Origin of the sequence: Streptomyces sp. NPDC058464 (genome assembly GCF_042721035.1) — a bacterium.
Classification (GTDB): domain Bacteria; phylum Actinomycetota; class Actinomycetes; order Streptomycetales; family Streptomycetaceae; genus Streptomyces.
Map to the genome: position 1 here is coordinate 1 of NZ_JBHXMA010000049.1, position 83,653 is coordinate 83,653.

General features: G+C 71.8%; 67 protein-coding genes, 1 tRNA gene and 1 pseudogene. 42 read left to right on the forward strand and 27 right to left on the reverse strand.

What is annotated here, in order from left to right:
• Nucleotides 1–96: 96 nt before the first annotated feature.
• Entirely contained in the window at nt 97–2,367 is a 2,271-nt protein-coding gene (locus ACFWPQ_RS42955; RefSeq protein WP_384047924.1) for a transglycosylase domain-containing protein, read from the reverse strand.
• 596 nt (nt 2,368–2,963) lie between these two features.
• On the opposite strand from ACFWPQ_RS42955, the gene wblA reads away from it, so the two are divergent.
• On the forward strand, nt 2,964–3,302 hold the full coding sequence (wblA, locus tag ACFWPQ_RS42960) for a transcriptional regulator WblA (RefSeq protein WP_132856581.1): 339 nt from the start codon (nt 2,964–2,966) through the stop codon (nt 3,300–3,302).
• Between the two features lie 86 nt (nt 3,303–3,388).
• On the opposite strand, the gene ACFWPQ_RS42965 is transcribed toward wblA, so the two are convergent.
• Nucleotides 3,389–4,900, reverse strand: a complete 1,512-nt coding sequence (locus ACFWPQ_RS42965) for an ArsA family ATPase (RefSeq protein WP_384047927.1) — start codon at nt 4,898–4,900, stop codon at nt 3,389–3,391.
• Complete coding sequence (locus tag ACFWPQ_RS42970; protein WP_361286224.1) at nt 4,897–5,874, reverse strand: ArsA-related P-loop ATPase; 978 nt, start codon at nt 5,872–5,874, stop codon at nt 4,897–4,899. The genes ACFWPQ_RS42965 and ACFWPQ_RS42970 overlap by 4 nt, the downstream gene beginning before the upstream one ends.
• Nucleotides 5,875–5,981: 107 nt before the next feature.
• Here ACFWPQ_RS42970 and ACFWPQ_RS42975 point away from each other — a divergent pair, with 107 nt between their 5' ends.
• The 4 genes from ACFWPQ_RS42975 (at nt 5,982) to ACFWPQ_RS42990 (ending at nt 8,642) form a co-directional block, all read left to right on the forward strand.
• A complete protein-coding gene (locus tag ACFWPQ_RS42975) occupies nt 5,982–6,140 on the forward strand; it encodes a DUF4177 domain-containing protein (RefSeq protein WP_019992579.1) in 159 nt (52 codons plus the stop codon).
• Complete coding sequence (locus ACFWPQ_RS42980) at nt 6,140–6,604, forward strand: RidA family protein (protein WP_384047930.1); 465 nt, start codon at nt 6,140–6,142, stop codon at nt 6,602–6,604. The genes ACFWPQ_RS42975 and ACFWPQ_RS42980 overlap by 1 nt, the downstream gene beginning before the upstream one ends.
• 293 nt (nt 6,605–6,897) lie before the next feature.
• A complete protein-coding gene (locus ACFWPQ_RS42985; RefSeq protein WP_384047933.1) occupies nt 6,898–7,785 on the forward strand; it encodes an NUDIX hydrolase in 888 nt (295 codons plus the stop codon).
• A 2-nt stretch (nt 7,786–7,787) separates the two neighbouring features.
• A complete protein-coding gene (locus ACFWPQ_RS42990) occupies nt 7,788–8,642 on the forward strand; it encodes an MBL fold metallo-hydrolase (RefSeq protein WP_384047936.1) in 855 nt (284 codons plus the stop codon).
• A gap of 56 nt (nt 8,643–8,698) precedes the next feature.
• On the opposite strand, the gene ACFWPQ_RS42995 is transcribed toward ACFWPQ_RS42990, so the two are convergent.
• Both ACFWPQ_RS42995 and ACFWPQ_RS43000 read right to left on the reverse strand, forming a co-directional pair.
• Nucleotides 8,699–9,529, reverse strand: coding sequence for a nucleotidyltransferase domain-containing protein (locus ACFWPQ_RS42995; protein ID WP_384047938.1), 831 nt, complete (start codon nt 9,527–9,529; stop codon nt 8,699–8,701).
• A gap of 94 nt (nt 9,530–9,623) precedes the next feature.
• Nucleotides 9,624–10,298: a Crp/Fnr family transcriptional regulator gene (locus tag ACFWPQ_RS43000; protein ID WP_030422469.1), complete on the reverse strand. Its 675-nt coding sequence runs from the start codon at nt 10,296–10,298 to the stop codon at nt 9,624–9,626.
• A gap of 342 nt (nt 10,299–10,640) precedes the next feature.
• Here ACFWPQ_RS43000 and nth point away from each other — a divergent pair, with 342 nt between their 5' ends.
• From nth to ACFWPQ_RS43015, 3 genes are all read left to right on the forward strand, one after another.
• Entirely contained in the window at nt 10,641–11,576 is a 936-nt protein-coding gene (nth, locus tag ACFWPQ_RS43005; protein WP_384047942.1) for an endonuclease III, read from the forward strand.
• A gap of 97 nt (nt 11,577–11,673) precedes the next feature.
• Complete coding sequence (locus ACFWPQ_RS43010) at nt 11,674–12,381, forward strand: NUDIX hydrolase (protein WP_384047944.1); 708 nt, start codon at nt 11,674–11,676, stop codon at nt 12,379–12,381.
• A 13-nt stretch (nt 12,382–12,394) separates the two neighbouring features.
• The gene (locus ACFWPQ_RS43015) at nt 12,395–13,594 is read left to right on the forward strand and encodes a MarP family serine protease (RefSeq protein WP_384047947.1); all 1,200 of its coding nucleotides are present in this window, start codon (nt 12,395–12,397) and stop codon (nt 13,592–13,594) included.
• A gap of 58 nt (nt 13,595–13,652) precedes the next feature.
• Here ACFWPQ_RS43015 and ACFWPQ_RS43020 read toward each other — a convergent pair whose 3' ends face one another.
• From ACFWPQ_RS43020 to ACFWPQ_RS43045, 6 genes and pseudogenes are all read right to left on the reverse strand, one after another.
• Nucleotides 13,653–13,832, reverse strand: a complete 180-nt coding sequence (locus ACFWPQ_RS43020) for a hypothetical protein (RefSeq protein ID WP_361286199.1) — start codon at nt 13,830–13,832, stop codon at nt 13,653–13,655.
• A 261-nt stretch (nt 13,833–14,093) separates the two neighbouring features.
• Complete coding sequence (locus ACFWPQ_RS43025) at nt 14,094–15,014, reverse strand: alpha/beta fold hydrolase (protein ID WP_384047950.1); 921 nt, start codon at nt 15,012–15,014, stop codon at nt 14,094–14,096.
• Nucleotides 15,011–15,496, reverse strand: a complete 486-nt coding sequence (locus ACFWPQ_RS43030; RefSeq protein ID WP_384047953.1) for a phage holin family protein — start codon at nt 15,494–15,496, stop codon at nt 15,011–15,013. Before ACFWPQ_RS43030 ends, ACFWPQ_RS43025 begins: the two co-directional genes overlap by 4 nt.
• A 123-nt stretch (nt 15,497–15,619) precedes the next feature.
• A pseudogene (nhaA, locus tag ACFWPQ_RS43035) lies at nt 15,620–17,071 on the reverse strand (Na+/H+ antiporter NhaA).
• Between the two features lie 202 nt (nt 17,072–17,273).
• The gene (gene acs / locus ACFWPQ_RS43040; protein WP_384047956.1) at nt 17,274–19,232 is read right to left on the reverse strand and encodes an acetate--CoA ligase; all 1,959 of its coding nucleotides are present in this window, start codon (nt 19,230–19,232) and stop codon (nt 17,274–17,276) included.
• A gap of 249 nt (nt 19,233–19,481) precedes the next feature.
• On the reverse strand, nt 19,482–21,902 hold the full coding sequence (locus tag ACFWPQ_RS43045; protein WP_384047959.1) for a SulP family inorganic anion transporter: 2,421 nt from the start codon (nt 21,900–21,902) through the stop codon (nt 19,482–19,484).
• Nucleotides 21,903–22,183: 281 nt separating this feature from the next.
• Here ACFWPQ_RS43045 and ACFWPQ_RS43050 point away from each other — a divergent pair, with 281 nt between their 5' ends.
• Nucleotides 22,184–23,446: a hypothetical protein gene (locus ACFWPQ_RS43050; RefSeq protein ID WP_384047962.1), complete on the forward strand. Its 1,263-nt coding sequence runs from the start codon at nt 22,184–22,186 to the stop codon at nt 23,444–23,446.
• Between the two features lie 24 nt (nt 23,447–23,470).
• Here the strand turns inward: ACFWPQ_RS43050 and ACFWPQ_RS43055 are convergent, their stop codons facing one another.
• Nucleotides 23,471–24,451 carry an ATP-binding protein gene (locus tag ACFWPQ_RS43055; protein WP_384047965.1) on the reverse strand — a complete coding sequence of 327 codons (981 nt, stop codon included), beginning with the start codon at nt 24,449–24,451 and terminating at the stop codon, nt 23,471–23,473.
• Nucleotides 24,452–24,551: 100 nt separating this feature from the next.
• Here ACFWPQ_RS43055 and ACFWPQ_RS43060 point away from each other — a divergent pair, with 100 nt between their 5' ends.
• Nucleotides 24,552–25,376 carry an oxidoreductase gene (locus ACFWPQ_RS43060; protein WP_384047968.1) on the forward strand — a complete coding sequence of 275 codons (825 nt, stop codon included), beginning with the start codon at nt 24,552–24,554 and terminating at the stop codon, nt 25,374–25,376.
• 365 nt (nt 25,377–25,741) lie between these two features.
• On the opposite strand, the gene ACFWPQ_RS43065 is transcribed toward ACFWPQ_RS43060, so the two are convergent.
• Nucleotides 25,742–26,566 (reverse strand): HAD family hydrolase, encoded by an 825-nt coding sequence (locus ACFWPQ_RS43065; RefSeq protein ID WP_384047971.1) that lies wholly within the window; start codon nt 26,564–26,566, stop codon nt 25,742–25,744.
• A 582-nt stretch (nt 26,567–27,148) separates the two neighbouring features.
• Here ACFWPQ_RS43065 and ssd point away from each other — a divergent pair.
• From ssd to ACFWPQ_RS43100, 7 genes are all read left to right on the forward strand, one after another.
• A complete protein-coding gene (ssd, locus tag ACFWPQ_RS43070) occupies nt 27,149–28,249 on the forward strand; it encodes a septum site-determining protein Ssd (protein ID WP_384047974.1) in 1,101 nt (366 codons plus the stop codon).
• On the forward strand, nt 28,246–29,418 hold the full coding sequence (locus ACFWPQ_RS43075) for a TadA family conjugal transfer-associated ATPase (RefSeq protein ID WP_384047977.1): 1,173 nt from the start codon (nt 28,246–28,248) through the stop codon (nt 29,416–29,418). Before ssd ends, ACFWPQ_RS43075 begins: the two co-directional genes overlap by 4 nt.
• A 101-nt stretch (nt 29,419–29,519) precedes the next feature.
• Nucleotides 29,520–30,380 (forward strand): type II secretion system F family protein, encoded by an 861-nt coding sequence (locus tag ACFWPQ_RS43080; RefSeq protein ID WP_384047980.1) that lies wholly within the window; start codon nt 29,520–29,522, stop codon nt 30,378–30,380.
• Entirely contained in the window at nt 30,377–31,162 is a 786-nt protein-coding gene (locus ACFWPQ_RS43085) for a type II secretion system F family protein (RefSeq protein WP_384047983.1), read from the forward strand. The genes ACFWPQ_RS43080 and ACFWPQ_RS43085 overlap by 4 nt, the downstream gene beginning before the upstream one ends.
• A gap of 66 nt (nt 31,163–31,228) precedes the next feature.
• Nucleotides 31,229–31,417: a DUF4244 domain-containing protein gene (locus ACFWPQ_RS43090; RefSeq protein WP_365708159.1), complete on the forward strand. Its 189-nt coding sequence runs from the start codon at nt 31,229–31,231 to the stop codon at nt 31,415–31,417.
• Between the two features lie 28 nt (nt 31,418–31,445).
• Nucleotides 31,446–31,775, forward strand: a complete 330-nt coding sequence (locus ACFWPQ_RS43095) for a TadE family type IV pilus minor pilin (RefSeq protein WP_384047987.1) — start codon at nt 31,446–31,448, stop codon at nt 31,773–31,775.
• A 128-nt stretch (nt 31,776–31,903) separates the two neighbouring features.
• A complete protein-coding gene (locus ACFWPQ_RS43100) occupies nt 31,904–32,197 on the forward strand; it encodes an Rv3654c family TadE-like protein (protein ID WP_384048077.1) in 294 nt (97 codons plus the stop codon).
• 71 nt (nt 32,198–32,268) lie between these two features.
• Here ACFWPQ_RS43100 and ACFWPQ_RS43105 read toward each other — a convergent pair whose 3' ends face one another.
• Entirely contained in the window at nt 32,269–34,722 is a 2,454-nt protein-coding gene (locus ACFWPQ_RS43105) for a DEAD/DEAH box helicase (RefSeq protein WP_384047990.1), read from the reverse strand.
• A gap of 82 nt (nt 34,723–34,804) precedes the next feature.
• Between ACFWPQ_RS43105 and bldG the strand changes: the two genes are divergently transcribed.
• The 12 genes from bldG to ACFWPQ_RS43165 all read left to right on the forward strand — a co-directional run bounded on the left by bldG (nt 34,805) and on the right by ACFWPQ_RS43165 (nt 52,804).
• The gene (bldG, locus tag ACFWPQ_RS43110) at nt 34,805–35,146 is read left to right on the forward strand and encodes an anti-sigma factor antagonist BldG (protein WP_010986038.1); all 342 of its coding nucleotides are present in this window, start codon (nt 34,805–34,807) and stop codon (nt 35,144–35,146) included.
• Nucleotides 35,147–35,386: 240 nt separating this feature from the next.
• On the forward strand, nt 35,387–35,821 hold the full coding sequence (locus tag ACFWPQ_RS43115) for an ATP-binding protein (RefSeq protein ID WP_361286144.1): 435 nt from the start codon (nt 35,387–35,389) through the stop codon (nt 35,819–35,821).
• Nucleotides 35,822–36,237: 416 nt separating this feature from the next.
• Nucleotides 36,238–38,649, forward strand: coding sequence for a sodium-translocating pyrophosphatase (locus tag ACFWPQ_RS43120; protein ID WP_384047993.1), 2,412 nt, complete (start codon nt 36,238–36,240; stop codon nt 38,647–38,649).
• 321 nt (nt 38,650–38,970) lie between these two features.
• Nucleotides 38,971–39,642 carry a small secreted protein gene (locus ACFWPQ_RS43125; RefSeq protein WP_384047996.1) on the forward strand — a complete coding sequence of 224 codons (672 nt, stop codon included), beginning with the start codon at nt 38,971–38,973 and terminating at the stop codon, nt 39,640–39,642.
• A gap of 369 nt (nt 39,643–40,011) precedes the next feature.
• Nucleotides 40,012–41,541 (forward strand): methyltransferase, encoded by a 1,530-nt coding sequence (locus ACFWPQ_RS43130; RefSeq protein WP_384047998.1) that lies wholly within the window; start codon nt 40,012–40,014, stop codon nt 41,539–41,541.
• Between the two features lie 315 nt (nt 41,542–41,856).
• The gene (locus ACFWPQ_RS43135) at nt 41,857–42,054 is read left to right on the forward strand and encodes a hypothetical protein (RefSeq protein WP_384048001.1); all 198 of its coding nucleotides are present in this window, start codon (nt 41,857–41,859) and stop codon (nt 42,052–42,054) included.
• 255 nt (nt 42,055–42,309) lie between these two features.
• The gene (gene topA, locus ACFWPQ_RS43140; RefSeq protein WP_384048004.1) at nt 42,310–45,144 is read left to right on the forward strand and encodes a type I DNA topoisomerase; all 2,835 of its coding nucleotides are present in this window, start codon (nt 42,310–42,312) and stop codon (nt 45,142–45,144) included.
• A gap of 158 nt (nt 45,145–45,302) precedes the next feature.
• Nucleotides 45,303–48,674 (forward strand): dTMP kinase, encoded by a 3,372-nt coding sequence (gene tmk / locus ACFWPQ_RS43145; protein WP_384048007.1) that lies wholly within the window; start codon nt 45,303–45,305, stop codon nt 48,672–48,674.
• A gap of 223 nt (nt 48,675–48,897) precedes the next feature.
• Nucleotides 48,898–50,103: a DNA polymerase III subunit delta' gene (locus tag ACFWPQ_RS43150; RefSeq protein WP_384048010.1), complete on the forward strand. Its 1,206-nt coding sequence runs from the start codon at nt 48,898–48,900 to the stop codon at nt 50,101–50,103.
• Between the two features lie 105 nt (nt 50,104–50,208).
• Entirely contained in the window at nt 50,209–51,819 is a 1,611-nt protein-coding gene (locus ACFWPQ_RS43155) for an alpha/beta hydrolase (RefSeq protein ID WP_384048013.1), read from the forward strand.
• 107 nt (nt 51,820–51,926) lie between these two features.
• A tRNA-Thr gene (locus ACFWPQ_RS43160) sits at nt 51,927–52,003 on the forward strand.
• 243 nt (nt 52,004–52,246) lie between these two features.
• The gene (locus tag ACFWPQ_RS43165; RefSeq protein ID WP_384048016.1) at nt 52,247–52,804 is read left to right on the forward strand and encodes a ricin-type beta-trefoil lectin domain protein; all 558 of its coding nucleotides are present in this window, start codon (nt 52,247–52,249) and stop codon (nt 52,802–52,804) included.
• Between the two features lie 35 nt (nt 52,805–52,839).
• Here the strand turns inward: ACFWPQ_RS43165 and ACFWPQ_RS43170 are convergent, their stop codons facing one another.
• The gene (locus tag ACFWPQ_RS43170; protein ID WP_384048019.1) at nt 52,840–56,913 is read right to left on the reverse strand and encodes a BTAD domain-containing putative transcriptional regulator; all 4,074 of its coding nucleotides are present in this window, start codon (nt 56,911–56,913) and stop codon (nt 52,840–52,842) included.
• A 269-nt stretch (nt 56,914–57,182) separates the two neighbouring features.
• Between ACFWPQ_RS43170 and ACFWPQ_RS43175 the strand changes: the two genes are divergently transcribed.
• Nucleotides 57,183–58,076, forward strand: a complete 894-nt coding sequence (locus ACFWPQ_RS43175; RefSeq protein WP_384048022.1) for a glycosyltransferase family 2 protein — start codon at nt 57,183–57,185, stop codon at nt 58,074–58,076.
• Nucleotides 58,077–58,571: 495 nt separating this feature from the next.
• Nucleotides 58,572–62,000, forward strand: a complete 3,429-nt coding sequence (locus ACFWPQ_RS43180) for a BTAD domain-containing putative transcriptional regulator (protein WP_384048024.1) — start codon at nt 58,572–58,574, stop codon at nt 61,998–62,000.
• Here the strand turns inward: ACFWPQ_RS43180 and ACFWPQ_RS43185 are convergent, their stop codons facing one another.
• Together ACFWPQ_RS43185 and ACFWPQ_RS43190 are read right to left on the reverse strand one after the other, a co-directional pair.
• Nucleotides 62,001–63,689 (reverse strand): bifunctional 3'-5' exonuclease/DNA polymerase, encoded by a 1,689-nt coding sequence (locus ACFWPQ_RS43185; protein WP_384048026.1) that lies wholly within the window; start codon nt 63,687–63,689, stop codon nt 62,001–62,003. It lies immediately after the preceding gene.
• Nucleotides 63,690–63,756: 67 nt separating this feature from the next.
• A complete protein-coding gene (locus tag ACFWPQ_RS43190; protein ID WP_384048029.1) occupies nt 63,757–64,545 on the reverse strand; it encodes a Clp protease N-terminal domain-containing protein in 789 nt (262 codons plus the stop codon).
• 147 nt (nt 64,546–64,692) lie between these two features.
• Between ACFWPQ_RS43190 and ACFWPQ_RS43195 the strand changes: the two genes are divergently transcribed.
• Nucleotides 64,693–65,829, forward strand: coding sequence for a DUF2786 domain-containing protein (locus ACFWPQ_RS43195; RefSeq protein WP_384048032.1), 1,137 nt, complete (start codon nt 64,693–64,695; stop codon nt 65,827–65,829).
• A 135-nt stretch (nt 65,830–65,964) separates the two neighbouring features.
• Here ACFWPQ_RS43195 and ACFWPQ_RS43200 read toward each other — a convergent pair whose 3' ends face one another.
• The 4 genes from ACFWPQ_RS43200 to rpmB all read right to left on the reverse strand — a co-directional run bounded on the left by ACFWPQ_RS43200 (nt 65,965) and on the right by rpmB (nt 67,882).
• Nucleotides 65,965–66,489, reverse strand: coding sequence for a DUF4232 domain-containing protein (locus ACFWPQ_RS43200; RefSeq protein WP_384048035.1), 525 nt, complete (start codon nt 66,487–66,489; stop codon nt 65,965–65,967).
• 175 nt (nt 66,490–66,664) lie between these two features.
• Nucleotides 66,665–67,141: a hypothetical protein gene (locus ACFWPQ_RS43205; RefSeq protein ID WP_384048080.1), complete on the reverse strand. Its 477-nt coding sequence runs from the start codon at nt 67,139–67,141 to the stop codon at nt 66,665–66,667.
• Nucleotides 67,142–67,321: 180 nt separating this feature from the next.
• Nucleotides 67,322–67,627 (reverse strand): 30S ribosomal protein S14, encoded by a 306-nt coding sequence (rpsN, locus tag ACFWPQ_RS43210; protein ID WP_384048038.1) that lies wholly within the window; start codon nt 67,625–67,627, stop codon nt 67,322–67,324.
• Between the two features lie 18 nt (nt 67,628–67,645).
• Nucleotides 67,646–67,882 (reverse strand): 50S ribosomal protein L28, encoded by a 237-nt coding sequence (gene rpmB, locus ACFWPQ_RS43215; RefSeq protein WP_384048041.1) that lies wholly within the window; start codon nt 67,880–67,882, stop codon nt 67,646–67,648.
• Nucleotides 67,883–67,956: 74 nt separating this feature from the next.
• Here rpmB and rpmG point away from each other — a divergent pair, with 74 nt between their 5' ends.
• The 4 genes from rpmG to ACFWPQ_RS43235 all read left to right on the forward strand — a co-directional run bounded on the left by rpmG (nt 67,957) and on the right by ACFWPQ_RS43235 (nt 70,290).
• Entirely contained in the window at nt 67,957–68,121 is a 165-nt protein-coding gene (rpmG, locus tag ACFWPQ_RS43220; protein WP_384048043.1) for a 50S ribosomal protein L33, read from the forward strand.
• 9 nt (nt 68,122–68,130) lie between these two features.
• Nucleotides 68,131–68,391, forward strand: coding sequence for a type B 50S ribosomal protein L31 (locus ACFWPQ_RS43225; RefSeq protein WP_384048046.1), 261 nt, complete (start codon nt 68,131–68,133; stop codon nt 68,389–68,391).
• Nucleotides 68,391–69,620 carry a CobW family GTP-binding protein gene (locus ACFWPQ_RS43230; RefSeq protein WP_384048049.1) on the forward strand — a complete coding sequence of 410 codons (1,230 nt, stop codon included), beginning with the start codon at nt 68,391–68,393 and terminating at the stop codon, nt 69,618–69,620. Before ACFWPQ_RS43225 ends, ACFWPQ_RS43230 begins: the two co-directional genes overlap by 1 nt.
• A 451-nt stretch (nt 69,621–70,071) precedes the next feature.
• Nucleotides 70,072–70,290, forward strand: a complete 219-nt coding sequence (locus tag ACFWPQ_RS43235; protein ID WP_089100703.1) for a DUF397 domain-containing protein — start codon at nt 70,072–70,074, stop codon at nt 70,288–70,290.
• Nucleotides 70,291–70,380: 90 nt separating this feature from the next.
• On the opposite strand, the gene ACFWPQ_RS43240 is transcribed toward ACFWPQ_RS43235, so the two are convergent.
• The gene (locus ACFWPQ_RS43240) at nt 70,381–70,860 is read right to left on the reverse strand and encodes an ATP-binding protein (protein WP_384048052.1); all 480 of its coding nucleotides are present in this window, start codon (nt 70,858–70,860) and stop codon (nt 70,381–70,383) included.
• A gap of 354 nt (nt 70,861–71,214) precedes the next feature.
• On the opposite strand from ACFWPQ_RS43240, the gene ACFWPQ_RS43245 reads away from it, so the two are divergent.
• From ACFWPQ_RS43245 to ACFWPQ_RS43255, 3 genes are all read left to right on the forward strand, one after another.
• Nucleotides 71,215–72,039 (forward strand): helix-turn-helix transcriptional regulator, encoded by an 825-nt coding sequence (locus tag ACFWPQ_RS43245; RefSeq protein WP_361286697.1) that lies wholly within the window; start codon nt 71,215–71,217, stop codon nt 72,037–72,039.
• Nucleotides 72,040–72,193: 154 nt separating this feature from the next.
• Nucleotides 72,194–73,654, forward strand: a complete 1,461-nt coding sequence (locus ACFWPQ_RS43250) for an aldehyde dehydrogenase family protein (protein WP_384048055.1) — start codon at nt 72,194–72,196, stop codon at nt 73,652–73,654.
• 119 nt (nt 73,655–73,773) lie between these two features.
• Entirely contained in the window at nt 73,774–74,310 is a 537-nt protein-coding gene (locus ACFWPQ_RS43255; RefSeq protein ID WP_384048058.1) for a DinB family protein, read from the forward strand.
• 116 nt (nt 74,311–74,426) lie between these two features.
• On the opposite strand, the gene ACFWPQ_RS43260 is transcribed toward ACFWPQ_RS43255, so the two are convergent.
• Together ACFWPQ_RS43260 and ACFWPQ_RS43265 are read right to left on the reverse strand one after the other, a co-directional pair.
• Nucleotides 74,427–75,836 (reverse strand): glutamate decarboxylase, encoded by a 1,410-nt coding sequence (locus tag ACFWPQ_RS43260; RefSeq protein WP_384048061.1) that lies wholly within the window; start codon nt 75,834–75,836, stop codon nt 74,427–74,429.
• A 49-nt stretch (nt 75,837–75,885) separates the two neighbouring features.
• Complete coding sequence (locus tag ACFWPQ_RS43265; protein ID WP_384048064.1) at nt 75,886–77,172, reverse strand: ion channel protein; 1,287 nt, start codon at nt 77,170–77,172, stop codon at nt 75,886–75,888.
• 158 nt (nt 77,173–77,330) lie between these two features.
• Between ACFWPQ_RS43265 and ACFWPQ_RS43270 the strand changes: the two genes are divergently transcribed.
• The gene (locus ACFWPQ_RS43270; RefSeq protein ID WP_384048067.1) at nt 77,331–78,101 is read left to right on the forward strand and encodes a MerR family transcriptional regulator; all 771 of its coding nucleotides are present in this window, start codon (nt 77,331–77,333) and stop codon (nt 78,099–78,101) included.
• A 19-nt stretch (nt 78,102–78,120) separates the two neighbouring features.
• On the opposite strand, the gene ACFWPQ_RS43275 is transcribed toward ACFWPQ_RS43270, so the two are convergent.
• The gene (locus ACFWPQ_RS43275) at nt 78,121–78,486 is read right to left on the reverse strand and encodes a YbjQ family protein (RefSeq protein ID WP_361285995.1); all 366 of its coding nucleotides are present in this window, start codon (nt 78,484–78,486) and stop codon (nt 78,121–78,123) included.
• A 141-nt stretch (nt 78,487–78,627) separates the two neighbouring features.
• Here ACFWPQ_RS43275 and ACFWPQ_RS43280 point away from each other — a divergent pair, with 141 nt between their 5' ends.
• Nucleotides 78,628–79,497 (forward strand): DedA family protein, encoded by an 870-nt coding sequence (locus tag ACFWPQ_RS43280; protein WP_384048083.1) that lies wholly within the window; start codon nt 78,628–78,630, stop codon nt 79,495–79,497.
• Nucleotides 79,498–79,593: 96 nt separating this feature from the next.
• On the opposite strand, the gene ACFWPQ_RS43285 is transcribed toward ACFWPQ_RS43280, so the two are convergent.
• Together ACFWPQ_RS43285 and ACFWPQ_RS43290 are read right to left on the reverse strand one after the other, a co-directional pair.
• Nucleotides 79,594–81,249, reverse strand: a complete 1,656-nt coding sequence (locus ACFWPQ_RS43285; RefSeq protein ID WP_384048071.1) for a threonine/serine exporter ThrE family protein — start codon at nt 81,247–81,249, stop codon at nt 79,594–79,596.
• 129 nt (nt 81,250–81,378) lie between these two features.
• Entirely contained in the window at nt 81,379–81,870 is a 492-nt protein-coding gene (locus ACFWPQ_RS43290) for an inorganic diphosphatase (protein ID WP_089099927.1), read from the reverse strand.
• A gap of 124 nt (nt 81,871–81,994) precedes the next feature.
• Between ACFWPQ_RS43290 and dacB the strand changes: the two genes are divergently transcribed.
• Nucleotides 81,995–83,611 (forward strand): D-alanyl-D-alanine carboxypeptidase/D-alanyl-D-alanine-endopeptidase, encoded by a 1,617-nt coding sequence (dacB, locus tag ACFWPQ_RS43295; protein WP_384048074.1) that lies wholly within the window; start codon nt 81,995–81,997, stop codon nt 83,609–83,611.
• Nucleotides 83,612–83,653 lie beyond the last annotated feature (42 nt).

Sequence of the window (83,653 nt, forward strand, 5' to 3'; positions counted from 1 at the left end):
TAAGAGACAGCCTCTGGAGAAGAGGTGCGGCCCCACCGTCGTAACGGAGGACCCGGGGGATCCGGGGGACTCGGGGGAGTTCGGAGGACCCCGAGGTCAGCCCCGGTTCCCGCCGTTCCCGTTGTTGCCGCCGTTTCCGTTCCCCTGGATGAAGCCGTCGGGGAAGGAGTAGGTCGGGGTCGGGGTGGAGGTGCCGCCGTCCGTCGTGCCGCCGATGAGACCGCCGATCAGGCCGCCCGTGTCGTCGCCCCCGTTGCTGTTCCCGTTCCCGTTCCCGTTGCCCTTGTCGTGGTCGTCCTCGTCCGGGATGTTGACGAGGTTGAAGGACTCGGAGGACTTGCCCTCCAGGGCGCCCGTCATGGCGTCCTTCCAGATCGGGCCCGGGGTGTCGGCGCCGTAGACCTCGGAGTGGTAGACGCCGCCGATGGTGATGTTGGTCATCTCGATGTTCTGCTTGGCGCTGCCGACCCAGACCGCGCCGGCCATGTTGGGCGTGTAGCCGACGAACCAGGCGTTCTTGCGGGAGTCCGTCGTACCCGTCTTGCCGGCGCTCTCCCGGTCGTCCAGACCGGCCTGCTGACCGGTACCGGAGTCGATCACGCCGCGCAGCAGGGTGTTGATCGTATCGGCGGTCTTCTCGCTCATCGCACGCGAGCAGGTCGACTTGGGGACGGCCAGGGACTTCTGCTCGTTGCCGACCTTCTGGGTGATCGACTCGATGGCGACCGGCGTGCAGTACATGCCGCGGTCGGCGAAGGCGGCGTACGCGCTCGCCATGGTCAGCGGGGAGAGGCCGATCGCACCGAGGGCGATGGACGGGGTCTCCGGAAGCTTCGAGCCGTCGCCCTGGTGGACGTTCAGCGAGTCGGTCATCTTGACCACCGGGCACAGGCCGATGTCGGAGATCAGCTGGACGAAGTAGGTGTTGATGGACTTCGCCATCGCCTTCTTCATCTGGTATGGCCCGACCTCGGACTCGTTCTCGTTCTGGACCTGCTCGCCGTCCGTGTTGACCCACTGCTTGCCGTTGCACTGCTGGACGGGGCTCGGGTAGTTCATCTTGTACGGCGACGAGTACTCCTGCGTCGCCGACTTGCCGCCCTCGATGGCGGCCGCGGCCACGAACGGCTTGAACGTCGAACCCGTCGGGAAGCCGTAGTTGGAGCCGCCGTAGTCCCGGTCGACGGAGAAGTTGTACTCGGTCTCGTTCTTGTTGTAGCCGTACGGCTTCGACTGACCCATCGCCAGGATCTTGCCGGAGCCGGGCTCCACCAGGGTGGCGGCCGCGGCGACCGAGTCGGACTTGTAGACGTGGTCCTTGATCGAGGACTGCACCGAGTCCTGGGCCTGCGGGTCCAGCGTCGTACGGATGGTCAGGCCGCCCTGGTTCCAGAGCTTGGCGCGCGCCTCGCGGGTCTTGCCGAAGACCGGGTCGGTGAGGAAGACGTTCTCGACGTACTTGCAGAAGAACCCGGCGCCCTTGACGGCGGTGATGCAGCCGTTCTTCGGCTGGGTGACGTGCAGCCCGAGCGGGGTCTCCTTGGCCTTGTCGGCCTCCGCCTGGGAGATGTCGCCCAGTTGGGCCATGCGCTCCAGCACCACGTTGCGGCGCTTGGTGGCCTCGGCCTCGTCGTTGACCGGGTCGTAGCGGCTGGGCGACTGGACGATGCCAGCCAGCAGGGCCGACTGCTGCAGGTTCAGGTCCTTGGCGTGCTTGGAGAAGTAGCGCTGGGAGGCGGCCTCGACGCCGTAGGCCTGCTCGCCGAAGAAGGTGATGTTCAGGTAGTTCTCGAGGATCTTCTTCTTGCCGAGCTTCTCCTCCAGCTGGATCGCGTACTTCAGCTCCTTGACCTTGCGGCCGAGGGTCTGCTGGGTGGCCTGGGCGACCTTGGTCGGGTCGTCGCCGGCCTCCTCGATGAAGTAGTTCTTCACCAGCTGCTGGGTGAGCGTCGAGGCGCCCTGGGACACCCCGCCGCTCTGGGCGTTCTTGTTCAGCGCGCGCAGCACGCCCTTCAGGTCGATGGCCCCGTGCTGGTAGTAGCGCGAGTCCTCGATCGCGACGATCGCCTTCTGCATGTAGGGCGAGATGTCCTTGAGGTCCACCACCGTGCGGTCACGGGAGTAGACCTGGGCGATCTGGTTGCCCTTGCTGTCGAGGATCGTGGTGCGCTGGCTGAGCTGCGGGCTCTTCAGGTTGGCCGGGATCTCGTCGAAACCCTGTACCGAACCTTTGGCCGCGAGGCCCAGGGCCCCGGCCGCGGGCAGCGCGATGCCCGCCATCACGGCTCCCGCGAGCACACTGACACCGAGGAACTTGGCGGCCTGCTGCGTGGTCGACAGACCACCGCCCGAGCGCTTCTTTGGCATGGGGGCAGCCTAATCCGTAGTCCTGGGCGTTCCGGGGGAGCGGGTGGCTCTCGGGATGTTCGAGTGCCGGATCGTGACATACGGGACCAGGCGCGTGCGGCAGGCATGACTCGGCGCACAGGACCATGCATGGCGCCACGCACGGAACCACGCATGGCACGGCGCACGGCACGACGGCATGAACGGTCTACCTTGCCATTCGCCGGACACACGTACAGGCCTTGGCCTAAGCTGCTCTCAACTGTCACAGCAGTGCGGCCACGTATCAATACGTCCGGCGACCCCGAATCGTTCCGGAACCAGCCCACTTTTTTTCGGGTGATGTGTTGGTCGCGTGTCCGAATCCGCCTCGTGTGTCATCTGGCGTCCGTTGTGGCGCGCCGTAGCTGTCCCGGTTTGCCGCGATGATCACGCATGTCGCCAGCTCACTCCCGCGGGTGATCTGCCGCTTACCCATAGTCCGTTCGGGCCATTCAAGATTGGGCCCGAAGGGGGTGTTGCGCTGTGCCCACCTTCCGTAACGTCCTCAACTGGCGGCGGTGAATATGCCGCTGCCGCCGTGGGGGAGCCTCGATTCGGGAGAGGACGGCGCCGGTATGGGCTGGGTAACCGACTGGAGTGCGCAGGCTGCCTGCCGCACTACCGATCCGGATGAACTGTTCGTTCAAGGAGCAGCGCAGAACAGGGCCAAGGCGGTGTGCACCGGATGTCCGGTACGCACTGAATGCCTGGCCGATGCGCTGGACAATCGCGTCGAGTTCGGCGTGTGGGGAGGCATGACGGAGCGGGAGCGCCGCGCACTGCTGCGCCGGCGGCCCACCGTGACCTCCTGGCGCAGGCTCCTGGAGACAGCGCGCTCGGAGTACGAGCGGGGGACCGGGATCGTCCCCCTCGACAGCGACGAGGTGTACGAGAACTACGCGGCCGTGAGCTAGGCCGCACAGGCCGTCTACGGCGAGCCAGACCGCAACGGTCCCAGACCGCAACGGTCCCAGACCGCAACGGTCTGCGCCGCAAAGGTCTACGGCAGCTCCGGCCGGCCGGCCGCGAGCCGGTCGCCGATGTCCCGCAGTCCCGCGAGGTCGTGCACATCGCCGGGCAGCGCGGCCACTTCGACCACGGCCACTTCGGGGTGGCGCGCGGTGAAGCGGTCACGCGTGCGCTGCTCACGGGAGAGCAGCTGCATACGTTCGGCGTGCAGCCTCAGCAGGCCTGCGGTGAGCTGGTCGACGGTGCGGTCCGGCGCCTCTGACGAGGGGGCTTCGTCAGTCATGTCCTCAGGCCCTGACGAGGGGGATTCGTCGGGCCGGGACGCGGACGGCACGGGCGCGGGTGATTCGGAACTGCCGTACGTGTCGGGAGAGTTACGAAGTCCAGCTTTCCCGCCACCCTGATCGACAATGCGGGGCTCTTCAAGATTTTCCGCGGCTTCGGCATTTTCCGCGGCCTCAGGATTCTCCGCGGCCTCAAGATTTTCCGCGGCGGCGAGCGCACGCTCGGCCGACAACCGGTCGGCGCCGCTGCCGTGGACCCTGTTGAGGACCAGACCGACCAGCGGCATGTCCTCCGCGGCCAGCCGCTCCACGAAGTACGCGGCCTCCCGCAGCGCGTCCCGCTCCGGAGCCGCCACCACCAGGAACGCCGTACCGGGCGCCTGAAGCAGCTTGTACGTCGCGTCCGCGCGCGTGCGGAACCCGCCGAACGTCGTGTCCATCGCGGCCACGAACGTCTGCACGTCCTTCAGCAACTGCCCGCCGAGCAGCTTGCCGAGCGTGCCGGTCATCATCGACATGCCGACGTTCAGGAAGGCCATGCCGGCCCGGCCGCCGAGCTTCGCCGGCGCCGTGAGCAGGCGGATCAGGCGGCCGTCCAGGAAGGAACCAAGACGCTTCGGCGCATCGAGGAAGTCCAGGGCGGAGCGGGAGGGCGGGGTGTCCACCACGATCAGGTCCCACTCGTCCCGGGCCCGCAGCTGGCCCAGCTTCTCCATCGCCATGTACTCCTGCGTGCCCGCGAAGCCCGCCGACAGCGACTGGTAGAACGGGTTGGCCAGGATGGCCGCCGCCCGCTCGGCGTCCGCGTGCGCCTCCACGACCTCGTCGAAGGTGCGCTTCATGTCGAGCATCATGGCGTGCAGTTCGCCACCCGCCCTGCGCTCGCCACCCGCTCTGCGCTCGCCGCCCGTCCCGCGCTCGCCGTCACCCGCGGCCGAGCCGCCGCGCGTCGCCGCTCCCCGGTCCTCGGTGCCCTTCACCTTCCGCGGCACGTTGTCCAGCGAGTCGATGCCCATGGACTGCGCCAGCCGCTTGGCCGGGTCGATGGTCAGCACCACCACCTTGCGGCCGCGTTCCGCCGCCCGCAGGCCCAGGGCCGCCGCGGTGGTGGTCTTCCCGACGCCGCCCGAGCCGCAGCACACCACGATCCGGGTGTTCGGGTCGTCGAGCAGCGCGTCGACGTCGAGCGCGGGCGCGTGGGCCAGCCGGCGCGCGCCGTCCTGCGCCGGGTCCTGGGCCGGGTCCGGATCCGGAGTCATGACATCCCCTGTTCCCGCAGCTCGGTGGCGAGTTCGTACAGGCCCGCCAGGTCCATCCCCTCGGCGAGCAGCGGCAGTTCGTGCCGCTCCAGGTCCAGCTCGGCGAGGACCGCGCGCTGCTCGTGCTCCAGCGCGTACCGCTCGGCGTACTCGCCGGCCTGCGCGAGCAGCGGGTCCACCAGCTGCCCGGCCTTCCCGCCGCGCCGCGCCCCGCCGAGCCCGGCCGCCGACAGCGCCTGCGCCACGGCGGTGCGCGGCACCGTCCGTACGAGTTCCAGGTCGGCCGCGTCCAGAATCTCCGGCCGGACCATGTTCACGATGACCCGGCCCACCGGCAGCCGCGCGGACCGCAGTTCGGCGATGCCGTCGGCGGTCTCCTGGACCGGCATCTCCTCCAGGAGCGTGACCAGGTGCACGGCCGTCTCCTTGGACTTCAGCACCCGCATCACGGCCTGCGCCTGGTTGTGTATCGGGCCGATCTTGGCGAGCCCGGCCACCTCGTCGTTGACGTTCAGGAAGCGGGTGACGCGGCCGGTCGGCGGGGCGTCCATGACGACGTAGTCGTACACGAACCGGCCCGCCTTGTCCTTCCTGCGCACCGCCTCGCACGCCTTGCCGGTCAGGAGGACGTCCCTGAGGCCGGGCGCGACGGTGGTGGCGAAGTCGATCGCGCCGAGCTTCTTCAGCGCCCGGCCGGCCCCGCCGAGCTTGTAGAACATCTGGAGGTAGTCCAGAAGGGCCAGTTCGGGATCGATGGCGAGGGCGTAGACCTCACCGCCGCCCGGTGCTACGGCGATCTTCCGCTCCTCGTAGGGCAACGCCTCCGTCTCGAAGAGCTGGGCGATGCCCTGCCGACCCTCGACCTCCACGAGAAGCGTCCGCTTCCCCTGGGTCGCGAGGGCCAGCGCGAGTGCGGCGGCGACCGTCGTCTTTCCGGTCCCGCCCTTGCCGCTGACGACCTGGAGCCTGCTCACGCCTTCGAGACTAACCAGTCGGCCGGACACTCACGCGGGAGGCTGTGGATAACCGTGCGTGCGGTGGGCCACGTGTCCCGTGCGTCACAGCGGATAAAGTCAGCCACATGACCAAGTGGGAATACGCAACCGTGCCGCTGCTCGTCCATGCCACGAAGCAGATTCTGGACACCTGGGGCGAGGACGGCTGGGAGCTCGTCCAGGTCGTGCCCGGGCCCAACAACCCCGAGCAGCTTGTGGCCTACCTGAAGCGGGAGAAGCCGTAATGAGCGCCGTCGAGGCCAAGCTGGCCGAACTCGGTCTCACGCTGCCGGCGGTCGTCCCGCCGCTCGCCGCGTACCAGCCGGCCGTGCGGACCGGCGGGTACGTCTACACCTCCGGCCAGCTGCCGATGGTGGACGGCAAGCTTCCGGTCACCGGCAAGGTCGGCGCCGAGGTCACCGCGGAGGAGGCCAAGGAGCTGGCCCGCATCTGCGCGCTGAACGCCCTGGCCGCCGTGAAGTCCGTCGCCGGTGACCTGGACCGCGTCGCGCGCGTGGTGAAGGTCGTCGGCTTCGTCGCCTCCGCGGCCGACTTCACCGGCCAGCCGGGCGTGATCAACGGCGCCAGCGAGCTGCTCGGCGAGGTCCTCGGCGACAAGGGCGTGCACGCGCGCAGCGCGGTGGGCGTCGCGGTGCTGCCGCTGGACGCGCCGGTCGAGGTCGAGGTGCAGGTCGAGCTGGAGCCGTAGTCGTAGCTGTGGCCGTAGCCGTCGGACTGGAAGCCGTGGCTGTGGCCGTAGCTGTCGGACTGGAAGCCGTGGCTGTGGCCGTAGCTGTCGGACTGGAAGCCGTGGCTGTGGCCGTAGCTGTCGGACTGGAAGCCGTAGCCGCGGCCGTAGCTGTCGAGCGGAAGCCGTAGCCGTGGCCGTATCTGACGAGCCGGAGCCGGAGCCGTAGCCGCGGCCGCAGCCCGGCGAAGCCGAAGCGGTGGCCCGTCGGAGCCCCTCTCGAACAATCGCTCCCCACGGGATAGCCTCCGGTAATGGCCGATGGACAGTGGTATCCCCCCGAGTGGCCGGACCGGATCCGCGCACACGCGGAGGGCACCCTCGTGCCGGTGACCCCGAAGCGCGCGGCCACCGTGCTGCTCCTGAAGGACACCCCGGACGGTCCCGTCGTCCACATGCTGCGCAGACGCGCCTCCATGGCCTTCGCCGGAGGCGCGTACGCGTATCCGGGCGGCGGTGTCGACCCGCGCGACGACGACCACCAGGTCCGCTGGGCGGGCCCCACGCGCGCGTGGTGGGCCGAGCGGCTCGGCGTCGACGAGGCGGTCGCCCAGGCGATCGTCTGCGCGGCCGTGCGGGAGACGTACGAGGAGGCGGGTGTGCTGCTCGCCGGTCCCGCCGCGGACGCCGTGGTCGGGGACACCACCGGGGACGACTGGGAGGCCGACCGCGCCGCCCTGGTCGCCCGTGACCTGTCGTTCGCCCAGTTCCTGGACCGGCGCGGCCTGGTCCTCCGTTCGGACCTGCTGGGCGCGTGGACGCGCTGGATCACCCCGGAGTTCGAGAGCCGCCGCTACGACACCTGGTTCTTCGTCGCCGCCCTCCCGGCGGGCCAGCGCACCCGCAACGCCTCCACGGAGGCCGACCGCACGGTGTGGATCCGCCCGGCGGACGCGGCCGCCGGCTACGACAAGGGCGAGCTGCTGATGATGCCGCCCACCATCGCCACCCTGCGCCAGCTCCTGCCGTACGCCACGGCCGCGGAGACGCTCGCGGCGGCGCCCGCGCGGGACATGACGCCGGTGCTGGCCCGCGCCCGCCTGGAGGACGGCGAGATCGTCCTGACCTGGCCCGGCCACGACGAGTTCACCAAGCACATACCGACGCACGTAGCGACCGACCTGACGACCGGTGGAGCCTGACCATGACGGACGCAGCAGCCCTGCCCGGCCAGCCGCGCGGCGGAGTCCTCTCGGGTCCCGCCACCGCACGGGCCGTCAACGTGCTGGCGCCCAACGCCTCCGCGATGACCCTGGACGGCACCAACACCTGGATCGTCGCCGAGCCCGACTCCGACCTGGCCGTGGTGATCGACCCGGGCCCGCTGGACGACGGCCACCTCAAGAACGTCGTCGACACCGCAGAGAAGGCCGGCAAGCGGATCGCGCTCACCCTCCTGACGCACGGCCACCCGGACCACGCGGAGGGCGCCGTACGCTTCGCGGAACTGACCGGCACGCGCGTGCGTGCCCTCGATCCGGCGCTGCGCCTCGGCGAGGAGGGCCTGACGGCCGGCGACGTGATCACCACCGGCGGGCTGGAGCTGCGCGTCGTACCGACGCCGGGCCACACCGCCGACTCCCTGTGCTTCCACCTCCCGGCCGACCGCGCGGTCCTGACCGGCGACACCATCCTGGGGCGCGGTACGACGGTCGTGGCGCACCCGGACGGCCGTCTCGGCGACTACCTGGACTCGCTGCGACGGCTGCGCTCGCTGACGGTCGACGACGGCGTCCGCACCGTCCTGCCGGGCCACGGACCCGTCCTGGAGGACGCCCAGGGCGCCGTCGAGTTCTACCTGGCCCACCGCGCCCACCGGCTCGCCCAGGTCGAGACGGCCGTCGAGAACGGCCACCGCGCCCCTGCCGAGGTCGTCGCCCACGTGTACGCCGACGTGGACCGCTCCCTGTGGCCGGCGGCGGAACTGTCGGTACGGGCCCAGCTGGACTACCTGACCGAGCACGGCCTGATCCAGCCGGAGCTCTGGTCCGAGCTCTAGTCCCGGACCTAGTACCAGCTCTGGTCCGAGTTCTGGTCCGAGTTCTGGTCCGAGCTCTAGTCCCAGCCGTCCGGCCGGGGCGTCTTCACGCCGTGCACGCGCGCGTACTCGTCGGCGAGCCACGGGCCCAGGTCGTCCACGTACGACCGCAGTACGGCGCGGTCGCCGACCGGCTCGTACCCGTATCCGGCCGCGCGACGCAGCTGGCCGGCGCGCTCCGGGTAGTAGCCGGCGAACCCCTCCGCCATCTCCCGCAGCTCGCTGGTCCAGCCGTTCCAGCGGGGCATGACGAGGGTGAAGCCGGTGCGGACGAGGTTCCGTGACATGAAGCGCACCAGGGGCCGCAGGGCCTCCTCCGTGTCGTCCGCGGCCGCGATCCGCTCCCGCCAGCGCGGCAGGTACCGGGCCAGGTCGCCGTTGGTCTCGCGGGCCAGCAGCGAGTCGGGGCGGTAGCGGGGCAGGAACTCGGCGAGGTCCTCGCCGAGCAGCGGGGTGCACAGGCAGGCCACGAACCAGCCGATGTCGTACCGCTCCAGCTCGCTGAGCACCCGCGCGCGGGAGTAGAGCAGGGTCCCGACCCCGTCGATCTCCGGGAACTCCTTGTCGACCGCCGCGCCGTGGGCACGGGCCGCGTCCCGGTCGGCGCCGGTCGGCTCCTCTCTCAGCACGACCACCAGGTCCAGGTCGCTGCGCCCCACGCGCGCGGTGCCGCGCGGGATCGAACCGTAGAGGTAGGCGCTGTCCAGGCGGGGCCCGAAGACCTCCAGGAGCCGGTCCCGGGCGGCGGCGACCACGGGACGGAAGACGCGCGGCACGCGCGCGTGCGAGCCTTCGCGCTCTATGAAGCCCAGAGGGTCGAGGCCCCGGGACGCGACTGTTTCAGACATGGGGAACCACATACCAGCCCGTCCGGCGTTCGAGGACGAGGCCGAAGGCCGATGATGCGGGGCTCCGGGGGCGGCAGCCCCCGGAAACCGGAGCCTACCGGGACCGCTTCGCCAGACGCTCGACGTCCAGCAGGATCACGGCTCGCGCCTCCAGCCGCAGCCAGCCACGCTGGGCGAAGTCCGCCAGGGCCTTGTTCACGGTCTCGCGGGACGCGCCGACCAGCTGGGCCAGCTCCTCCTGCGTGAGGTCGTGGACGACGTGGATGCCTTCCTCGGACTGCACGCCGAAGCGGCGCGAGAGGTCCAGCAGGGCGCGCGCGACCCGGCCCGGCACGTCGGAGAAGACCAGGTCGGACATGGCGTCGTTGGTCTTGCGCAGCCGGCGGGCGACGGCGCGCAGCAGGGCGGTGGCCACCTCGGGGCGCACGTTCAGCCAGGGCTGGAGGTCGCCGTGGCCGAGGCCCAGCAGCTTGACCTCGGTCAGCGCGGTCGCGGTCGCCGTGCGCGGGCCCGGGTCGAACAGCGACAGCTCGCCGATCAGCTCGCCGGGGCCGACCACGGCGAGCATGTTCTCGCGGCCGTCGGGGGAGGTGCGGTGGAGCTTGACCTTGCCCTCGGTGACGACGTAGAGCCGGTCGCCCGGGTCGCCCTCGTGGAACAGGGAGTCGCCACGCGCGAGGGTCACCTCACTCATGGAGGCACGCAGCTCCGCGGACTGCTCGTCATCGAGCGCCGCGAAAAGCGGGTTGCGCCGCAGAACGTCGTCCACGAGTTCTCTCCTTGTCGACCTGCTCAGGGGATCTTGCTCCCCCTTGGTACCAGGGGACCGTGCTCCCCATTTTGCCGGACGGTCCAAACAGTGTGATCTGTCACAAGGATGCCGCACAGGTGTGCCGAGGTAAGCGGCAGGGGTCCAATCGGGGGCTGATCTTCCGGGTCCGGGGCGGATGTCGGTGCCGGGCTTTAGGCTGGCCGGGTGTCCAAATCGCCGGTGAGAGCACAGGACAAGGGGGCTGGGCGGGTGGTTGTACGAGGTGATTCCGCTGTGGGCGAACAAGGGTCCGATGCCGCCTCCGGTGAGCCGAAAAGCGCGACAAAGGTGGCGAAGGTCGTGAAGAAGGCGCCGGTGAAGAAGACGGCGGCGAAGACGGCGACCGCGAAGAAGACGGCGGCCGTGAAGAAGACGGCCGTGAAGAAGGTGGCGGCAAAGAAGGCGGCACCGGCGAAGGCCGCACCGGCGGCAAAGGCGGCGCCGGCCGGGAAGCCCGAGTCGCAGACCTCGCTCGTCCGCCGGGCCCGCCGGATCAACCGCGAGCTCGCCGAGGTGTACCCGTACGCCCACCCCGAGCTGGACTTCGAGAACCCCTTCCAGCTCCTGGTCGCCACGGTGCTGTCCGCCCAGACCACCGACCTGCGCGTCAACCAGACCACCCCGACGCTGTTCGCGAAGTACCCCACCCCCGAGGACCTGGCCGCGGCCAACCCGGAGGAGGTCGAGGAGATCCTGCGGCCGTGCGGGTTCTTCCGGGCCAAGACCAAGTCGGTGATAGGGCTTTCCAAGGGGCTGGTGGAGGAGTTCGGCGGCGAGGTCCCCGGTCGGCTCGAAGACCTCGTCAAGCTGCCCGGCGTCGGCCGCAAGACCGCGTTCGTCGTCCTGGGCAACGCCTTCGGGCGCCCCGGCATCACCGTGGACACTCACTTCCAGCGCCTGGTCCGCCGCTGGCGGTGGACCGCGGAGACCGACCCCGACAAGATCGAGGCGGCCGTCGGCGCGCTGTTCCCCAAGAGCGACTGGACCGACCTCTCGCACCACGTGATCTGGCACGGCCGCCGGATGTGCCACGCCCGCAAGCCCGCCTGCGGGGTCTGCCCCATCGCCCCGCTCTGTCCGGCCTACGGCGAGGGCGAGACCGACCCGGAGAAGGCGAGGAAGCTGCTCAAGTACGAGAAGGGCGGCTTCCCCGGCCAGCGGCTCAATCCGCCGCAGGCGTATCTGGACGCGGGCGGCCGCCCGGCACCGCCGCTGGGCGGCGTATCAGGAACATGACCCAGGGGTCTTCTCAGGGACGGGGAACGGAACGATCAAGGAGTCTTCGGGCGTTGGAACGGGCAGGACGGGGGAGCAGGGCAGGACGGGGGATGCCGTGACACACAGCAGCAAGGAGCAGACGGGCGATGCGCGCGCCGGCGTGGCGCTCGGCAAGGAGGGCCTGCCGGAGTGGCTCGACCCGGTGGTGCGGGCCGCCGAGACGATCCAGCCGCTCCAGCTGAGCCGCTTCCTGCCGCCGGAGAACGGCGCGGGGCGGCAGTCGGCCGTGCTGATCCTGTTCGGCGAGGGGAAGCAGGGGCCGGAGCTGCTGTTGATGGAGCGGGCCGGCTCGCTGCGCTCGCACGCCGGGCAGCCCTCCTTCCCCGGCGGTGCCCTCGACCCCGAGGACGGCGACCCGAAGACCGACGGGCCGCTGCGGGCCGCTCTCCGTGAGGCCGAGGAGGAGACCGGGCTGGATCCGGCCGGCGTCCAGCTGTTCGGGGTGCTGCCCAGGCTGTACATCCCGGTGAGCAAGTTCGTGGTCACCCCGGTGCTGGGCTGGTGGCGCGAGCCGAGCCCGGTGGGGGTGGTGGATCCGAACGAGACGGCGCGGGTCTTCACCGTTCCCGTGGTGGATCTCACGAATCCGGCCAACCGGGCCACCACCGTGCACCCCAGCGGGCACCGAGGTCCGGCATTCCTGGTCGAATCGACCCTGGTGTGGGGGTTCACGGCCGGGGTGATCGACCGTCTGCTGCACTACGCGGGATGGGAGCGCTCCTGGGACCGCGAGAAGCTGGTCCCGCTCGACTGGCGGTCATGACAGGGTGTCGTTCGTGAATGTGCTGGACATCCTGTTGCTGGTCGCCGCCGTGTGGTTCGCGATCGTCGGCTACCGCCAGGGGTTCGTCGTCGGCATCCTGTCGGTGATCGGCTTCCTGGGCGGCGGACTCGTCGCCGTCTACGTCCTTCCGGTGATCTGGGACGCGGTGACCGACAACGCCGAGGTGGGCACCACCGCCGCGGTCGTCGCCGTGGTCGTGGTCATCGTCTGCGCCTCGGTCGGCCAGGCCCTCACCACCCATCTGGGCAACAAGCTGCGCCGGTACATCACCTGGTCCCCGGCCCGCGCCCTGGACGCCACCGGCGGCGCGCTCGTCAACGTGCTGGCGATGCTGTTGGTCGCCTGGCTGATCGGCTCCGCCCTCGCGGGCACCACCCTGCCGACGCTCGGCAAGGAGGTGCGCAACTCCAAGGTGCTGCTCGGGGTGTCCAGAGCGCTGCCCAACCAGGCCGACACCTGGTTCGCGGACTTCTCCAAGGTCCTCGCGCAGAACGGCTTCCCACAGGTCTTCAGCCCCTTCGCGAACGAGCCGATCACCGACGTCTCGCCGCCCGACCCGGCCCTCGCGAACAGCGCGGTGGCCACCACCGCCAAGCAGTCCATCGTCAAGGTGACGGGCACCGCGCAGAGCTGCGGCAAGATCCTGGAGGGCACCGGCTTCGTCTTCGCCGACCGCCGGGTCATGACCAACGCCCACGTGGTCGGCGGCGTCGACGAGCCCACCGTCCAGATCGGCGGCGAGGGCCGCAAGTACGACGCCAAGGTCGTCCTCTACGACTGGCAGCGCGACATCGCCGTACTGGACGTGCCGGACCTGCAGGCCAAGGCCCTGAAGTTCTCCGCGGCGGACGCCGACACGACCGACAGCGCGATCGTCGCCGGGTTCCCGGAGAACGGGTCGTACGACGTCCGGCCCGCCCGGGTGCGCGGCCGGATCAGGGCCAACGGCCCGGACATCTACCACCGCGGCACCGTCCGCCGTGACGTCTACTCGCTGTACGCGACCGTCCGCCAGGGCAACTCCGGCGGCCCGCTGCTCACACCTCAGGGCAGGGTGTACGGGGTCGTCTTCGCGAAGTCACTGGACGACGCCGACACCGGGTACGCCCTCACGGCCGACGAGATCCAGGCGGACATCGCCCGGGGCCGTACCGCGAGCCAGCAGGTGGGCACCGACAGCTGCGCCCTCTAGGAGCCCCCTCGGGGTGCTTCGGGGGGTCGTCGGGGGGCCATCGGGGTCCTTCGGGGTGTCAGCCTCGGGTGTGGCGCAGACGTACCGAGACCCAGCGGGCCCGGCGGCGCAGGATGTGCGGAATCCCCACCCTGAGGTCTGCCCCCGGCAGTTGCGGGGCACCTCCTCGATGAGGGTTCGGGCCGCCTGTCGTACGGCGGTTGCGGGGTGCGTCACTGTAGTCGTGCGTCCAGCCCATACCCCGACGTCTGCCCCTGCCCCAAGGTCGATAACCTCCCGCGCGCCCCTGAATCGGCCTATGCGCCGGGCATGTGGCCGTTCGTAGAACAGCTGTACAGGTCCGGATACCGGGCGCATCGGCGCGGTCACCGATCGGGTTCGGGGTCTTTCAGCCAGTTGACCAGTTCGGCGGAGAACGCGACCGGGTCCTCCTCGTGCGGGCTGTGCTGTCCCGGGGGCCAACCCCCGGACCCCCGGCCGGTTCGAGCGCAACGTCTTCTCAGCGGTCGGGCTCCGGGTCCTTGAGCCAGTTGACCAGTTCGGCGGAGAACGCGACCGGGTCCTCCTCATGAGGGAAGTGTCCGAGACCGTCGAACAGCCGCCAGCGGTACGGCGCTTCGACGTACTCGCCGGAGCCGGCCGCGCTGCGGGTGCGGGTCACCGGGTCCAGGGAGCCGTGCAGATGCAGCGTCGGGACGCGTACCGGGCGCTTCATCCTGCGGTTGAACTGGATGCCGTCCGGGCGCGCCAGCGAGCGCACCAGCCAGCGGTACGGCTCGATCGAGCAGTGCGCGGTGGACGGGATGCACATGGCCCGCTGGTACGTCTGAACCGCCTCGTCGTCCGGCAGCCGCGGCCCGGACCAGTCCCGGATCAGCCGGCCGACCAGCGCGCCGTCGTCGGCGGTGAGCTGCCGCTCCGGGATCCAGGGCCGCTGGAAGCCCCAGATGTAGGAGGCGGCGGCGGTCTGCCGGCGGTCCCGGAGCATCGCCGAGCGCCAGCGTCGCGGGTGCGGCATGGACACCACCGCGAGCCGTCGTACCAGCTTGGGGCGCATCGCGGCCGCCGTCCACGCCAGGTAGCCGCCCAGGTCGTGGCCGACCAGCGCGGCGTCCGGCTCGCCGAGGGAACGGATCACGCCGGTGATGTCGAGCGCGAGGTTCGCCGGGTCGTAGCCGCGCGGGGTGCGGTCGCTGCCGCCGACGCCCCGCAGGTCCATGGCGACGGCTCGGAAGCCCGCGTCGGCGAGCGCCACCAGTTGGTGCCGCCAGGTCCACCAGAACTGTGGGAAGCCGTGCACCAGCATGACCAGCGGTCCGTCGCCGAGCTCGGCGATGTGGAACCGGGCGCCGTTCGCGGCGACGTCCCGGTGTGTCCAGGGGCCCTCCGGCCGTACGGCCGAGGGAGCGGGATCCGTCATGACGTCGAGCGTGCCACAGCCTCGATGGCCGGCACCTCGTCCCGGGGGAGCTCCGGGCGCGGATGCGGCTTGGCGTTCTGCAGCACGCCCGCCGTCTCCTTCACCGACGCGGCCACCTTCTGCGGGCCCTTGCTCTTCTTGGCCTTCTTCGCGAACACCACGCCGATCAGCGCGAGGGCGACGGCCACCAGGACGTTCGCCGCGAAGGAGAGCAGGAAGCAGAGCGCGAGATTCCAGTGGCTCCAGGTCCGAATGCCGTACGCCAGCGCGAAGTTGAGCATCGGCAGGGAGAACAGCAGCAGCACACCCGCCACCGAGAACGCGCCGCCGCTCACCGCGCCCCGCTTGACGTCCTGCTTCAGCTGGGCCTTGGCCAGTGCGATCTCGTCGTGCACCAGCTCCGACATCTCGGCCGTGGCCGAGGCGAACAGCTGGCCGATGCTGCGTTCGGCACCGACCGGGCTGCCGTCGGGTGCGCTCATCGCGGTCTCCCTCTGCGTCTTCGTCATCGTCTTCGCGTGCCGGTCCTCTGGCACCGGTCCTCTGGCACCGGTCCTCTGGCACCGGTCCCTTTGTTCCGGTCTTTTTTGTACCGTCTCGTCAGATCATGCCGGACGGTCGCCCTGCCCGCCTGCCCCGCCCGGTACTTCGGTGGGCGCGTCACGCCCGCCGGCCCCTCAGGAGGCGGCCTTCTCCTTGGCGATCCTGCGGTGTTCGGCGGCCTTCCGCTCGTAGATCTCCGCCATCCGCAGGTGGTACGCCGGGTTGTCCTCCTCGTAGACGTCCGGGATGCCGTCGAGGTCGTCGTCCCGCTCCTCGGCCTCGACCAGCCTGCGGTAGCGGGTGTTGCGTATCTTCAGCAGCACCGTGGCGCACAGGGCCGCGATGAGCGAGCCGGTGAGTACGGCGGCCTTGACCTCGTCGGTGAGTACGGTGTCGCCGGCGAAGGCGAGTTCGTCGATGAGCAGCGAGACGGTGAAGCCGATGCCGGCGAGCGTGGCCACCGCGAAGACGTCGGCCCATTCGAGGTCCTCGCTGAGGGAAGCCCGGGTGAAGCGGGCGGTGAGCCAGGTCCCGCCGAAGATCCCGGCCGCCTTGCCGACGACCAGGCCGAGGACGACCCCGAGCGTCTCCGGCTTGGTGAAGACGTCCCCGAGCGCTCCTCCGGACACCTTCACACCGGCGCTGAAGAGCGCGAACAGGGGCACGGCCAGCCCCGCCGACACCGGCCGTACCAGATGCTCGACGTGTTCCCCGGGAGAGTGCTCCTCACCCTCACGGGTGGTGCAGCGCAGCATCAGGCCCATGGCGACACCGGCGATGGTCGCGTGCACGCCGCTGTTGTACATCAGCGCCCAGATGACGACGGCGAGCGGCACGTACACGTACCAGCCGCGCACGCCCCTGCGCAGCAGCAGCCAGAAGACGGCGAGGCCGAGGACCGCGCCGCCGAGCGCGGCGAAGTCGATCCGGTCGGTGAAGAAGATCGCGATGATGAGGATGGCGAACAGGTCGTCGACGACCGCGAGAGTGAGCAGGAAGGCGCGCAGGGCGCCCGGCAGCGAGGTGCCGATCACGGCCAGCACGGCCAGCGCGAAGGCGATGTCGGTGGCCGTGGGCACCGCCCAGCCCTGCGTGGAGCCGCCGCCGGTGAGGTTGGTGAGGGTGTAGACGAGTGCCGGTACGGCCATCCCGCACAGCGCGGCGACCACCGGGAGGACGGCCGCCTTCGGGTCCCGCAGGTCACCGGCGACCAGTTCGCGCTTGAGCTCGATGCCGGCCACGAAGAAGAAGATCGCGAGCAGGCCGTCGGCGGCCCAGTGGGCGACGGAGAGGTCCAGGCCGAGGGCGCGAGGGCCGAAGTGGAAGTCGGCGACGCTCTCGTAGCTGTGGTGGAGCGCGGGGATGTTCGCCCAGACCAGCGCGGCCACCGCGGCGACGAGCAGCAGCACACCGCCGACGGTCTCGGTCCGCAGCGCGTCCGCCACGATGGTCCGCTCGGGCAGCGAGAGCCGCCCGAGGACCTTACGGACGGGGGCGGTGCGGGGCGCGGACACGGGAGACCTCCGGTCGGTGGGCAGGGCAGGGCTACTTGCCGACCAGACTTCCCGGCGCACCTTGGGGATCGCGTTTGCGATCACGCTACTTTGCTTAGTTTACCTAAGGTGTGGCGGGAGATGCCAGGTGAGTTTCACGGTAGGTGCAAAAAGGGCGCCCGGCGCGTTTCGCGCCGGGCGCCCTACGGGGCTCGGTGGAGGCTCAGTCCTCGCTGGGCGCCGCCGGGAGCTTCGCCTGGATGAGGTCCATGACCGTCGAGTCGGTCAGCGTCGTCACGTCACCGAGCTGGCGGTTCTCGGCGACGTCGCGCAGCAGCCGGCGCATGATCTTGCCGGAGCGGGTCTTCGGCAGCTCCGCCACCGGCAGCACCCGCTTGGGCTTGGCGATCGGGCCGAGCGTGGCGCCGACGTGGTTGCGCAGGTCGGCGATGAGGTTCTCGTCCTCCGCGTTCGCCGTGCCGCGCAGGATCACGAAGGCGACGATCGCCTGACCGGTCGTCTCGTCCGCCGCCCCGACCACGGCCGCCTCGGCGACCGACGGGTGGGACACCAGTGCCGACTCCACCTCGGTGGTCGAGATGTTGTGCCCGGAGACGAGCATGACGTCGTCCACCCGGCCGAGCAGCCAGATGTCGCCGTCGTCGTCCTTCTTCGCGCCGTCACCGGCGAAGTACTTGCCCTCGAACCGCGACCAGTACGTGTCCAGGAACCGCTGGTCGTCGCCCCAGATGGTGCGCAGCATCGACGGCCACGGCTCGGTCAGCACCAGGTAGCCGCCACCGCCGTTGGGCACCTCCTGCGCCTCGTCGTCGACGACCGTCGCCGAGATGCCGGGCAGCGGGGTCTGCGCGGAACCGGGCTTGGTCGCGGTGACGCCCGGCAGCGGCGAGATCATCATCGCGCCGGTCTCGGTCTGCCACCAGGTGTCCACGATCGGCGTCCGGTCGGCACCGATGTGCTTGCGGTACCAGATCCAGGCCTCGGGGTTGATGGGCTCGCCCACCGACCCCAGCACCCGCAGGCTGCTCAGGTCGAACTTCGCGGGGATGTCGTCCCCCCACTTCATGAACGTGCGGATCGCGGTGGGCGCCGTGTACAGGATCGTCACCCCGTACTTCTGCACGATCTCCCAGAACCGGCCCTGGTGCGGGGTGTCCGGGGTGCCCTCGTACATCACCTGCGTCGCGCCGTTGGACAGCGGTCCGTACACGATGTACGAGTGGCCGGTCACCCAGCCGACGTCGGCCGTGCACCAGTACACGTCCGTCTCCGGCTTGAGGTCGAACACCGCCCAGTGCGTGTACGACGCCTGGGTGAGGTAGCCGCCCGAGGTGTGCAGGATGCCCTTCGGCTTACCCGTCGTACCGGACGTGTAGAGGATGAACAGCGGGTGCTCGGCGTCGAAGGCCTCCGGCGTGTGCTCGGCCGGCTGCCGCTCGACGATCTCGTGCCACCACACGTCCCGCGAGTCGTCCCAGGCCACTTCCTGCCCGGTGCGGCGGACGACCAGCACGTGCTCGACGTTGTCCACCTTGCCGATCGCCTCGTCCACGGCCGGCTTGAGCGCGGACGGCTTGCCGCGCCGGTAGCCGCCGTCGGAGGTGATGACGACCTTGGCGTCCGCGTCCTGGATCCGGGTGGCGAGCGCGTCCGCCGAGAAGCCGCCGAAGACCACGGAGTGCGCGGCGCCGATCCGGGCACAGGCGAGCATCGCGACCGCCGTCTCCGGGATCATCGGCATGTAGACCGCGACCCGGTCGCCCTTCTGAACTCCGAGCTCCAGCAGGGCGTTGGCCGCCTTGGAGACCTCGTCCTTCAGCTCGGCGTAGGTGATCGCACGGCTGTCGCCGGGCTCGCCCTCGAAGTGGATGGCGACCCGGTCGCCGAGCCCTGCCTCCACGTGCCGGTCCACGCAGTTGTACGCGACGTTGAGCGCGCCGTCCTTGAACCACTTGGCGAACGGCGGGTTCGACCAGTCCAGCGTCTCGGTCGGCTCCTTGGCCCAGGTCAGCCGACGGGCCTGCGTGGCCCAGAAGCCGAGCCTGTCAGCCTTGGCCTGCTCGTACGCCTCGGCCGTGACATTGGCGTTCTCGGCCAGGTCAGCGGGCGGCGCGAAGCGTCGCTCCTCCCTCAAGAGGTTGGCCAGGCTTTCGTTGCTCACGACATCTCCCTTTCGAAGGGTGTCCGTTGTGTCCCAGGCCACAGCTCATCAGACCTGGGGCCCCGGTGACAAGGGCCGCCGAATAATTGGTTTAGACCTATCAGGTGTGGCGGAGCGAGCCACGGCCGGGCGTGTCACCGTCCGCCGTGCCACAGCCATGCCACCGCCGTGCCACCGCTGTGTCACCGTCGGGTGTGCCGAGCCTGCCAGTGCCGGGCGTGGGGCGGCGCACCGGGTCCGCCCTTCCGCTCACGCCGGGCTGGGCAACTCCTCAGCACCGGGTACCCCCTGGAACACCCCTCCCTCTCCCGCCGCGTCCGCACCGTCCCGGCTCAGCAGATACGCCTGCGCCTCGCCCACGTGGAAGTACATCCCCTGCAGCTCCAGCTCACCCGCGGTGAGCGCCCGCGCCACCGAGTCGTGCGCCCGCAGATGCTCCAACTGCTGGACCACGTTGGTCAGGCACAGCCGCTCCACCGTGTCCGCCGGCGCCCGCCCGGCCAGCCGGACCCCCGTACGGCCCTCGTCGGCCAGCCGGGCCAGGCTCGGCAGGCCGTGCCGCAGCCACCGCCCGAGCGGGGTCGCCGCGCCCCCGGTCCCGGAGCCGAGCAGCGCCTGCATCGCCCCGCACCCGGAGTGCCCGCACACCGTGATCGACCGCACCTTCAGCACGTCCACCGCGTACTCGATCGCGGCCGCCACCGAGTCGTCCCCGTTCTCCTCACCCGGAAGAGGGACCAGGTTGCCGACATTGCGGACCACGAACAGGTCACCCGGACCACTGGAGGTGATCATCGAGGTGACGAGCCGGGAGTCGGCGCAGGTGAGGAAGAGCTGCGACGGCCGCTGCCCCTCGCGCGCCAGCCGGGCCAGCTCCTCCCTGACCAGGGGCGCGGTGTCGCGCTGGAACGCACTGATCCCGCGGGCGAGTTCATGACCCGCCGCCCTGTCCGGTCTCCCGAACCGGTCTCCGGGACCGCGTGCCGGTCCGCGACCGTGTCGCCGCGCGTGGCCGTACCCCGGTCCCTGGCCGTACCCCGATCCCTGGCCGTACTCCGGTGCGTGGCCGTCCTCCGGTGCCTGACCGTCCTCCGGTGAGCGGACGCCCGCGCGGCAGCCGGTCAGTTCGGCGGAGCCGCCCTGGGCGCTGTGGGCCCTGCGCCAGTCCCGCAGTGACTCGTAGGCCGCGTGGTCCATGAACGAACCGTCCAGCTCCACCACCGCGTGCGCGCCCTGGGGCACGAGATGCAGGACTCTGCTGAGCCGGGGGACCGCGAGGAACGTGAGCTGTCCTCTTACGTGTACGTGATGGACTCCTCCCTTCTCTTCGTGGGTGATGCGGGTGCGGGCGAGGCGGTGCAGGGCGACGGCGACGGCCACGGCGACCCCGAGGACCACGCCCTCCAGGACGCCGAGGAGAACCACCCCGAGCGTGGTGACGACGTACACCAGCACTTCGCGGTGGCGGGTCACGGTGCGGATGTGGTGCAGGGACACCATCTGGATGCCGACGGCCATCACCAGGGCGGCGAGCGAGGCGAGCGGGATCAGATCCAGGACCGGGACCATCAGCAGCGCGGCGGCTACTACGAAAACGCCGTGCAGCATCGTGGAGTTCCGGCTCACGGCACCGGATCGCACATTCGCCGAACTGCGCACCGCGACCCCTGCGACCGGCAGTCCGCCGAGCGCCCCCGACACGATGTTGGCCGCGCCCTGACCGAGCAGCTCCCGGTTCAGGTCGGAGCGGCCGAGGCCGGACTGGGGCCCGGTGCGGCCGGCCACCAGCTTGTCCACGGCGACCGCGCCCAGCAGCGACTGCACGCTGCACACCAGCGTGGTGGTGAGCACGGCGGCGACGATGCCGAGCACCGGCCCCTCGGGCAGCCCCGCCAGGGCGTGGCTGCTCCAGGACGGCAGGTCGACCCGGGGCAGGGTCAGCCCGGTGAGCGCGGCGGTCGCGGTGGCACCGGCGACGGCGACCAGGGCGGCCGGGACCGTGCGCAGCGGACGGCCCGCTCTGCCCGGGATCCGGGGCCAGCCGAACAGCAGGGCCAGGGTCAGCGCGCTCATCGTCACGGCGGCCGGGTGCAGGTCGGCCAACTGGGCGGGCAGCGCCCGGACGTTGGCGAGGACCGAACTCTGCGGGTTGCCGCCGAGGACGATGTGCAGCTGGGCGACGGCGATGGTGAGGCCGATGCCGGCGAGCATGCCGTGCACCACGGCCGGGCTGACGGCGAGCGCGGTGCGGGCCACGCGCAGGCAGCCCAGGCCCAGTTGGGCCAGTCCGGCGAGGACGGTGATGCCGCAGGTGGCCCGCCAGCCGTACCGGTGGATCAGATCGGCGGTCACCACGGTGAGTCCCGCGGCGGGGCCGCTGACCTGGAGCGGGCAGCCGCCGAGCCGGCCGGCGACCAGTCCGCCGACGGCTGCCGCGACCAGGCCGGCCTGGAGCGGGGCGCCGGTGGCGAGGGCGATGCCGAGGGACAGCGGCAGGGCGATCAGGAACACCGCGACGGACGCCGACAGGTCGGCACCCGCGACGGAGAAGCGGCGGCGCGGGGGCGTGGACGGGGGTTGCGGCCGGTCAGTGCCGGTGTCGGTCTTGGGAGTTGTGGCCCGGGCGAGGCCGAGGTTCTCGGGGTGGGTGGGTACGCAGGCTGATGACATGTTTCCCGTCTCCTCCGGGGCAGCGCGGTCGCGGATCTGGGCGGGATGAACCAACGTTCAGTAAACGAATCGTAATGCAAGGTAAAGGTCAAGCATGAACTTATTGCGCAAATGGGGCACCCGTTCACCTCCATGGGTGAACTGAGCATTTCATCGGCTTGTCGTATTAATCCCTCTCTCGGTCCTATGCGACCTTGGCCGCGCTGTCGGCAGATACCCGGCACATCGCCATAAAACGCCGTCACCGGCGTTAGCCGAGAGAAGGAAGAAGGTGAGCGGAATTGGCCGCCACCCAGAGGATTGCCGTCGGCGCCGTGGCCGCCGCGGCCTGTGCCGCGTCGGTCGCCGGTTGCGCGACCGGTACCAACTCCGAACAAGGGGCGTCCGGGCCGCAGAAAGGAGCACCGGCGCCCCAGAGCGTGGTCCGTCTGATCGGCGACGGATCCACCGCGTACACCGGGGCGCAGCCGCATCTGCCCCGGCCCGAGCGGCTCAAGGCCGGTGAGAAGCCACCGCAGTTCGTGGTGTTCTCCTGGGACGGCGCGGGCGAGGACAGCCAGAAGCTGTTCTCGCACTTCCGCAAGGTCGCCAAGGAGAACCACGCGAACATGACGTACTTCCTCAGCGGCGTCTACATGCTGCCCGACGAGAAGCGTGACCTCTACCGGCCCCCGCAACACTCGCCCGGCAGCTCCGAGATCGGCTTCAACGACGAGCGGGGCATCGCCGACACCGTCGATCAGCTACGGCTGGCCTGGCTGGAGGGCAACGAGATCGGCACCCACTTCAACGGGCACTTCTGCGGCCCCGACGGAGGTGTCGGCGAGTGGTCGGTGGCCGAGTGGAAGAGCGAGATCGCCCAGGCCAAGCAGTTCGTGAAGACCTGGAAGACCAACACCGGCATGAAGAACGCCGCACCGCTGCCCTTCGACTACGACAAGGAGCTCATCGGCGCCCGGACCCCCTGCCTGGAGGGGCAGAAGAACTTCGTGAAGGCGGCGAGCGAGCTGGGCTTCCGCTACGACACCAGTGGTGTCAACGACCAGGTCTGGCCCAGGAAGAGGGAAGGGCTGTGGGACCTGTCGATGCAGCTCGTCCCCTTCCCCGGCCACTCCTACGAGCAGTTGACCATGGACTACAACTTCATGGTCAACCAGTCCGGCACGTCCACGCAGGGTGACCCCGACATGTACGACTACTGGGGCGACCAGATGCGCGACGGGCTGCTCCAGGGCTTCAACCGGGCCTACAACGGCAACCGCGCACCGCTCGTCATCGGCAACCACTTCGAGTCGTGGAACGGCGGCACCTACATGCGCGCCCTCGACGAGGTCGTCGCGGACGTCTGCAACAAGCCCGAGGTGCGCTGTGTCTCCTTCCGTCAGCTGGCGGACTGGCTGGACGCCCAGGACCCGCAGGTCCTGGCGAGGCTGCGCACCCTGAACGTGGGCGAGGCCCCGCGGCAGGGCTGGGAGTCCTTCCTGTCCGGGCATCCCGCCCCGGCACCGAAGGGGGTGCCCGGGGCGCCGGCGGTCAGGCAGTAGCACGGAACCGGGGTCGGCCGCCCGTCAGGCGGGGGCGGCCACTCCCTCACCGAGCACGAAGCCGGGGTCGATCTGCGCGGCCAGGTCGGCCCCGGTGCGCTCGTTGCCCCACGACAGGGCGTTCTTCAGGTGGAAGTGGACCATCTGCCGGGTGTAGCGCTCCCAGTCGCGCAGCTCGTACGTCGCGTCGGTGGCCACCTTGAGGGTGCGCAGGGCGCGGGAGTTGGGGTTCTCCAGGAGCTCGAACCGGGGCGGGCGGCCCTTCTCCATGGCGCGCACCCAGTCCGAGTGCCCGACCGTGACCAGCAGGTCGTCCCCGACCTCCGAGCGCAGGAAGTCGATGTCCTCCTGCCCCTGCACCTTGTTGCCGACGACCTTCAGCACGACGCCGAAGTCCCGGGCGTACTCCTTGTACTGGCGGTAGACGGAGACCCCCTTCCGGGTCGGTTCGGCGACGAGGAACGTGATGTCGAAGCGGGTGAACATGCCGGAGGCGAAGGAGTCCGAACCCGCCGTCATGTCGACCACGACGTACTCGTCGGGGCCGTCGACGAGGTGGTTCAGGAACAGCTCAACCGCTCCTGTCTTGGAGTGGTAGCAGGAGACCCCCAGGTCGGCGTCCGTGAAGGGCCCGGTGACCATCAAACGGACAGCGCCGCCGTCGAGTTCCACCGGCCGCGCACAGGCGTCGTACACCGGGTTGGGCTCCCGCACCCGGACCAGCCGCGAGCCCTCGCCGGGCGGGGTGGTCTTGATCATCGTCGCGGCGGAGGCGATGCGCGGGTTGTTGCCGCGCAGGTAGTCCTTGATCAGGGAGAGCCGCTCGCCCATCGCGGGCAGCGCCTCCGCCTCTGTCTCGTCGAGACCGAGCGCGGGGCCCAGGTGCTGGTTGATGTCGGCGTCGACGGCGACGACCGGCGCGCCGGCGGCCGCGAGATGGCGGATGAACAGGGAGGAGAGCGTGGTCTTGCCGCTGCCGCCCTTTCCGACGAAAGCAATTTTCATGTTCACGAAGAGTAGTCGGGTGATAGCTGTACGTGTCACGTGAAGTGAAGAAGACCACTCCTTCGTGGAGTCCCCGGGCGGGGTGCGTACTGTCGTACTCATGAGTACGACAGGTGCGACCGCTGATCCGCTCGCGGCCCTGGGCTCGCTGCCCGGGGTGGCCGAGTCCGTGGAGTCCGTGCGCAAGGCCGTGGACCGGGTCTACGGGCACCGGATCATGCGGCGCCGCAGCAACGCCGTCACCTCGGAGGCCGCGCTGCGCGCCGCCCGGGGCAGCGCCGCGCTGTCCGGTGCCGACTGGGCGCTGGAGGAGGTGCGGCGGCGTTCCGACTTCGGTGTGGACGACGACGCGCGTGTGGTGGGCGCGGCCCTGCGGCTGACCGCGGAGGCGGGCCAACTGCTCTCCATCTGGCGGCAGTCGCCGCTGCGCGTGCTGGCCCGGCTGCACCTGGTGGCGGCTGCGACGAACGATGACGAGGTCGGCCGGCCGCGCCGGGCCGGCGAGGGTGTCGACGAGCCGCTGGTGGAACTGGAGCTGCCGGGCGCCGACGAGGTGTCGGGGCGCCTGGAGGGGCTCGCCGAGCTGATCGTCGCCGGGAGCGAGGCGCCCGCGCTGGTGACGGCCGCCGTGGTGCACGGCGAGCTGCTCGCGCTGCGGCCCTTCACCTCGTGCAACGGGCTGGTCGCGCGCGCGGCCGAGCGGATCGTGCTGATCGGCAGCGGCCTCGACCCCAAGGCGATCTGCCCCGCCGAGGTCGGTCACGCCGAACTGGGCCGAGCCTCTTATCTGGCGGCCCTGGACGGCTACGTGTCCGGCACCCCGGAAGGGATGGCGGCCTGGATCGCGCACTGCGGGCGCGCGGTGGAGCTCGGCGTGCGTGAGTCGACGGCGGTGTGCGAGGCGCTGCAGCGCGGAGCGGCGTAGGGGCGCGGCGGGGCCGGGCGGGCGGCCGCGCGGGGCTTCGGAAAAGGGTTGCGGCGGTACGAGTTCTCGTACCGCCGCTGGCATGCTCACCGAGTTACCAAGCGTCCTCGATATGTCGCCCATCAGGTCGGGTGCTTTGCCCGTCACCTGGTGCGGCTGGCCCGTAATCGACGGGTCGACGTCGCGTGGGTGCCCAGTGTCCATGCTGGGTCCGTGGGGCCAAATGCGTTTTAAAGGTGATCCTCTCGGATGTCCTTTGGTCTCGCGGGCCGCTAACCCCTTTGTACTGCAAGCCCGGGGCAAGCGGAACCCCTGCCTGCAGTTCTTTACTTTCAGGTTCAAAGACGCACTAAAGGGGCGTAGGTTCAGGCGACCGTGCTCCGGCGCCGGCTCGCGTACCAGACCAGGCCCGCGGTGGCCGCCGCCGCTCCTATCGCCGCCGCGGCGACCAGGGCCGGGCGCGGGGGCGTGGAGATCCGCTGCTTGAGCCGTACCGGCCGGTGGAAGTCCAGGATCGGCCAGCCCTGGGCGAGCGCCTCGCGGCGCAGTGCGCGGTCCGGGTTCACGGCATGCGGGTGCCCGACGACCTGGAGCATCGGCACGTCGGTCGCCGAGTCGCTGTAGGCGTAGCAGCGGTCCAGGTCGTACCCCTCGGAGGCGGCCAGCTCCCGGACGGCCTCGGCCTTGGTCGGGCCGTACGCGTAGTACTCCACCTCGCCGGTGTAGCAGCCGTCGTCGCCGACGACCATGCGGGTGGCCACCACCCGGTCCGCCCCGAGGAGTTCGCCGATCGGCTCGACCACCTCGGCGCCCGAGGTGGAGACGATGACGACGTCCCGGCCCGCCCGGTGGTGCTCCTCGATGAGGGAGGCGGCCTCGTCGTAGATGATCGGGTCGATCAGGTCGTGCAGGGTCTCGGCGACGATCTCCTTGACCTGCTGGACATTCCAGCCACGGACGAGGCCGGACAGGTAAGCGCGCGTGCGCTCCATCTGGTCGTGGTCCATACCGCCGACCAGGAACACGAACTGGGAGTACGCGTTGCGCAGCGCCGCCCGGCGGTTGATCAGACCGCCTTGGTAGAACGACTTGCTGAAGGTGAGCGTGCTCGACTTCGCAATGACCGTCTTGTCCAGGTCAAAGAAGGCCGCTGTGCGGGGCAAGGAGTGGTTTTCCACGACCCCGAGCATAGGCGCCCACCATTCGGCGTAAGGTGGGGCGCGTGGGTTTGCCTGAGAGGGCTCTCGGGTACACCATGGAAGTCACGGATCGTTCGCGACCGTGCTAACCCGGTCCGGCTCCTCCCCCCCCGAGTCGGCCGTGGAGACGACCCCCACTCTCCCCCCCGGTGGGGGTCGTCGCATGTCCGGGTGGGTTTTTCTCCTCTCTCGCGGGCCGTGAGGCCGTGATCGGGCGGCTTCGGCCGCCCCTTTCGTATGCCCATGATCCGTCACGTTGGGTAGTCGCAGCGCTGCGCTGTGGAAGTCGCGCAGACCTCGGAACGGGCCTCACCGGTATGGGTGACGGCGATATTCACAACCATCGGGTTGTCCACAGTTTCGGACCAAGATCCACACGATTTCCGGGTTCGCTGCACCGTGATTCCAGCGTGCTCCGGCGGCGGCGAGTTCATGGCCGGTTCCGTTTGTCGGGCGCCAATGGCCGGTTTCTGTCGGCCGTGCATATGGAGGCCGCTCGCCGGTTCTTCGCACGTTTGGGAATCGTGTGGCCGCAGGGGCCATGCGGGAGAACGCAGCCAAGGGGGAAGCCACGTGGCCGGAACTGTCACCCAGGACCCGCCGTCCGCCGCCTCGGGACGGCCCGGACGCCCGATGATCGTCACCGAGGACGCCGAACTCCTCGACGACCTGTTGCGCCTGTGCGCGGCGGCCGGCGCCAAACCGGAGGTCCACCACCGCCCGCCGGAACGCGGCGGAGGCTGGGAGTCCGCCCCGCTCGTCCTGGTCGGTGACGACGCCGCACGGCGGGTGCGCGGCGCCGCACGCCGACGCGGAGTGGTGCTGGTCGGCCTCGACCAGGACGACCCCGACGTGTGGAAACGGGCCGTCGAGATCGGCGCGGACCACGTCCTGATGCTGCCCGACGGCGAGCAGTGGCTCGTGGACCGGATCGCCGACGTCGTCGAGGGCGTGGGCCGCCCGGCCCTCACCGTCGGTGTCATCGGCGGCCGGGGCGGGGCCGGCGCCTCCACGCTGGCCTGCGCGCTCGCCGTCACCTCCGCGCGGGAGGGACTGCGCACCCTGCTCGTGGACGCGGATCCGCTGGGCGGCGGAATCGACGTACTCCTCGGCGGCGAGACGGCCGAGGGCCTGCGCTGGCCCGCCTTCGCCGCCTCACGAGGCCGGCTGGGCAGCGGCGCCCTGGAGGAGTCGCTGCCCGAACTGCACTCGCTGCGGATCCTCAGCTGGGACCGCGGCGACTGCGTGGCGATCCCGCCGCCCGCCGTCCGCGCGGTGCTCGCGGCCGCCCGGCGGCGCGGCGGCACGGTCGTCGTCGACCTGCCGCGCCGCCTGGACGACGAGGTCGCCGAGGTCCTCACCCAGCTCGACCTCGCCGTCCTGGTGGTTCCCGCCGAACTCCGCGCCGTCGCGGCGGCCGGACGGGTGGCGGCCACCGTCGGCATGGTCGTACGCGATCTCAGGGTGGCGGTACGGGGGCCGTACGCGCCGGGACTGGACGACCGCGAGGTGGCCCGGCTGCTCGGCCTGCCGCTGGTCGGCGAGGTCCCCGCCGAACCCGGCCTGTCCCGTCCGGGCCGGAAACCGCCGGGGTCCGCCGCCCGCGGACCGCTGGCCCGCTTCTGCAAGGGCTTCTGGGAGCGCACTCTGGTCGAGGCGGGGGGCGGCGTATGAGGCCCGGCACCGCGGGTGCGGAGGCCCCTGCCCTGCTCGACGGGGTACGGCGCTGGCTCGCCGAGAGCGGCGCCGAACCGACACCCGCGCGGGTGGCACAGGCGCTGCGCGCACAGGGCCGGGTCCTCGGCGATGCCGAAGTCCTCGGCGCGGCCGAGCGACTGCGCTCCGAACTGGTCGGCAGCGGCCCCTTGGAGCCCCTCCTTGCCGACCCCACGGTCACCGACGTCCTGGTGACCGCCCCGGACCGGGTCTGGGTGGACCGCGGCGGCGGCCTGGAACTCACCCGGATCGCCTTCCCGGACGCGGCGGCGGTACGACGCCTCGCGCAGCGGCTGGCTGCGGTGGCCGGCAGGCGCCTGGACGACGCGCGGCCCTGGGCGGACGCCCGGCTGCCCGACGGCACCCGTCTGCACGCCGTCCTGCCCCCGGTGGCCATCGGCTGCACCTGCCTGTCCCTGCGGGTAGTACGGCCCCGGGCGTTCACTCTCGGCGAACTGGTCGCGGCCGGGACCGTGCCCCCGGGCGGCGACCGGATCCTGCGGGCGCTCATCGCGGCCCGGCTCTCCTTCCTGGTCAGCGGCGGCACCGGCACCGGCAAGACGACCCTGCTGAGCGCCCTGCTCGGCCTGGTCGGGCCGAGGGAGCGGATCGTCCTCGCCGAGGACTCCGCGGAGCTCAGGCCCGAACACCCGCACGTCGTACGCCTGGAGACCAGACCCGCCAACCAGGAGGGCGCCGGCCTCGTCACCCTGGAGGACCTGGTCCGGCAGGCCCTGCGGATGCGGCCCGACCGGCTCGTCGTCGGCGAGGTCCGCGGGCCCGAGGTGGTCCACCTGCTGGCCGCGCTCAACACCGGCCACGAGGGCGGCTGCGGCACCGTGCACGCCAACGCGGCCGCGGACGTACCGGCCCGCCTGGAAGCCCTCGGCACGGCCGCCGGGCTCGACCGGGCCGCCCTGCACAGCCAGCTGGCGGCCGCGCTGTCGGTGGTGCTGCACCTCGTACGGGACCCCGCGGGCCGGCGACGGATCGCCGAGGTGCATGTCCTCGAGCGGGACCCCTCCGGGCTGGTGCGGACGGTGCCCGCACTGCGCTGGGAGGCGACGGCGTTCGCCCGGGAGCCGGGATGGGAGCGGCTGCGGGGACTGCTCCGGAGCCCGGAGTGACGGGGGCGGGCTGTGAGCTGTGAGCTGTGAGCTCCTGGGCGACTGACTGGTTCCGGTCCGAAGTGACTTCAGTGATTCACGAGTTGAAAGAGGCGTACGTGATGGGTGAGACGACGGTGGGTGCGGCCGTGGTGTGCGGTGGGGTCATGGCCTGGCTCCTGGCCGAGCGGCAGCGCGAGGTACGGCGGACGCGGCTGTTGCTCGCCGGCGGCGGAGTGGTGGCCACCGGGCCGCCCTCCTGGGAGCAGGCGCTCGGGGAACTGCGGCGGCTGCGCGGCCGTTGGCGGGGTGAGTGGTGGGCCCTGGCCGCCGGTGTCGCGCTCGCCCTCCTTGCCGCCTCGCTCCTGCCGGTCCTCGCGGGGGCGGCCGGGGTGCCGGTGCTGCGCCGGGTGCGGCTGGCCCGGCAGGCCCGGCGGACCCGACAGGCGCGCGCCGACGCGGTGATCACGCTGTGCGGTGCGCTCGCAGGCGAGGTGCGCGCGGGACGGCAGCCGGGCGAGGCGCTGTTGCGGGCCGCGCGGGACTCTGGTGGCCTCGGCGAGGCCCAGCCGGCCGTGGTCGCGGCGGCACGCTTCGGCGGCGACGTGCCTGGCGCGCTGGCGGTGGCGGCGCGGCAGCCGGGCGCCGACGGCCTGTTGGGGCTCGCGGCCTGCTGGCGGGTGGCCGTCGACCAGGGCGCCGGTCTCGCGGCCGGCCTCGACCGCCTGGACGCCGCCCTGCGCGCCGAACGGGACCAGCGTGCCGACCTGCGTGCCCAGTTGTCGGGCGCCCGGGCCACCGCGGTGATGCTCGCCGCCCTGCCCGCCCTCGGCCTCCTGCTCGGCTCGGCCATGGGCGCCGACCCGCTGCGGGTCTTGCTGCACACCGGAGCCGGCCTGGGCTGCCTGCTGGTCGGCGCGGTGTTCGAGGGCGCCGGGATGTGGTGGGCGGCCCGGATCGTGCGGGGAGCTGAGGCGGCATGAGCGCGGAAGTTGTCCACAGGCTGGGGGTGACGCTCGCGGTGCTGGCGACCCTGGGCTGGTCGGCATGGTGGCTGGAGCGGGTCAGGCGCAGGCGCTGGGCCCGGCGGAAGGTGGCCGAACTGCTCGGCCTGGAGCGGGTGGAGCGGCACTCCGACATCGGCGGAGCCGTCCGCAGGTGGCTGCCGGTCGCCGGTGTGATGTGCGGCGGCTGGGTGCTGGTCGGCGGGGTCGCCGGAGCGCTGCTCGGGCTGGGCGTCGCGGTGGGCCTGTGGCGATGGCGGGGCAGGGCGGGCGACGGAGGCCGGACGGCCGAGGCGGAGGCGGCCGAGGCCGCACGCCAACTCCCGCTCGCCGCCGATCTCCTGGCGGCCTGTATCGCCGCTGGTGCCGGTCCGGTGGTGGCCGCCCAGGCCGTCGGGGAGGCCCTCGGCGGGCCTGTCGGCGAAGGGCTGGCGCGGGGCGCCGCGGAGGTGCGGCTGGGCGGTGAACCGGCGGCTGCCTGGCGGCGGTTGGCGGGACTGCCGGGTGCCGCGGCCCTGGCCCGGCTGCTGGAGCGCGCGGACGAGTCCGGGTTGCCGGCGGCCGCGCCCGTGGCCCGGCTCGCCTCGGACGCCCGCGCCGAGTGGGCAAGGAGCGCGACCGTGCGGGCGCGGCGGGCGGCCGTACTGATCTCGGCGCCGGTGGGGCTGTGTTTTCTGCCCGCGTTCATCGCGATGGGCGTGCTCCCCGTCGTGATCGGACTCGCGGGTGGGGTGCTGCGAGGGGGAGGGGGTGGTGGATGAAGGGCGCGACAGCAAGGCCGTCAGCAGGAACCGAAGTCAATTCCGAGCGAGTTCAAGGGAGTCGAGATGCGTGAGATGTACTGGAAGATGTGGAAGCTGGCACGCCGGGACGCGGGAATGGTCACGTCCGAGTACGCGATGGGGATCATCGCCGCGGTCGGGTTCGCGGCGGTCCTCTACGCGGTCGTGACGAGCGGGCAGGTCAGTGCGGAGCTCCAGGCCATCGTGAAACGAGCCCTCAGTGCGCGGATGTGAGCGGGGGCGCGGGGCGGACCGGGGGTTCGTGACGGCGGAGGCGGCCGTGGTGCTGCCGGTGCTGGTGGCGTTCGCGATGGCGCTGGTGTGGGGGCTGCTCGTGGTGGCCGCCCAGATCCGGTGCGTGGACGCCGCCCGCACCGGGGCGCGGGCCGCGGCGCGGCAGGACGCCGAGGACGCGGTGGTCGCGGTGACGAAGGAGGCGGCGCCGGCCGGGGCGACGGTGACGGTCGGCCGGGAGGGCGACGTGGTGCGGGTGACGGTGGTGGCGAGGCCGCCGGTGCTCGGCGCGTTGCCGTTCGAGGTGCGGGAGTCGGCGGTCGCGTTGGCGGAGGGGGCGACGGAGGTGGGGCCGTGAGGGGGCGTGCGGTGGCCTCTCGGCTGCGGGTCGGTGGGGGCTGGTCGCGCAGTTCCCCGCGCCCCTATGGGGCGCGTAGCAGTGGGGCGGGTGATCGAGGCTCTGCCACTGTCTGGAGCGTCGGAGCGATCGCCGTGCTGTGTGTGGTGTTCGGGGTGGTGCTGGGGCTGGGGCACGCCGTAGTTGTCCGGCATCGCGCGGCCGGTGGCGCCGACATGGCAGCCCTCGCGGCGGCGGACCACTGGGCCGAGGGGAGGACGGCGGCCTGTGCCCGGGCCGACCGGGTGGCACGGGCACAGGGCGCTCGGCTGACGCGGTGCGTGATCGTCGGGGACATCTCGGATGTGACGGCGGCGTCCGGGGGTGGACCGTTCGCCGCAGAGGTCCGCGCCAGAGCCGGCCCCGCTGCAACGCGCCCCTGACAACGCGCCCCGATGGGCGCGGGGAACTGCGCGACCAGCCCCCACCGACCCGCAGCCGAACGACTACCTCGCTACCCCGTCGGCGCCCCCTTCAACAGCACCGTGAGGAGTCGCACCGCCCCCCGCTTGTGCAACGGCTCGTTCCCGTTCCCGCACTTGGGGGACTGGATGCACGAGGGGCACCCGGCGTCGCACTCGCACGCGGCGATCGCCTCCCGGGTCGCCGTCAGCCACGTGCGGGCCGTGTGGAAGGCGCGCTCGGCGAAGCCCGCGCCGCCGGGGTGGCCGTCGTAGACGAAGACCGTCGGCAGGAGCGTGTCGGGGTGCAGCGGGATCGACACGCCGCCGATGTCCCAGCGGTCGCAGGTCGCGAAGAGCGGGAGCAGGCCGATGGAGGCGTGTTCGGCGGCGTGCAGGGCGCCGCCGAGGATCTCCGGGTTGATCCGGGCCTCGTCGAGCTGGTCCTCGGTGACGGTCCACCACACCGCGCGGGTGCGCAGCGTACGAGGAGGGAGGTCGAGCTTCGACTCGCCCAGGACCTCGCCGGTGATGAGCCGGCGGCGCAGGAAGGAGACCACCTGGTTGGTGACCTCGACGGAGCCGTAGCAGAGGCGGCCGTCGCCCCAGGGGACCTCGATGTCGGTCTCCAGCACGGAGATGGCCGTGGTGTCGCGGGCGACCGTGGAGTACGGCGGCTCGGCCTGCTCGACCAGGGCCACCGAGTCCTCCAGGTCGAGGGACCGTACGAGGTAGGTGCGGCCCTGGTGGAGGTGGACCGCGCCCTCGTGGACGGTGGAGTGGGCGGCGCTCGCGTCCACCGTGCCGAGCAGGCGTCCTGTGCCCGCCTCGACGATCTGCACAGGGCGGCCGCCCTCGCCGCGGATGTCGGTCAGCTCGGCGGCCCGCTCCCGGCGGGTCCAGTGCCAGGCCTTCGTCCGCCGGCGCAGCAGTTTCGCGGCCTCCAGCTGCGGGAGCAGCTCCTTGCAGGCGGGGCCGAAGAGGTCGAGGTCGTCGTCGGTGAGCGGGATCTCGGCCGCGGCGGCGCACAGGTGCGGGGCGAGGACGTACGGGTTGTCGGGGTCGAGGACGGTCGATTCCACCGGTTGGTCGAACAGGGCCTCGGGATGATGGACGAGGAAGGTGTCCAACGGGTCGTCGCGGGCGACCAGGACCGCGAGGGCGCCCTGTCCGGCGCGGCCCGCGCGGCCCGCCTGCTGCCACACAGAGGCCCTCGTACCGGGGTACCCGGCGATCAGTACGGCATCCAGCCCGGAGACGTCCACGCCCAGCTCCAGGGCCGTCGTGGCGGCAAGTCCGAGGAGTTCCCCGGAGTGCAGCGCGCGTTCCAGGGCGCGGCGCTCCTCGGGGAGGTAGCCGCCGCGATAGGCCGCGACACGCCGGGCGAGGGAACGGTCCACCTCGGCCAGCCGTTCCTGGCTGATGACGGAGATCAGCTCCGCCCCGCGTCTGGAGCGCACGAAGGCGACCGAGCGCACGCCCTGCACGGCGAGGTCGGTCAGCAGGTCGGCGGTCTCGGCGGTGGCGGTACGGCGGACGGGGGCGCCCTTCTCGCCGTGCAGCTCGGTCAGCGGCGGCTCCCAGAGGGCGAAGACCAGCTCGCCGCGCGGGGAGGCGTCGTCGGCGATCTCCACGACCGGCAGGCCGGTGAGGCGGCCGGCGGCCACGGCGGGCTCGGCGGCGGTGGCGGAGGCCAGCAGGAAGACCGGGGAGGCGCCGTAGCGGGCGCACAGGCGGCGCAGCCGGCGCAGCACCTGGGCGACGTGCGAGCCGAAGACGCCCCGGTAGGTGTGGCACTCGTCGACGACGACGTACTTCAGCGACTTCAGGAAGGAGGACCAGCGGGCGTGCCCGGGCAGGATCCCGCGGTGCAGCATGTCCGGGTTGGTGAGCACGTAGTTGGCGTACTGGCGGATCCACTCGCGTTCCTCGTACGGGGTGTCGCCGTCGTACACGGCCGGGCGTACGGCATTGCCCAGCGGTTGTGAAAGTTCCTTCACCGAACGGCACTGGTCCGCTGCCAGCGCCTTGGTGGGCGCCAGGTAGAGGGCGGTGGCGCCGCGGCCGTTGGCGGCCTCGGAGCCGTCCAGAAGGGTGGACAGGACCGGTACGAGGTAGGCCAGCGACTTGCCGGAGGCGGTGCCGGTGGCGACGACGACCGAATCGCCGTCCAGGGCGTGCTCCGCGGCCAGCGCCTGGTGCTCCCAGGGATGCTCGATGCCGCAGGCCTGCACGGCCGCCACGACCTCCGAACGAATCCGGTCAGGCCAGACGGCATGCCGACCCGCACGCGGGGGCAAGTGCTCCGTATGAGTGATGCGCGAAGCCCGGCTCGGCCCGGAGGCGAGCCGGTCCAGGACCGTGCTCGGGGAGAACCCGGACGCGGCCGGAACCGAGGGCCGATCGGATCGGTGATTTATGGCCATCGGGACCGAGTGTGTCACTGGAGTGACGGACAATGGGGCCAAGGCGTCGTGCACGCCTGCCGGTAAGTGATTGAATGCCATCGCGGCTGGCGAAGCGTCCCTGGGACTGCAAGCCGAGGTGTCCCGAGGGGCGACCGCTCGATAGCAAGGTGCTGGAGGATCCGTGGACCTGTCCCTGTCGACCCGTACCGTCGGCGATCGTACGGTCGTCGAGGTCGGTGGCGAAATCGACGTATATACCGCGCCCAAGCTGCGCGAGCAGCTGGTCGAGCTGGTGAACGACGGCAATTTCCACCTCGTCGTCGACATGGAGGGCGTGGACTTCCTCGACTCCACCGGGCTCGGCGTGCTGGTCGGCGGCCTGAAGCGGGTGCGTGCCCATGAGGGCTCGCTGCGCCTGGTCTGCAACCAGGAGCGCATTCTGAAGATCTTCCGTATCACCGGCCTCACCAAGGTGTTCCCGATCCACACCTCGGTCGAGGAAGCGGTGGCGGCCACCGACTGACCCTGGGCCGGCCGACGTACCCCGGACCGCCGATCGGTCCGTGCCGTCCGGCCGGCTCTCGGCACAGGCTCGTACGCGTTGTACGGACGCCTGTGCCACCCCCGCCCGTTGGGGCCTGCATGCCCGTGCCGGTAGCCGCGCACGGTCCGCAGAGCCCGCGGCGCACGCAATTCATCGGGGGGCCCGGGTTCTTCGGCGACCCGGCCCCCTACCGCACGCCCGTAGTTCCGAGGGGGACGTATGGCCACCGTTGAACTCCGCTTCAGCGCGCTGCCTGAGCACGTCCGCACCGCCCGACTGGTGGCGGCGGCGGTGGCTCGCAGGGCCGGAGTGGACGAGGCCGTCCTGGACGAGGTCCGGCTGGCCGTCGGCGAGGCCTGTTCCCGCGCGGTGGGTCTGCACCAGGCCGCCGGCATCACCGAGCCGGTGCGGGTGGCGCTGATCGAGGAGGAGAAACAGTTCTCCATCGAGGTCGGCGACGAGGCACCCCGTTCGGCTCCCGGTGACCGGGCGTCCGGTGGCGCGGCGGACGTGGACGTGGAGACCGAGGAGGACGAGATGGGCCTCGCGGTCATCAGCGGCCTCGTCGACGACGTGGAGGTCACCGCCGGGGAGCACGGCGGGCTGATCCGCATGACCTGGCCGACCACCCCGCCCGGAGTCGCGCTCACCTGAGCGCCACCCCGTTTCGCGTACCGAAGGGCCCCACCGAGTGGGGCCCTTCGGCATGTCCGCGCCGACTCCGGCCGGTCGTGTCGGCCGCGTCGGCCACACCCGTCGCACCCCCCGCACCCGCCGCACCCCTTCCGCACCCGCCATACCGGTCGCGCCTGCCGTGCCGGTCGTACAGTGATCTGGTGCGATGGATTTAGTGAATTCATTCACGATCAATCAGGCGATAATTCGATCAAGTAAACGCCGCCGTCAATGCTTTTAGGGCATTACCGCTTTCGGGTTCGTCGGAGCGACCTCGATCATTTGCTGAAGAGCACGAGAAGGCCAATTCCGTTTACCGTCCCCTGTTTAGATCACTCGCGGGTACCTAGAATCCGTCCACATCTTGAGCTCAGTCCAAGCGTCAAGGAGGACGAATGGCGGGGCTTTCTACCCCTCATCAGTTGGGCCACCACCCCACAACCTTCGCAGCCGCGGTCCTGACCGACGACAACCGGGTCCTGGTGGCGGTCATCGCCGCCGTGGCGCTGGCCGCGCTCGTGGTCGCCTGGATCCTGGTACGCCAGGTGCTCGCGGCGGGCGAGGGCACCGACAGCATGAAGAAGATCGCGGCGGCGGTCCAGGAAGGCGCCAACGCCTATCTGGGCCGGCAGTTGCGCACGCTCGGCGTATTCGCCGTCGTGGTGTTCTTCCTGCTCCTGCTGCTGCCCGCGGACGACTGGAATCAGCGCGCCGGACGGTCGATCTTCTTCTTGATCGGCGCGGCCTTCTCGGCGACCACCGGTTATATCGGCATGTGGCTCGCCGTACGCAGCAATGTGCGCGTCGCCGCGGCGGCCCGCGAAGCCACCCCGGCGGCGGGCGAACCCGAAAAGGATCTCACCGCCGTCTCGCACAAGGCCATGAAGATCGCTTTCCGCACGGGCGGCGTCGTCGGCATGTTCACGGTGGGGCTCGGCCTGCTCGGCGCCTCCTGTGTGGTGCTGGTGTACGCGGCCGACGCGCCGAAGGTGCTCGAAGGCTTCGGCCTCGGGGCCGCCCTGATCGCCATGTTCATGCGTGTCGGCGGCGGCATCTTCACCAAGGCCGCCGACGTCGGCGCCGACCTGGTCGGCAAGGTCGAGCAGGGCATTCCGGAGGACGACCCGCGCAATGCCGCGACCATCGCCGACAACGTGGGCGACAACGTCGGCGACTGCGCCGGCATGGCGGCCGACCTCTTCGAGTCGTACGCCGTGACCCTGGTCGCCGCGCTGATCCTCGGCAAGGCGGCGTTCGGCGACTCCGGACTGGCCTTCCCGCTCCTGGTGCCGGCGATCGGCGTGCTCACCGCGATGGTCGGCATCTTCGCGGTCGCCCCGCGCCGCAGCGACCGCAGCGGCATGAGCGCCATCAACCGCGGCTTCTTCATCTCCGCGGTGATCTCGCTGGTGCTGGTCGCGATCGCGGTCTTCGTCTATCTCCCCGGGAAGTACTCCGACCTCGACGGAATCTCCGACGCGGCCATCCGGGCCAAGGACGGCGACCCGCGGATCCTCGCGCTCGTCGCGGTCGCCATCGGCATCGTGCTCGCGGCGGTCATCCAGCAGCTGACCGGCTACTTCACCGAGACCAACCGGCGTCCGGTCATGGACATCGGCAAGACCTCGCTGACCGGCCCGGCCACCGTCGTCCTCGCCGGTATCTCGGTCGGTCTGGAATCGGCCGTCTACACCGCGCTGCTGATCGGCCTCGGCGTCTACGGCGCGTTCCTGCTCGGCGGTACGTCGATCATGCTCGCGCTGTTCGCGGTGGCGCTGGCCGGCACCGGCCTGCTCACCACGGTCGGCGTCATCGTCGCCATGGACACCTTCGGGCCGGTCTCCGACAACGCCCAGGGCATCGCCGAGATGTCCGGCGACGTCGAGGGCGCGGGCGCGCAGGTGCTCACCAACCTGGACGCCGTCGGCAACACCACCAAGGCCATCACCAAGGGCATCGCCATCGCCACCGCCGTCCTCGCGGCGTCGGCGCTCTTCGGGTCGTACCGGGACGCGATCACCACGAACGTGCAGGACGTGGGCGCGAAACTCAGTGGTGCGGGCTCCCCGTTGACCCTGTCCATGGACATCTCGCAGCCCAACAACCTCGTCGGCCTCATCGCCGGCGCGGCGGTCGTGTTCCTCTTCTCCGGACTCGCCATCAACGCGGTGTCGAGGTCGGCGGGTTCGGTGGTCTACGAGGTGCGGCGGCAGTTCCGCGAGCACCCCGGGATCATGGACTACACGGAGCAGCCCGAGTACGGCAAGGTCGTCGACATCTGCACCAAGGACGCCCTGCGCGAGCTGGCCACGCCGGGACTGCTCGCCGTGATGGCGCCCATCTTCATCGGGTTCACGCTCGGTGTCGGCGCCCTCGGTTCCTACCTCGCGGGCGCGATCGGCGCGGGCACCCTGATGGCCGTCTTCCTGGCCAACTCCGGTGGTGCCTGGGACAACGCCAAGAAGCTCGTCGAGGACGGCCACCACGGCGGCAAGGGCAGTGAGGCCCACGCGGCCACGGTCATCGGCGACACGGTCGGCGACCCCTTCAAGGACACCGCGGGTCCCGCGATCAACCCGCTGCTCAAGGTCATGAACCTGGTCTCCCTACTCATCGCGCCCGCGGTGATCAAGTTCTCCTACGGACATGACAAGAGCATCGGCGTCCGGATCGTGGTCGCGGTCCTCGCGCTGGCCGTGATCGTCGGCGCGGTGTACGTCTCCAAGCGGCGCGGTATCGCCGTCGGCGACGACGAGGACAGTGCCGAACACGTGGCCAAGTCGGCCGATCCCGCGGTGGTTTCGTAGGCGGTCTTACGACGCCCACCGGAGCCTTCGCGAGGGTGCTCGCGAGGAGGACCGGTCAACGAGCGGGCGGATGGCGTGTGCTGACACGCCGTCCGCCCGTTTCGCATGCCGAGGCGCTCGCCGTCCGGCGTGCGCCGGGGTGTGCCGGGGTGTGCCGGGGTGTGCTCGGGGAGCGGGGGATGTTCGCGTCGTCTCGTCGTGAGCCTTCTCTCTCTTGGTGCAAAGGTGCACAAAAGCATACTTAGTGGGTACTTCCGTGAGGGCGCTGTCCGTCCGCCGTGTAGATTCCGGGGGCCGAGAGCCATGGAAGGGACCGATCCGGTGAACAAGAAGCTCGCGGCCGCACTGTCCAGCGGTGCGGTACTGGTGGTGGCGCTGTCCGGGTGCAGCAGCAACAAGGGCACCGACCCGAAGCTGATCGCCTGGGCCAAGACCGTGTGCGACGCGGTGCCGGCGCAGGACGCGAAGATCAAGGCGGCGAACGAGGCGATCTCCACGGCGGTCTCGGACACCACGAGCTCGCCCGCGACCATCCAGAAGACCGACTCCCAGGCGTTCCAGGACATGTCCGACGCCTACAAGGCGCTCGCCTCCGCCATCAGCGGCGCCGGTGCGCCCCCCGGGGTCGAGGAGGGCGCCAAGCGGCAGCAGAACGTCGTCACGACCCTCAACAGTCTTTCCGCGTCGTACGCCGACCTGAAGAAGAAGGTCGACGCGCTCGACACCAAGAACCAGGCGAAGTTCGCCTCGGGCCTGCAGGACATCGCCTCCCAGACGACACAGCTGGAGGCGCAGAGCAAGAGCGGCACCGCGGCGCTGAACGCCCTGGAGCAGGGCGAGGTCAAGGACGCCATCGCCGAACAGGCCAGCTGCAAGAAGGTCGCCGCGACGACGGATCCGGCGTCGACACCCGCGTCGGGATCGACGCCGTCCTCGGCCGCCTCTTCGTCGGCCTCTTCGTCCTCGTCCTCGTCGGCGTCGACGGCGGGCTGAGACAGGGGCTGCCAAGCCTCCGGGGCCGGGGTCGGCGCCGGGGGCCGTGGCGGGGCCGGGCGGGACCGGGCGGCGCCGGGAGCCGAAGCCGGCGCTGTGCGCCGAGGCCGGACACCGAGCCCCGGCGGTCCGGCGCTCCGGAGCCGTGTGCCGAGTCCGTCGGGCTGAGCTGAGTCCGTCGGGCTGAGCTGAGTCCGGCGGTCCGGGGCTGAGCCCGGTGGCCTGGGCCGGAGTCCGGTGGCCTGGGGCTGAGTCCGGCGGTCCGGGCTGAAGTCCCGCGGTCCGGGCCGGAGCCTCGGAGTCCAGGCCGGAGTTCCGCGGTCCGGGCTCGTGTGCTGAGCCCGCGGCGGGGCGGGGCCGCGGGCCACAATGGAGGGCGTGACTGACTCCGGCCTCGCCACTCTGCCCGCCTCCGACCGCCCCGACGTCGCCGCCCGGCTGCGCACCGCCCTGCTGGGCGCCTCCTTCACCGCCGACGGGCTGCTCGACCTGCTCGGCGCACCCGCGTACGCGGCGCTGGCCCGCAGCGAGACGGTGCCCGCGCTGCGGGCGACCCGCGGGGACACGCCCCTGGAGACGCTCGTCCGGCTGTTCCTGCTCCAGCAGCCCGTGCCGCACGCGCGCGTGGTCGGCGTGCTGCCCCTCGACGACCTCGTGGACAGTGGCTGGCTGACCCGTGTGGGCGGCGACGAGTTCGCGGCCACCGTGGATGTACGGCCCTACGGCGGGCCCGACGGCGAGGACTGGTTCATCGTGTCCGACCTCGGGTGCGCGGTCGGCGGCGCCGGTGGCATCGGGCAGCGGCACGAGGGTGTGGTCCTCGGGGTCGGCGGCGCGTCCACGACGCTCGCCGGCATCACCGTCCGTACGCCCGTCACCGCCGCCCTCGACCTCGGCACCGGCTCCGGGATCCAGGCGCTGCACGCCGCCCAGCACGCCACGCGCGTGACGGCGACCGACCTCAACCCCCGCGCGCTGCACATCACGGCGCTCACGCTGGCGCTCTCCGGCGCACCGGCGGCCGACCTGCGCGAGGGCTCGCTGTTCGAGCCGGTCAAGGAGGGGGAGACGTTCGATCTGATCGTCTCCAACCCGCCGTTCGTGATTTCGCCCGGCGCCCGGCTGACGTACCGGGACGGCGGGATGAGCGGGGACGATCTGTGCCGCTCGCTCGTTCAACAGGCCGGGGAACGGCTGAACGAGGGCGGGTTCGCGCAGTTCCTCGCCAACTGGCAGCACGTCGCGGGAGAGGACTGGCAGGACAGGGTCAGGTCGTGGGTGCCGCGCGGCTGCGACGCGTGGATCGTGCAGCGCGAGGCACAGGACGTCAACCAGTACGCCGAGCTGTGGCTCAGGGACTCCGGCGAGCACCGCGGGGACCCGGCGGAGTACCAGGCGCAGTACGACGCGTGGCTCGACGAGTTCGAGGCGCGCAAGGTGAAGGGGGTGGGATTCGGCTGGATCACGCTGCGGAGGACGGACGCCGCGGTGCCCTCGGTCACCGTGGAGGAGTGGCCGCATCCGATCGAACAGCCGCTCGGCGAGACGATCCGCGCGCACTTCGACCGCCTCGACTACCTCCGTGACCACGACGACGCGGATCTCCTCGAAGGTCATTTCAGGCTTGCCGTCGAGGTGGTCCAGGAGCAGGTCGGGCTGCCCGGCGCCGAGGACCCGGAGCACGTGGTGCTGCGCCAGCACCGCGGGATGCGCCGCGCGACCAAGGTGGACACGGTGGGCGCCGGGTTCGCGGGGGTGTGCGACGGCACGCTGAGCGCGGGCCGGATTCTCGACGCCATCGCGCAACTGATGGGCGAGGACCCGGTGTTGCTGCGCGACCGCACGCCCGCGCAGATCCGGCTGCTGGTGGAGCAGGGGTTCCTGGAGCCGACGGCCTGACGGGTCGGCGGTCTGACGGGTCGGCGGTCTGACGGACCGGAAGACGTGCCCCGTGGATCCGCACGAGGTCCACGGGAGGCCCATGGGAAGGCCCACGGGAAGCCCGTAGGACACGCCGGAACAAGAAAAAGGCCGGAAAAATGTGGCCGGAACGTTTGGCGGGCGGCTCATCGTTAGTCCGTCGATCGGATGTTCGAGCGGCTTACGGCTGCCCGTTCACCTCGATTTCGCCCGTCGGCCTCCCGCCCGCCGCCCGCACGTGCCAGTCTCCGGGCGCTGGGCAGTCGCAGACGGCAGGGAAGGGGTGCGCGGGTCATGGAGAGCGGACCGGCGATCTTCGCGGGGGTGGTGTTCGCCCTGTTCGGAGGCGCACTGCTGGTGTGGACCGGGACCCGGCTCCGGCGTGGCGAACCCGTCGCCCAGGGTGTGAGCCAGGTCGCATCCGCGACCCTCGCGAGCCTCGCCGCGGTGGTCGCGCTGGGCCTCGCGGCGTACTGCCTGACCCGCCCCTGAGGGCAACCCGTCGGTAATCGGAGCGTCACGCTCCGGACAGGGCCGGAAGAGCGACCGGGGACTCCGGGCGGCAGGAATGGCGGTAGTCGGGTTACCGTTCGAGTGGCCGTTGTGAGCTTTTCCCGTTTGACACGGGGGCGGGATGTACCGTCACACTCCGCAGCGTCACCAAGTGAGCGGGCATCCCTGCCCGTGCCACGACCCCGGGAGCAAGGCCTGGGGAGGCCCCAGCGTCGACCGGAGAGAAGAGCGAAGTTGTCCCCGACCAGCGAGACCGCACAGGGCGGCCGCCGACTCGTCATCGTCGAGTCGCCTGCCAAGGCGAAGACGATCAAGGGCTATCTGGGCCCCGGATACGTCGTCGAAGCGAGCGTCGGGCACATCCGTGACCTTCCCAACGGCGCCGCGGAGGTGCCCGAGAAGTACACCGGCGAGGTCCGGCGCCTCGGCGTGGACGTCGAGCACGACTTCGAGCCGATCTATGTGGTCAACGCGGACAAGCGGGCCCAGGTCAAGAAGCTCAAGGACCTGCTGAAGGACTCCGACGAGCTCTACCTCGCCACCGATGAGGACCGCGAGGGCGAGGCGATCGCCTGGCACCTCCAGGAGGTGCTCAAGCCCAAGGTCCCGGTCAAGCGGATGGTCTTCCACGAGATCACGAAGTCCGCGATCCAGGCCGCCGTCGCCAACCCGCGCCAGCTCAACCAGAAGCTCGTCGACGCCCAGGAGACCCGCCGCATCCTCGACCGCCTCTACGGCTACGAGGTCTCGCCGGTCCTGTGGAAGAAGGTCATGCCGCGCCTGTCGGCCGGCCGTGTCCAGTCCGTGGCGACCCGGCTCGTGGTGGAGCGGGAGCGCGAGCGCATCGCGTTCCGGTCCGCCGAGTACTGGGACCTGACCGGCACCTTCGGGACCGGCCGGGCAGGTGACCCGAGCGACCCGTCGTCCCTGGTCGCCCGCCTCCAGGCCGTCGACGGCAAGCGCGTCGCCCAGGGCCGTGACTTCGACTCGCTCGGGCAGCTGAAGTCCGCGAACACCCTCCACCTCGACGCGGCGAACGCCCGCGCGCTCGCCGCGGCCCTGGAGAACACCCGGTTCTCGGTCCGCTCGGTCGAGTCCAAGCCGTACCGCCGCTCGCCCTACGCCCCGTTCCGTACCACGACCCTCCAGCAGGAGGCCTCGCGCAAGCTCGGCTTCGGCGCGAAGGCCACCATGCAGGTGGCCCAGAAGCTGTACGAGAACGGCTACATCACGTACATGCGTACGGACTCCACGACGCTGAGCGACACCGCGATCGCGGCCGCCCGCGCCCAGGTCACGCAGCTGTACGGCGCCGACTACCTGCCGGCCCAGCCGCGGACGTACGCCGCGAAGGTCAAGAATGCGCAGGAGGCCCACGAGGCGATCCGCCCCTCGGGTGATCGTTTCCGCACCCCCGCGGAGACCGGCCTGACCGGCGACCAGTTCAAGCTCTACGAGCTGATCTGGAAGCGGACCGTCGCCTCCCAGATGAAGGACGCGACCGGCAACAGCGTCACCGTGAAGATCGCCGGCGCCGCCGCCGACGGCCGGGACGTCGAGTTCAGCGCCTCCGGCAAGACGATCACCTTCCACGGCTTCCTGAAGGCCTACGTCGAGGGTGCCGACGACCCGAACGCCGAGCTGGACGACCGCGAGCGCCGGCTGCCCCAGGTCGCCGAGGGCGACGCGCTCAGCGCCGAGGAGATCACGGTCGACGGGCACGCCACCAAGCCCCCGGCCCGCTACACCGAGGCCTCGCTCGTCAAGGAGCTGGAAGAGCGCGAGATCGGCCGCCCGTCGACGTACGCGTCGATCATCGGCACGATCCTCGACCGGGGTTACGTGTTCAAGAAGGGGACGGCCCTGGTGCCCTCCTTCCTGAGCTTCGCCGTGGTCAACCTCCTGGAGAAGCACTTCGGCCGGCTGGTCGACTACGACTTCACCGCCCGGATGGAGGACGACCTCGACCGCATCGCCGCAGGTCAGGCGCAGGCCGTGCCGTGGCTGAAGCGCTTCTACTTCGGCGAGGGCGGCGAGGGCACCACCACGGGCGGCGCCGCCGACGCCGGCAACGGCGACGGGGACCACCTCGGCGGCCTCAAGGAACTGGTGACCGACCTGGGCGCGATCGACGCGCGCGAGGTGTCGTCGTTCCCGGTGGGCAACGACATCGTGCTGCGGGTCGGCCGCTACGGCCCGTACATCGAGCGCGGCGAGAAGGACTCCGAGGGCCACCAGCGCGCGGACGTGCCGGAGGACCTGGCCCCCGACGAGCTGTCCGTCGAGCTCGCGGAGGAGCTGCTCGCCAAGCCGAGCGGCGACTTCGAGCTGGGCGCCGACCCGGAGACCGGCCACCAGATCATCGCCCGTGACGGCCGCTACGGCCCGTACGTCACCGAGGTGCTCCCCGAAGGCACCCCGAAGACCGGGAAGAACGCGGTCAAGCCGCGCACGGCGTCGCTCTTCAAGTCGATGGCCCTGGACACGGTCACCCTGGCGGACGCGCTCAAGCTGATGTCGCTGCCGCGTGTCGTCGGCGCCGACGCCGAGGGCCAGGAGATCACCGCGCAGAACGGGCGCTACGGGCCGTACCTGAAGAAGGGCACGGACTCGCGCTCGCTCACCTCCGAGGACCAGCTCTTCACGATCACCCTCGAAGAGGCGCTCCAGATCTACTCCCAGCCCAAGCAGCGCGGCCGGGCCGCCGCCAAGCCGCCGCTGAAGGAGCTGGGCACCGACCCGGTCAGCGAGAAGCCGGTCGTGGTGAAGGACGGCCGCTTCGGGCCGTACGTCACCGACGGCGAGACCAACGCGACCCTGCGCTCCGGCGACAGCGTCGAGGAGATCACCCCGGAGCGCGGCTACGAGCTGCTCGCCGAGAAGCGGGCCAAGGCGCCCGCCAAGAAGACGGCGAAGAAGGCGCCCGCGAAGAAGACGGCGGCCGCGAAGAAGGCCGCGCCGGCCAAGAAGGCGGTTGCCAAGAAGACCGCCGCGAAGAAGACGACGACCACGGCGAAGACGGCGGCCAAGAAGGCGACGGCTTCCCGGACGGCGTCCGCGGAGGACTGAGTTCGGATCGAGCTGAGCGAGGACCGAGGGGTCTGAAAAGGCCTCCGGCCCTCACATCGGCTTCGCAATGTGCACGCCCCGGCATCAACTTGGTGTCGGGGCGTGTGTACCTGTGGACGGCGCGGCGGGCTGTCCGTGGCTGCCGATAGGCTGAAAGCATGACGCGAGCCGAGCAGCCAACGGCCCCCCAGACAGATCCGGACGACGCGCTGGTAGCGGATTCCCGCGAGCGCGCGGTCCGCTCGCTGCTGCGCCGACCCGAGCTCAGGCGGTTGTGGAGCGCCCAGCTCGTGAGCGGGATCGGCGACAGCCTGGCGTTGCTGGTGCTTGTCGTGCTCACGCTCCAGGCGGCCGTCGCCCAGGGCTCCTTCGGCGGTGGTTACCGCGGTGCGGCGCTCGCGGTGACGATCGTCTTCGGGGTACGCATTCTGGCCACCCTCCTCTTCGGGGCGGTCCTGCTGGGCCCGCTCACCACGCTGACCGGGCAGGACGGCCCGCTCGACCGCCGCTGGACCATGGTCGGCGCCGACGGTCTGCGCACCGTTCTGCTGATCATCGCGCCCCTGTGGATCGACTGGACCCCGGCGAACGCCCTGACGCTCGTCCTGGTGACGGCCTTCGTCACCGGAGTCGCCGAGCGCTTCTGGACCGTCTGCCGGGAGAGCGCGGCCCCCGCGCTGCTGCCCGCCCCGCCCCCGGAGGGCGCCACGGTACGACCGCTGCCCGACCACCTCGACGCCCTGCGCCGCCTTTCGCTGCGGACGACGTTCCTGGCGATCCCGCTCGCGGCCGCCGCCCTGGTCGTCGCGTCCCTGGTCAACAACCTGCTGGGCACGGGCATCGCCTGGTTCGCCCAGCACCAGGCGGCCCTCGCCTCGTACGTGGCGGCGGGCCTGTTCGCCGCGTCCCTCTCGGTGCTGGTCTACCTGGAGGTGCCCGGCACCCGCACCCCGCGCGCGCGGTCGCCGCTGGAGGGCCTGCGCCGCCCCAAGACCGCCGCCGGCACCGACACCGGCCGCACCGGCGCCATCCCGCTCCTGGTGCTGGCCTGCGCCGCGGTCGCCGGGGCGATCTCCGCCGCCGTCGCCGTCTCCGTGCTGCACGCCAAGGACCTGGGCGGCGGCCCGGTGCTGTACGGCCTGCTGGTGCTCGCCCTGACCGGCGGGGTCGCCGTCGGCATCCGTACGGCGCCCTCGCTGCTGCCGACGCTCTCCCGCCGTCGGCTGCTGTCGCTCGCGATCGCCTTCACCGGTATCGCGCTGCTCGCCGCTGGTCTGGTTCCGGACGTCACCACCGTGCTGCTGATCGTCGCGCTGGCCGGCATCGGCGCGGGTGTCGCCGCCAACACCGGGCACACCCTGCTCGACCAGGAGACCGAGGACTTCCGCCGGACGCGGACGACCGAGCACCTGCACGCGGTGGTCCGGGTCGCCATAGCGCTCGGCGCGCTGATCGCCCCCCTGGTGGCCGCGCTGATCGGGCCGCACCGGCTGGAGAACGGCAAGTTCGTGTTCGCGCACGGCGGCGCCGCCTTCACGCTGATGCTGGTCGGCGCGCTGCTGCTGCCGGTGGCCGCCCTGGTGCTCGCCAAGGTCGACGACCGCGCGGGCGTACCGCTCCGCCACGACCTGCGGGACGCGCTGCTCGGCGGCGACGACCCGGTGCAGGCCCCCACGGCCAACGGTTTCTTCATCGCCCTGGAGGGCGGCGACGGCGCCGGGAAGTCCACCCAGGCCGAGGCCCTCGCCGAGTGGATCCGGGCCAAGGGCCACGAGGTCGTCCTCACCCGCGAGCCGGGCGCCACCCCGGTCGGCAAGCGGCTGCGCTCGATCCTCCTCGACGTCTCGTCCGCCGGTCTCTCGCACCGCGCGGAGGCGCTGCTGTACGCCGCCGACCGCGCGGAGCACGTCGACACCGTCGTCCGGCCCGCCCTGGAGCGCGGCGCGGTCGTCATCTCCGACCGGTACATCGACTCCTCCGTCGCCTACCAGGGCGCCGGCCGCGACCTGTCCCCCACCGAGGTCGCCCGGATCAACCGCTGGGCGACCGCCGGACTCGTCCCGCACCTGACCGTCCTGCTGGACGTGGAGCCGGAGACCGCCCGCGAGCGGTTCACCGAGGCGCCCGACCGGCTGGAGTCGGAGCCCGCCGAGTTCCACGCACGCGTACGGGCCGGCTTCCTCACGCTGGCCGCCTCCGACCCCGGCCGCTACCTGGTCGTCGACGCCGGCCAGGAGCCCGAGTCGGTCACCACCGTCATCCGGGCCCGGCTCGACACCGTGCTGCCGCTCTCCGAGGCCGAGATCAAGGCCGCCGAGGAGGCGCGCAGGAAGGCCGAGGAGGAGGCCCGCCGCAAGGCCGAGGAAGAGGCCGCGCGCAAGGCCGAGGAGGAGCGCCTGGAGCGCGAGCGCCAGGAGCAGCTCGCCAAGCTGCGCGCCGAGGAGGAGGAGCGCAAGCGCCGCGAGCTGGAGGAGGCGCAGCGCCGCGAGGCCGAACGGCAGGCGGAGGAGGCCCGGCTGCGGGCCGAGGAGGCGCGTAAGCGGGCCGAGGAGGAACAGGCCCGGCTGCTCGCCGAGGAGAAGGCCCGCGCGGAGGCCGAGGCCCGCCGCAAGGCCGAGGAGGAGCAGCGCCGCAGGCAGGCCGAGGAGGAGGCCCGGCTGCGTGCCGAGGCCGAGGAACGGCGCCTGGAGAAGCAGCGCAAGGCCGAGGAGGCCCTCCTCAAGGCCGAGCAGGCGCGGCGCGCCGCCGCGGAGGCGGCGGCAGCGGCCGACGTGGCCGCCCAGCAGTCCGCCGCACGGCAGCCGACGGCTCCCGGTGTCACACCGGAGGCGATGACGGTGCCGACGCCGGTGGTGAGGCCGGAGGCCGGGCGGGGCGAGTCGGAGGCCGGGCGGGGCGAGTCGGAGGCCGGGCGGGGCGAGTCGGAGGCCGGGCGGGGCGAGTCGGAGGCCGGGCGGCGTGCGCCGGAGGCCCGGGACGACGAGACGAAGGTGCTGCGCCCGGTGCGGGAGGAGTCGGCGCCCGCGGCCCGGGAGTCCGACGCCGAGGTGACGGCGGAGCTGCCGCAGCCGCCGGTGCGGCCCGCGGGGGCGGCCGACGAGACGGCGGTGCTGTCGCCGGTGAAGCCGGGCGCGGTGGACGAGACGGCGGTGCTGCCTTCGGTGGGCGCTGCCGACGAGACGGCCGTACTGCCGCCGGTGCCGTCCGGCGCGGCCGACGAGACCGCCGTACTGCCTCCCGTGCGTGGCGATGCCGCCGCTCCCGCCGACGCCCCGGCGGACCGGATGCCGCCCGGGTTCTTCCGGGACGAGCGGGCGGGCGGGAACCCCGACGGTTCCGAGGGCAGCACCCGTGAGCTGCCGCAGGTCGACACCGACGCTCCGGCCCCGCGCCGGCGTCCCCGGCCCGACTGGGCCGAGGAGACCCCGCTGGACGACCTGCCGTCGCTGGCGGACGAGCTGCTGGGGTCGTACGACGAGTCGGATCACGACGACGAGCGGGGCCGCCGGGGTCGCGGTCGGCGCGGCTGAGGCTCCGGTGCGCGGGGGCGGTGCGGGCCGGGACTGCCGGCCGGTGCCGCCCCCGTCGCCGTTGCCGTTGCCATGGGCGGGCGGGGGAACCGGCTGTCCCGGTCGCCCGCGGACCCCGCTGTCAGTGGGCACCCGCACAATGGAGTCCGGACCACGGAACCGGTGGGCTCCGGGACCGGTACCTGTCGGGACCGGTACCTATGACGAAAGGGCGGCGTGACCCATGACCGTGTGGGACGACCTCGTCGGGCAGGAGCGGGTGAGTGAGGTGCTCACCGCCGCCGCCCGGGACGCCGACGCCCTCGTCACCGCGGCCGCGACCGACCAGCCGCTGCCGGAGTCGTCGAAGATGACGCACGCCTGGCTCTTCACCGGCCCGCCCGGCGCCGGCCGCAACCAGACGGCACGGGCCTTCGCCGCCGCGCTCCAGTGCGTGAGCCCCGACCGGGCCCTGGGCGGCGCCCCCGGCTGCGGCTTCTGCGACGGCTGCCACACCGCACTGGTCGGCACCCACGCGGACGTCACCACCGTCGCCGCCGTCGGCGCCGAGATCCTGGTCAAGGACATGCGTGACACGGTCCGCAAGTCGTACACGTCCCCGGCGACCGGCCGCTGGCAGATCATCCTCGTCGAGGACGCCGAGCGGCTGAACGAGAAGTCGGCCAACGCCGTCCTCAAGGCCGTCGAGGAGCCCGCCCCCCGCACGGTCTGGCTGCTCTGCGCGCCCTCCCTGGAGGACGTGCTGCCCACGATCCGTTCCCGTTGCCGCCACCTGAACCTGCGCACGCCCTCGGTGGAGGCGGTCGCCGACATGCTCGTCCGGCGTGAGGGCATCGAGCCCCAGGTGGCCGCGGCCGCCGCCCGCGCCACCCAGGGGCACGTCGACCGGGCCCGCAGGCTGGCCACCGATCCGGCCGCCCGTGAGCGCCGCGCGGCCGTGCTGAAGCTGCCGTTGCGGGTGGACGAGGTCGGCGCCTGCCTGAAGGCGGCCCAGGAGCTGGTGGACGCGGCGGCGGAGGACGCCAAACAGCTTGCCGAGGAGATGGACGGCAAGGAGACCGAGGAGCTGAAGGCGGCGCTCGGCGCGGTCCAGGGCGGGCGGCTGCCGCGCGGTACGGCGGGCGTGATCAAGGACCTGGAGGACATGCAGAAGCGCCGCCGGACCAGGACCCAGCGCGACAGCCTCGACGTCGCCCTCACCGACCTCACCGGTTTCTACCGCGACGTCCTCGCCCTTCAGCTGGGGTCCAGGGTCGCGATCGCCAACGCGGACGCCGAGGACGCCCTGGAGCGGCTGGCCCGGGCCGGCTCGCCCGAGGCCACGCTGCGCCGGATCGAGGCGATCGGCGCCTGCCGGGAGGCCCTGGACCGCAATGTGGCGCCGTTGCTGGCGGTGGAGGCGATGACGATGGCGCTCAGAGCGGGCTGACGGCATCCAGCGCTCGGGCGTGCACGGCGTTGACCGGGGTCACCCGTACGAGCCACAGTCATCACGCACGGCACGGAGATCATTTCTCGGCGTTACGCTCGATTGATGCACATCAGGCGAATCCCCCGCCGGACCCGAAATCGGCCCCGGGCCCATACCCGGACCATGGCAGCCGCCCTGTTCTCGGCCGCCGCGCTGCTCGTCTCCGCGTGCTCCTCCTCGGGGGACGCGTCGACGTCGGCGGCCACCTCGGCCGGCGCCGCCCAGCTGGCCGCACTGCCCCGTTCGACGCCGTCCGCGCTGGCGCCGTACTACGACCAGAAGCTCACCTGGCGCGACTGCGGGGTCCCCGGTTTCCAGTGCGCGACGATGAAGGCCCCGCTGGACTACGCCAGGCCCGGCGCGGGTGACGTCCGGCTGGCGGTCGCCCGGAAGAAGGCGACCGGCAAGGCGAAGCCGCTCGGTTCGCTGCTGGTCAACCCGGGCGGGCCGGGCGGCTCGGCGGTGGACTACCTCCAGCAGTACGCGGGCATCGGCTACCCCGCCGAGGTGCGGGCGCGCTACGACATGGTCGCCGTGGACCCGCGCGGAGTCGCCCGCAGCGAGCCCGTCGAGTGCCTGAACGGCCCGCAGATGGACAGGTTCACCGAGACCGACATGACCCCCGACGACCAGAAGGAGACGGACCAGCTGGTCGGGGAGTACAAGACGTTCGCGGAGGCCTGCGGGAGGCATTCGGCGCAGGTGCTGCGCCATGTCTCCACCGTGGATTCGGCGCGGGACATGGACGTCCTCCGGGCGGTGCTCGGCGACCCCAAGCTGAACTACGTGGGGGCGTCGTACGGGACGTTCCTCGGCGCGACCTACGCGGGCCTCTTCCCGGAGCGGGTCGGCCGGATGGTCCTGGACGGCGCGATGGACCCGTCCCTGTCCGCGCGTGAGCTGAACCTCCAGCAGACGGCCGGGTTCGAGACGGCGTTCCAGTCCTTCTCCAGGGACTGCGCGAAGCGCACCGACTGCCCGCTCGGCCCCAAGGGCAGCACACCGACGCAGATCGCGGACAACCTGAGCACGTTCTTCCAGAAGGTGGACGCGCACCCCGTCCCGACCGGCGACCCGGACGGCCGCAAGCTGACCGAGTCCCTCGCGACGACCGGCGTGATCGCGGCGATGTACGACCAGGCGGAGTGGGAGCAGCTGCGCGACGCCCTGCGCTCGGCGATGAAGGACAACGACGGCGCGGGTCTGCTCGCCCTCTCCGACAGCTATTACGAGCGGGACGCCGACGGCCGCTACTCGAACCTGATGTTCGCCAACGCCGCGGTGAACTGCCTGGACCTGCCGCCCGCCTTCGCCGGCCCCAAGCAGGTCGAGAAGGCGCTGCCCGAGTTCGAGAAGGCATCGCCGGTGTTCGGCCCGAACCTGGCGTGGGCGTCGCTGAACTGCGCGTACTGGCCGGTGAAGGCGACGGGGGAGCCGCACCGGATCGAGGCGAAGGGCGCCGCCCCCATCGTCGTGGTCGGCACCACCCGCGACCCCGCGACCCCCTACCGCTGGGCCCAGTCCCTGGCCCGCCAGCTCTCCTCGGCCCGCCTCCTCACCTACGTCGGCGACGGCCACACCGCCTACGGCCGGGGCAGCACCTGCATCGACTCGGCGATCGACACCTACCTCCTCGACGGCACCCCACCGGCGGAGGAAAAGCGCTGCTCATAGCCCCTGCGACCGGCCCCGGAGCCCTCGCTCCGGGGCGTGTACGGAGCACCCCCGGAAACTGTGTAGACTTACCGAAGTCGCTGATCGCACCATAGTGCGGGCGACGCGCCGCTTTAGCTCAGATGGCCAGAGCAACGCACTCGTAATGCGTAGGTCTCGGGTTCGAATCCCGAAAGCGGCTCCATCGGAAACCCCGGATCAGAATCTCTCTGGTCCGGGGTTTTTTGGTTTTTGGGTGGTGGTCGGGCGCCGGGGGGCTACTGGGTGGGGCTCAAGGCTGGTGGTTCGTGGGGGGTGGTCGGGGGGTGGGTGATCGTGATGGTTGCGTGGTGGGGGGAGTCCGGGGTGTCGGCGGTGGGGTCCGGGACGTGGGACTCGGTGGTGATCGTGAACGCGTCCGAGGTGAGGGGGAGCCGAGGGCGTCCAGGTGGGTGTCCAGGAGGCGGGTGAAGAACTCGCGGACGCGGTCGGCGTGTTCGGTGCCGCGTTGGATCGAGCGGTCGAAGTGGGGCTGGCCGGAGACGGACACGGTGGCGTGGCCGGTGATCTGGATGGTGGGCAGTCCGTGTTCGGCGGCGGCGCGCTGTACGGCGTTTCGGGCGACGTCGGCGGCCAGTGTGTCGAGGTGGGTGGTCTGGGTGGGGGTGAGGGTGGTGGTGTCCGCGCCGGCGAAGGTGATGTCGTGGGTGAGGGGTGCGACGGCGACGCCTGGCAGAAGTGGGTCTTCAAGTCCGACGGCAGCGTGCGCTCCATGGGCCTGTGCCTGGACATCGCCAACGCCTCCCAGGACAACGGCGCGGCCATCCAGCTGGCGACCTGCAACGGCGGCTGGGCCCAGAAGTTCAACCTCAACAGCTCCCACGACCTGGTCAACTCGGTGATCGGCAAGTGCGTGGACGCCAAGGACTCGGGCACCGCCAACGGCACCCGGCTCCAGCTGTGGGACTGCGCCGGGACGTCCAACCAGAAGTGGCGGCTGGCCTGAGCCCGGCAGCCGTCCCGATCCCGGCAGCCGTCATGTCAGCTCCGCGGGACCCTGCCTTCCGCGGCGGCCCGGGCCGCCTCCACCAGGTGCCTCGAACCCCACCGCCGTGCCACGTCCTCCGCGAGGGCGAACTGCCGTCGCGCCTCCTCCTCGTCACCCAGCAGCCGGTACAACTCGCCCAGCGAGTGGGCGAACGGCCGGGTGGCGAAGGAGACGCTGGCGGCACCGGCGAGCTGGGTGCGCAGCGGCAGCAGCAGCGGGACCAGCTCCAGCGCGGTGGTCATGTCGCCCAGCAGGAACGCCAGTTCGGCCCGGAGAGACAGGGCGATGCCGTACAGGTGGTCGGGTACGACGGGTACGGCGGCCTCGGTGCGCCGGCCGAGCGCATGCGCCTGCCCGTGCTCGCCGAGCCGGGCGAGGACCACCCCGAGGGCGAGCTCGGCGGTGGGTTCGGGTTCGGTGAGGAGGGCCCGCAGCAGCGGTTCCGCCTCTCGAGGGCGGCCCTGCCCCAGCCGTACGGTCGTCAGCCCGAGGACGTGCACGAAGTCGCCGTACGGCGATCCGCGGGAACGCAGCCGCTCCCGCACCTCCGTGTAGCCGGCCTCGGACTCCGCGAAGCGGCCCTCGACGTGGGCGAGCATGGCCAGGGTCGTCAGGTTGATGGTCTCCGCCTCCGCCAGCCGGTGCCGCCGGGCGACCGTCCGGCCCTCCCCGGTGTGCCGGCGGACCTGGGCGACGTCGTTGCGGGCACCGGCGGCCATGGCCCCGATGTGCTCCCGCACCCAGCTGTTGGCGGGCAGGTCGTGCGCGTACCCGAGCACCCGCAGTTCGGTCGCCAGCGCCTCGCGGCGGTCCGGGAACCCGTCGGGTGTGACGGCGGACGCGACGGTCAGCGCGGAGGAGAGCAGCAGCGGGTCCCCGACCGCACGGGCGACGGCCAGCCGCCGCCCCGCCTCCACCACCCGCCCCGCACGCCCACCGACACCCGCCCCGGTTCCGGCGTCCGTCCCGGCTCCGGTGCCCGCTTCGGCTCCGGTGCCCGCTTCGGCTTCGGCGCCAGCTTTGGCTCCGGTGCTCGCTTCGGCTTCGGCGCCCGTCCCGGCTCCGGTGCCCGCCTCGGCTCCGACACCCGTCCCGGCTCCGGTGCCCGCTTTGGCTTCGGTGCCCGTCCCGGCTCCGGCGACGACATCGCCCCCGCGGCCGTTCCCGCCGTTGCCGTTGCCGTTGCCGTTGCCGTTGCCGCTGTCGCCCCCGCTCCCGTCGGCGTCCCCGCGCCCCCCTTCGTCCGCAGGGGCGGGTGGCAAGGTGCCGAGGACGGCCGGGTCCAGGTCGGCGCGTGCGATCAGCCGGTCGACGAACGTGTCGACCGCCGCCGGTTCGACCAGCCCCCACGGCCCGCTGAGGGCCCCGCTCGGCGCCGGCTCCGGTCCGATCCACGCACCGAGGGCCGCCGCCGCCAGTTCGTCGTGCCCGAGGCCCTCGGCCGCCGCCAGGGCGCGCTGCCTGGTGTGCCGTGCCGCCACGATGGCCCCGGCCCGTATCTCCGCCCGCAGCAACCGTCCGAGCAGGGCGACCAGCCGCCCCGCCCGGCCGCCTCCCGCGTCGCCGATCCTGCCGCCGTCGGTGCTGCCGTCGGTGCTGCCGTCGGTGTGGCCGTCGGTGTGGCCGTCGGTGTGGCCGTTCGTGTCCCAGGTCGTGTCGCCGTCCGCGGTGGCGGCGGGTATCAGGGCGAAGGACTCGATCGCCTGCGTGAGCAGTTCGACCGCGGTGTCGTGGGCGTAGCGCCGCTCGGCGAGGTCGGCCGCGCCCAGCGAGTACTCGACGGCGAGCCCTGCCGTCCGCCCGTTCGCCGCCCGTGCGAAATGGTGCGCGAGGGCCGCCAGGTCGTCCGGACGGCGCCGGCGCAGCACCTCCGCCAGACGGGCGTGCAGCCGTGCGCGCCGTACCCCGACCAGGTCGGTGTAGAGGGTGTCGCGGACCAGCGCGTGCGCGAACCGGACCACCCCCGGCGCCGGTTCGGTCAGCAGCCCGGCCACGACGCCCGCCTCGACGGCGTCGAGCACGTCGTGTTCGCCGTGCCGTGCCGGGTCCGCGGCCTCGACGAGCACACCGACCTCCGTCTCGCGGCCCACCACCGAGGCGAGCTGAAGGACGGCCGGTGCCCCCTCGGGCAGCTGCCGCAACCGTCGGCGCAGCACGTCGCGCACGCCCTGCGGCACCTCGGAGACCGCCACCAGGGCGCCCTCGCTGGCGAGCAGCCGGGCGCTCTCGCGGACGTAGAAGGGGTTGCCCCCCGTGCGCTCGGCGAGCGCGGTCACGATGGCCGGGTCGACCAGCTCCCCGCACACCGCGCCGACCAGGGTGGCCACCTCCGGCAACGGCAGCCCGCCGAGCGCCAGCCGGAACGGCGAGCGGTGGGCGAGTTCGGCGAGGGTCTTGGTCAGCCGGTCCGCCGCGTCGGCCGGGCGGTACGCGGCGATCACCAGCACCGCTGAGCCGACCAGCTCGGCGGCGCGTTCCAGCAGGGCCAGCGTCTCGCCGTCCGCCCGGTGCAGGTCGTCGAGGACGACCGCCAGCGGTGCCTTGGCGGCGGCCTCCCGCAGCCAGGCGGCGAACGCCCGGTGCAGCCGGAACCGTCCGGCCGACGCCGCCCCGCCGTCCGGGACCGGGAGCCCGGTACCCCCGAGTCCGTCCGCTCCCCGTTCGCCGTAGCCGGTCTCCTGGAGCAGCGCGCCGAGCGCGTCCGGATCGGTGGGCGGCACGCGGCGGGCGAGCGCGTCGAGCGCCTCCGCCCAGGCCCAGGCGGAGGGGGCGCCGTCGAACTCGGGGCAGCGGCCGACCACCACGGTCCAGCCCTGCTCCCGCAGCCACAGCCGGTACCGGCCGAGCAGCGCCGACTTGCCCGCACCGGCCTCCCCGGTCACCAGGACCACACCACCGCCCCGCCGGGCGGCACGCGCGACCTCGGCCAGGGCCCGCAGTTCGCCGTCCCGGCCCACGAACAGCTCCTCGGTCGGCTCCTCGGTCGGCTCCTCGGTCGGCTCCTCGGTCGGCTCGTCGGTCGGCTCGTCGGCCGCCAGGTCCACGACGGCTGGGGCCGCGGAGTCCGCGAAGGGTACGAGCGGGACGGCCGAAGCCGGTACGGGCGCCGACCGCGCAGTCGGCACTGTGGGCACTGTGGGCATTTTCGCCCCCGGCGCCCCTGCCGCCCCTGTCGCCACCGGCGCCCCTGTCGCCACCGGCGCCCCTGCCGACGACGACGCCACCGTCGCCCCTGCCGGCACTGACGACACCGACGACACCGACGACACCGACGACACCGACGACACCGACGGCACCGACGGCACCGACGCGTGCAGGATCTCGGTCGCCCCCGCCAGCAGGGCCTTCTCCAGTTCGGTCAGCGCGTCGCCCAGGCCCAGGCCGAGTTCGTCGGCCATGACGGCGGTGGCGCGCCGCAGCTCGGCCAGCGCGTCGGCACGCCGCCCGCCGGCCCACAGCGCGAGGGCCAGCAGCCGCCAGCCCTCCTCGCGCAGCGGATGCTCCCGCACGAGCGCCTCGGCCGCCGGCACCGCCTCCGCCGGGGTGCCGGACGCGAGGGCCGCACCGATCGCCAACTCCCGTGCCGCGAGATGCAGATCACCCAGCCGGGCCGCCTCGGCGGCCGCCCACTCCTCGTCGGCCCACTCGCCGTACGCGGTCCCGTGCCACCACCCGACGGCCTCCTCCAGGAGCCGCCGGGCCTCGGCCGGAGGTGCCGTACGGGCCCGCCGCACCGCCGCCTCGAACCGCCAGGCGTCGACCGACTCTTCGGGCAGCCGCACCGCATACCCGGGCGCGACGCTGACCAGGACACCGGCCGGGGTGCGCGGCGCCCGACCGGGTTCGAGCGCGCGGCGCAGGTTCGACACGTAGACGTGCAGGGAGGCCGCCGCCTTCTGCGGGGGCCGGCCCCGCCACAGGCGGTCGATGAGCCGGTCGACGGGCACCACCCGGCCGCGGTTCGCCAGCAAGAGGGCGAGGACCGCACGTTGCCGGGGGCTTCCCAGGTGGACCGGTGCACCGTCGATGTCGGCACCGATCGGCCCCAGGACCTGAACAGAGAGCATGAACGGGCAATTTACAGCGCCACTTCGTCCCCTCGGAGGCGCTCCGTGGCGTGTCCGAACGCTTCCCGGGGCGCGATGGGGACCGGCCCGCGCCCGGCCCGCGCCCAGTGTGCGCCCGGCCCGCGTCCGGTGTGTGTGGGCATCCGCGCGGCGCCACGAGGCAGGCCCATTTATGGAGTATCGACCTACCTGTGGTGACGCCTTGGTGAACAATGGCCATCCTTGGGGACAGGTGCGGCTGCAGCCGTCGGCCGGATGGGGTGAGGGGCATGCAGGAGCCGAGACTCGGGGTTGCCGTGGTGACCATGGGGAACCGGCCCGACGAAGTCGACGCCCTGCTGCTGTCCGTCGCCAAGCAGGACCTCGCCCCCGACCGCATCGTGATCGTCGGCAACGGCTGCCGGCTGCCCGAGTTCGCCGGCCGTCTCGACCTGCCCGGCGAGGTCACCACCGTCGACGTCGAGGACAACCTCGGCTGCCCCGGCGGCCGCAACGTCGCCCTCGCCACCCTGCGCGCGTTCGGCGACGTGGACGTCGTCGTCGAACTGGACGACGACGGACTGCTCGTCGACGTCGAGGTGTTCCGGCAGGTCTGGGATCTGTTCGCCGCCGACCCCCGCCTCGGCATCGTCGGCTTCCGGATCGCGGACGAGCACGGCGTGACCCAGCGCCGGCACGTGCCGCGCGTCGGCAACGCCGACCCCCTGCGCGGGGGTTACGTCACCGGGTTCCTCGGCGGCGGCCATGCCCTGCGCATGGACATGCTCGTCGAAACCGGCGACTGGCCCGCCGAGTTCTTCTTCGCCCACGAGGAGACCGACCTCGCCTGGCGGGCCGCCGACGCAGGCTGGAAGATCCTCTACGCGCCCGAGCTGCTCCTCCAGCACCCCCGGACCTCGCCCGCCCGGCACGCCGTCTACTTCCGGGTCACCGCCCGCAATCGGGTGTGGCTGACGCGCCGTCGGCTGCCCTTGCCGCTGATCCCGGTCCATCTGGGCGTCTGGATACTGATCACACTCCTGCGCACCCGTTCGACGGGCGGCCTGCGGGCCTGGTTCGCGGGCTTCGCGGAGGGACTGCGCGAGCCGGCCGGGGAGCGTCGCCCCATGCGTTGGCGCACGGTCTGGCGACTCACCAGACTGGGCCGCCCACCGGTCGTCTGAATCCGGCCCACCGACCCGACCGACCCCACCGGCCCACCGGAAACGCGGGAATACGGAAACGCGGGAACCCGGGAATGTGGGAACGGGGGAAGTCATCCGCGAGGTGGGACGAGGGTCCCGGTCGATCACCTCCGCCGACCGGGACCCTCTTGCGTCCCCGGACCCAGGCCTGCGGCGACACTCCCCCGAGTTACGCGATCTACGCGTGCACCGTCCGACCCGATCCGATGCGAAGATCACATCAGGGTTCGCCAACGGATCGCTAACATGTGGCCAGCGGTTCTCCCGGAGGTCGCTAGGCGGTTGGCGCGAAGCCGCCGTGCGGCTCCGGGAACGGCCCGGAAACCCAGCGGATTCCGGCTCCGACCGGCACAGAGAAGGTGGCGGGAAATCATCCCCTACGGGATGGAATCCCGCCAGGATCCAGGACCGGCGGATACGTCCGCCGTGCGGCGCGGTCGGCCATGGCCGTGCGGGAAGGCGACGGGCGGAGTGATGCGGCGGTACGAGCTGCGGTTCGGACTGCTGGGACCTCCGGTTCTCTACGACGCGTCCGACGTACGCCCCATCGGCAGCCCCAAGGTGCGCGTGCTGCTCGCCGCGCTGCTCCTGGAGGCAGGGCGGGTCGTCTCCGTCGACTCGCTCAGGGAGGCCCTGTGGGGCGGGGCGCCTCCGGTGTCGGCGCGCGCCTCGCTGCACAACCACGTCACGCGGCTGCGTCGGCTCCTCGACGACCCGGAGCGGCTGCGGGCCGTACCGCCCGGGTACCTGCTGCGTGTCGACGACGGTGAGCTGGACGTCGACGTGTTCGACGCCCGGGTGGCACAGGCGCGCGCGGCGCACGGGCGGCGGGAGTGGACGCCGGTGCTGCGCGCCTGCGCCGACGGTCTCGCGCTCTGGCGCGGCAGCCCGCTCGGCGGCCTTCCCGCCGACTTCGGCGGCCGTGCCTTCGTACAGCGCCTGGAGGAGGCCCGGCTCCTGCTGCTGGAGTGGCGCCACGACGCGGAGCTCGCCCTCGGCGGGCCCCGGCTGGGCGGTGTCGTACCGGAGTTGGCGGCACTCGTCGCGGAGTACCCGCTCCGGGAGGCCTATCACCGCCAGCTGATGCTCGCCCTCCACCGCACCGGCCGCCAGGCCGAGGCCCTCGCCGTCCACCGCGACCTGCGCAACCGCCTGAGAGACGACCTGGGCATCGAGCCCGGCCCGGCGGTCCGCCGGGCCCATGTGGAGGTGCTGCGGGGGAGCGGCGCGGTGGGGGAGGCGCTGCCGCACGGGGGTGGCTCGGACGAGGACTTTCCACTCAAGGACAAGGGTGCCCTGGCCGACGGGGTGCTGGACGAGGGTGAAACGGGTGCGGGCGCATCGTGGCCGGTCGCGCCCACGCGGCAGGGCCGCACATGTCACAGCCCCGCGCCTCTGGAAGGCGCGTCAACGCACCGTCCTTCGAAAGGAGGGGACGCCGACGACCGAACGAAGCCCGTCCACGCCCCGGACGGCCCCGTCGCGCCCGGTTCTACGCGCGACGACTCCCTGACCCCCCGCCCCGCCCAACTCCCCCCACCCCCGGCCCACTTCACCGGCCGCACCGCCGTCATCGAGGAGCTGGGCCACACCCTCGCTCCGCCCCGCCTCCCCGCGGCCGCCGACGGCGATTCCGCCCCACAGGGGCCACCCGCACCCGACGACGAAACCGTCACGGGTACTGCGAGTGGGAACACGAGGGCCGAAGGCGAAGCCGAGGCCACAGCCACCCCCGCCCTCACCGCGATCACCGGCATGGCCGGCGTCGGCAAGACCGCCCTCGCCCTCCACGTCGCGCACCAGCTGCGGGATCGTTTCCCCGACGGTCAGCTCTACGTCAACCTGCACGGCGCCACCCCCGGCATGCCCCCGCTCGCCCCCGGCCAGGCGCTCGCCGCACTGCTCAGGGATCTCGGCGCCGATCCCCGCAGCATCCCCGAACACCCGGACGCGGCCACCGCGTTGCTGCGCTCCCTGCTCGCACCGACCCGCACCCTCCTGCTGCTCGACGACGCGGCGAACGCCGCCCAGGTGCGGCCGTTGCTCCCCGGCGGCCCCGGCTGCGCGGTGATCGTCACCAGCCGTTCGCCGCTCACCGCGCTCGACGGCGCGCGCCGGTTCCCGCTCGGGCCGCTGACCGGCGAGGACAGCGCGGCGCTGCTGCGCGCGGTCAGCGGGCGCGCGGAGATCGGCGCCGGTCACCCGCTGGTCGGCCTCACCGGCAGGCTCCCGCTCGCCCTGCGCGTCGTGGCCGCCCGGCTGGCCGCCCGCCGCGCCCTCACCCCCGAGGTGCTGGCCGGTCAACTGGCCGCCACCGAGCGCAGGTTGCACCACCTCGAATACGACGACCTGAGCGTCCGGCGCTCTCTCGCCGTGGCCCATGACGCCCTCGCCGCCTCCGACCGGGCTCCGGACCGCGACGCCGCCCTCGTCCTGCGCCACCTCGGCGCCCTCGACCTGCCCACCTACGGCGCCCCCCTGATCGCCCGGCTCACCGGCACCGACGAGCGCCGCGCCGAGGCCGCCCTGGACCGGCTGGTCGACGTGGCCCTCCTGGAGGAGACCGCGTACGGCCGCTACACCCCGCACGACCTGGTCCGGGACTTCGCCCGCGAGCTGGCGCAAGACCCCGACGGCGCCCACCGCACCGACGGCGCCCACCGCACCGACGGCGCCCACCGCACCGACCGCACCGAGGCCGCTCTCACCGCCCTGCGCTGGTTCGCCGCCGTCGCCGAACGCGCCCTGGTCGTGATCGTCGAACCCGGACTCGACCGGGGCGACCGCCGCCGGCCCACCACCGCCCAGCCCCCCGAACACCAACCGTACGCCGCCGCCCTGCCGCCCTTCGAGTACGCCGAACACGCCTTCGCCTGGGGCGACATGGAGCTGGAGAACATCGTCGCCCTGGTGGAGCGGTACGCCGACACCGCCGACGCACGGATCAGCGCCTACCTCTCCACGCTCGTCCGCCTCCTCTACCCCTACGTCCTGCGCAGCGGCCGGGTCGCCGAGATGGAGGTACTCGGCACAGCCGCACTGGCCGCCGCCCGCCGCCTGGGCGACGAGCCCGCCGAGGCGTACGCCCTCGGCGACCTCGCCGGTGTGCGCTTCCTCACCGGCCGGCAGCGGGAGGCCCTCGCCCTGACCGACGGGGCACTGGTCCTGTGGCGGCGGCTGGGCGCGGCGTCCTGGATCCGGCGCGGCCTGAACAACCGAGGGCTGCTCCTTGAGGGGCTCGGCCGGTACGACGAGTCGGGCGAGGCCCTGCGGCAGAGCCTGGACTACTCCCGGCAGCTGAACGACCCCTACGGCGAGGCCGTCACCCACAGCCATCTCGGCAACCTCTACGAGCACACCGACCCGGGCGCCGCCATCGAGCAGCACCGGCGCTCACTGGCGATCGGGGACACGATCGGCGCCGTCATCCTGCAGCACTCGGCGCACTGCAACATCGGCTACGCCCATCTCCGCCTCGGCGAACCGGCGGCCGCCGCCGCACACTTCGAGGAGAGCCTGCGTATTCTCGGCGGTCACGGCGACTGGCACGGCGAGTCCCAGACCCGGCTCGGCCTGGTCCGCGCGCTGCGTGCCCTCGGCCGTACCGACCGCGCCCACCACGAGTGCGCCGAGCTCCTGCGCCGCGCCGACGCCCGCGCCGACCGCTACAGCGGCGGTCTCGCCCGCCACCAGCTCGGCCTGCTCCTGCGCGAACAGGACCGCACGGGCGAGGCGTACGGCGTCTGGCGCGAGGCCCTCACCGCCCTGGACGGCACGGACGAAGCGGACGTCCTCACCGAACTGCGCGACCTACTGGCACCCGCCGCCCCATCCGACCGATCCGATCCATCCGACCGATCCGTTCCATCCGGCCGATCCGACCGATCCAGTTCCTCCGGCTGATCACTTCGCGTCGGCATAGCACTCCACCACCGCCGTCGTGAACGGGAAACGCACCGGTGTCTGCCCGAACGTCAGCCGTCCCGCCAGGTCGGCCGCCTCCCGTATCGCCGCCACGACCGCCTCGGTCTCCTTCTCGGGACAGTGCACGATCACCTCGTCGTGCTGGAAGAAGACCAGCTCGGCCGCCATGTCCGCGCAGGTCCGGCGCAGCGCCGCGAGCATCAGCAGGGCCCAGTCGGCGGCGCTGCCCTGGACCACGAAGTTGCGCGCGAAGCGGCCCCGGGCCCGGGAGTTGGTGGAGGCGTACCCCGGCACCCAGCCCTCGGCCGCATGCTCCTCCGGCTCCTCCTGGGGCATCCCCGCCTCCTCCGTGCCGTCGCCCGCACCGGTCGCCGGCGGACAGGTCCGGCCCAGCCAGGTGCGCACCAGCCGGCCCTCCTCGCCCGCCCGCGCGGCCTCGTCGACGTAGGCCACCGCCTTGGGGAAACGGCGTCTGAGCGCGGCCAGGTTCTTCAGGCCGTCGCCGGAGGTCTGGCCGTAGACCGCGCCCAGGACGGCGAGCTTGGCCTGTGCGCGGTCACCGGAGAACGCGCGGTCGGAGACGGACTGGTAGAGGTCGGTCTCCCGCCCGGCGACCTCCATCAGCCCGGGGTCGCGGGAGATCGCCGCCAGCACGCGCGGCTCCATCTGGTCGGCGTCGGCCACGACCAGCCGCCAGCCGGGGTCGGCGACCGCGGCCCGCCGGATCACCTTGGGGATCTGCAGAGCGCCCCCGCCGTTGGTCACCCAGCGCCCGGTGACCGTGCCGCCCGCGTGGAACTCGGGCCGGAACCGGCCGTCACGCACCCAGTCCTGGAGCCAGGTCCAGCCGTGCGCCACCCAGATCCGGTACAGCTTCTTGTATGCGAGGAGCGGCTTCACGGCCGGGTGGTCGACGGTCGACAGCTCCCAGCGGCGGGTGGACTTCACCTTGATCCCGGCCTGGGCGAAGGCCTTGACCACATCGGCCGGGAGATCCGGGCGCACCCGCCTGCCGAACGCGGCCGACACCTCGTCGGCCAGCTCGGCCAGCCGGCGTGGCTCGCCGCCGCCCGCGTACCGCTCGCCGAGCAGTTCGCGCAGCACCTCGCGGTGGACCTCGGCGCTCCAGGGCAGGCCCGCGCGGTTCATCTCGGCGGCGACCAGCATCCCCGCCGACTCGGCGGCGGTCAGCAGCCGCATCCGCTCCGGGTGTTCGGCCCGGTCGTGCCGGCGCTGCTGCTCGGCGTAGACCGTGAGGAGCTCGTCGAGCGTCAGGCGGGCGGTGCCCTGCGGCTCGAACAGCGGTGACTGCGCGCCCGGTTCGGCCGCGCGCGGCGGCGGATCGGGTGGTACGGGGCCGCCGCGGAGGCGGGCCAGGGCGGCGGCGGCCGAGTGCGGCTCGCCGGATCGTCCCTCGTGGCCCAGCAGCAGTGTCTCGGCGTCCTCGATGTCGTAGCACCGCTCCACTCGCACCCCCGTGGCGAGCAGACGCGGGTAGACCTCGGCGGTCGACCGCCACACCCAGCGTGTGACCTCCGGGCGGTCCCCGACCGCCGCGGCGAGATCGGGCTCCCGCCGCACCGGGCCGGCGGGCAGCCCGTCCGGACCGAGGGGGGCGACGTCCACGCCACCGTCCTCGGCCGGAGCGAGAGCCCACCGGTCGGTCATGCTGCGAGTCTGACACCCACCACTGACAATCGCTCTGACCTGCGGATTCGACAATTCTCCGGGCTGCTCAGCCCGCCCCGCCCGCCTCCGCCGCGCCCGCCTCCTGCGCCGCGCCCGCCGCCTCCGACACCGCGTTCTTCTGTTCCAGCAGCAGTCCCAGCACCTTGGCGATGTACTGCTCGGTCGCCGACTTGGTGACGCCCAGTTCGCTGAGGACGCCGTGGCCGTTCTCCTGTTCCAGGAGGGCCAGCAGCAGGTGTTCGGTGCCGATGTAGTTGTGGCCGAGGCGGAGGGCCTCGCGGAAGGTGAGTTCGAGGGCCTTCTTGGCCTCCGGTCCGTAGGGGACGAGGTCGGGGACGTCGTCCGCGGCCGACGGGAGCGCGGCCGTGGCCGCCTGGCGCACGGTGTCCAGCAGGACGCCCTGCGCGAGGATCGCCTTCGCCGCGATGCCGTCCGGTTCGGCCAGCAGGCCGAGGACCAGGTGCTCGGGGCGGCCCTCGGCGTTGCGTGCCGCGACGGCTTCGTTGTGGGCCGCCATCACCACGTTCTTCGCGCGCGGGGTGTAGCGGTCGAAGCCCTGGCTGGGATCGAGGGCGGTGGACTCCTTCGGCACGAAGCGCTTCTGTGCCGCTTGCCGGGTCACGCCCATGCTCTTGCCGATGTCGGTCCAGGACGCGCCGGAACGCCGGGCCTGGTCGACGAAGTGGCCGATCAGGTGGTCGGCGACGTCGCCCAGGTGGTCGGCGGCGATCACCGCGTCCTGGAGCTGGTCGAGGGGTTCGGGGTGCACCTTCTTGATCGCCGCGATGAGGTCGTCGAGGCGTACGGATGCCGTGATGTTCGGGTCGGTAGCCATGTGTCAACCGTAGGTTGACACCCTTCCTCTGTCAACCGTCGGTTGACATCTGGCCTGCGGATGAGCCGGGCCAGGGGAATCGGTGCGTTATCCACAGGGTGTGGACGGCCGCCGACCGCTGCCGGCGCCGCATGGCACGATCGACACGTGACCAGCAGCCAGCCCAGCACCGTCGACCGAGCCTTCCAGAGCGCCCTGTACGACGACACCGACTCCGGCCTCGACACGGGCGCGTCCCTCCTCGCGGCCGACTCCGGCACGGACGCGGAACTCGTGCACCGCGGCCGGGAGTTCGTCGCGGCGGCCTGGCGGCGCGGCTGGCAGCCCGCCGACGTCGTACGACTGGTGCGGCGCGAGCTGGACGACCCGCATGTCCGGCTCGCCGCCGGGCTGATCCGGGCGCAGGCACCGGACGACCGGCCGCGTGGCCCCCGCTGGCAGGCGCAGCTCGACGCACTGCCGCAGCAGGACGGCCACGCGCGCGTGGGCGACCGCTTCTCGCACGCCACCGCCGTCCTGGAGCTCTACCGCCTGCTCCTGCGGCTGCCCGCCCTGGAGCCCCTCGACGAGCCCCGGCCCGCGGCGACCGCGCACCGTCCGCAGTCCCGCATGCTCACCCGGATCCGCGCGCTGCTCGCCAAGGCCGAGGCGACCGGGTACCCCGAGGAGGCGGAGGCGCTCAGCGCCAAGGCCCAGGAACTGATGGCCCGGCACAGCGTCGACGAGGCGCTGCTCGCCGCGGGGGCGCCCGCGCCGGACGCGCCGGGCGCCTGCCGGATCGGGGTCGAGCCGCCGTACGAGCAGGCCAAGGCGGTGCTGCTGGACGCGGTAGCCACGGCCAACCACTGCCGCGCGGTGTGGAACGAGCCGCTGGCCTTCTCCACGGTCGTCGGTTTCGAGGCGGACCTGGAGGCGGTCGAGTTGCTCCACACCTCGCTGCTGGTGCAGGCGACACACGCGATGACGAAGGCGGAGGCCGCGCAGCGGGCGGGCGGCCGCAAGCGCACGAAGACCTTCCGCCAGTCCTTCCTGGCGGCGTACGCCCACCGGGTCGGCGACCGCCTCAGAGCGGCGGCGCAGTCGGCCGTGGCCGAGGCCGAGGCACCCCAGGCCCTGCTCCCGGTCCTGGCCACGAGAGAGCTGGCCGTGACCGACCGCATGCACGAGATGTTCCCGGACACCACCACGACCCGCCTGCGCGGAGTGACCGACGAGGCAGGGTGGACAGAAGGCACAAGAGCAGCAGACCAGGCCCAGGTCCACTCCCACACCCAACTCCCCTGAGGCCCGACACCCCTCCGCGCCCTGAAGGGGTGCGGGGCTGTATTTGATTTGCGGCTCCGCCGCGTGGGCGCGAAAAGCCCCCACCGGCGGCCGGCCGAAAAGCGACCGCACCGCCCGCGAACCGGCCTCCTCGACTCAGTCCCCCGCCTGCTGGAACGCCCCCACCGCGGCGTTCGGCTTGTCCGCCGCCCCCTTGCCCGCCACCGCCCCGTACTTCCACGGGAAGCTCTGCGTCGTGTCGCTCCCCGGCAGGGACACCGTCACCGAGGTGGCCGCGAGGCTCGCCCCGTCGCCGTCCTTGCCCCGCACATAGCTGATCGAGAACGTCGCCGAGTCGCCCTTGGCGAGCTTCAGCTTGTCGGCCTTCGCACCCGACTGCGCGGCGACCGCCGCCGACGTGCCGCCCGCCTTCAGCGTGACCCCGGCGAAGCCGTCCAGCGTGCACGGCGCGCTCTGGTTGGTGATGCTCACCGGCACCTCGCCGGTGTCCCCCGCGGCCGGCGCGACGCTCGCGGAGCCGACCTGGACGGAGACCTTCCCGATCTCGCAGGCCGAGCTGTTCTTGCCACTGGAGCCCGAGCCGCCGTTGTCGCAGGCGGTCAGGGTCAGGGCGGCGGCGACAGCGGTGACGGCGGTGACGGTGAGCGGAATGGCGCGCATGAGCAGTTCCCCATCGAGGTCGTGACGGTGTCCCAGCATCATCACGCCCCGGCCCGGGCCCCGCGCGCCCGCCCCCGCCCATGACCGCTTCCGATGTGTTTTCGCCCGACCGCTCGGCCCGGCGAAAACAGACCTGAAGCGGTCATGTACGGCCCTACTGCCTACTGCCTACTGCCTATTGCCCAAGGCTCGCCGTCGGGAGCCCCGACGGCAGCTTGCCGCCCTCGGCCTTGGTGTAGGTCTCCTCGCCGGATTTTCCGGACCAGGTGACCTTCATGCCGCTCTTGCTGACCGAGTCGACCATTCCGGTGACCCGGTCCTTGCTGCCGTTCGTGCAGGTGAGATGGATCATCCGCATCCCGGCCTCCTCACCGGCGGTCCCGCTGCACACGGACCCGCCGGTCTCGAAGAGCCCGGCCTCCTTGCCGGTGACCACCAGCGCGACGATCTTCCCGCCGCTCGTGGTGATCCAGCTGCCCTGCAGCGCGTCGGAGGAGGCCGTGGAGTCCTCCGAACCGGCCGTGGCGGTGGCGGCCGCGGACGACGTGCCCGACGGGGTGGCCGAGGAGTCGCTGTCGGAGTCACCGCCGCTGCTGCACGCGGTCAGCGCGAGCGCGCCCACCAGCCCCGCGGCGGCGGCCACGATCCGCAGAGCCGGCCGTGTGTTCGCCGCGGTCGTCCCCGCCGAAGCGGTCTCCGTCGACGCCGACGGCGACGCCGTCTCCGTCCGCGCCGTACCCGTACTCGCCGTAGCCGTGGTCACCGCAACGCTCCCAAGCTCTAGGGGGTCGGCCGCCCGGCCGCCCGGACGACAGCGGCAAGCTACCAGCACTCACCAGGAGGACTTGCGTACGCCAGGTAGGTATCCGCTGTGGGCCTGGTCCCGCAGATTGACCCGGGACAGACCGAACGCGCGGAAGTAACCGCGCGGGCGGCCGTCCACCTGGTCGCGGTTGCGGACACGCGTGGCGCTCGCGTCGCGCGGCTGGTGCCGCAGCTCACGCCCGGCGGCGAGGCGCTCCGCGGCGGTCGAGGAGGGCCGCCGGAGGATCTCCTTCAGTTCGGCCCTGCGCACGGCGTACCGCGCGACGACTTCCTGCCGACGCTCGTTCTTCGCGATCTTGCTCTTCTTCGCCATACCGGTGCCCCGCCCCCGTCAGACCTTCACGCCGCGTGCCCGGATGCGGGCCACGGCCGCCTCCACGCCGATCGTGTCGACGGCCCTGACGGCGCGTGCGGTCAGCCGGAGCCGCACGTGCCGGTTCTCGCTCGGCAGCCAGTAGCGCCTGGTCTGGATGTTGGGGTCGAAGCGGCGGGAGGTCCGCCGGTGGGAGTGGGAGATCCGGTTGCCGAAGCCGGGCTGGGCGCCGGTCAGCATGCAGTGGGCGGACATGGTGACGTACCTCTCTCGCGCTGAGGACCCAGAAGCCGATGCTAATGGGATTCATTTTCAGTAAGGTATCAGTCATGGCACGCAACGAACTCCGCCCGGTGACCAGACTCCGGTCCACCGCAGGGACCGGCTACACCTACGTGACCCGCAAGAACCGCCGGAACGACCCGGACCGCATGACCCTGCGCAAGTTCGACCCGGTCGCCGGCCGGCACGTCGACTTCCGAGAGGAGCGCTGAACCCCCGTCATGCGCAAGGGAATCCACCCCGCCTACGGGCCCGTCGTGTTCCGTGACCGGGCCGCGAACCACGCCTTCCTCACCCGCTCGACGCTGGCGGGCGGGAGCACGGCCGGGAAGACGATCGAGTGGGAGGACGGCCGGACCTACCCGGTGGTCGACGTCGAGATCTCGGACGTCAGCCACCCCTTCTACACCGGCACCGCCCGCGTCATGGACACCGCCGGGCGCGTGGAGCGCTTCGTGCGGCGGTACGGAAAGCAGGGCTGATGCATCCCTCCGGCCCGAACCCCTCCGGTCCGAACCCCTCCGGTCCGAACCCCTCTGGCCCGAACCCCTCCGCCCGGCTCCCCGTCGTGATCGTCGGCGGGCTGCACGCCGACGCCCGCAGGCAGGCTGTCGCCCGGCTGCTCGCCGACGTCCGGGGGAGCGTCGTACTCCACCACGACCTCGCCACGGCCGCCGACGGCACGGTCGTACGGACGGTCCGGGACGCCTCCGGCCTGCTCTCCACCGGCGAGACGCCCCTGGTCGACGACTGCGCGTGCTGCGCCCTGCGCGAGGACCTGGTGCCCGAGCTGCGGCGGCTCGCGGCCGAGGGCGCCACCCGGCTCGCGATCGTCGAGCTGTGGGACTCCGTCGAGCCCAGGGCGATGGCCGAGGTCGTCGTCGCCGGCGGGCTCACCGTCACCGGCGTGATCACCGCCGTCGACCCGGCGCTGCTGCTGCCGTATCTCGGCAACGGCGACGACCTCGCCGACGCCGGGCTCGCCGCGGCCGCCACCGACCGGCGCACGGTCGCCGACACCTTCGCCCGGCAGCTGGAGTACGCCCCCGTCCTCGCCGTCCTCGACTCCCCGGAGGCCGACGACGAGGACTGCGAGCTGCTCGCCCAGCTCCACCCGACAGCCCGCCAGGTCCCCCTCCCGGGCGGCCACCCCGGGGACCTGGCGGGCACCGCAGGCGCGCTGGCCAGGGCGGCCCTCGCCGGCTTCGACGCCGAGGCGGCCGCGGCCGCCCAGCACCCGGCCTGCGCCCTGCTCCCCGCGGAGGCCGACGGCCACGGCGTCGCCACCCTGGTCTGGCAGCGCAGGCGGCCCTTCCATCCCGAGCGGCTGTATGCCGCCCTGGAGGACCTGACCTGCGCGGCCGCCCGCAGCAGGGGCCGGTTCTGGCTCGCCGGCCGGCCCGACGTGCTGCTGCACTGGGACGCGGCGGGCGGCGCCCTGTGCGTGGAGAGCGCGGGGCCGTGGCTCGCCTCCCTCCCGGACGCGGCCTGGGACCTGGTCCCGCCGGTCCGCCGGGCCGCCGCCGCCCTCGACTGGCACCCGGAGCACGGCGACCGCTGCCAGCACCTGGTCTTCACGTCCCCCGGGCTCGACCGCGACGGGCTCGAACGGCTGCTGGAGTCCTGCCTGCTGACCGACGCCGAGTACGCCGCCGGACGCGCCGCCTGGGAACGGCTGCCGTCCGCCTTCGACACCCTCCTGGAGGTCTGACCGCTGCCCTACGGGACCGCCCGGTAGCACACGGGCTGTCCAGTGGCCCCGTCCCGATCCGGCCGATCTCGCTCACCGGACCGTCACACGGACGCTGGAACACGGGGGCCGGGGTACGCGTCCTTTCCTAGTGCATGGAGGATTCGATCCGGACGGTCCCGTGCGGGTGGCGGCGCGCGGGATCATGGACGGGGGCCGGTGGTCGCATGCCCTGCGGCGACCGGGGCAGACGCTGGAACGGGTTGAGTAAAGCGGACGTCAAAGCTGTAACCGCAGGAACACCCCCCGTGCACGTGCATCTGCTCATGCATCTGCACGTGAACAAGGTTATGATCCGGGTCAGTTGACCGCTGCATCAATGGTCACATCAGCCAGTTAGTGCACCACCGGGGAGCGACCTGTGAACCTCGACGTTGACGGCGTGTACGGGGGGTTTGACGTGTACAACGGCATGGCTGCCACGCAGCTGGACGGAGTGGCCTGGCAGAAGAGCAGGCACAGCAACTCGCAGGGTTCCTGCGTGGAGTTCGCCCGGCTGCCGGGCGGCGACGTGGCGGTCCGCAACTCGCGCTTCCCGGACGGGCCGGCACTCGTCTACACGCGCGCCGAGATCGAGGCGATGCTCCTCGGTGTCAAGGACGGCGAGTTCGACCACCTGATCACGAGCTGACGGCGGTCACATCCGGGGCAACCCGGTGCGTTCGGCGCACAACGCTCGGTAACGCGCGTAGAAACCCGGCGTCCGAAGACGCCGGTTCCGTCATTCGGCGGACTGCAGCCGGAACAGTGCCCACACGACCTTGCCGTGGAGGGTGCCCGCCAGCGGGTGCCAGCCCCAGCTGTCACTGAAGGAGTCGACCAGGAACAGCCCGCGTCCCGACTCCGCCGCGAAGTCCTCGGAGTCGCGGGGGACGGGTGTCTCGTGGCTGGGGTCGCGCACCGCGCACACCAGCCGTCCGGTCCACCGCATCAGGTGCAGCCGCACCGCCGGCCCGTGCGGCGCGGCGAGGCAGTCGGTCTCGCCGGGCACCGCGTGCCGCAGAGCGTTGGTGACGAGCTCCGAGACGACGAGGCAGACGTCGTCGAAGCGGTCGCCGACGTCCCACTGGCCGAGCGTTCTCCGGGTGAACTGACGGGCTTCGCGCACCGCTTCGTAGCGGGCGGGCAGAGCACAGGAGGCGGCGTTGGACACGGCCGCGGGATCAAGCGGCGGAAGGCCCTGCCGTAATGGCTTGAGCATGGTCGATCCATTCGTCCCCATGCGAGGCACTCCCGGGAATTCGCGGTCGTTGCGATGCAGCGGTGGCGCGGGACCATGGTTTCGGATGCGCACAGCAGATGCAAGGGCAGATGCACGTGCACGCGACCGAATTGGACCCTCCCGTACCGCTTGTTGGCCATTTTTTCCGCCAACTTCCCGTCCTTGGCTCACTACCTGCTTGCAACTTCCTGTGCTTAAACTTTGGCCGCTTTCCGTTTCCGTAACCGGACGAGTACTGCTCGAAGTGTTTTAGTGGCAGACTGCGGGCCCTGAAGACGGTTGGGGAGGCTGGCGAACGTGAGCGCGGGAGAGCCCGGATCGGTGGTGCGGCGAATGCTGCTCGGCTCGCAACTCAGGCGGCTGCGCGAGGCCCGGGGGATCACCCGCGAGGCCGCGGGGTACTCGATCCGTGCCTCCGAATCGAAGATCAGCCGCATGGAGCTGGGCCGGGTGAGCTTCAAGACGAGGGACGTGGAAGACCTGCTGACGCTGTACGGCATCACCGACGAGGCCGAGCGCCAGCAGCTCATCTCCCTCGCCCGCGAGGCCAACGTGGCCGGCTGGTGGCACAGTTACTCGGACGTCCTGCCGACCTGGTTCCCCACCTATGTCGGCCTGGAGGGCGCGGCGCACCTGATCCGCGCCTACGAGGTGCAGTTCGTCCACGGCCTCCTCCAGACCGAGGACTACGCGCGCGCCGTGGTGCGGCGCGGTATGAAGGGGGCCAGCGAGGCCGACGTCGAGCGCCGGGTCACGCTCCGCATGGAGCGGCAGAAGTACCTGGTGGCCGAAAACGCCCCCGACTTCCACATCGTCCTCGACGAGGCCGCCCTGCGCCGGCCCTACGGCGACCGCGGGGTGATGCGCGGTCAGCTCCAGCACCTCGTCGAGATCTCCGAGCGCTCCAACGTGCGGCTGCAGATCATGCCGTTCAGCTTCGGCGGGCACTCCGGGGAGGGCGGCTCGTTCACCGTCCTCAGCTTCCCCGAGTCGGACCTGTCCGACGTGGTCTACCTGGAGCAGCTCACCAGCGCCCTCTACCTCGACAAGCGCGAGGACGTCGCCCAGTACGAGCAGGCCCTGAAGGAACTCCAGCAGGACAGCCCGGGACCGGACGAGAGCCGGGACCTGCTGCGCGGGCTGCTCCAGCTGTCGTAGATATATCGATGCACCTGGGGATTCCCCTAGATCATCGAACTGATGCCCCAACTGCCCTGTCACGCAAGTACGATGACGCGTGATCAGACCGTGATGTGGATGTGGACCGGGTGTCCGCATCGACTGCCGTCGCAGCAGGGGATCGAGGGATCACATGTCGTCCTATTTCACCGACCTGGCCCAGCAGTACATCGACGGTGAGTGGCGCCCGGGGACCGGTTCCTGGGACATCATCGACTTCAACCCGTACGACGGTGAGAAGCTCGCGTCGATCACGATAGCCGCGGTCGAGGAGATAGATGAGGCCTACCGGGCCGCCGCGCGTGCCCAGAAGCAGTGGGCCGCCACCAACCCCTACACCCGCCGCGCCGTCTTCGAGAAGGCCCTGCGCCTCATCGAGGAGCGCGACGCCGAGATCACCGAGGCGATCATCGCCGAGCTCGGCGGCACGCATCTGAAGGCCGCCTTCGAGCTGCACCTCGCCAAGGAGTTCCTGCGCGAGTCGATCCAGTGGGCGCTGCGCCCCGAGGGCAGGATCCTGCCCTCCCCGGTGGACGGCAAGGAGAACCGCGTCTACCGCGTGCCGGTCGGCGTCGTGGGCGTGATCAGCCCCTTCAACTTCCCCTTCCTGCTGTCGATCAAGTCGGTCGCACCGGCCCTCGCGCTCGGCAACGGCGTGGTCCTCAAGCCGCACCAGAACACCCCGATCGTCGGCGGCACCCTGGTCGCGAAGATCTTCGAGGACGCGGGCCTGCCCGCCGGCCTGCTCAACGTCGTCGTCACGGACATCGCCGAGATCGGCGACGCCTTCATCGAGCACCCGGTCCCGAAGGTCATCTCCTTCACCGGCTCCGACAAGGTCGGCCGGCACGTGGCCACCGTCTGCGCCTCGCTCTTCAAGCGCACGGTGCTCGAACTGGGCGGCAACAGCGCGATCGTGGTCCTCGACGACGCCGACATCGACTACGCGGTCGACGCCGCGGTCTTCAGCCGGTACGTCCACCAGGGCCAGGTCTGCATGGCCGCCAACCGCGTCCTGGTGGACCGCTCGATCGCGGACGAGTTCACCGAGAAGTTCGTCGCCAAGGTGAAGACCCTCAAGGCCGGTGACCCCAGCGACCCGCAGACCGTCATCGGCCCGCTGATCAACTCCCAGCAGGCGGAGTCGATTTCGGCCACGGTCGAGCAGGCCGTCGCCGAGGGCGCCACGGCCCTGCTGCACGGCACGACCACCGACAACCTGGTCGAGCCCTCGGTCCTCACCGGTGTCCCGGCCGACTCCGACCTGCTCCGGCAGGAGGTCTTCGGCCCGGTCGCCTTCCTCATCCCGTTCGACGGCGAGGAGGAGGCCGTACGCCTGGTCAACGACACCCCCTACGGCCTCAGCGGCGCCGTCCACACCGGCGACGTCGAGCGGGGCGTGGCCTTCGCCAAGCAGATCGACACCGGGATGTTCCACGTCAACGACGGCACCGTCCACGACGAGCCCGTCGTCCCCTTCGGCGGCGAGAAGCACTCCGGGATCGGCCGCCTCAACGGCGAGACGACCGTGGAGTCCTTCACCACCCTGAAGTGGATCTCGGTACAGCACGGCCGGAGCGGCTTCCCGTTCTAGAAGCCCGTCGGACCATCTCGGCTGCCCCGGGCCCTTTAGGACGCGATCTGTCCTAAAGGGCCCGTAGCTTCGGTCGTGTCAGGGAAACACCACCCGAACCCGAGGAAAGGCGGCCGGTCATGGTCACTCACGTTCCCGCGGAAGCACAGGGCGACGAGCGCGGAGCACTGCTCTCCTTCATCGAGGAGCAGCGCGGCGGCATCCGCCGGGCGCTGCTCGGCCTCACCGACGAGCAGGCGGCGAGCAAGCCCAGCGCGAGCGAACTGTCCCTGGCGGGTCTGCTCAAGCACTGCGCCGAGGTCGAGCAGAGCTGGATCGCCCGCGCCAGGCAGGAGCCGCCGGCGCTCGAGCGCGACCAGTCGAACTGGCACGAGACCTTCCAGCTGGTCGGCGACGAGACGGTGGCCTCCCAGCTGGCGTACTGGGAGCAGGTCGCCGCCGAGACCGAGAAGTTCATCCGCTCGGTCCCCAGCCTCGACGACACCTTCCCGCTTCCCGAGGCCCCCTGGTTCCCGGAGGGCAGCGTCTCCATGCGCTGGGTCTGCCTCCACCTGATCCGCGAGACCGCCCGCCACGCGGGCCACGCCGACATCGTCCGCGAGTCCCTGGACGGCAAGACGGCCTTCGAACTGGTGGCGCTGGAGCAGGGTTCCTAGCCTGGCAGCGCCGCCCTGGCAGCGCCCCTGAAAGGGGCGCGGGGAACTGCGCGATCAGCCACGACGCCGCCGCAGACGACATACGGCACATCGCACATCGGCACCTCCAGCGGAGCTCAGTGGTGGAAGCTGGTGGCCGCCCCCTTGTCGTGGGTCAGCGGATGCGGCTGCCGGCGCAGTTCCGGCAGCAGCCGGGACAGGTCCTCGACGAACAGGTCCGCCAGGTCCTTCGAGAAGCCGTTGCGGCACACCACCCGGAGCACGGACAGGTCCTCCCGGTTCGCCGGGAACGTGTACGCCGGCACCAGCCAGCCGTTCTCGCGCAGCCGCCGGGACACGTCGAAGACGTCGTACGCCGTCACGTGGTCCGCGGTGGTGAAGGCGAACACGGGCAGCTCGTCGCCCCGGGTCAGCAGCCGGAAGTCGCCGAGCGCCTCGACGCGTTCGGCGAGCCCGGTCGCCACGTCCCGGGACGCCTGCTGCACCGCGCGGTAGCCGTCCCGGCCGAGGCGCAGGAACGTGTAGTACTGCGCGACCACCTGGGCGCCGGGGCGGGAGAAGTTGAGGGCGAAGGTGGGCATGTCGCCGCCCAGGTAGTTGACCCGGAAGACCAGCTCCTCGGGCAGCGCCTCCTTCTCCCGCCACAGCGCCCAGCCGACACCCGGGTAGACCAGCCCGTACTTGTGCCCCGAGGTGTTGATCGACGCCACGCGCGGCAGCCGGAAGTCCCACACCAGGTCCTCGTCGAGGAAGGGCGCGATCATCCCGCCGGACGCGCCGTCCACGTGGACCGGGACGTCGATGCCGGTGCGTTCCTGGAGGACGTCCAGGGCCGCGCACAGGTCGGCGACCGGCTCGTAGGACCCGTCGAAGGTGGAGCCGAGGATGGCGACGACCCCGATGGTGTTCTCGTCGCAGAGGTCGGCGGCGGCCTGCGCGTCCAGGTGGTAGCGGTCGCCCTCCATGGGCACGAACCGGGGCTCCACCTCCCAGAAGTTGCAGAACTTCTCCCAGCAGACCTGGACGTTGATGCCCATGATCAGATTCGGGCGGGCGCTGCCCGGGTAGCGGTCGGTGCTGCGCTTCATCCAGCGCCGCTTCAGGGCCATCCCGGCCAGCATGCAGGCCTCGCTGGAGCCGGTCGTCGAACAGCCGATGGTGTTGGCCGGGTCCGGCGCGTTCCACAGGTCGGCGAGCATCGCCACACAGCGCCGCTCCAACTCGGCGGTGCGCGGGTACTCGTCCTTGTCGATCATGTTCTTGTCGTCGCACTCCGCCATCAGGACCCCGGCCTGGGGCTCCATCCACGTGGTGACGAAAGTGGCCAGATTCAGCCGGGCGTTGCCGTCCAGCATCAGCTCGTCGCGCACCAGCTGATAGGCGGTCATGGGCGGCAGCGGGCCGTCCGGCAGCCGGTGCGTGGGCGGGGCCTCGGCCATGCCGGCGACCGGGTTCGCCTCACCGAAGAACGGGTTGACGGACATGGGTCGCTCTTGGTGCTTCTGGGAACCTTTGTGCAGCGGCATGAGGAGTGCCTCCTGGACGACATGAACGACACGAGGGAATTCACAAGGATCAGCGCAGGGCCGTACCGTCCGCCCGCAACTGCATTCTCGGCCGCCCGGTAACCAACAACCACGCGGGCAGCGACGCGACGCACAGCAACGCGATGATGCTCGGCGAGGCCACCAGCACCGCGGCCGTGAACAGGCTCACCCAGCCCTGGCGGGTGATCGCCAACAGCATGCCCAGCACGCCCGCCGCCACGCCCACCGAGGGCTGGACCGCGGGCACCAGGGCGTGGGCGCACAGCCCGAGGGCGGCGCCGATGAACACCGACGGAAAGATCCGGCCACCGCGGAAACCACAGGCGGCGGCCACCAGCAGGGCGGTCAGCTTGACGACCGTCATCACCGCGAACTGCCCGGCCGACCAGCCCTCCGGGTCCTTCGCCAGTTCCGCGACCTCGTCCAGCCCCTTGAAGAGCGTCAGCGGGCCGCCCAGCGCCCCCAGAAGGCCCAGCACCAGCCCGCCGGCCGGCAGGGCCACCATGGGGTGCCCGAGGCGCCGGAAGGTCCCGTGGACGTAGGGGAAGGCGTACACGGCGCACATGCCGAGCACCGCGGCCGCGGAGGCGACCACCAGGGCCGCCACCTGGTCCGGCCAGTGCGGGTGGCCGAGCGGGGGCAGCCCGAGGTCCAGGGTCGGACGGGACACCAGAGCGGTCGTCATCGCGCCCGCCCCCGCGGCCATCAGCGGTCCGAAGAGGTTGTCCCACAGCGCCCCTTTCAGCGGCTTCCCGGCCAGCGCCTCGGAGATCACCAGGGCCGCCGCCACCGGCGTCCCGAACAGGGCGCCGAGCGTCGCCGCGTCGGCCAGCGCGGGCCACAGCGAGCCCGGTAGCCGGGGCATCGCGAGCCGCCCCAGCCACAGCGCGAGCCCGACGTTCACGGCGATGAGCGGGTTCTCCGGACCGAGGCTCGGTCCGCCCGCCAGCATCAGCACGGTCGCCAGCACCAGCCCCGGCAGCACGGCCGGCGGCAGCGCCACCGCCTCCAGGCCCAGGGTGGCCGGATCGGGCCCCGCGTGCCCGGGCACCTTCCACACCACCAGCCCCACCGCGATCCCGGTCGCCGTGAGCATCACCAGCATCCACAGCACCGAGTACCGCCCGATGCCGAGCGCGTCCGGCAGGCTGTTCCACAGCACGTGCTGCAACCGCTCGGCCAGCGAGCTCACCAGCATGAACAGCAGACTGCTGCAGACGCCGACGACGAGTGCGGGCAGGATCAGCGGCAGCAGGGCACGCGCGGGAGCCGCGGGCGGGGTGGGGAGCGCCTGCTGCGCGGTGTCCTGGGCCACGGGCTCACGATAAGCGGGCAAAACCGACACAACATCCCGAAGGTCGCCGACCCGAAGGTCGCCGACCCGAAGGTCGCCGACCCGAAGGTCGCCGATCGCAACGGGCTTGCACCTCACGTGACGTGAGGACCCAGGGTGGAGCGCGGAAAGGAGCGGACATGAGCTACTCGGTGGGACAGGTCGCCGGATTCGCCGGCGTCACCGTGCGCACCCTGCACCACTACGACGAGATCGGCCTGCTGGTCCCGGGCGAGCGCAGCCACGCCGGCCACCGGCGCTACGGCGACACCGACCTCGACCGGCTCCAGAAGATCCTGTTCTACCGGGAGCTCGGCTTCCCGCTCGACGAGATCGCGGCCCTGCTCGACGAGCAGGCCACCGGAAAGGCAGACCCCCGCGCGCACCTGCGCCGGCAGCACGAACTGCTGACCGCGCGGATCGAGCGGCTGCAGAAGATGGCCGAGGCCGTGGAACACGCCATGGAGGCACGCAGGATGGGCATCAACCTCACCCCCGAGGAACGCTTCGAGGTCTTCGGCGACAAGGACCCCGAGCAGTACGCCGAGGAGGCCGAGCAGCGCTGGGGCGGCACCGAGGCCTACGCCGAGTCGCAGCGCCGGGCCGCCCGCTACACCAAGGGCGACTGGCAGCGCATGAAGGCCGAGGTCGACGACTGGAGCGCGCGTTACGCCGCTCTGGTGAACGCGGCCGAGCCGCCGACCGGCGAACAGGCCATGGACATGGCCGAGGAACACCGGCGGCACATCTCGCTCTGGTTCTACGACTGCCCGCACGAGATGCACCGCTGCCTCGCCGCGATGTACGTCTCCGACGAGCGCTTCAAGGCCTTCTACGACGCGATGGCCCCGGGCCTGGCCGCGCACCTCAAGGAGGCGATCGAGGCGAACGCGGCCCGGCACCCGGTGTGACCGTCTTCTGAGGCCGGTCCTACTCCTTGTCGAGGACGACGGCGGTGCCGTACGCGCAGACCTCGGTCCCCGTGTCCGCCGCCTCGGTCACGTCGAACCGGAAGGCCAGCACGGCGTTGGCACCACGCGCGCGTGCCTGCTCGATCAGCCGCTCCATGGCCTGGTTCCGGGTCTGGACGAGCGTCTTCGTCAGCCCCTTCAGCTCACCGCCGATCATCGACTTCAGTCCCGCGCCGATCTGACTGCCCAGGTGCCGGGAGCGCACGGTCAGTCCGAAGACCTCGCCGATGACCTCCCGCACCCGGTACCCGGGAACGTCGTTCGTGGTGACGACCAGCACATCGGCCTGCGGTCCCTGACCGCCGCCGTACTCTTCGATACCCATGTCCACAGCCATTCCCCAGGCCGGGCACAGTCCATCCAGGTTCCACCGGTGGAACCTGGGGCGGACACATTACGTTGATAGCTTTGTGCGCCCGCACAAGGAAACCGACGTGCCTTCCCCCCTCAGGAGCCCGGAACCGTGATGACGCTCGCCCTCGGCCCGAGCTGGCTGGACCCGAACCAACTTCTCGACTCGTTCGGTATCTGGGGCCTGCTCCTGGTGGTCTTCGCCGAGTCCGGCCTCCTGATCGGCTTCTTCCTCCCGGGCGACTCGCTCCTCTTCACCTGCGGCCTGCTGATCACCTCGAACCAGCTGGACTTCCCGCTGTGGGGCGCCGTCGCCCTGATCTGTGTCGCCGCGATCCTCGGTGACCAGGCGGGCTACATGTTCGGAAAGAAGGTCGGCCCGTCGCTCTTCAACCGCCCTGACTCCCGCATCTTCAAGCAGGAGAACGTCACCAAGGCGCACGAGTTCTTCGAGAAGCACGGCCCGAAGTCCCTGATCCTGGCCCGCTTCGTGCCGGTGATCCGCACGTTCACGCCGATCATCGCCGGCGTCAGCGGCATGGCGTACCGCTCGTTCCTCACCTTCAACGTCATCGGCGGCGTCATGTGGGGCGCCGGCGTCACCCTGCTCGGCTCCTGGCTCGGCAAGATCGACTTCGTCAAGAACAACATCGAGGCGATCCTGATCCTGATCGTCCTCGTCTCGGTGGTCCCGATCATCATCGAGTTCCTGCGGGCCCGCGCGAAGGACAAGAAGGCGGCCCGCACGGAGCAGCAGCCGACCCCGCAGGCGACGGACTACGCGACGACCCAGCTCCGCCGCATCGAGCCGACGCACACCCCGCAGCAGCACCAGCACCAGCACCAGCCGCAGCCCCAGCAGCAGTACGGCCAGCAGCCCCAGTACGGGCAGCAGCAGCCGTACTACGACCAGGGCGGCTACAACCAGAACGGCTACGGCCAGCAGCACAACCCGTACACCGAGGACCACTACCAGGCGCCGTAAGCGAAAGCGCCCCGTAAGGGGCGCGGGGAACTGCGCGATCAGCCCCCACGCGCCCGCACCCGCCGTCCCACCGGAGCCCCCCACCCCACTGGGCGCTCAGAACCCCCTGGTCCGCTTCGCGGCCCTCCGCTTCCCGGCCGACCCCACCCGCAGGGTCAGCCGGGAGATCTCCGACCCCAGGTTGACTCCGATGGCGATCGCCATCGCGAGCGACGCCGCCTTGGCCAGCGACACCAGCCCCTTGTCGACCTCGTTCTGAGCCATCGACAGCAGCCCGAAATAGGTCGCCGACCCCGGCAGCAGCGGCCCGATCGCCGCCGTCGTGTACGGCAGCGCGGACGCGAACCGGTACCGCGACAGCAGCTGCCCGAACAACCCCACCAACCCGGCCGCCATCGCCGTGGAGGCGACCGGCGAGATCCCCCCGGCGTAGTGCATCGCACCGTAGACCGACCACGCGACGCCCCCGTTGAGCGTCACGGCCAGCACGGTGGATCGTTCCTGCTGGAGCAGCACCGCGAAGGTCAGCGACAGCACCATCGACGCGGCGATCTGGATCAGCGGCCGCTTGGAGACGTCGAGCGCCACGTCGGGGTTGAGCCGGCCGCCCAGCTTCACGCCGAAGTACAGGACCGTCAGCACCCCGATGACGATGCCCACGAAGAAGTACATGACCTCCAGCAGCCGTGCGGAGGCGGTGATGTAGAAGCCGGTGAGCCCGTCCTGGACGCTCGCGACCAGGGCCCGCCCGGGCAGCAGCGCGAACAGTCCACCGGTGACGACGGCGGACGCCGCGACGTCGACGTGGGCGAGCGAGAACGCGATCCCGATCGCGGCCGGCGGCATCGCGGCGGTCATGAACTGGTAGAACTCCGGCAGCCCCCGCCCCGCGCACAGCCACGCCAGCCGGTCACCGAGCATCGCGCCGACCGCGGCCGCCACGAACACCAGGAAGTCACCGCCGACCAGCACGGAGGCGGCCCCCGCGAGCAGCCCGCTCGCGGCGGTCAGCGCCCAGCCGGGGTACGGGTGCCGGTTGCGGCGGATCACCGCGAGCCGCCGGTAGGCCTCCTCCAGGGAGACATGGGTCTCGGGGTCGATGAGGTCGTCCACGAGCCGGAAGACGGCCGCGAGGCGCGTGTAGTCGGTCCCGCGCCGCCGCACCGTCCGGGACGCCGTCACCGGGTCGTCGACGAGCGAGGGCTGGTACGAGATCGACAGCAGCGTGAAGGTGACGGTCGGCTCGCACCGGTCGAGGCCGTACGACCGGCAGACCGCGAACATCGCGGCCTCCACGTCCTCCGCGCCCTCGCCGCCCGCCAGCAGCAGCTCACCGATGCGCAGCGTCAGGTCGAGCACGCGCGGGACGGCCGGACCGCCCTCCTCGGCCTTCTGCACCGGCTCCGGCGCCGGCCGCTCGGTCACCGGCATGCGCAGCATCGTGCGCATCCGGTCCTGCCAGGGCGCGTCCTTGACGAGGCTGACCGTGGGGAACCCGGAGGCCGGCGTGAAGGCGGCCGGGGCGTCGTCGGCGCTGTAGGCGCTCGGCGTGCTGAACGCCGACCCCTCCGCCCCGCCGCTCACCGGCTGCGGCGCCACCAGCCCCTCCGGCACGGTGAACTCCGACGTGGACTCGGACTCACCGCCGCCCTCGGGGACCGCGACGCCCGCCGGAACGGCGAACTCCGACGTGATCTCCGGGTCGTACCTGGCCTCGTCCGACCGGGGCTTGCGGTCCTCCGCCTCCGTCACCGTCGTAACGCTCCCTGAACGACATCTGCACGTAGGCCTCAGTATGCGCGTGACCGCACAGCGGACACGAAAAACGGGCCCCACGCGTGCGTGCGGCCCGTTTCCCGGTTACGGCCTGCCGGGGTGGTCTCAGTGACCGCCCGACTCCTTGAAGCGCTTGTACGACCGCTCGATCTCGACCTCGGCGTCGGTGCGGCCCACCCAGTTGGCGCCCTCGACGGACTTGCCGGGCTCCAGGTCCTTGTAGACCTCGAAGAAGTGCTGGATCTCCAGGCGGTCGAACTCCGACACGTGGTGGATGTCGCGCAGGTGCTCCACGCGCGGGTCGGTCGCCGGGACGCACAGCAGCTTGTCGTCGCCGCCGGCCTCGTCGGTCATCCGGAACATGCCGATCGCGCGGCACTTGATGAGGCAGCCCGGGAAGGTGGGCTCGTCCAGGATGACCAGCGCGTCCAGCGGGTCGCCGTCCTCGCCGAGGGTGTTCTCGACGAAGCCGTAGTCGGTCGGGTAGGCGGTCGAGGTGAAGAGACGACGGTCCAGGCGGATCCGACCGGTCTCGTGGTCCACCTCGTACTTGTTCCGCGAACCCTTCGGGATCTCGATCGTGACGTCGAACTCCACCGGTGGCTCCTCCATGATCAACACATAGTTCTGATGGTTAAGTGTCCCCCACGCAGGTGTGTGATCGCGAAAGGGGCTGGTGGTCGTGCCAGAGCTGAGGCCTTGGCAGTCCGCGAAACCGCGTGTGCGGAAGATCGCGGGCGCCGTGCGACCGCGGCTGACCCGCCTCGCGACCGCCACGAAACCGCAGGTCGCGCGGTTGCGGCGGGCAGTGGGACCGCACCTCGCACGCGTCACGCGCGCGACGGGACCCCGGCTGGCCACCCTGGTCCGCCCCCCTCGACCTCGGCCCCGCACCCTCAGGACCTGGCAGTACACCGCGGGCGCCGCCACGGCCGGGCTCGCGCTGGCCGCCGGTGCGGTGACCGCGGCGGGCCCCTGGGACGCCGACGGCCAGCGTACGGCCGAGCGGGACCGGGCCGCCGCCCTGGAGCGGACGGGTGGCACAGATCACGGCTCCGGTGCGCACTCCGTCACAGCCGACGGCGAGCCCAGCCCCGCGCCCAGCGCCGGATCCGTCCTGACGGGCCTGGGCGGCGGCACGAACACCGTGAAGTCGGCCCCCGCCGGGAAGTCCGCCGGAATCTCCGGGACGGCCGCCAGGGACCTCCTGGGGCCCCTGCTGGCCTCCTCGGCGCTCGGCAGCACCCGCACCGCCGTGGTCGTCGACGTGGCCACCGGCAGCCGCCTGTACGGCTCCGGCGCCGACACCGCCCTCACCCCCGCCTCCACCACCAAGATCGCCACCGCCGTCGCCGCCCTCTCCGCCCTCGGCCCCGACCACCGCATCACCACGCGCGTGGCCCTCGAACCGGGCACCAGGGAGGTCGTCCTGGTCGGCGGCGGCGACCCCACGCTGACCGCCCGCAAGGACGCGGCGGGCTGGGCCAGCCTGCGCACCCTCGCCACCAGGACGGCGAAGGCGCTGACCGCGCGGGGCATCAAGCAGGTCACCCTCTCGTACGACACCACCCTCTACTCCGGCCCCGACCTGCACCCCATCGGCGTCAACGGCAACCTCGCGCGCGTGAGCCCCCTGACCGCCGACGAGGGCCGCACCAACGACTCCGTCGAGGGACCCGTGACCCGGGTGAGCGACCCGGCGGCCGACGCGGCACGGAAGTTCGCGGGCTTCCTGGCGGACGCCGGCATCAAGACGTCGTCCCCCGGCACCTCCAAGGCGAGCAGCCGGGCCGACACCCTCGCCACCGTCTCCTCGCCGCCGCTGTCCTCGATCGTCGAGCGCATGCTGACCAACAGCGACAACGACATCGCCGAGGCCCTGGCCCGCCAGACCGCGCTCGCGAGCGGCAAGGCGGCCAGCTTCGACGGGGGAGCGGCCGCGATCGGCGCCCAGTTGACCAAGCTGGGCCTGCCGATGACCGGGGCCTCCTTCCACGACGGCAGCGGCCTGAACCGCGACGACCGGCTGACGGCGAACCTCCTCACCGCCCTCCTCGTCAAGGCCGCCGACGCCGACCACCCGGGCCTGCGCGCGGTCCTCACCGGCCTCCCCGTGGCCCACTTCACCGGCACCCTCACCGGCCGCTACACGGACGGCGCGGCGGGCGTCGTCCGCGCCAAGACCGGCACCCTGACCGGTGTCAACACCCTCGCGGGCACGGTCGTCGACAAGGACGGCCGCCTCCTGGCCTTCGCCTTCCTGACCTCGAACACGACAAATCCGGTGGAAGCCCAGGCAGCCCTGGACAGAACGGCGACGGCCTTGGCGGGCCTGTAACCACGCCCCGCCGCCCGCCGCCCGCCGCCCGCCGCCCGCCGC

Coding starts and splice junctions, on each gene's coding strand:
- ACFWPQ_RS43170 (WP_384048019.1), bottom strand. CDS start 56,913: ATGCTCTCTGTTCAGGTCCTGGGGCCGATCGGTGCCGACATCGACGGT.
- ACFWPQ_RS43155 (WP_384048013.1), top strand. CDS start 50,209: ATGCACATCAGGCGAATCCCCCGCCGGACCCGAAATCGGCCCCGGGCC.
- rpmB (WP_384048041.1), bottom strand. CDS start 67,882: ATGTCCGCCCACTGCATGCTGACCGGCGCCCAGCCCGGCTTCGGCAAC.
- ACFWPQ_RS43225 (WP_384048046.1), top strand. CDS start 68,131: ATGCGCAAGGGAATCCACCCCGCCTACGGGCCCGTCGTGTTCCGTGAC.
- tmk (WP_384048007.1), top strand. CDS start 45,303: ATGACGCGAGCCGAGCAGCCAACGGCCCCCCAGACAGATCCGGACGAC.
- ACFWPQ_RS43245 (WP_361286697.1), top strand. CDS start 71,215: ATGCTGCTCGGCTCGCAACTCAGGCGGCTGCGCGAGGCCCGGGGGATC.
- ACFWPQ_RS42955 (WP_384047924.1), bottom strand. CDS start 2,367: ATGCCAAAGAAGCGCTCGGGCGGTGGTCTGTCGACCACGCAGCAGGCC.
- ACFWPQ_RS43090 (WP_365708159.1), top strand. CDS start 31,229: ATGCGTGAGATGTACTGGAAGATGTGGAAGCTGGCACGCCGGGACGCG.
- ACFWPQ_RS42990 (WP_384047936.1), top strand. CDS start 7,788: ATGACGGACGCAGCAGCCCTGCCCGGCCAGCCGCGCGGCGGAGTCCTC.
- ACFWPQ_RS43135 (WP_384048001.1), top strand. CDS start 41,857: ATGGAGAGCGGACCGGCGATCTTCGCGGGGGTGGTGTTCGCCCTGTTC.
- ACFWPQ_RS42985 (WP_384047933.1), top strand. CDS start 6,898: ATGGCCGATGGACAGTGGTATCCCCCCGAGTGGCCGGACCGGATCCGC.
- ACFWPQ_RS43120 (WP_384047993.1), top strand. CDS start 36,238: ATGGCGGGGCTTTCTACCCCTCATCAGTTGGGCCACCACCCCACAACC.
- ACFWPQ_RS43250 (WP_384048055.1), top strand. CDS start 72,194: ATGTCGTCCTATTTCACCGACCTGGCCCAGCAGTACATCGACGGTGAG.
- ACFWPQ_RS42965 (WP_384047927.1), bottom strand. CDS start 4,900: ATGACTCCGGATCCGGACCCGGCCCAGGACCCGGCGCAGGACGGCGCG.
- ACFWPQ_RS43185 (WP_384048026.1), bottom strand. CDS start 63,689: ATGACCGACCGGTGGGCTCTCGCTCCGGCCGAGGACGGTGGCGTGGAC.
- ACFWPQ_RS43130 (WP_384047998.1), top strand. CDS start 40,012: ATGGAGGGCGTGACTGACTCCGGCCTCGCCACTCTGCCCGCCTCCGAC.
- wblA (WP_132856581.1), top strand. CDS start 2,964: ATGGGCTGGGTAACCGACTGGAGTGCGCAGGCTGCCTGCCGCACTACC.
- ACFWPQ_RS43175 (WP_384048022.1), top strand. CDS start 57,183: ATGCAGGAGCCGAGACTCGGGGTTGCCGTGGTGACCATGGGGAACCGG.
- ACFWPQ_RS43105 (WP_384047990.1), bottom strand. CDS start 34,722: ATGGCATTCAATCACTTACCGGCAGGCGTGCACGACGCCTTGGCCCCA.
- ACFWPQ_RS43115 (WP_361286144.1), top strand. CDS start 35,387: ATGGCCACCGTTGAACTCCGCTTCAGCGCGCTGCCTGAGCACGTCCGC.
- ACFWPQ_RS43030 (WP_384047953.1), bottom strand. CDS start 15,496: ATGAGCGCACCCGACGGCAGCCCGGTCGGTGCCGAACGCAGCATCGGC.
- ACFWPQ_RS43280 (WP_384048083.1), top strand. CDS start 78,628: ATGACGCTCGCCCTCGGCCCGAGCTGGCTGGACCCGAACCAACTTCTC.
- ACFWPQ_RS43200 (WP_384048035.1), bottom strand. CDS start 66,489: ATGCGCGCCATTCCGCTCACCGTCACCGCCGTCACCGCTGTCGCCGCC.
- ACFWPQ_RS43260 (WP_384048061.1), bottom strand. CDS start 75,836: ATGCCGCTGCACAAAGGTTCCCAGAAGCACCAAGAGCGACCCATGTCC.
- ACFWPQ_RS42980 (WP_384047930.1), top strand. CDS start 6,140: ATGAGCGCCGTCGAGGCCAAGCTGGCCGAACTCGGTCTCACGCTGCCG.
- ACFWPQ_RS43180 (WP_384048024.1), top strand. CDS start 58,572: ATGCGGCGGTACGAGCTGCGGTTCGGACTGCTGGGACCTCCGGTTCTC.
- ACFWPQ_RS43150 (WP_384048010.1), top strand. CDS start 48,898: ATGACCGTGTGGGACGACCTCGTCGGGCAGGAGCGGGTGAGTGAGGTG.
- ACFWPQ_RS43235 (WP_089100703.1), top strand. CDS start 70,072: ATGGCTGCCACGCAGCTGGACGGAGTGGCCTGGCAGAAGAGCAGGCAC.
- rpmG (WP_384048043.1), top strand. CDS start 67,957: ATGGCACGCAACGAACTCCGCCCGGTGACCAGACTCCGGTCCACCGCA.
- ACFWPQ_RS43190 (WP_384048029.1), bottom strand. CDS start 64,545: ATGGCTACCGACCCGAACATCACGGCATCCGTACGCCTCGACGACCTC.
- rpsN (WP_384048038.1), bottom strand. CDS start 67,627: ATGGCGAAGAAGAGCAAGATCGCGAAGAACGAGCGTCGGCAGGAAGTC.
- ACFWPQ_RS43080 (WP_384047980.1), top strand. CDS start 29,520: ATGGGTGAGACGACGGTGGGTGCGGCCGTGGTGTGCGGTGGGGTCATG.
- ACFWPQ_RS43045 (WP_384047959.1), bottom strand. CDS start 21,902: ATGTCATCAGCCTGCGTACCCACCCACCCCGAGAACCTCGGCCTCGCC.
- ACFWPQ_RS43230 (WP_384048049.1), top strand. CDS start 68,391: ATGCATCCCTCCGGCCCGAACCCCTCCGGTCCGAACCCCTCCGGTCCG.
- ACFWPQ_RS43065 (WP_384047971.1), bottom strand. CDS start 26,566: ATGCTCGGGGTCGTGGAAAACCACTCCTTGCCCCGCACAGCGGCCTTC.
- ACFWPQ_RS43240 (WP_384048052.1), bottom strand. CDS start 70,860: ATGCTCAAGCCATTACGGCAGGGCCTTCCGCCGCTTGATCCCGCGGCC.
- ACFWPQ_RS43255 (WP_384048058.1), top strand. CDS start 73,774: ATGGTCACTCACGTTCCCGCGGAAGCACAGGGCGACGAGCGCGGAGCA.
- ACFWPQ_RS42975 (WP_019992579.1), top strand. CDS start 5,982: ATGACCAAGTGGGAATACGCAACCGTGCCGCTGCTCGTCCATGCCACG.
- ACFWPQ_RS43270 (WP_384048067.1), top strand. CDS start 77,331: ATGAGCTACTCGGTGGGACAGGTCGCCGGATTCGCCGGCGTCACCGTG.
- ACFWPQ_RS43275 (WP_361285995.1), bottom strand. CDS start 78,486: ATGGGTATCGAAGAGTACGGCGGCGGTCAGGGACCGCAGGCCGATGTG.
- ACFWPQ_RS43055 (WP_384047965.1), bottom strand. CDS start 24,451: ATGAAAATTGCTTTCGTCGGAAAGGGCGGCAGCGGCAAGACCACGCTC.
- ACFWPQ_RS43085 (WP_384047983.1), top strand. CDS start 30,377: ATGAGCGCGGAAGTTGTCCACAGGCTGGGGGTGACGCTCGCGGTGCTG.
- ACFWPQ_RS43075 (WP_384047977.1), top strand. CDS start 28,246: ATGAGGCCCGGCACCGCGGGTGCGGAGGCCCCTGCCCTGCTCGACGGG.
- ACFWPQ_RS43020 (WP_361286199.1), bottom strand. CDS start 13,832: ATGGGCTGGACGCACGACTACAGTGACGCACCCCGCAACCGCCGTACG.
- ACFWPQ_RS43025 (WP_384047950.1), bottom strand. CDS start 15,014: ATGACGGATCCCGCTCCCTCGGCCGTACGGCCGGAGGGCCCCTGGACA.
- ACFWPQ_RS42995 (WP_384047938.1), bottom strand. CDS start 9,529: ATGTCTGAAACAGTCGCGTCCCGGGGCCTCGACCCTCTGGGCTTCATA.
- ACFWPQ_RS43060 (WP_384047968.1), top strand. CDS start 24,552: ATGAGTACGACAGGTGCGACCGCTGATCCGCTCGCGGCCCTGGGCTCG.